The following is a 110130-nucleotide window of genomic DNA, read 5'->3' on the forward strand; positions in this document are numbered from 1 at the left end:
GGCACCGGGAGCGGAAGACGCGGAGCCAGTACAGGCAGCCAGCGGCACTCCTTGCGCAGAAGCTCCGGGACACCTTCCATACGCGGCACCCGCACGGCCAACTCATCCCCGAGACGCCACATCTTGTTGCCCCACCCACCCGCCACTTCGCGGATGGGCAACTCCGCGAGGTCAGGATGCTGGTCGGTGAGTAGGTCGCGCACCAGCTCCGCGGTGATCTCGATCTCGGTGTCGGTCATGCGAAGCCACAGTAGGTGCATTCCGGCTGGCGCCTCAGCCGTACGCCCGGGAGCCACAGGCGCCGCGCATCCCTGAGCCGGGACTCGGCTAGCCTTGCTGGACGATGAACCGCACAGACCAGCCCGCGCCGGCCCCTCGCCTGACCACCCCCTGGGGAGACGTCGATCTCACCCGCTTCCCGGAGAACCCCCGCGACCAGCTGCGCGCATGGGACGCCGCGGACACGTACCTGCTGCGGCACCTCGCCGACACGGGAACGGACCTGACCGGTGCGGTGACGGTGGTGGGCGACCGCTGGGGCGCGCTGGCCACGGCCCTCACGGGGATCCCCGGCTGTACGCCGACCCTGATCTCGGACTCGTACCTCGGCCAGCAGGCGACGTACGCGAACCTGACCCGGAACGAGCACACGGGCGCCCGCCTCCTCACCACGCAGGACACGCCGCCCGAGACCATCGACGTCCTGCTCGTTCGCGTCCCGAAGAGCCTCGCCCTCCTCGAGGACCAGCTGCACCGCCTGCGGCCCGCCGTGCACGCGAACACGGTGGTGGTCGGCACCGGCATGGTGAAGGAGATCCACACCTCGACGCTGAACCTGTTCGAGCGGATCATCGGCCCGACGCGTACGTCGCTGGCGGAGAAGAAGGCGCGCCTCATCTTCACGGAGCCGGACCCGACGCTCGCCCCGGACCCGAACCCGTGGCCGCACACCTACCAACTCCCGTCCGACATCGGGCCGTTGTCCGCTCGCCCGGTGGTCAATCACGCGGGCGTGTTCTGCGCGGAGCACCTCGACATCGGCACCCGTTTCCTCCTCCAGCACCTCCCGCGGGACACGGACGCGCGCAGGATCGTCGACCTGGGCTGCGGCAACGGAGTCGTCGGCACGAGCGCCGCGCTCACCCACCCGAACGCGGACGTCCTCTTCACGGACGAGTCACACCAGGCGGTGGCTTCGGCGGAGGCCACGTACGCCGAGAACGTCGGCGACCGCCCGGGCAAGGCCGAATTCCGCGTCGCCGACGGTCTCGCCGACACACCTCCCGGCGACGTGGACCTGATCCTGAACAACCCACCGTTCCACACCCACCAGGCCACGACGGACGCGACGGCGTACCGCATGTTCACCCAGGCCCGCGCGGCGCTCCGCCCCGGCGGCGAGCTGTGGGTGGTGGGCAACCGGCACCTCGGCTACCACGTCAAGCTGCGCCGCCTGTTCGGCAACAGCCAACTGGTGGCCAGCAACGCGAAGTTCGTGATCCTGAAGGCGGTCAAGCAAGCGCCTCGCGGCCGGCGCGACTGAGCGCGTTCAGGCGGACCGCATGACGTGATGGATCGCTGCCGCGACGTCGACGGCTACATGGGTGGGCCGGTAGCCCTCCGCGCCCCAGGCCCGCCCACCCGAGACCCATACGCTCCGCAGCCCGAGCGCGTGGGCGCCCGCGATGTCGGCATGGGCCGAATCACCGACGACCCACGCCCCTTCGAGGGGAACGCCGACGGCAGCGGCAGCCGCCCGAAAGATCCCCGGATCCGGCTTCTTACAGCCAACGGCCTCAGAAACGGCCCACCCCTGCACCAGCCGGTCGAGCCCACTGGCCCGAATCTTCTTCACCTGCTGCGCGGTACGACCATTGGTGACGATGCCACAACTCCAGCCACCCGCCCGCGCTTTGACCAACGCCTCGCGGGTGTCTTCCGCCAGGAGAACCCGATCCGCGCCGCCCCCGTCGAGCAGCGCACGAACGGCCGCGCCGGGCACCACATCGCCGTATCGCTCGACCATCGCCGCGGCGACCCCCTCACGCGCCGCGTAGCCACCGCCATCCAGATCCATCACCCATGCGACATCGTCGACGGCCAAGCCGTACTCGGCGAGGAAGTCCACGACGCCGGCACGGAAGGCCGCGTCACGGTCGACCAGAGTGTTGTCCAGGTCCAGCAACAGGAGCGGCAGCGGCATGGCCTGAAGTGAATCACGCTCCGCGAACCCGAGTGCCGACGCACGCTGACGGCTGGTTACACACCCTCCCCTTCGGCCCCCTCGGCGGGTGTCTCCCGGGCCACGCCGTGCCAGTATGCCGCGATCCGCGACGTCTGCCGCACGATGCGGTCGGGTTGCGGCGGCGCGGGCCAGAACTGGAGGAGGTAGTGGTCGGCCGCGTCTCCCTCCACGCGCGTGTCCAGCTCATGCCCACGGTCCATCCCGCGCCCGCTGTAGCGCACCCGGTAGTCGGTCTCCTCGAGTCCGAGCGACCAGGCCCGCTCCCCGGCCCACTGCTGCAAGCAGGTGTCGCCGGAGAGGGGCCGGAAGGACACCTCCACGATGTCTTCCCACACCGGGTCGACAGCGGGAGCACTGTCGTGGACTTCTACGGTGAAGCCCACATCCCCGGTGTGCAGCCCGGTGACCAGCCACAGAAAGCCCGGAACCGCCGCACCGCACAGTCCCGATGTCTGTCCGGCGAAGGTCTCGTCCAGATCCGGTTGATCATCGTGATCGCTGACCACGTAGATCTGCCCGTACGAAACATGAACCTCGCCCGTGACCGGCCTGTGCACCAGGACCCCTCCCCGTACAGGCCGCCAACTCCGGCGGCCGTCGTGGCGTCATGCTAAGCGGCCCCACTGACAGTGCGGGGTGCCACCTGCGGCCCATCCCGAGAGGCGCGACGGTGAAAACTATGAGTGCCTGAGTGGTGACGGGATGCGTATCCGTCACGTCTTCGTCTCACCTCAAGGAGTCTTCATGAAGCCCATGATCAAGCTGGGTCTCACGGCAGCTGCGGCCGGCGTTGCCGTCCTCGGGACAGCTGGCATCGCCGCCGCCGACACCGACCCGTTTGGTGTGGCGCAGAACTCGCCGGGCGTCATCTCCGGCAACGTGGCTCAGGTCCCGGTTCACATCCCGGTCAACGCCTGTGGCAACTCCCTCGATGTCGTCGGCCTGCTCAACCCGGCCTTCGGGAATGCCTGCGTCAACAAGTAGTGACGCAAAACGAGGCCCCCTCCGCCGCGACGGCGGAGGGGGCTTCGTCGTTCGCCGGTCCTCACCCGCACCTTGTAGGAACGTCCCCCTCCGGGCCACGATGCCCGCATGAAGGGTGATCTTTTTGCGAGCGAGTACATGGTGCAGCCCGCCGTCGCGCCGGGCATGACCGTTCAGAACGCCAAGTCGATCCGGTATGTGATCGACGGCGAAATGCTGGCTCGGCAGGGGGCGATGGTCGCCTACCGGGGGAATCTGACGTTCGAGCGGAAGGGGCAGGGCGTCGGCGGCATGCTGAAGCGCGCCGTCACCGGGGAGGGGCTTCCGGTGATGAAGGTGCGCGGGCAGGGCGAGGCCTGGTTCGCGCAAGAGGCGCAGAACGTGTTCGTCGTGGACATCGAGCCCGGCGACGTGTTCACCGTCAACGGCCGCAACGTGCTCTGCTTCGACCCCACGTTGACGTACGAGATCAAGACGGTGAAGGGCGCCGGGATCAGCGGCGGCGGACTGTTCAACAGCGTCTTCAGCGGGCACGGCCGGCTCGGGCTCGTCTGCGAGGGCAATCCGCTGGTGCTGCCGGTCTCGCCGCAGCAGCCCGTGTACGTGGACACGGACGCGGTCGTCGGGTGGACCGCCGGTCTGCATACCTCACTGCACCGTTCGCAGTCGCTCGGCTCGATGATCCGCGGCGGGTCCGGGGAAGCGGTGCAACTCATGCTGGAGGGCGAGGGGTTCGTGGTCGTACGCCCCAGCGAGGCGAGCCCGCAGAAGCCGCAGCAGCACTAGCAGCAGTGGGGGGCTGTCTTCAGTGCTCCGGTACTGATCAGTACCGGAGCACTACCTGACCAGTACCGGAGCACCAGCGGAGCGGGAGTCGCTCAGACGATCAGGACCCTGCGCCCGCGCGTGTGACCTGCCTGGCTGTCGACGTGTGCCGCCGCGGCCTCGCCCAGCGTGTACGACTTCTCGACCGGGATGTGCAGCATCCCCCGCGAGATGAGGTCCACGGCCTCGGCGAGCGCCTCCGGCACACTCCCGGCCGCGCCCGAGAACCGGACCCCGAACTCCGGCGCACCCAGGTCGGCGATGGAGATCACCTTCCGCGGGTCCCCCGTCAGTTCGACGAGTTCGCGGATCACGCCCGAGCCGGCCAGGTCGAGCGCCGCGTCGACCCGGCCGAGCCTCCGCACCCGCTCGACCCAGCCCTCGCCGTACGTCGTGGCGTGGGCGCCCAGGTCGCGCAGGTAGTCCTGGTTCGCGGCCCCTGCCGTGCCGATCACCTTGATGCCGAGGTCGCGGGCGATCTGCAGCACCGCGGAGCCCACTCCCCCGGATGCGCCGCTGACGAGCAGCGTCTGGCCCGGCCGGACACCGACCTCGCGGATGAGGCGCAGCGCGGTCTCCACCACGGACGGGTAACCCGCGGCCTCTTCGAACGTCAGCCCCTCAGGCATGCGGGCCCAGGCCGACAGCACGGCGAACTCGGCGTAGGTGTCGACGCCTTCGCCGAACACGCGGTCCCCGACCTCGACTCCTTCGACGCCTTCGCCGACCTCGTCCACCACCCCTGCGGCGTCAAGGCCGACCCCGGAGGGCAGTTCAGTCGGATGGGCCCCCAGCACCTGCCCTTCGCGGATCCTCCAGTCGACGGGGTTCACACCTGCCGCGCGCACGGCGATGCGTATCCGGCCGGGGCCCGCATGAGGCTCCTCGGCATCGATCAGTTGCAGCACATCAGGGCCGCCGAACTCGGCGAAGCTCACTTTCTTCATGCGGCCGAACGTAGCACTAACCGTTAGTGTTTCACGACGGTTAGGTTTTTAGAACTGTTGTTGTTTTGCATCTGCTAGCGTTCGGGCATGACCGAGCCGCCGTCCGGACGTCGCGAGCGCAAGAAGGCCGCGACCCGCCAGAAGATCGCCGAGACCGCCCTGCGGCTCTTCCTGGATCGCGGGTACGACGCGGTGGGCATCCGCGACGTGGCCGCCGAGGCCGACGTGGCCGTGACCACGGTCTTCTCCCACTTCGCCTCGAAAGAGGCCCTGGTGTTCGAGCAGGACCAGGACTTCGAGCAGCGCCTGACGCGGGCAGTCAGCGACCGGGCGCCGCACGAGCCGCTCATCCCCGCACTGCGCCGCGAGATCGAGGCCCTGGTCCGACACTGCACGGCGGACAGCTCCGTCCCGATCTGGCAGATGATCGAGTCCTCGCCGGCCCTGCGGAAGTACGAGGAGTCGATGCGGCTGCGCCACGCGGAGTCGCTGGCCGCGGCCATCGCCGCCGATCCCGACCTGCCGCACACCGCCACGGCCTGCCGCACGATCGCGAGATTCGTGATCGACGCGTTCGCGCTGGCCCGAGAGGCGGCCGAGCCGGACTCCGCGCTCGACGAGATCTTCCGGATGGTCGAGGCCGCCTGGGAAGCCAGCCGCCCCGCGACCGACGCCGACACGGACACCGGCGCCAGAGCGACCGCCTGAGGGTCGCCCTAGAACTAGAAGACGTGCGGCGTCGCGTTCGCGTGTTCCTCCACCGCGATCCGCGCCAGCTTCGTCAGCATCATCCCGTTGCGGACCGCCACCAGGTAGTCCACCGGGAGCCCGTGCATCCGCGTGCCCGGCCCCCGGAGCGGGTGCCAGTCGAGGACGAAGAGGGTGTGCTCGGCCCACGGGATGAGGTTCATCGCGATGCGGGCGGCTCCGAACGGGTCGGCCTTCGCCTCGAGTTCGAGACGCTGCTCCGGCTCGCAGATCCGGACCGTGCTGGTGTCGTCGAGGGTCAGCGGGCCGAAACCGACCCGCACCTTGAGCGCGGCGCCCACATCCGGCCAGGCGGGATCGACGTCGAGCACCTGCCGGGTCCCCGTCACCCACTCCCCGTAGCGGTACCCGTCCGAGAGCAGCGCCCAGACCTCGGAAGGTGAGCTCAGGATCAGTCGACGGGTTCTGGCCATGGGGTCCGTCACGCTCCTGTTCCCGTGTTCCCGTGTTCCCGTGTTCCCAGCGGATACGGATGCCGTAATTCAGGACAAAGCTAACAGCGGGCCCCTCCCCTCGCCCGGGGAGGCGACCCGCGCCCGGATCCGTCCCGACAGGTGCGTACGCGCGGGAGCTCCGCGACAATGTGCGCGATGACAGCGACGGCCGGTCCCACCCCCGACGCCGCCCCCGGCATCCGACTCTCGTCGGCGCGCGGGCGGTGGATCCTCACGTGTGTCGTGCTGGCCTCCGGGATGGCCATGCTCGACGGTACGGTCGTCAACGTCGCCCTCCCGACCATGGGACGCGACCTCGACGCCTCCCTGTCCGCGCTGCAATGGGTCGTCAACGCCTACATGCTGACGCTGTCCGCGCTGCTCCTGTGGGGCGGCGCGATGGGCGACCGGATCGGACGACGGCGGGCGCTCGTCCTGGGTGTGGCGTGGTTCGCGGTCGCCTCCGCGGCCTGCGGACTCGCCCCGAACGAGGGCACGTTGATCGCGGCGCGGGCACTTCAGGGGGTCGGCGGGGCGTTGCTGACCCCCGGATCGCTGGCGCTGGTGCGGTCGGTGTTCCATCCCGACGACCAGGCCCGCGCGGTGGGCGCCTGGTCGGGGCTCACCGGCGTCGCGGGGGCGCTCGGGCCGTTCCTCGGCGGGTGGCTGATCGATGGGCCCGGGTGGCGGTGGATCTTCCTCATCAATGTGCCGATCGCCGTCGTCGTGCTGGTCATCGCCGTGCGTCACGTCCCCGAGAGCCGGGACGCCGCGGCCACGGACGCTCCGTTCGACCAGGTCGGCGCCGTGCTCGCGGCGGTGTGTCTGGCCGGGGTGAGTTACGCGCTGATCGGGTCGTCGGGCGGTGCGTTCTCCGTGGGAGCCGGGCTTGCCGCGCTCGTCGGTGTCGCCGCGGGGGTCGCCTTCGTGGCCGTGGAGCGGCGGCGGGCCGCACCGATGCTGCCGCCGTCACTGTTCCGCTCGCGCCTGTTCAGCGCCGCGAACGGGATGACGCTGTGCCTCTACGCGGGGATCGGCGGCATCCTGTTCATGCTGCCCGTCCAGCTTCAAGTCGCCCTGGGATACGACGCGTTGGAGGCGGGGGTGGCGACGTTGCCGGTGACCGCGCTGATGCTGCTGCTGTCGCCCAGGGCCGGTGATCTGGCGCGCCGGGTGGGGCCGACGCCGCCATTGGTCGTGGGCCCCGTCGTCGCCGCGGTCGGGGCGCTGCTCATGTTGCGGGTCGGTCCGGGGTCGCCGTACGCGGCCGACGTGCTGCCCGCGGTCGCCGTCCTCGGGCTCGGCATGAGCCTCTTCGTGGCCCCGCTGACGACGACGGTGCTCGCGTCGGTGGAACCGGAGCACGCCGGCCTCGCCAGCGGCGTCAACAACACCGCGGCGCGGGTCGCACAGCTGCTGGTGGTCGCCGCGCTGCCGCTGGCCGTCGGCCTGTCGGGAGATGCGTACACGCGGCCCGAGGCCGTGGACACGTCGTTCCACCGGGCCGCGATCGGCTGCGCCCTGCTGTTCGCCCTGGGCGCCGCCACGGCGGCCCTGTTCATCCGGCCCCGCGCGGTGCGCCCGCGCCTGGAGGACGCGCCCCGCCCGCAGTGCCGGTCCCATCTCGGCGTCTCCGCACCGGCGTTGGAACCGGGCGACGAGCAACGCCGGTAGGCAGCGCGAAGCCGCGCGTCACCCGGGGGCCGCGAATTCGCGTGCAACCGGCGCCCGACCCTGATGGGATCAGCCGTCGTGAACGATCATTTCCTCAGCGACCCGGATCTGACGGACAGGATGGAGCGGAACCTGGCGGAGCACGCCTGCCATCTGCATCGCGGCATGGGCGGTGCGACCGTCCTAGACTCCGATGACCTCCTGATTGCCGACAGTGGGCTGGACGACGACACCTTCAGCATCGTCGCCGCGGCCCGCTTCACCGACGGCACCTCGGCTGCACGTATCGCCGAGACGCAGCGGACGCTGGCCCGCACCGGGCGCCCGTTCTCCTGGTGGGTCGGTCCCGCCTCCACGCCACCGGACCTCAGCGCCCGCCTGACGGCGGCCGGCCTGCCCGCGTCCGAACGCGAGACCGCGATGTGGGCCGAGCTGGACGACACACTGCCGACGCCCGACGCGCCTGGTCTGGACATCCAGGCAGTGGCCACGCCCGAGCAACTCGCCGACTACGCCGCCGTTCTCGCCGCGAACTGGACCCCGCCCGCCGACACGGTCCGCCGCTTCTTCGCCCAGGCCGCACCGCAGGCCCTCGACCCGCACTGCGAGGCCCGCTATCTGGTCGGCTACGTGGACGGGCGCCCAGTCTGCTCGGCCGAGGTGTTCCACCACGCGGAGGTCGCCGGGATCTACAACATCAGCACCCTGTCCGCCCACCGCAGGCGCGGCTACGGCGGCGCCATGACCCTCGCCGCACTCCACACGGCCCTCGACCGGGGCCACCGCATCGCGGTCCTGCAGGCGTCCGCCGACGGCGAACCCGTGTACCGCAGGCTGGGGTTCCGTACGTGTGGCGAGTTCACCGAACACGCTGTCAGGCCCTGACCCGACCCCTCGAAACCATCACGTCCCCGGGCATGAGCGCCTGAGATCCGTGGCCTGTCCCCGCGGCAGTCGGCGGCACTGTCGGGCCCGGCGGGGCCGCCCCGACAACACGTAGCCGGCTGACGTAAGGTTCCTCCCCGCGGCCGCTGCCGCCCCACCCAATGTCAGGGCGCCAGCGGCCGTTGGCACGCCCCCCACCCACCCCACAAAAGCGCGCCGGCACAGCACGGCGCCGCACTGACGATCCCGGAACGAGGCCCCCACCGTGACCGAGACCAGTACCCGACCCGCCCCCGCGGCGGACCTTCCGCCGCCCTCCCTGTCGACGAAGCGGCGCCGCTTCCTGACCAAGCTGAGCGTGGTGATCGCGGGCGGCATGTTCATCGACGGGTTCATCCTCGGCAGCACGGGCGTCGTGATGCCGGCGATATCGAAGGACCTGGGCCTGTCGTCCGCCGGCGAGGGACTCATCGCCGCGGCCGCGCTGCTCGGCATCTTCCTCGGCGGCCCGGTCGGCGGCTATCTGGCCGACCGGTTCGGCCGCAAATCGATGTTCACCATCGACCTCGCCCTGTTCCTGGTCTGCTCCGTGGCCCAGTTCTTCGTGACCGAGCCGTGGCAGCTCGTCGTGGTCCGCCTCGTCATGGGCCTGGCCATCGGCGCCGACTACTCCATCGGCTGGCCGCTGCTCGCGGAGTTCGCACCCGCCCGCCTGCGTGGCCGGCTGCTCGCCGTACAAGAAGTCGCCTGGTACGTCGGCTACCTCATCTCGTACGCGGCCGGGTACGCCCTGATCGCGTCGACGTCCGTGAGCTGGACCATCATCCTGGGGCTCAGCACCGTCCCGACGGTCATCGTCCTGCTGCTCCGCCTCGGCACCCCCGAGTCACCGCGCTGGCTGATGAGCAAGGGCAGGACCGAGGAGGCCACCGTCCTGGCCCGCGAGTACCTGGAAGAGGAGGACCAGCGCGACCTCCACACCCCGGCGCCGCGCACCGAGGGAGGCTTCGGCCGACTGTTCTCCCCCGAGTACCGCAAGGCCACGATCTTCGTCAGCGTCTTCTGGGTCTGCAACGTCACCCCGTACTTCGCGATCGGTGCCTTCGCCCCGACCGTCCTGGAGCACCTCGGCATCAAGGACGGGCTGACCGGCGCGCTGGCCATCAACGGTCTCGTGGTCATCGGCTCGATGGTCTCCGTGCTGCTCATCGAACGCGTCGGGCGGCGCAAGCTGGCCGTTCCACCGTTCTGGATCTCCACCGTCGCCCTGGTCGTCGTCGCCTTCTTCTCGGGCGCATCCGCCACCCTGGTCCTCGTCTGCTTCCTCGTCTTCTCCCTGGTCAACGCCGCGTCCACGGCGCTGTCCGGGGTGTATCCGGGCGAGGTGTTCCCCACGGAGATCCGCGGCGCGGGCGTCGGCTTCGCCACCGCCGTCTCCCGCGTCGGCGCCGCGGCCGGGACCTTCCTCCTGCCGCTCTCCGTCGACAGCCTCGGCACCTCCGTCACGATGCTCCTGGCGGCCGCCATCAGCCTGATCGGCGGCATCGTCTCGCACCGCCTGGCCCCCGAGACCAAGGGCCTGACCCTCAGCCAGGCCTGCGCCCCCGCACAGTCGGCCTGAGCCCCACGCACACGCCAGACCCGCGCCGGTTAAGTCTGTTCTGTCCGGTGTTCCAGGCGGTAGCTTTGACTAGAGGTCGCCCGAGGGAGGCTGATGCCATGCCGTGGTACGTCTGGCTGCTTGCCGCCGCGGGTCTCGGCGCCGCGGAGTTCTTGACGCTGACTCTCGTCTTCGGGCTGTTCGCGGGCGCGGCCCTGGTGGCGGCGGTGGTCGCCGGCGTGGGCGTCGGCCTGCTCGGCCAACTCGTGGCGCTCGGCGTCACGGCCGCCGCCGGCCTCGTCCTCGTACGGCCTGTCGTGCTGCGCCACCTGGCGCAGTCACCCCTCATCCGCGACGGCAGCGATGCTTTGATCGGCAAGCGCGCCGAGGTCATGCAGGAGGTCACCGCGACCCGCGGCCTGATCAAGCTGTCCGGTGAGGAATGGTCCGCCCGCACCCTCGACGAGAGCCAGGTGATCCCCGTAGGGGCGCTGGTCGACGTCATGGAGATCCAAGGCGCGACGGCGGTCGTCTACCCCCGCGACCTCCTGCCCTGAACCGAACGGCCGACCATCCAGCAACGGAGGAAGCGTGGACGCAATTGTCATCCCGATTCTGGTGGCGGCCATCGTCGTCATCTTTCTCGTGGCGACCTCCGTGCGGATCGTCCCGCAGGCCCGCCGCTACAACATCGAGCGGTTCGGCCGGTACCGCCGCACCCTGCAGCCCGGCCTGAACCTCGTGCTGCCGGTGGCCGACCGCGTCAACACCAAGCTCGATGTGCGCGAACAGGTCTATTCGTCCGATCCCAGGCCGGTCATCACCGAGGACAACCTCGTGGTGAACATCGACACCGTCCTCTACTACCAGATCACCGACCCCAGGTCGGCGGCCTACGAGGTGGCCGACTACCTGCAGGCGATCGACCAGCTCACCGTGACCACGCTGCGCAACGTCATCGGCAGCATGGACCTGGAGGAGACGCTCACCTCACGCGAGGAGATCAACACCCGGCTGCGCACCGTCCTCGACGACGCCACCGGCAAGTGGGGCATCCGCGTCAACCGCGTCGAGATCAAGGCCATCGACCCGCCGAACACGATCAAGGAGGCGATGGAGAAGCAGATGCGGGCCGAGCGGGACAAGCGCGCGGCCATCCTGCACGCCGAGGGCGAACGACAGGCCAAGATCCTCACCGCGGAGGGCACGAAGCAGAAGGACATCCTGGAGGCTCAGGGCACGCAGCAGGCCATGATCCTGCGGGCGGACGGCGAGGCCAAGGCCGTGGAGCGCGTCTTCCAGGCCGTCCATCGCAACAACGCCGACCCGAAGATCCTCGCCTATAAGTACCTCGAGACGCTGCCGCACCTGGCGAAGAGCGAGGGCAACACGTTCTGGGTGATCCCGGGAGAGCTGACGGAAGCGGTCCGCTCGGTCTCCAGCGCCTTCGCCGACCACTCGACGATGGGGCTGCCCAAGAACGTGCAGTCCGAAGAGGCCACCTCCGACGACGCCACCGCCGATACCGCGGACGACAGCGGAACCCCGGAGATCGAGTCGGGCCCGAGGAACACCGCCGCCGCGGCGGCCGACGAGGTCGCCAAGCAGGCCGCCGCCGCGGTGAACAACGCCAAGGCCGAGGCGGAGGCCGCGAGGTCGCCCCAGGTCCCGGGCCGGGCGAAGCCGCCCACGGACTGAACGAGACCAACTCACCTGCTTCAGCGCGTAGTTGACCGCTCGATGCGGCGATCGACGTGGGCCAGGATCCGGCCGATGTCCCATGCATGGTGGGCCGCATCGTGGGCATTGTTGCGGGCCACGTCCTCGGCCCGCTGCACCCCACGGTCGGCATGATCGAGCTCCACGTTCTCCGCCAGCGCAGCGGACACCGAGTCCACCCAGGCGTCGGCCGCGCGCTGGAGCGACCACAACGCACCGGCGAGGGGAACGTCGTTGTAGTAGCGGGCCTGCGCCAGAAGGTCCTGGTCATAGCCGGGGACCTCACGCGTGCCGGTCAGCCTCGCCCCGGCAAGACGCTCGGCCCAGTTGCGCAGGTTGTCGGTGACGTGGCTGACGTACGCCGCGACATTCCAGGCCAGCTCCGGATGCCGTTCATCGCCCCGGCGTCCCTCCACCAGTGCCACGTACCGCGCAGGCACGTCCCCGACCTGCGCGATCGCTTCGCGTGGCGTCAACGACCAGTCGAACTCGCAGTCCCGGCAAGGGTTCCCGTAGAGGCGTGCTCCCCAAAGTTCCATGGGACACCAATCTATCGCCCCCTCCCCTGCCGTTCCTCACCGGTCGCTGTCCGGAGGTGGCACCGGCCGCTCCGACAGCACGGGTTCCGCGCGGAGTTCGGGTCCGCGCAGCCTCAGCAGCGCCTCGAACTCCCGCATGCGGCCCGCCTGGTACGCGGCGATGTTCTCGGGGTCGTACTCGTAGAAGCCGGTGTGGTCCTGGAGGCCGCGGCGGTGGGTCGCCATGTTGTCCTCGACCACGGCCGGCGCGCGGAACCGGTCGCCGAGCTGGGCGGTGAGGTAGCGGGAGGCGTAGTAGAGGATGTCCCCGCCGCCCCAGTCGATGAACTCCAGCGGGCCCAGGACGGAGAAGCGCGTTCCGAGGCCGGCGCGTACGGCGAGGTCGATGTCGGTGGCGGTCGCGACGCCCTCCTCGACCATGCGGGCGGCCTCGTTCATGACGAGGGCCTGGAGCCGGGGCACGATGTAGCCGGCCGCGGGTCCGCACACGACCGGTATCTTGCCGATCCGCCGGAGCAGCCCGGTCATCCGCTCCACCTGCGCGGGGTCGGTACGGTCGCTGCGGCTGACCTCGACGAGGGGCATGAGGTCGGCGGGGTTCAGCCAGTGGGCGTTCAGGACGCGGCTCGGGTCGTCGACCAGGTCAGCGATCTCGGTGACGAGGAAGGTCGACGTGGTCGAGGCGATGACCGCGTCGTCCGCCAAGTGCGCGTCGACCCAGGAGAGGATGTCGCGCTTGACGTCGATGACCTCGGGCACGGCTTCGAACACCACGTCCGCGTCCGCGAGTTGGGCCACTGCTGACTCGCGGTCGCAGACGACGAGTTGGGGTGCCCGGTCGGAGTCGGCGTCGGCTCGCAGGCGTTCCAGGACCTGCTGCTCGGCCGCCTTCCGGTACGGCGCCCGGTCCTCGTCCGTCTCCTTGACGTCCGCGAGGGTGACGTCCATCCCCGCAGCCAAGAAGGCGCGCGCGATGCCCTGCCCCATGCGTCCGACACCGACCACCACCACGTCGATGTGCTGCGTCGCTTCGGTGTGTTCCGTGTCCGTCACGCGGGCAGCCCTTCGTGAAGCAGTTTGGTCAGTTCGGGACGGGAGAGCCGGGCCAGGCCGAGGGACTCCAGCGTGCGGCCTTCGGCGTACAGGTCCTTGCCGGTGACGGCGGACGCGATGCTCAACAGGCCCTGCACGAGAGGTGTTTGGACACCTGCCCAGCGCCCCACCGACACCAGGAACGACAGGCCGAGGCCGGTGTCCTCCAGCATGTACCGGTGGCCGAGCAGGTCGATCTTCTCCCGCCAGTCGCCGCTGTCCGTGAGCCGTTCGTGGGCCGCGCGGCCGTACATCCACTCGTCGCCGTCCGCCGCGTAGTGGTCGGCGAGCGGGAAGTGCGGGGCGGCGTACCCGAGCGCCTCGCGGACCGCGATCCGTTCGGCGTCGAGGGCGTCGGTGACCCGGCGGATCGACGGCTGGGTCCCTTCGTTGTGGATGTCCCAGGACGAACTGTGCTCCAGCGGACCGGCGTTCATGAGGATGAGCGGGGGATGGATCACCGGGCCCGCATTCATGAGCGCGCCGCTGAGGCTGTCCTCGACCGGCTCGACGGAGGGGTAGACCTCCCGCAGCACGCGGAACGCGGCGTCGGAGGAGCGGGCCGGGAAGACGCCGGTGGGCAGTCGCGTCGCGTACCCGCTCACCACCACCTCGGACGGTCCGTGCGTACGCGCCAGGTAGGGCAGCGTGCCGGTCTCGGCGAACGCGACGTCCGCCGTGTTGCCCGCTTCGGCCATCGCCTGGGCGAAGAGCAGCGTGCCGAAGGTGCCCGGCGGCAGGAACACCACCTGGCCGTCCTGGAGCAGCGGTGCCACCCGGGCCGCCAGGTCCTCGTGCACGGTGGCCGGCAGCGGTACGACCACGAGTGCCGCGCCGCGTACGGCCTCCGCGAGGTCCGCGACGGGATGGATGGCCCCGGCGCGTGCCGTGTCGCTCACCGGTACGTTCCTGCTGCCGCGATGGTCGCGGACACCGAGGGCGCCGAGCGCGCGCAGCGCGTCCAGGGCCGTGGTGTCCCGCCGCCACCAGCGCACGGTGTGGCCGTTCTCCGCGAGTTCCGCCGCCGCGGCGAAGCATCCGTGTCCGCCGCCGAGGATGGTGATGTCCATGGGTGGTCCCGTTCCCTTCAGTTGAGCGTACGAAGCGCGGTCGCGCGGGTCGTACTACGTGGCGACGTTCGGCTCGTGGGCGACGGCGCCCGGCCCTTGGGCGGCGAGCCGTTCCTCGCGCGCGAGGCTCCGGCGGAAGTGTGCGCAGCCGCGCCACAGCAGCACGATGCTGCCGACCGAGGCGGCGCCATACACGAGCGACAGGGACGTACCGATGCGCCCGGCCGATCCGAGGAGTTCGTCGGTGACCAGCGCGACCAGCGTCGTCCCGAGGCCCACGGCGGACAGGTTCGAGATGAGGAGGAAGACGGCGGACACCTGGGCGCGCATCTGGTTCGGGCTGAGCACCTGCATCGCGGCGGTGGACGCGGGCATCGGGAACGAGGCGAAGAACATCGTGACCGCGAGCAGCGCCAGGGACAGCCACAGAGGCCTGACGTGCGGGAAGACGATGACGGGGACGAGCATGCCGATCGCGCCGATGACACCGGCGCGCATCGCTCCGTCCGGGTGTCCGAGCTTGGTGAGCCGGTCGACCAGCCACCCACCGAAGAGCACACCGGAGCCGTTGGCCAGCAGGACGACTCCGCCCAGCACATAGCCGACCTCGGTCGCGCTCAGCCCGAACGCGCGCATGTAGAAGGCCGGCACCCATGCCATGAGGCCGAGCAGCACCATCGCGTAGCAGGAGAAGCCCGCGTAGTGGCAGAAGAACGTCCGCGCGTGGCCGCGCAGGAAGGTGAACACATCGCGCATGGCCACCTTCCGTACGGCGCCCGCGGAGTCCCGGGCCAGTCCGCGCCGTACGGGATCGCGGACCGTCAGCAGGAACACGAGCGCGACGAGCAGTCCGGGCAGACCGATGATGAAGAACGTCAACTGCCAGGCGTGCACGTCCCCGACGAGCGGCAGGGACACCTGGTCGACGTCCTTGAGCAGCCCGATGACGTACCCGCCGATGAAGAACGCGGCGCTGCCTCCGATGAACGAGCCGAGCGAGTAGATCCCGGCCGCCCGGCCCAGCCTGCTCTTCGGGAACATGTCGCTGAACATCGAGTACGCGGACGGTGTCAGCGACGCCTCGCCGACACCCACCCCGACGCGGGCCAGGAACATGTGGGCGAACCCCTTGCTCAGCCCGGAGAGCGCGGTGGCCAGGCTCCACAGCGCGATGCCGATGGAGATGATCACGGGGCGCGAGCGGCGGTCGGCGAGCGCCGCGATGGGCAGTCCCATCACCGAGTACAGGACGGAGAACGCGAGCCCGCTCAGGAGGCTGAACTGGGTGTCCGTCAGGCTGAGATCGCGCTTGATGGGCTCGATCATCAGCGACAGGGCCTGGCGGTCCACGAAGGACAGGACGTACGCGGCCGTACAGATGCCGACGATGTAGGACTTGTACCGCTCGGACATGCGGGGTTCGGGTTCGATTTCGGACAGCAGTGATGGCTCGGTCATGGGACGGCGCCTCATCGGGTCTGGGTGGGGTGGTGCCCGGTACGAGATGGTGCTGGCCAAACGAGTTCAGAGGCTATCCACGCCCAACTCCCCCAGCCATCCCGGGAATCCCGGTGCGGAGTCGGGGATTTCCCGCACTACCTCGGCCGCCGACTGTCACCTCAACGATGGGCGGTGCGGGAGCGGGTGCCCGGAGGTCCTAGAGTGGGGGCGGTCTTGAAACAGCAAGGAAATGGGGATCAAGTGGTCGACATGGCAGCCGCGGCGCGGAAGGTCTTCGACCGGTACGACGTCGACGGGGACGGGCAGTTGACTGCCGAGGAGTACCGGCAGGTCGTCGCGGAGCTCGGCGACACGGGCGTCACCGCGGAGGCCGCGCAGGAGCTCATCGACACCATCGACAGCGATGGCGACCGTAAGGTCTCGTTCGACGAGTTCCGGGCCTCGATGGGGCTCTGACCCCGAGCCACCGCCTGTGCCCCCGGATCCGCGGATCCGGGGGCACAGGCATGTGTGCTTCGGTCGCTGGGAGTAGGTCCTGCGCCCGAGGCGCTCCTCGCACCTGCTTGGCTAGGGTCGGCCCTCATGGAGACCACAGGAACCGCCCGCCGCCGGCGCACGGCCGAGCGTTTGCGCGACGCTCTGGAGCGGCTCGCCACCGAACGGGACGTATGGGTGTCGACGGCGCACCCCGATCACGGCCCGCACCAGGTGCCGCTGTGGTTCCTGTGGGACGGGAGCGCGGCATGGCTGTGCACCAGCGCCGCGTCCGCGACCGCGCGCAACGTCCGCGCAGAGCCGCGTGTGCACCTGTCGCTGCCGGACACCTTCGACGTGCTGCTCCTCCAGGGCGAGGCGGAGTGCTTCCCGGACCAGGAGGTGCCGAAGGCTGCGGCGGAGGCGTTCGCCGGGAAGTTCGGGTGGGATCCGCGCTCGGAGGACGGCTCCTTTGTGTACGTACGCGTGGCCCCGCGAACCGTACGCGCCTGGCGCGGCGAGCCGGAACTGCGCGGGAGGGTCATCATGCGCGACGGGATTTGGCTGGAATAGGCGCACCCTCTTCCTCCGGTTCGTCGGCCGCTTCGGTGCGCGTCCGGCGCCACCAGTGGTCGCGGCGCGGGTGCAGTGCCCGGCCGAGCCTGCGCCCGATGAGGAGATACCCGATAAAGGCGCCCGCCGCGTTGAGGATCACGTCATCGATGTCGAACGCCCGGCCGGTGACCAGCAGCCCCTGAGCGATCTCGACGGTCAGCATCACCAACGCCGTCATGAGCACCACCCGGACGAAGCCCCGGGTGCGCGGGAAGAGCACCGGCAGCAGCACTCCGAACGGCACCCCGAGGACGACGTTCCCGCCGACCTGCTTGATCGTGTCGAGCCAGTCGGGCTGGTCGAAGTACACGCGGATCGAACTGCCCGGGTCCAGGTTGGTGTGCGTCAGCGATTCCGACATGGGGGACGGGACCAGGGTGGCCTTCGCCAGTCCGACGGCGAACGCCACCATGCAGACGAAACCAACCGCCATGACGAGGACGCGGACCAGCCGCCGCCCCCACGAGCGCCTCTGCGTGCGGGATTCGGTTTCCATGTGCCGTCGTTTACCACGGAGTTGGCGCCGCACACGTGCTGCATGCGGCCGGAACCCATCGGTCCGCGGAGGACGCGGGTTTCACGCCAAGACCTTGACACGCTCACGACCACTTGTATGGTCTAGTCCAAGCAACGGCCGTTCTGCACAAGGGAGTTCACCCGCGCAATGCGTCGGGTGAACCCTCTCCTGCCCCCTTCGCGCCTCTTGGCCCCACCCTCGAGAGGCCGACCCGAGCGTGCGCCCCCACTTCACGCACGCGCCGGGAAGACCTGAAGTGAAGGAGTACGCATGAACGCCAGAAGGAAGACCGCCGCGCTCATCGGCGCGGCCCTGGCCCCGGTCATCGCCGTCAGCCTTCCCGCCGGTTCGGCGAGCGCCCACGGCTACATCTCCACTCCGCCCAGCCGCCAGGCGCAGTGCGCCGCAGGCACCGTCTCGTGCGGGGACATCACTCACGAACCGCAGAGCGTCGAGGGCCCCAAGGGGCTGACGAGCTGTAGCGGCGGCAACAGCCGGTTCGCCGAACTCGACGACGACTCCAAGGGCTGGGCCGTCACCAACGTGTCCCGCAACGCCTCCTTCGAATGGAAGCTGACGGCGCAGCACGCCACCAGCACCTGGCAGTACTTCGCCGGCGGCCAGGAGATCGCCGAGTTCAACGACAACGGCGCGAAGCCGGGGGCCACGGTCACCCACCAGGTCGACTTCGGTTCGCTGACGGGCCATCAAAAGGTCCTGGCCGTCTGGAACATCGCCGACACGTCGAACGCGTTCTACGCCTGCATCGACGTGAACGTGGGCGGCTGAGCGAGCACCCCGGTACGGCGGCGCCGCGGGCCCTTCCCCCACGGCGGGCCCGGCCCGTCACGGCCCGCGGCGCCGTACCCCCACCCCCCACCACTCCCCCTTGATCGGAGTGTTTTGCCATGCGCCTCCGCACGCTCAGTCTGTTGACCGCGACCGCGACCGCCGCCGTCCTCGGGTCACTGACCCTGGCCGGCCCCGCGTCCGCCGAAAAGATCGACGCGCAGGCCGACTTCGTCGTCAGCCAGGGCCAGTTCGACCAGATGTTCCCGGGCCGGAACTCCTTCTACACGTACGAAGGCCTGACCGCCGCGCTCAGCGCCTACCCAGGGTTCACCGGCACGGGCAGCGACACCGTACGCAAGCAGGAGGCCGCGGCCTTCCTCGCCAACGTGAGCCACGAAACCGGCGGCCTGGTCCACGTCGTCGAGCAGAACACCGCCAACTACCCGCACTATTGCGACAGTTCACAGCCGTACGGCTGTCCGGCGGGCACCGACAAGTACTACGGACGCGGCCCGATCCAGCTCAGCTGGAACTTCAACTACAAGTCCGCGGGCGACGCGCTCGGCATCGATCTGCTGCACAACCCCGATCTCGTGCAGAACGACGCGGCCGTCGCCTGGAAGACCGGCCTCTGGTACTGGAACACGCAGAGCGGCCCCGGCACCATGACCCCGCACAACGCCATGGTTAACGGTGCCGGATTCGGCGAGACCATCCGCAGTATCAACGGCACCCTGGAGTGCAACGGGGCAAACCCCGGGCAGGTCCAGAGCCGTATCGACAACTACAAGAAGTTCAGCCAGATCCTCGGCGTCGATCCGGGCGCGAATCTGAGCTGCTGAGTCCGAGCCACAGAACCGGACGCCACAGAACCGGACGGGAGTCGGAGCCGCAGAAGGTGGCTCCAACTCCCTTCTCGCCTATTTGCCGATGCTTTGCCGACGCAAGGTGTGCCGAAGCACCCGTCGGGAAGCCGTCCTCGAGGTGCGCCGAGTGATCAATATGCAGAGACTCGGCCCTGACGAGCAGAGAAGAGGACGACAGCGAGAGGCGGCATCGGCACGTGGCCCACACACCTTCCGACGGCCCGACCACCAGAGGCCGCAAGCGCATGCCGGAGACGGTCGCGGAGATGCCCCGGCATGTGCGCGAGGAACTGGCTCGCCGGCTGCGACGCACCAAGCGGGCCTATCGCAAGCAGGACGTCCAGGTCGTCGAGAAACCACTGCTCAAGCGGGCTGTCGGCGCCTCGGCGCTCGGCAACTGCATGGAGTGGTTCGACTTCGGTGTCTACAGCTACCTCGCGGCCACCATCGGCAAGGTGTTCTTCCCGGGGGCCTCTCCGGGCGCCCAGCTGATCTCGTCCTTCGCGACATTTGCTGCCGCATTCGTGGTGCGACCGCTCGGCGGCCTGGTGTTCGGCCCGCTCGGTGACCGGATCGGGCGGCAGAAGGTGCTCGCCACCACCATGATCATGATGGCGGCGGGAACGTTCTCGATCGGCCTCATCCCGAGTTACGCGACCATCGGCATGGCCGCGCCGATCCTTCTGCTGGTCGCCCGAATGGTGCAAGGCTTCTCGACCGGCGGCGAGTACGGCGGTGCCACCACCTTCGTCGCCGAGTATTCGCCGGACCGCAGGCGCGGCTTCCTGTCCAGCTGGCTCGACTTCGGCACCTTCGTCGGCTACGCCCTGGGCTCCGCGCTGGTCACCGTGTTGAACGTGGTTCTCACGGACGACCAGATGCTGACCTGGGGCTGGCGCCTGCCGTTCCTGATCGCAGGACCGCTGGGTGTCATCGGCCTCTACATGCGGCTGAAGCTGGAGGAGTCCCCCGCCTTCCAGCAGCAGCTCGACGAACACGAGAAGAACCTCGCCCAGGACTCGGTCGGCAGCGAGTTCAAGACCATCGTCCGCCAGCACTGGCGCCCGCTGCTGGTGTGCATGGGCCTGGTCCTGCTCTACAACGTCACGAACTACATGGTCACCGGCTATCTGCCGACCTATCAGACGGAGACGCTCGACCGCTCCAGTACCTCGGCGGACATCCTGGTGCTCATCGGCATGGGCTGGATCGTCCTTCTCATCACCTTCCTCGGCCGCCTCAGCGACCACATCGGCAGGCGCCCCCTGTACGCGGGCGCAGCCATCGCCATGATCGTCCTCGCCATCCCCGCTTTCCTCCTCATCAAGGCGCAGGGCACTTGGCCGCCCATCTTCGGAGTGCTGATCCTCGCCACGCTCCTCGCGTGCTTCGCCGCGCCGAGCGCGGCCACGCTGCCCGCACTGTTCCCCACCGCGGTGCGGTACGCGGCGATGGGCATCGGCTTCAACTTCGCCGTGGCCGCGTTCGGAGGTACCACCCCGCTGTTCACAGAGGCGCTGGTGAACGCGACCGGCAACAAGTTGGTGCCCGCCTACTACTTGATGGTGGCCGGGGTCATCGGTCTGGTGACCGTCAAGTTCCTGCCGGAGAGCGCACAACTGCCCCTCAACGGGTCCCAGCCGATGGTCGGCTCGACGGAGGAGCAGAAGGAACTGATCGACACGTCCCAGGACCTGTACCGGTACGCCAAGGAGGAGTCCTCGGCACGCTGACCGCGCTCGGTTGATCAGCGTTGATCAGCGGTGGAACCGCGGGTTTGCTTGGCGCCCGGTGGCGTGGATGGAGCCGAGCAGGTTGAGGGACTGGGCGCTGGGACTGCCCGGTTCGGCGTGGTAGATGACGAGCGTCTGGCCGGGCGCTTCGCGCACGTCGAACGCCTGGTAGGTGAGGGTGAGGTCGCCCACGTCCGGGTGGAGGAAGTGTTTGGCGTCCTGAGTCTTGCCGCGCACGGTGTGGGCGTTCCACAGGCGGGTGAATTCCGCGCTGTGCCCGGTCAGGGTGCGGACGAGTTCGCGCAGCCGTGGGCTGTCCGGGTCGAATCCGAACGCCTCGCGAAGGTTGGCCACGGTGGCCTGTGCCGCCCGGTCCCAGTCCGCGTAGAAACTGCGGCCCGCGGGGTCGAGGAAGGCCATGCGGGCCAGGTTGTCCGCCGGCTCGAACGGGGCGTAGAGGGCCTCGGCCAGGGCGTTGACCGCGAGGAGGTCCAGGGTGCGGTTCATGACGAACGCCGGGGTGTTCGCGTAGCCGTCCATCAGCTGGCGCAGCGCCGGGCCGACCCGCTCGGCGGCGTGGACGGAGGGCCGGTCGTCGGGCGTGACCCCGGCCAGGCGGTACAGGTGTGTGCGGGCGTCCGCGTCCAGGCGCAGCGCGCGGCTGAGGGCGTCGACCACCTGGGCCGAGGGACGGCGCTCGCGTCCTTGTTCCAGGCGGGTGTAGTAGTCGGCGTTCACCCCGGCCAGGACGGCGACCTCCTCGCGGCGCAGTCCGGCGACCCTGCGGGCCCCGTAGCTCGCCATGCCGACGTCCTCCGGCCGCAGGCCGGCACGGCGTGTGCGCAGGAACTCTCCCAGGTGGTTGTCGTCCATGCGCCCAGGCTAGGCGGCGGCCGGATGTGCTGCCTGGGTGTGCCGCACCCAGGCAGCACACGTCCTGGTTGATGGTCGCTGACCTGCGCAGACTCGGTGCGGCGGGAAGGACCGCGGCATGCGAGGAGAGGAGTCCGCCATGGCAGGAACCGTTGAGGGCGACCACGTCGACGTGGTCGGGATGTGGGTGACCGCGGACGGTCACATCCGTCAGGAACTGCTGCCGGACGGCCGCTACGACGAGGCCCGGGGCGGGCGGCGCAGCGCGTACACCGGCCGGTACACGGTGACCGGCAGTCACCTGGACTACGTCGACGACACCGGGTTCACCGCCACGGGCGACATCCGGGACGGAGTGCTCCACCACGAGCACCTCGTGCTCTACCGGGAGCGGCCGTCGTCGTAGGCGCGTCGACAGAGCAGGCGGGTCGACAGGCCCAACGCAGCAGTCAGCCAATCAGCACCAACGAGAAGCAAGGACACCACCCATGACGGGACAACGACTTGACGGCAAGGTCGCCCTGATCACCGGCGCGACCGGCGGTCTCGGTACAGCGACCGCCGAGCTCTTCGCCCGCGAAGGCGCCCGCCTTGTGATCACCGATGTCGCCGAAGGTCCCCTGCGGGACCTGTCCGACCGGATCGGGGCACACGGTGCGGAGGTCGTCGCCGCCCGCCTCGATGTCTCCTCCGCGCGGGAATGGGACGAGGTGATCGCCCTCGTACGCGACCGGTTCGGAACGCTGGACGTGCTCGTGAACCTCGCCGGCATCGTGGACTGGCCGGGTATCGAGGACACGCGGGAAGAGGCCTGGGACCGCGTCATCGACGTGAACCAGAAGGGCACATGGCTCGGCATGAAGGCGGCGATGCCGCTCCTGCGCGCGAGCGGCAACGCGTCGGTCATCAATACGTCGTCGGTACTCGGCCTGGTGGGAAGCGGTGCGGCCGCGGCCTACCAAGCGTCCAAGGGAGCCGTGCGCCTGCTGAGCAAGACCGCCGCGGTCGAGTACGCCCGGCAGGGAGTACGGATCAACTCGGTGCATCCCGGGGTGATCGCCACACCGATGATCCAGGAAATCCTGGACGACCAGGGCGACCAGCAGCCGGACATCCAGCGCACGCCCATGCGCCGCGCCGGCCGCGCCGACGAGATCGCCCCCGCGATCCTCTATCTGGCCTGCGACGACTCCTCGTTCGTCACCGGCTCGGAGCTGGTGGTCGACGGTGGACTCACCGCGCACTGAACACACCGACCGGGGTGCGCGGGGTCCACGACCACCTGCGCCTGCACACACACTCACTTCCTCCAGGGACCACACACCATGACAACTACGACGGCCACTGCGACCGCGTCCGCAGCGACATCCGTAGCCTCCGAATCCGCCGAGTTCGCAGGGAAGACCGCCCTCGTCACCGGGGCCGCGCGCGGCGTGGGCAAGGCGACCGTGGCACTCCTCCACGCCCGTGGCGCCCGCGTCGTCGCTCTCGACCTGCGCCCCGACATCACGGCTCTGCCGGACGAGTTTCCCGGCGTACTCGCGGTGCCCGGCGACATCACGCAGGAGGAGACCGCCGTCCACGCGGTGCAATCGGCCCTGGACACCTTCGGAGGACTGGACATCCTGGTGAACAACGCCGGACGCACCCTGAACAAGCCCCTCACCGAAACCACCGCCGAGGACTGGGACGCCGTGATGGACGTCAACGCCCGCGGCGCCTTCTTCTGCACCCGCGAAGCCTTCCGGGCCATGAAGAGGCGCGGCGGCGGCGCCATCGTCAGTACCGGCTCCTACACCTGCACCGTCGCCCTGCCCGAGGGCGCCGCCTACAGCGCCTCGAAGGGTGCTCTGGCCCAGCTGACCAAGGTGCTCGCCGTCGAGGGCGGGCCGGTGGGCATCCGCGCCAACCTCGTTGCCGCAGGCGTCATCGAGACCGATTTCCTCGACACGTTCCGCTCCGACAGCCGTGCGTACCTGGCGTCCTTCGCCGACGCGCAGCCCCTGGGCCGCGTCGCGCAGCCCGAAGAGATCGCCGAGGTCCTGTGCTTTCTCGCCTCACCGCGCTCCAGCTTCATCACCGGAGCCGTGGTCGCCGCCGACGGCGGCTTCACCGCGGTCTAGCACCGCTGGTCATCGAGCTGTTTCCCACCTCGGTCTCAGGTCAGGACCAGCCAGCGTCGGCCGTCGATGAGTTCTCGTGCGGCGTCGAGATGTCCTGCGTGGCACGCGGTCTCGGTGATGACGTGCAGCAGGACGTCGCGAACGGTGTGCAAGTGCGGTTCGCCGAAGAGGTGGTGGGGCCACCAGGCCAGAGGGGTGTCCGGGCCCGCAGCGGCGACGGCGGTGTCTGCGAGGTCCGCCTCCGCGCGGTATCGGTCGAGTACCTCGGTGTGCGGTACGTCGGGGGCCACCTGCCAGGCGTCGTCGATGTCATCGAGGGATGCGATGACAGCGGGATCGCCGATGATGACGGCACGGAACCAGAACCGCTCGACGTCGAGCGCGAGGTGCTGGACGAGCCCCAGGCAGCTCCATCCGGACGGCAGCACGGGCCGCCGCAGTGCCTCCGCGTCCAGCCCGTCGAGTACGCCGAGGACATGGCGGCGCTGTGCGTCCAGAACGGACAGGAGGACCTGAACCTCGGCGTTCGCCGTCGGGGACTCGGCCGCGGTCACTGTGCGATCTCCCAGATATGGCCGGCCGGATCCTCGAAGCCGGCCGTTCGTATTCCCCAGGGTCGGTCCATCGGACCGTTCAGCAGCGTCAGGTGGGTCACGGCTACAAAGAATCTACTCATGGCTGCCCTGTGCATAGGTGTCAGCGGATATCGCCTCGTTGGCAGCGGATATCGCAACATGCGCAGGCCGAGCCACCGTCACCGCCTACGGGTCGCCCCACGGTCCGAGACCGGCGAGTTGGGCGATCCTCAGGCCCGTGTGGAGCTCGCGACGCAGTCGGCCGTCGCCGAGGTCGCCTCCGACGGCGGCGCGGATCTTGCCGAGCCGGTAGTACAGCGTCGAGCGGTGGATGCCGAGCGCCCGAGCGGTCTGCTGGGCGTCGCCGCCCCCGTCGAGGTAGCAGTCCAGCGTGGTCAGGAGCTCGAGGCCGAGACCCGCAGTGATCAGGCGGTGGACCGGCGGAGGAAGCTCGTCGACGCCGAGGGTCTCCAGCGGCAGCCGCGCGAGCGTGCCGTCGAGGCCCACCTGCTCCCAGCCGGTGACGGTCGGATGGTCCTGCGGTGCGAAGCAGGAGGCACGCCAGGCCAGCCGTGCGCGCTCGAAGGAGCGGTGGACGTCGGAGAGTTCGACCAGGGGGCCGATGCCGGCCCGTACGCCCGCGACCTGCGGCTGTTCGAGAATACGGGTCAGCCGGTCCTGGACGACCGGCCGCGGGAAGAGCAGGACTCCCAAGCCGTCGGGCAGCAGCGCACCGGCCGCGGAAGCGGTCGAGGACCGGTCCACGAACCTGAGCGTCACCGTGACGGCCAGGCCCGCCCGTTCGCCGTCGCAGGGTGAGGCGGCACGCGGATCGGTGCCGAGCACGACCGGGCAGTACCGCCCCGATGCGCTGAGGATCCGCTCGGCGACGAGCGCCTCGGCCGCGGCTGCTCGCCGCTCCGGACCACCGGTGACCAGGTCGACGGTCAGGCTCCGCGAGCGCGCGAGCTCCCGCTCGGCGCGGAGGCCGCGAAGCGCCAGAAGGTCCCCGAGTGACGGGCCCGCCGCCACCAGTGTGTCGAGCACATCGACCGGAACGGGCTCCGTGCCGAGCACGAGAACCAAGTGGCCCGTGATCCGGTGATTCCGGTCGGCGAGCCGCAGGAACAGGCACTCGCCGAGCACGGGGACCGGCTCAACACAGTACGCACGAGCGGCTGTTCGCGGCGATTCCCACGCGTCGCTGTGGGCCAGGACGTGCGAGAGGCGCCGGCGGTCGGTCTCGGTCTCGTGCATGGAGTAGCCGACCACTCGCATCGTCTCGTCGATGAGGATGAGCCGGTGCCCGACGGCCTCGGAAAGGTCCTGGACCGCGTCGTCCAGGTCGGGTATCCGCTGCATGGACGCATCGTAGACACGCTCCGACACACTGTCGGACCGCGGTGGTGAAGGTTGCCACTGGTCGCCGATGTCGCGCACCTCGCACCCGCCCTAGCGTCGAACCGTCCGACCGACCGAGCGAGAGGAGTCGAGCATGACCGGTGTGAACTCAGGGCGGAGGATCGCCATCGTGGGCGCGGGGATCGGAGGACTGACCCTCGCCGTCGAGCTGCGCAGGCAGGGCCTGGAACCTCATGTGTACGAACAGGCGGAGCAACTGCGCGAGGTGGGCGCGGCGGTCGCCCTGTCGGCGAACGCGACCCGCTTCCTCCGCGACAGGACCGGCATCGGCGAGAGGCTCGCGGAGAAGTCAGCCGATGTCGACGGGTTGGTCTTCCGCGACGGCCGGGACGGCCGCGCGATCGGCAGGGTGCTCTCCCGCGAGGCCTACCGGGCGCGGTGCGGAGCGCCGTACTACGGCATCCACCGTGCCGACATCCAACAGCTGCTCGCGGGCGCCCTCGGCGGCGTCGGCCTCCACCTGGGGAAGCGTCTGGTTCGCATCGACGACAGCGGCGCCGCGGCTGCGGTCCTGCACTTCGCCGACGGCGACCGTGCCGAGGCAGACCTGGTCATTGGCGCCGACGGTGCGAAGTCGTTGCTTCGCCGTGAAGTTGTCGGCTACGACGATGCCCGCTTCTCGGGCTGCTACGGCTGGCGCGGCATCGTCGGGCCCGAGCACCTGGATCTGCTCCCGGACCCCGAGGCGATCCAGTTCTGGATGGGTCCCGGCGGCCATCTGCTGCACTACCCGATCGGCAGCGGCGAGCAGAACTTCTTGCTGGTCAAGCGACTTGAGGGGCCGTGGCCCGAACAGGCATGGCTCGCACCCGGCACGCCCGGGGAACATGTCGCCGCCTTCGAGGGCTGGCACCCCGCCGTCATCCAGATGATCAACGCGGTGCCGGGCGGCGATCGTTGGGGCCTCTTCCACCGGCCGCCTCTGCACCGGTGGAGCAAGGGACGCGTCACCCTGCTCGGGGACGCCGCCCATGCGCTCGTCCCCCACCACGGCCAGGGCGCGAACCAGTCGATCGAGGACGCGATCGTGCTCGCCGACTGCCTGACCGACGCGCTCGCCCGTGGCGAGGACTGGGAGTCGGCGCGGCTGCGCTACCAGGGGCGGCGTCTGGAGCGCACCCGCAAGGTGCAGGTCGCGTCGATCACGACCGCCGACGTCCTTCATCTCCCCGACGGTGCCCGCGCCGAGGCGCGCAATCGACGCCTCGGCGCCCCCGACGCATGGGAGCGTCACCTCGCCTGGATCCACGAGTACGCGGCCGACCGGGCGCCGGCGTCTGCCTGAGTCACCGCACCACGACCGGCACCGTCACCGACACCGCCTCCGGTCGTGACCCGTGGCGCGCCTGGTGCACGTCGCGGTACGACCCGTCCGCCCGGCGCCGCTGGTACACCAGCGTCAGCCGTGCCGCTCCCCTGCGCAGCCCGCTGAGCGTCACCGTGCCGTCCTCGACGCGTACCGACGCCAGGCCGGCCGGACGCGCTTCGGCCCGCACCCGGTTCTCCGGCGCCGACAGGTCGAACGTGGCGCCGGCGGCGCTGCGTACCGCACAGACGACGTCCGCCGCCCCGCCCACGTTCACGGCAGCCGGTCGGGCGGTGAGCCTGAACGGGGCGGTTCCGGCGGGTACGGGTTCGTCGCCGGTGGACTGGTCGATGGTGAGCAGAGGATGCCCGGCCGCATCCAAGCGGTGGTCGTCGATGCGCAGCCGCTCGGTGTAGACGACGCGGTCGGGCGACGTCGGGGACGTCCGGCCGTGGTGCACGTAGTACAGCTCGCTGCCGTCCGGTGAGGAGGTCAGGCTGCCGTGGCCGGTGGAGTACATCCCGACGTCGGGATTCTGCGAGAGCACCGGGTTGTCCGTGTACTTACGCCACGGACCCAGCGGGTGCTCCGCGACGGCGTAACCCACGCCGTAGTACTGGTTCTCGAAGTTGTTGGCCGAGTAGGTCAGGTAGTACAAGGTGCGCCGCTCACCGGCGTGGACGTAGTCGTGCCGCCAGGCCGTGGAGCCCTCTTCCCAGCGACGGTCCTTCTTCGAACCGCCCGACGCCGCATGGTCGTTGACGTGTGCGTCCTCCCAGGACTGCGGATCGCCCGCGTAGGTCAGGATCGGCACGAACCCGTCCCGGCGCCGCGCATCGGAGGAATCCGCCCGCGCGTTGGCGTCGACGTAACGGGGCTGGATGGTGGGCATGGTGGCGCCCTCGGGGTCCCGCCACCAGTGCGTGGTCAGCTCGACGGCGGCGATGTTGGATTCCTCGATGTACTTGCCGAGGCCGGTGTCCCACACCCAGTTGCGGTAGGCGTTGCTGGAGAAGTAGAGGTAGATCCGCCCTTCGTCGAAGAGCAGGTTCGCGTCGATCATCGGGATGTAGGAGCCCAGCGGCGCGGTGCGCCCCTCCTCCTCGGTGGCCGGCGGGGTGAGCTGGTCGGCGTCCATGATCAGGTTGACGTCGTGGTAGTCCGGTTTGTACGGGTGGTAGTCAAGCGGCCGGTCGTCGATGTTGCGGAACGGCCCCTCGGGCGTGCGGGACACCGCGACGCCGATCGAGCACGGCTCCTCGAAGTCCGCGTAGCCGAAGTACCGTTCGGCCAGGGCACTGCCCATCCGGGCCGCGTAGAACAGGTAGTACAGGCCGGTGTCCGGGTTGCGGTAGACCTCCGGCGCCCAGAACCAGTCCTTGCCCCACTGCTTCGGGTCGTCGACACGCAACGCGCCACCGGGCAGCCGCTCCCACGTCGACAGATCGGGTGAGCGGTGCACACCGAAGTAGTAGCCGTCGTCCGAACCGCCCGTGCAGTACGCGTAGTAGTAGCCGCTGGGCTCGTCGAACAACACGTAGGGGTCGCCGCCGGACGTCGCCGCGTCGTTGGCGTACGTGGCGTCGGTGACGGTGGTCCCGCGGGCGCCGCGGTCGGGTGGCCGCGGGGAGGCGACGGCGGCGCCGGGCGCCAGGGCCGCGGCGGCGAGGGCCAGCGTCCCGCCGAGGACGGCACGTCTGGCGGGCGGGAGAGAGGTTCCTTCGGGCTGGCTGCTCATGACTGACTGCACCCTTTCAACGGGGTTGGGCTGTGCGGTCCGGTGGGACCGCCGGTCCGCGGTCCCACACATCTGCTGCGGTCAGCAGCCACCGCAGTTGTAGAACGTCACGTCCCAGTGGTTGCCCTCGTCGGCGTACACGTTGCCGGACGCGGCCTTGTACTGCGGGGCGCCGTCGCCGCGCAGACCGATGTAGGAGAAGTGATTCTTGACGTAACTCGTGACGCAGGTGCTCTTGCCGAAGTCGAGCTTGTAACCGTTCCAGTGCGAGTACGTGCCGCTCGCGTGGCCGGTCTCGGTGCCACCCGTGATGTTGAGCGCGCACCCACTGGCCGACTTCAGCGTCTGGGCACCCTGGGCGGTGGCGAGATTGAGCTGCTCGAACGACGTACACGTGGACACATTCCGGTCGGAACAGCCGCCGGACGACGACCAGGTGATCCCGACCGATCTGAACATCGACGTCGCCGTCGCATGCGAGATCTTCGTGACGGCGAACGCGTCGGTGGCGCTCGTCAGCACGCCGAACCCGGGTGCGACGAGAGCGCCCGTGGTGAGGGCGAGCGCGGTGAGCGCGGAGCGAATACGCATGGGAATCGCGGTCCTTCCTGCCAGTGCCTGAGTGGGGTGTGACAGCTGTGGTGCAGGTGGATCGGCACAGATCGTGCCAGGGTCTACGCGCGTGGGGAAGACCTGGGACAGTCGGCGCCGCGACCGGCCGACCGGGCCGGCCATAGAAGAAGGAAATACGGAGGAATCCCCTTGAAGATCAATTTCACGCCGGACAGCCGCAACGACATCGGCTCGGGATGGGAAAAGGCCTGGCAGGCCGACCGAGTCGACCTGGCAGCGCTCACCGCAACGGATCTGCGCTACGGATTCTTCTTTTACCCGGTCGACTTCACCATCGAAGGCCACGCTTTCCTTTCGTACGATCAACACCCCTTGATTGACATCATGTTCAGCCTGGGGCATTCACTGCAGCGCCTGCGCACTGAGGGGTCGGCGCAGATCGATTTCACCGAGAATACGTACGTGATCCGCTTGGAACTCGCGGGCGATCAGGTGCGGTTCACCTCCAATCGTGGCACTCCGCCACCACCCCTGAGCTGCCCGCTCGACGCATACACGTCCGAGGTTCGGTCCTTCATCGCCAACGGCCTGGAGCACATCGAAGCTCAATACCCGGCGCTGGCACGGAATTCGGCAATGCACGAGCTGCGGGTGCTGCCAGGGCTGTAGCGGCCGGGTTGGGATCCGACTGCTTCATGTCTTCCTCGACACGTGTCGTGGCAGACAGACAGCGACGGCCCTACCTCCGCAGAAATCGATTCCGGCTGCGGGCCCGCCCGGGCATGATGGGCGGGCAGGCCCTCACCGAGCCTGGACGAGTGAGCTGAGGATGGAGCGCGCCCCGTGAAGGAATGGCAGGACGACGAGTACTGCCTCTTCATCAACGGAGGAGAGGGGTCGGACCTGTGGGCAGTATTGGCCGACTTCTCGGAGACCGAGGACGAGGAGGAGTGGCGGACGCACATTCCGCGCTTCACACGCCTGATCCGCTGCTGGCAGCGCCTCGGCTTCATCAAGGTGTTCCAGTCGGACGAATGGCCCGCTGACCACACCAGCGAAGAGGTGACGGGCCAGGCCCTGGACACGCTCCTCGCCGACCCCACCAGCTGGGAGTACCAGGATCCGGACCGCTGGACCTGTGTCGCATCCGGCGACCGGGACATCCAGGAGCTGGAGGAAGGTATGTGCGGCCAAGAGCGGTGACCACCACCTCCTGGAACCGCGACCGAGGAAGTGGAATGATCAAGGTAGAAACGCTCGGGCGGATCGCCTCGGGCGATGAACAAGGGCGCTACGTATACATCCAGAAGCTCCCGGACGATCCTCCGAGCTTCTTGGTGCTGACCGCCGCCGACGACGCCTTGAAGGTGGCGGGAAGCGACGAGTGGGTGGAGGACTTCGCCTCCTTGGAGCAGTTCTTCGACGAGGGAAATTGGGTCGTCGAATGGAACCAGTGATGGGGCACCGCGGGAATCCCTCCAGTGCACTCGCACCCTACGTGCGCCTGACTGAGCTCTTCGTCTCCGGACGGATCGACGCGCTGCAGTTCGACTCACGGTTCTGAGAGGAGTTCCGCAGCCAGCAGGGAATCTCGGACGCGGACTTCGCCGTACTCAACGAACTGTTCTACGTCGTCGAGGACTTCGTGCCGGATGTCGATGCGAGGGATCCCGGTGATGTCACGGAACCCGAGCTGCTGGCCGCGGCGAGGACATTCCTCGACGACTGCCGCGCCGACTGACCATGGCGGCCCGGCCCGCATCTCCGGCGAGGACGCCCTGCGCTGTTTGTACTTGACGGCGGTTGCCTAACGAGCTCGTTCGTGGAGAGCGTTGCCCGTGTCGTGATCGTCAACCGTCCGCGGATTACCGGCCTGAGCGGGGACGTGACCGCTGAACTCGCCGTTGGGATCGGCCCGTTGTGGGCCGCTCAGCGGTCCCGACACCTTGCGGAGCGTACGAGGCGACGGGGGCCGGTGCGCTCGGGGAGATCCGGCGCTTGCCGCCCCAGCGTGGCTGTGCGGTGGGGCCGGGCACCCGGCTGCCCACGCTCGCTGACGTCGTCGAATACCTCGGGACCAGCGGGCGGAGCGCCATCATCGACGCCACCGAGATCCGCGGCCGCCGCCCGTAGGCATTGACGGCCGCGATCGCTTCATCTCCGGCAAAAGCAAGTAGCCCCCTGAGGGGAGGAACGGCTCACGCATCTCGACGCATTCGCGTCGAGCATGGCATCGCCCACTTGAAGAGCTGGCCGACCCTGGCTCCCCCTCGGTCGGCGCGACCTCTTGGACGAACTCGTCCCGGCTGTCGCCGGACTGGTAGCCACCAACCGACCCACATCACAGGCTGAGGTCCGCTTGCCGCGTGGGCTGGGCGCCGCCATCGCCGAGGCCGCGGGCAACCGATTCCTCGTCGCGACCATCGACCCGCTGGGCGCCCACATCCAGCGCTTCCGCCGGTTCACCGGCGGCCGCATCACGGACACGGCGGAGGCCCTCGCCGAACACGCCGCGGTACTGAGCGCCTTCGAGTCGGACGACGCGACAGCCCGCGAAACGGCAATGCGCACCCACCTGGAGGGCGTGGCCCACCGCTTCTTCGGCCACTGATCCCGGGCCCCTGTTTCCGGCGCGCCTCGCCCTCGCTCAACAGCCCGACCTCGTACTCCGCCTCCCGGTTACGGCCCTGGATAACGCGTAGTTCCACCTGCGCATCCCGTTCGCCCCCAGCTTGTGCGCGTCATCGGGTCCGTTCCAGCAACCGCCAAGGTGTTCCGCTCGGACGAGTGGCCGGCCGAACTGTCCGGTGAAGAGGTCACCGGACAGGCCCTGGCAGGCCGGCCGAATCGACTTGGCGGCACTCATCGCAACCCCGCACCGCCGTCTCCCGCCCCGTGCCACGCCGCCACTGAACCGATCCGGTTCGCGGGGTCACCTTTTCTGCAGGACGCGCGCCACCCGGGGGCCGAGCCAGCGTTTCAGGGAGCGCAGGGTCTGTGTCTGGTCAACCGCTCGGTCGACCCGGTAGTAGAGCTGGGGTGGGACATGGGGAAGCAGGGGCGAATGGCGCTGGCCGAGGAGGGCGAACATCTGATGGGGTTCCAGGTGGATGTAACGCGTCAGGTTCTCGTACCAGTTCGCGCTGTGCCGGGCCGCGCTCTGCAGGGGGAGCAACTCGCGTCGGCGAGTCCGTTCGTAGCGGTCGAGCGCGGCCGGGAGCGGGGCGGGGTCGCGCAGCGCGTCGGCCAGCGCCATCGCATCCTGCATCGCCAAGGTGGTGCCGGCGCCGATGGAGTAGTGCGTGGTGTGGGCGGCGTCGCCCAGCAGGACCATGTTGCCGTGTGACCAGACGCGGTTGGTGACGGTGCGGAACTGCTGCCACTGCGAGGGCCCGTCGGTGTCGGTGCGGCCGATGAGCGGATGGCCCTGGAGCACGTCCGCGAAGAGGCGCTCCAGGAGCTTCAGGGCGGCGGTCCGCTCCATGACGTCGAGACCGAGCCCCGTCCAGGTCCCGGGTGCGCACTCGACGATGCAGGTGCTGTGCGTGCCGTCGAAACCGTATGCGTAGCACCAGAGCCAGCCGTGGGCGGTCTCCACGAAGGCGAAGGTGAAGGAGCTGAACACCCTTGTCGTGCCGAGCCAGATGAACCGGTTCTGCCCCAGGGCGACCCGCGTGCCGAAGTGTTCCGCGTGCTGTTCGCGCAGTGTGCTCCGCGACCCGTCCCCCGCCACGATCACATCGCCTTCGAGGCCGGAAGTCCCCTGCGGAACCGGCTGTCCGAAGCGTACGTCGACACCCAGCGAGGTCGCCCGCTCGGCGAGGATGTCCAGCAGGCGGTGGCGGCCGATCGCGAAGCCCTCGTCGCCGTGGTGGGTCGTGATCCGGTCGCGGACATGCGCCACGCCGCCGTTCCAGCGCACCGAGTGCTGTTCGATGGCGCGCGCTGACACCTCGTCATGTGCCGCCAGCAGGGTGAGCATGTCCGGCCAGTAGGTGACGCCCCATCCGTAGGTCGACCCGGCGGGGTTCTTCTCGTACACGGTGATGTCCCGGCTGCGACCTTGCAGCTTCAGCAGGATGGCCAGGTACAGGGACGCGGGCCCCCCGCCGACACAGACCACCTTCATGTGTGCTCTCCTCTGCCGCCGACGCGGCGCTGTCTCGCTGATACGGCCCGACGTGCGGCGCGACACACGCACGCCCGGAATGTACCGGTACCGGATCCCCAAGCATCGTCCATTGAGGCTGAATTCTTGTCTTTTTCGCGATCTGTACGTGTATGAACCGTGACCATGCGTGGGCCGCGCCGTTGAATGAGCCGACGGCTGCGACCACGCGGCCGCATCTGCAATACATAAGGAGAACGTGATGTCTCGCATCGCGAAGGCAGCCGCTGTCGCTGTCGGTACGGGCGCCGTGGTGCTCAGTGGCGCCGGCCTGGCCATGGCTGACGCGGGTGCTCAGGGCGCTGCCACCAACTCCCCGGGCGTCCTGTCGGGCAACCTGGTCCAGGTCCCGATCCACATCCCGGTCAACGTCTGCGGCAACACCGTGAACGTCATCGGCGCGCTGAACCCGGCCTTCGGCAACACCTGCGTCAACGGCGACGAGGGTGACGACGGCGGTTACGGCGACGACGCCGGCTACGGCGGCTGATCCCCAAGGACACACCGGGGCCCCCGGCCACCACTTGAGTTCTCGTGGTGGCCGGGGGCCCTCGTTCGTGCGCACGATCATTCGTACCGGTACAGCGACTTGTGCTCGAGCATGTCACGCAACGGGGTGTCCCACGGCGGCATGGTGTCGCCCAGCGCCAGCACGCGGCCGCGCTGCGCCTCGCCGGGCCCGGGCGCCTTCGCGGGGAGGTAGCGGTCGGCCCCGGAATGGCGTTGCCGCCACCGCGACCAGCACAGGTCGACGAAGGCGTGGTGGAGCCAGAAGACCGGGTCGTTCACCGAACCGGCGCCGAGCATGTGCCCACTCACCCACCGGTGCACCTGATTGTGGTTGAACCATGTGCGGTCGCCCCGACGGATGGGCCAGCCTTCGAGTTTGTTGCGGAAGCCACGGGGCGCCAGCGAGTTCCACGGCTCCACGTCGTACACGGTCTCGTTCATGGCATCGGCCAGATCCGCCTTGCTCGGCAGGTCGACCGGGGCCTGCGGACGGCCGAAGTCCCGCATCAGGAAGTCCCCGTCGGTCACGGCCACCTTGATGTCCCAGTGTCCGTGGCGGTGCGCGAAGGGCCCCGACGTCACCTGGCGGTCGGAGCGGCGGCCATTGCCCCCGAGGAAGTCGTCGCTCCACAGGGAGCCGGCCGGTGTCCGGTCCACGGTCCAGTCCCAGTACGGGACGGTGACGCCCGAGTCCACCCGCTGCAGGGCCTTCTCGAACTCCAGCAGGAACTTGCGGTGCCACGGGAAGAACGACGGGGTCATGTGCGCCACCCGTAGGCCGCCGTCCCCGTCCCCCACGTAGAAGTCGATGTGCATCCGCACGAACTCGTCGTACCGGCCCGAGCGTTTGACGGCGAGCACGGCGTCGACGAAGCGCCGCTTCTGCGCCTTGGTGAGGGTGCGCTGGTTCTGTCGTGTGTACACCACGGGCCTCACCGCCCCCCTTCGTGGGGCCGCAGCTTCTGGTCACCGAGCTCCGCCACGGCCGCCTTGGCGGCGCCGAGCGCGGTGGGGTGGGCCGCGTAGTGGTCCACCATGCTCAGATACGTGCCGTCGGCGCGACGCATGAGGTGCAACGGCTCACCGTCGACAGTGACTTGCCACGCGCCGGCCCCCGCCGCCCCCGGCCCGGCCGGCAGGGTCCCGACGATCCTCCGGCCGAGGTACATCTCGTCGAACGCCTCGGCCTCTGGGGCCGGTCCGCCCCTTTCGAACGGGCGAATTTGAAGGACGGCGGTCGCGCTGCAGGCGGCGCCGAGCAGGATGAGCCCCGCGCTGCGCCGGGTCACGAGCGGTTTCGCCGCCGGTGGTCGTCCGGTCGCCACCGGCGCCGCGCCGCCATCGACGGTCTGCGCGCCGGTCAGGAACACCTGGGGGTTCACGGAACCTCTCCTCCTCGTAAGTCCGGTTCAGGAAGATGACCCATTCGGAGTCAGCACCCCTTTCTGCGACACCAGTACGAAATTCCCCCCATAGAGGGAACGCGTCGCAGAGTGGTCGAGATTTTCACATCACCAACATAGCCATGACCACCCGGAAACCAGCCCTCCGACGCGTGCCCCAACGAAAGGCGACTCCCCAGGGATGCGGCGCCGATCGCACGCAACACGCCAGTCGACGACCTGCGACAGGGGGCGCGGCGCCAAGTTGACCGGGTATTTCACAACTCCAACACAATGGTGTATTAACTAAAACCCTTCACGGCACTTTCATGACCGCCCCGATCGGGTCGACATCAGGTGCGGGAAGTGGACGAAATCGTGTGACTTTCTCATTTGTTGACTGGCGCTCCAGAGCGTCCACTCATCCCTGAAAGGGAAGCAGTGCGAAATTCGAAAGGCTGTTTCCTGCGCCGCGTCATGGCGGCGGAGAGACGCGTTCTCCACTCGACCATCAGCAGGCCAGGTGTGCGGCCCCAGCAGCGGACCCCCGCGTAAGAGGCGATGCATGTGACGTCTGCACCCTTGTCACCGCGCGTACTTCACGTGACACAGCCCACCGACGGCGGAGTGGCGCGCGTGGTGGCCGACCTCGCGCGCATCCAACGCGCCGCGGGTATGCGCGTGTTCGTGGCCTGCCCCACCTCCGGAGGCCTGCGGCGGAGCGTCGCCGGTCTCGACTGCGAGGTTCTGGAGTGGGAAGCCTCCAGGCTTCCGGGAAGAAGCCTGATCCGAGAGGGGCGTCGGCTCGCCGACGTGGTGTCCCGGTCACGCCCCGATGTCATCCACGCCCACAGCGCCAAGGCCGGCCTGGTGACCCGCCTCGTGGTGCGCGGCCGGATCCCCACCGTCTTCCAGCCGCATGCCTGGTCGTTCGAAGCCGTCGAAGGGGTCACCGCACGCCTCTCCGTGACGTGGGAGCGGCGCGGCGCCCGCTGGGCCTCCCGGCTGCTCTGCGTCAGCGGGGCCGAGCGGCACACCGGCACCAGCCATGGGATCGAAGCCGAATGGCGGCTCGTGCCGAACGGGGTGGACCTGGAGCGCTTCCACCCTGAAGAGCCGGACGGGCGGGGCCTGTTCGGCCCATCCGCATCGGGGCCGCTCGTCGTGTGTGTGGGACGGCTGTGCCGGCAGAAGGGTCAGGACGTGCTCCTCGCGGCGTGGCCTGCGGTCCTGCGCGCGGTGCCGGGAGCCCGCCTCGTCCTCGTGGGGGACGGTCCGGACGCGGCGCGGCTGCGAGCGATGGCGCCGCCCTCGGTCACCTTCGCGGGAGCGCTCGACGACCCGGTCCCGTGGTACCGGGCGGCGGACCTCGTGGTGCTGCCGTCCCGATGGGAGGGCATGGCGCTCGCTCCCCTGGAGGCCATGGCCTGCGGCAGCCCGGTGCTCGTCACGGATGTCAACGGGGCCCGTGAGAGCCTGCCGCCCCGACTGACACCCCGGTGCCTGACGGAACCGGACGATCCCGTGGCCATGGCGACGGCGCTCGTGGGTCTGCTCCGCGACCCCGACGACCTTCGCGCGCTGGGCCGTGCCGCCTGCCGGCACGTGCGCGCGCAGCACGACGTCCGTCGGACCGCCGCGGCGGTCGCGGACGTGTACGGAGAACTTCTGGGGCTGGAGACCATCGAGTGCAGAGAGCCGATCACGACGTGAGCCGGGAACGAACCGTCGCATCGCCCACCCGGCAGCCCGCCGGGGACGACACGGGCGCCACGACCGTCATCACCCAACGGACCCCGGACAGCCCCCCGATCAGCCTGGCCGGCGACTCACCCCCCGGCTCGCCACGGGCCCTGCTGTGCGCGACGGACGGCGGGGCAGCCCTCCTCGGTGCACTCGTCCTCACTCCGCTCACCCAACAGCCGTGGCTGGTCGGCGGGTTCGTTCTGCTCGTGCTCGTCCTGTTCGGCAGCGGAGGCCTCTACCGGCTCTCCCACGAGCAGCGCATGCTCGACGACTGCCCCACGGTCGTCGGTCGGGCCGCGGCTGCGTGGTGTGTCCTCACGGCCGCCTGCGGGATCCTGTCCCTGCTCCACCGGATCCCGGGCCAGACCCTGCTTCTGGGCTGCGCCGTGCACGTCACCCTCACCCTTCTGGGGCGGGGTTTTGTGCACTGGCGGCGGCGGGTGGCGCTGGTGCGGCAGCCGTGCGCGGTGCTCTTGGTGGGTCGCGAGCCGGCCGCCACGCGCGTCGCCGCCGCCCTCCAGCGGCACCCGGCGAGCGGGATTCGCCCCGTCGGCATCGTCGGTGACGGCGCCGTGGAGCGTCAGCGGCCGGACGACGCGCCGCCCGCCCTGCCGGTCCTCACCACCCTGGAGGACATGCGGCTCGCAGTGATCCAGAACGGCGTCCGGAGGGCCATCGTGCTGGGCAGCGCCGGCGCCCCGCAGCAGCAGCCCTGGTTGCGCGGCCTCACCGAACTGGGCTGCGAGATCTGGGAATTGGACCCGGACCCGTCCCCGTACGTCCCGCGGTTGCGCGAGGCGGCACGGCCTCTGGCGGGGTTCCGCTGCCGGCCCCTCGTCGGCCCGCGTTTCCCGCTGCATCCCGGCAAGCGGGCGCTGGACGTGACGGTGTCCGCGCTGCTGCTGGTGCTGGCCAGTCCGGTGCTGGCGGCGTGCGCCCTGTGCCTGCGCGTCAGTGAGGGGCCCGGCGTCGTCTTCCGGCAGGAGCGCATCGGGAAGGACGGCCGGCCGTTCACGCTGCTCAAGTTCCGCACGCACCGCCCCGCCGACCCGCTGGAATCCGCGACGCGCTGGAGCGTCGCCACCGAGCACCACATGACGTGGTTCTGCCGCTTCTTGCGCCGCACCTCACTCGACGAGTTGCTTCAGCTGTGGAATGTCTTCCGCGGCGACATGAGCCTCGTCGGGCCGCGACCCGAACGGCCGTACTTCGTGGTGAAGTTCAGCGAGGCGCACCCCGGATACAGCGAACGGCACCGCATGCCGACCGGGATCACCGGGCTCGCGCAGATCAACGGGCTGCGCGGCGACACGTCCATCGAGGACCGCTGCCGGTTCGACAACGCGTACATCGCCAACTGGTCGCTGTGGCAGGACATCAGCATCCTGCTGCGCACGGCGGCGGAACTCTTCCGGCCGACGGGGAGCTGACGACGTGACAGTCCTCCCCGCCGTCACCGGCCTGCGCGCCGGCCCGCTGTCCGAGGGCCTGCGGCACGCGCGTCGCGCCGGACCCGTGCTCCCCGTACTGCTCCTGGTCGCCATGCTCGCCCTGCCTGTGGGCGCGAGCGAGGGCGGTGGGGGCACACCGGCCGACGCCGTCTCCGGCCTGGTCGTCACCTTCTGTGCCGTACGACTCGCGCGACGGCGGGAACGCCCGTTGGCCCGCACCGCACTCGTCGTGCTGGGACTTCCCGTCGTCGCCGTCGCGGTGGCCGCCCTGGGAGCGGGCTCGGCGGCGAACGCCCTGGACGGGCTTGCGCGTTACTACCAGATCCTCGTGCTCGTCCCGGCCGCCGTGCTGCTGCTCGTCCGCGACCGGCGCGACTTCCGGCTGGTGGCGTGGGCGCTGGTGGCACTCGGCCTGTGGCAGGGGTCGATCGGCGTCCACCAGTACCTGACCGGGACCGGCGCCTCGTACGCGGGCGAGGACATCCGGGCCGTCGGCACGTTCGGCGCCACCGATGTGATGGGCATGTCCACCGTGGTCGCCTACGGCCTGGTGTGTGCGGTGGCCCTGGCGCTCGGCGGGGTGACACCGCGGGTGCGGATCGCCGCCGGGGTCTGCGCCGTCGCCCTCGTGGTGCCGCTGGCGCTCTCCTTCAGCCGCGGGGCCTGGATCGCCACGGCGGTGGCCTGCGTGCTGCTGATCGTGCTCGGCGGAGCGCGCCGCGCGCTCCGGCTGCTGGCCGCTGCCACCGCGGCGGCGGTCGTCCTCGTCGGCGGGTTCGGCGTGGGGTCGTCGATGCTGGAGGAGCGGCTGAGCAGCATCACGCAGGTCACCGCGGCGCCGGACCAGTCGGTCACGGACCGGTACACGATGTGGGCGGCGGCGATCGACATGTGGCAGGAGCACCCGGCCACCGGGGTCGGGCTCAAGAACTTCCCCGCCTACCGCGACAGCCATGCCTCGATCGCCCTGTCCGCCGGGAGCGACGTGGCCGGCGCCGGAGCCACGTACCACCGGCAGCCGCTGCTGTCGCCGCACAACATGTACCTCCTGGTCCTCAGCGAGCAGGGGCTCCTGGGCCTGTGCGCCATCGCGGGATCCTGGGCGGCGCTGCTGGTGTGCGGCGCACGGCGGCTCGCCACGGCGCACCGCGGCGGTCGCGGCCTCGACTGCGCGCTCGTCGCCTGCGGCCTGCTCACCTGGCAGCTGGTGGACTTCGTCTACTCGGACATCGGGGGCCCCTCCACCGTGCTCACCGCCGTCGTGTTCGGCCTGGCCGCCTGGTGGGCGCTGTCCCCCGCGGCGACCGGGACGGCGGGTGAGCGGTGAAGCGCACCCTGCCCACCGGCCGGTCCAGGACCCAGCTGTCGACGGCGGTACCGACCCAGCAGCCGGCCCCGGAGGACGTCGGTCCCAGCGGTGACGGGCACCGATCCTCCGACACCTTTCTGGCCCGTGTCGCCCTGCTGACCGCGGGGCTGTCGGCCGCCGGATCGCTGCTGGGCCTCGGCCGTGACCAGGCGCTGGCCCACCTCTTCGGGGCGGGCAGCGAGACGGACGCCTTCCTGGTGGCGTGGACCGTGCCCGAGGTGGCGTCGACGCTCCTCATCGAGGACGGTCTCGCCTTCATGCTCGTTCCCGCGTTCAGTGCCGCGATCGCCGCGCGCGCGGCGGCCGGACCGCATCCGCGGGCGCAGGACCCGGTGCGGGCCCTGGTGGCCGGCTCGCTGCCCCGCCTCGCCGTGGCCTTCCTCGCGTGCGTCGCGCTCCTGATGGTCGGCGCGCGGCCCTTGGTCACGCTGCTCGCGCCCGGTCTCCCCGATCCCCAACTCGCCGTCGACTGCACGCGGTTGACCGCGACGTGTGTGCTGACCTTCGGGCTCGCCGGATATTGCAGTGCGGCGCTGCGCGCCCACAGCAGCTACCTGTCGCCGGCCGCCATCTACGTCGCGTACAACACGGGCATCATCGCCACCTTGCTGGTTCTGGCCGACCGTTGGGGTGTGCGCGCCGCGGCGGCGGGCGTGGCCGTCGGGGGCTGCCTGATGGTGCTCGTGCAGGCGCCGTCGCTGCTGCGGCGGCTGCGGAGCGCCCCCTCCGCCCCGGTCGCGGCCGGGGCGGACGCGAAGGCACCGGAGACATCGGCCCCGACCGAGCGGGCGATGAACCTGGCGCTGATCGCCACCGTGCTGCTCTTCGCGCTGTGCCGGCAGGCCCAGGTCCTCATCGAGCGTTTCCTGGCCTCCCCCCTCCCTTCCGGGGCCATCTCCGAGCTCAACTACGCTCAGAAAGTCGCGCAGTTGCCGATGGTGCTCTCCCTCATGCTGTGCACCGTCACCTTCCCCGTCGTGGCGAAGGCCCTGGCACGGGGGGACGTCGAGCGCGCGCGGGACCGCGTCGAACGCGATATCGCGCTCGCGGCCTGCATCGTCCTCGCCGGCGCGGCCGTGGTGTTCGCCTGCGCACCGCAGATCATCCAACTCCTTTTCCAGCGGGGCGCGTTCACGGCCGATGACACCGCGGCCACCGCCGCCGTCATGCGCGTCTACTCGCTGGGGCTGCTCGGGCACTGCCTCGTCGGGGCGCTGGTCCGCGCCTACTTCTCCGCCGGGCGCCCCTCCTGGTACCCCGTGGCCTCGATGGTCGTGGGCATGATCCTCACGGCCGCCGCCGGGACCTGGGCGGTCGGCGCCTTCGGGGTCGGCGGTATCGCCGCGGCCAACGCGCTGGGCATCACGGTCACCGCCGTACTGCTCCTCGCGGGGATGAACAAACGAAGTGTGCCCGTACGGATCCCCGTGGTGCTGCTCGAACTCGCCAAGACGCTGCTCGCGGCGGTGGGCGCCACGGCCGCCGGGCTGCTGTGCGCGGCCCGGATCGCCCAGCCGCTGGGCTCCCTCGTCTCCGGTTGCCTGGTCATCGGGGCCGTGTTCGGCCTCCTCCTGTGGGCCCTGAAGGTCCAGGCGTTCCTGCCCGCCGTCCGCCTCGCGACCAGAAAGCTGCGCGATGCCCGTTGAATCAGCATTTCAGCCGTCCTGTGGAGCCCGCCCCAGGGGCCTGCTGCCCGGAAGGGCCCCGTGGGTGGCGATGTACCACTCCGTGGACGACTGCTCCGACGACCCGTACAACGTCACCGTCTCCCCGGAACGCCTACGCCAGCAGCTCAGTTGGCTGCGCTCGCGCGGGCTGCGCGGGGTCGGCGTCACGGAGCTCCTCGACGCCAGAAGGCGCGGGGTCGGCCGCGGCCTGGTCGGTCTCACCTTCGACGACGGCTACGGGGACTTCGTCGAGAATGCTCTGCCGCTGCTCAAGTACTACGAGTGCTCGGCCACGGTCTTCGTCCTCGCCGGCCGGCTCGGCGGGGACAACGCGTGGGACACCGCGGGCCCGCGCAAGCCGCTGCTGACCGCGCAGGGCATCAGGGCGGCCGCCGCGGCCGGCATGGAGATCGGTTCGCACGGCCTCATGCACGTGGACCTCACCCGCCTCGACGACGCGGAGCGCCGCGCCGAGATCCAGCGGAGCAGGGCCCAGATCGCGGAGCTCACCGGCGGCACGGTGCGCGGCTTCTGCTACCCCTACGGCCGTGTCGACCCGCGCACGGTGGAAGCGGTGCGCCGCGCGGGCTACGGCTACGGCTGCGCCGTCTCCCCCGGCCCGCTGGCCGGGCTGTACGCGATGCCCCGCGTGTTCGTCGGGCAGCGCGACGCCCCGTGGCGGCTCGAACTCAAGCGCCGGATCCACCCCGGCCGAAGACACGCCTGGCGGGCCGGGGAGGCAGCGCGGTGAAGGCCCTGCACATCATCACCGGCCTGGGAGCCGGCGGCGCCGAACAGCAACTGCGTTCGCTTGTACGCCACTTGCCGGGCTCGCACGACGTGCTGACCCTGACCAACCCGGGGCAGGTCGCCGACGGGCTGCGCCGGGACGGGGTGCGCGTCGCCGACCTCGGCATGGCGGGCAACCGGGACGCCCGGGCGCTGCCCCGCCTGGTGCGCTTCATCCGGGACGGGCGCTACGACCTCGTCCACACCCACCTGTACCGGGCCTGTCTGTACGGCCGGGTCGCGGCGCGGATGGCAGGTGTGCGGGCGGTCGTGGCCACGGAACACTCCCTCGGCGAGGACCAGATCGAGGGCCGCCCGCTGACCACCGGGGTACGCACCCTGTACCTGGCGGGCGAGCGGCTGGGCAGAGCGACGATCGCCGTGTCCCCGGCGGTGGCCGAGCGGCTGCGCCGGTGGGGGGTGGCGCGGCACCGGGTGCACGTCGTGCCGAACGGCGTCGACGTCGCCCGTTTCGCCTTCGACGCCTCGGCACGCACCGCCGTGCGCCGCCAACTCGGTCTGCCCGCCGACGCGTTCGTGATCGGCGGCGTCGGGCGACTGGTCACCGGCAAGCGGTTCGACGTACTGGTCGACGCGCTGCGCGACCTCCCCGGCGACGTACACCTCCTGCTCGTCGGCACCGGGCCCGAGGAGCAGCCCCTGCGGCAGGCGGCGCGCAACGCGGGAGTGCTCGACCGGGTCGTCTTCGCCGGGGAACGCCCGCACACCGCCGCCACCGGCCCGCGCGACGGGGTCGTCGACCTGCCGGCTCTGATGTCCGCGATGGACGTGCTGGCGTCCCCCTCCGTCGACGAGGCGTTCGGTCTGGCCGTGGTGGAGGCGCAGGCCTGCGGTCTGCCCGTGCTCTACGTCAGCTGCCCGGCGGTCGACGATCTGCCCCGGGGGACCGGCGCCCACGCCGTCCGCATCGCGTGCACTGCCGCCTCGTTCGCCCACGAAGTCCGAAGAATCCGCGCCGAGTCGGCGGGTTCCAGGCTGCCGTCGCAGGCCGCCCTCCACTACAGCATCGCCCGCAGCGCCGCCCTGCACCACGAGGTGTACGCGACGGCCCTGGGCGCACCGACATCAGCACATCAGGAGTGACGACGTGAAGACCGAAACCGCACAGGACACCAACGCCTCCGGCACCTTCCTCGCCCGGGCCGGTACGGGTGCGCGGAAGCTGCCGCGGTGGTGGCCACTGCCCGTGGGCATCGTCGTCGGTGCGCTGGCCGGCGGCGTGTACGGCGCGGCGAGCACGCCGCAGTACACGGCGACGAGCTATGTGATCGCCGTCCCCACGAAGAAATCCGACCCGATGTCCGCGCTCGGTTTCGCCCAGGCGTACAGCCGGGTGGCCACGCAGGTCGCGGTGCTGGCCGACGCCCAGGACACCGCGGGTGTGTCGGTGCGGGACCTGAAGTCGCAGGTGCGTGCCGAGACCTCGCCGGACGCGCCCATGGTCGCCCTCTCGGCGTCGGCGGCCGAGCCCGCCCGGGCCAAGAAGATGGCCGACGCCGTCGCCCGCGCCCTCACCTCCAGCGCGAGCCACGCCAAGTCCGACACCCACGTGAAGCTCCTCCGCTTCACGAAGGCCGTGACACCGACGGAGCCCTCCACTCCGTCGGCCGCGCTGACCACGCTCGTGGGCGGGTGCGCGGGCGGACTGCTGGGCGGGCTCGCCCTGTTGGTCCGCCCCCGGCGCGAGGCCGAGGCGGCCACGGCGACGGTGCCCGCTCCCACCTCCGCGACCGGGCTGCGGGGTGGCGCCTGATGACACGAGGCGGGTCCGAACCTGTCGTCACGGTGTGCACGGACCCGGCCGAGTTCGGGTCCCTGCGCGCGGAGTGGAACCGCCTGCACGCCTCCTCCCCTACCGCGACACCGTTCCAGAGCCACGCCTGGCTGCACTCGTGGTGGCTGTCCTACGGCGGCGGGGCCCGGCTGCGCGTCGTGCTCGTGCGCCGCGGCGGCCGGCTCGTCGCGGCCGCCCCGCTGATGCGGCGACTGCGTCCCCTCCCGGTGCTGACACCGCTCGGTGCGGGCATCTCCGACTTCAGCGATGTCCTCGTCGACGAGGAGGCGGCCGGATACGCGGTGCAGGCGCTGGGTGCGGGGCTGTGGCGCCTTGCCAGGGGCGCGGTGATCGACCTGCGGGAGGTCAGGCCGGGCAGCGCCGCGCAGGCCCTCTACGACAACTGGCCGGGACCGCGCCGCCGCATCGACGACTCGGCGTGCCTGGAGTTGCCCGCCCTGCCGATGGACGAGCTGGTGCAGCGCCTGCCGCGGCCCACGGCCCAGCGGGCGCGGGCCAAGATGCGCAAGCTGGACGCCACGGGGATCGAACGCCGGATCGTCCCCGCGGCGGAGGTCCGCTCCTCCGTACGCCGACTGCTCGAGCTGCACCAACTGCAGTGGCAGGGCCGCAAGGTGACGACCGAGCACGTCAAGCCGCGCTTCGTCGAGCATCTGTCCCGCTCGGCCACCCTCATGGCCCGGACGGGCGAGGCGGTCGTCACGGAGTTCACGCTGGACGGCTCCGTCGTGGCGGCCGACCTGACCTTCGTGTCGTCACGGCTCGCGGGCGGCTATCTCTACGGCGCCCACCCGCAATTGCGGGAACGCAAGATCGACGTGGCGACGATGCTGCTGCGCTCGTGCGCCCAGCACCTGCAAGAGGCACCGCGGGCGCAGGTGTTGAGCCTGCTTCGCGGCACCGAGCCCTACAAACTGCACTGGCGGCCCGAACCACTCGTCAACCAGCGCCTCCTGCTGGCGCGCCCCGGCTCCGCACCCCAGCTGGCCACGATCCTGGCCGGTGTCCGGGCCCGCTCCGGCGCCAAGCGGGTGCGCGACGGCTGGCGGGAACGGGGTGGCGACCCGGCCTGAGGGCCGAGCCGCCTCCCCGCTCAGTGACCGTCGCGCTTCAGGGCTTGTTCACCCACCAGTCGAACCGCACACACACCTTGCCGCCGAGCCAGCGCTCGACCCAGTCGCCCAGGTCGATCGGGTGACACTTCGGGGGCCGTGTCGGGTTGGTCGGCTGCGTGGGCTCGACCGGCTTGTCACGTCCGGTCAGTGCCGCCCGGTAGACCTTCGACGCCTTCGGGTTGTCGTCGCACTGCCACACACCGTGCGGGCAGTAGTCCGTGAGGGTGTTGTAGAGCGCCTTGTGCTCGTCCATCCAGGCGAGCATGCGGCGCATGTACTCGGGGTTGTCGCCGTTGCGGAACAGCCCCCACTCCGGGTAGGAGATCGGCTTCTTGTGCTCCTTCGCGAAGTCGACCTGCTTCTGCAGCCCGTAGGGCTCGGACACCTGCTCGCTGAAGGACTTGCCCTCCGGCTGGTCGTACGAGTCCATGCCGACGATGTCGACGACGTCGTCGCCCGGGTAGCACTCGGTCCAGGGGACGGCGTCCCGGCCGCGGCTCGGGGTGAAGTCGAAGCGGAACTTCTGGCCCGGCACGGAGCGCATGGCCGTGACGATCCGCGTCCAGTACTTCTTCCACGCCGCGGGGTCGGGGCCGCAGCGGTGCGTGTACGTGACGCCGTTCATCTCCCAGCCGAGCACCACGACGGTGTCCGGCACCTTCAGGTCCACCAGGCGCTCGGCCAGCGTCTTGAAGTGCTCGTCGAAGGCACCGGCCGCGCCCCGCCGCAGCAGCGCCCGCACCTCCCAGTCCGACACTCCTTCCTCGTTGCGCTCCAGCATGGGCACATTGAGGACGAAGAGCCGGTCGTCGCGCTCCCGGCGCCACTTGGCCCAGCTGTCGAGGAACCCCGGAGCGCCCTCGATGTTGCTCCATCGGTCTCCGGGCAGATACGTGTGTCCCACCCGGAGGTCGGCCCCGCCGAGCCAGTCCGACAGCTTCGTCATCCGGGTCACGCCTTGGGGCCCGTAGTCCAGATAGGCGCCGAACGCGGGGAACCCGTGCTTCGCGTCCTTCCCTGCGGACGTGGACGGACTCGGACTCGGAGGCGGGGTGGGACTGACGGACGTACTCGGCGACGCCGAAGCGGAGGGCTTGGGTACCGTCGAGGCCGAGACGGTCGGTTCGGCCGGCTCGGAGGGGTTCGGTCCATTGCGCGGGGTGGCGTCCGCACGCTCGATGGACACGCCTCCTGACGCGACCACCAAGGGGATGAGCGCGCCCGCCGCGATCAGCGGGAGTCGTCTTCGATTCTTCCGTCGGGGTTTTCCGGCCATACCTTCTCCTCGTGCCGCACTCGCTCCATTCCTGACACCTAGTCATATGAACGGCGACGGCGCCAACGGTGGGCCTCCCGATGGCCGCCTCGCCTCACCCTCATGGGGCAGCGCCACACGGAACCCGCCCTCCGCGCTTGGGGCCTGCCGCCACGGAACCGGACACCTCGGAACCGCGCGTTCATGCCTCTGGGCACCAACTGGGGTGACATCACGGGCGAACGGGTGAACGTGCCCCTCGTGGCAGGCCCGACGGTGCTCAACTTGTAGCCGGCATGAGAATGGTCGCGCTGCCTCCCTCCCAGCCGTCGGCTCCGCGCCGTGGGGAGGCAGTCCCTTCAGCGGCATCCTCTGCGGGTCGGGAAGGGCGTGCCCGTGGCTCTTCCCGACCGGCCGTCGCCCCACCCTGCGGCATCCGCCAGGCGAGGCCGGTCAGGTGCTGAGGCAATGCGGGTGGTTCGGGGTGGGGGTCGACGGTGGGCTCGCTTGGGCGATCGTTCGCGAAGACGCGTCGCTCACCCTCGATGGCGATACCCGTGACGCCGGTGGACTTGTTGGTCGGGTGAGAACGGATCGTCACGGCGTTCGTGGGGACCGTCCACGGTCCACGACGGTCGCAGTCGTCGCCGGGGGAAGGCGAGACCGAGACGTGGGACGCTGCAGCGGCCGCGCCCGTCGCCGGGACGCAGTTCCATCTGCGCGTCCCAGCCTGCCTCGTGAACCGGTTCTCGTCGTTCGGGTCGTCCAGGTCCCACGGACCGTCGGGCGCGTACGTGAGCAGGAGCTTGCCGGTGTCCCTCTCTCGACCTGGTGGAGACGTCTCGGGGCTGGGCGACCGACGTTGAATGCAGACGGCGGAGGCAATCAAGCGTAGTGCCGCACACCGACGCCATCGCTCCGGGGCGCCGGACCGTTTCGCGTTACGGGGTCAGATCGGTTCTCGCAGTGAGGCTGTCCACCACGAGTCCGTGGGAGTGCGGGCGATGCCGTCGAGTTCGTACTCGATGAGGTCGATGATCCCGCGGGCCTCGGCCTCGCTGTTCAGTGAGCCCAGGTGCGCGAAGACGGCACAGTACCGGGAGGCCATGGCGAGGAACGTCGGGAGGTCGGGCGCGATCCAGGCGACGTACTCGTCCAGGTCCGGTTCGTCGTCGAATTCCTCGTACAGGGCCCAGAGGTCGAAGTCCGGCCTTCTCCTGCCTGGGTCGCTGCGGTCCTCGTCCGGGTGGAACGGCTCCAGGGCCAGCTCTTCGATCTCCTCGGCAGGCGGCGGGTCCAACTCCGACGGCATCCGGTAGACGATCCCCGTCGCCCCCTCGACGACAAGTCTGCCCTCCTGCAGAAACCCGATCACGACCAGGAACTCGTCCTCACCGGAAGGATCCGGAACGCGCCGGGGAGCGTGCAGGGTGAGATCGCCGAGCCTGGCCGCGGGGACGCCCGTAGTGATGAGGGTGTCGTACGAGGCGTGCGGCTCGAAAGTCTGTGGAATGCCCTCGGGGCGCAGCCGGTGGAAGTCGGAGGGGACGAAACTCGGGTAGTCCGGATGCCGCTCCACCTGGAGCGCCTGGTCGGTGAAGGCGGCATGCACGGGGAAAGCCTCAGCGGGCGACCGCTCCGGAGCACGGCAGGCCGACCCAAGGGGGTCGGCCACGCCGGAGCGGACGGCGAACACCCCGCCGGGTGCCGCGTAGAGGGTCAGACCGCGCTCGGGGACGGCCAAGTGGTGGGTGATCAGAGGCCGGTTGAGACTGCTCGACTCGTACGGCTGCCAGCCCAGCAGGGCGTTGCTCCGCGCCACGGGCCACGGCTGCGACCGTCCGGGGCCGGGCTCCTCGCTCCTGAGCGGACCGGCCAGGAGTTCGCCCGTCTCCACGTCCCAGACCCAGTAGGCGGCGCGCCTGTGGTGACCGTCGTGACCGAGCACCGCGAGGCGTCCGTCTGCGGCCCAGTCCTTGGGCAAGAGGCGCAGCTCTTTGAGGTGGCCGGGAAGTGGATCGGCGCGCAGCACCGCGCCGGGTGGCCGCCAGTGCTGCCAGACGACCGTCCAGGGGCGTGCGAGGTCCGCCCCCTCGATGGCTGCGGCACAATCCGCGTCGCCCTGGGCGGTCGCCGAGAGGTGCAGCCAGGCGGCCCACTCCCCCTGGTTCGCGGGGCGTACGCCGGCCAGTGACAGTTGGAGCGCGTAGCGGACCGGCTGCGGCAGTCGCTCCCTGGATGCGAACGCAGCTTGCAGAACCTCAGCCATGTCCGCGTCGAGCAGCGACACGACATCGGTAGGGACTTCTGGCATATCGAGACGTGACCTCCGCTTTCGACCGGGCCTAGGCTAAGTGGATCGTGGACGGCACCCTCATTCCGGTCCGCGACCGGCACGTCGGCTCGTCCTCGCGCAACTACCGCTTCTCGGCGAACGTGCAGGTCATCGTGGACGCCCCCCCGCCGGCCCCTCCTCCCGGGCGAGGAGGACGACAACGGGGCCCACCGCACGGTGCGCGCCCGGGTGGAGCACGTCATCGGCCGGATGAAGAACTACAAGATCCTCCGCGACTGCCGACAGCACGGCGACGGTCTCCACCACGCCGTCCAGGCCGTCGCCCACATGCACAACCTCGCCCTCACATCATGACCAGAAGACTGCGCCCACGCGCTCTGGCCTGCCCGAAAACGGCCTTGTGCAACACGCTTTAGTTACGACGTGAAGCGCTCGGTCGACTCGAAGGACGCGGGGAAGGCCTCCAAGATCATCCGTAAGCTGGATGAACCGGAGTCGCTGCGCGGGCCGACGGCGGCGCCATGGCCTTTGAGGCGGGCGACAACGCCAAGAAGGCTGATGGCTCCTACGAGATGAACGAGCCGCTCCACCGTGGCCCATACGTCAAGGTCCAGCTGGGCAAGAAAAAGTTCCGCATCCCACTGGCCGGAAATCCGACCCTGGACTGAGTGTGGAGGGATACGAGCAGTGAAGGACTTGCAGGACGACGAGTACTACCTCCTCGTGAATGGAAGAGAGGGCTCCAGCCTCTGGGAGCTATTGGCCGACTTGTCCGGAAGCGAGGATGAGGAGGAGTGGAAGAGGCACATTCCGCGCTTCTCCCGCCTCATCCGCTGCTGGCAACACCTCGGCTTCATCAAAGTGTTCCAGTCGGACGAATGGCCCGCGCACCTCACCAGTGAAGAAGTGACGGGCCAGGCCCTGGACACGCTCCTCGCCGACCCGACCAGCTGGGAGTACCAGGATCCGGACCGCTGGACCTCCGTCGGATCCGGCGACCGGGACATCCAGGAGCTGGAGGAAGGTATGTGCGACCAAGAGCGGTGACCGCCGCCTTCTGAAGCCGCCTCATCCCGACCCACTCCTGTCGGTCGGGATGGGGCCCGCGCACGAGTCTTCATCTGCCCGGGCCCTTCAGGCACCAGTACAGACCACTGGGGCGGACACGTCCGGCGATGAACAACGACGCTCGTATGCATCAAGGAACTACCCGACCATCCACCGAGCTACTTGGTGCTGACTACCGCCGCCCCCACACCAACTGGCCTTCGCGGCTGGGCTCGCATCACCGGCCAGGCCGCCTCCGCCGAATGTACCTAACGGCGGTTCCCTAGCCCCTGTACGTCTCCAACAACCGCAACCACACCTCACTGATCGTCGGATACGCCGGCACCGCGTGCCACAGGCGGTCGATCGGGACCTCGCCCGCGATGGCGATCGTGGCCGAGTGGATGAGTTCGCCGACGCCCGGGCCGACGAATGTGACGCCCAGGAGGATCTCGCGGTCGAGGTCGACGATCATGCGGGCGCGGCCCGTGTAGCCGTCGGCGTAGAGGCCGGAGCCGGCCACGTTCGCCAAGTCGTAGTCGATCGCGCGGACGCGGTGGCCCGCTGCCTCCGCCTCGGCGAGGGTGAGGCCCGCGCTCGCGGCTTCGGGGTCGGTGAAGACGACCTGGGGGACGGCGTCGTGGTCGGCCGTCGCCGCGTGGGCGCCCCAGCGGTCCGTTTCCAGGAGCGGGACGCCCTGCGCGCGGGCGGTGATCGCGGCGCCTGCGATGCGGGCCTGGTATTTGCCCTGGTGGGTGAGGAGGGCGCGGTGGTTGGCGTCGCCGACCGCGTAGAGCCAGGTGCTGTTCGTGACGCGGAGCGAGTCGTCGACCTCGAGCCAGGAGCCCGGTTTCAGGCCCACCGTCTCGAGGCCGATGTCGTCCGTGCGCGGCGCGCGGCCCGTCGCGAAGAGGATTTCGTCGGCTTCGAGGGTCGTGCCGTCGTCGAGGGTCGCCGTGACCGTTCCCGCGGGCGACCTCTCCACCGAAGTCACCGAGGTTCCCGTACGGAGCTCCGCGCCCGCCTCGCGCAGCGCGTCCGCGACCAGCTCGCCGGCGAAGGGCTCCATGCGGTCCAGGAGGCTGTTGCCGCGTACGAGCACGGTGACCTGAGAGCCGAGGGCCTGCCAGGCCGTGGCCATCTCGGTGGCGACCACGCCGCCGCCGACCACGATGAGGCGGCCCGGCACCCGGTCCGCGCTCGTGGCCTCCCGGCTGGTCCACGGCTTGACCTCGTCGAGGCCCGGGAGTGGCGGCAGGGCGGCGCGGGTTCCCGTGCAGACGGCGACCGCGTGGCGTGCCGTCAGGGTCGTCACCGTGCCGTCGTCCGCGGTGACCGTGACGCTGCGCGGTCCGTCGAGGCGGCCGTGGCCGCGGTACAGGTCGATGCCGATGGACTCCAGCCAGCCGACCTGGCCGTCGTCCTTCCAGTGGGAGGTGTAGTCGTCGCGGTGCGCGAGCACCGCCTGGGCGTCGAGCGGGCCCTGCACCGCCTGGCGCAGGCCGGGCACCCGGCGGGCGTCGGCGCGGGCGATCACCGGGCGGAGCAGCGCCTTGCTGGGCATGCAGGCCCAGTACGAGCACTCACCCCCGACGAGCTCGCTCTCCACAATGGCGGCGCTCAGTCCCCCGGCTCGCGCGCGGTCGGCGACGTTCTCGCCGACGGGTCCGGCTCCGAGCACTACAACGTCGTACACGATGGCTTCGGTCATACGCGCCAGTGTCTCAGTGTGGTCGGATGTGTGCGTGCCGACCACATGGGTACGAGCGCGGAATACGTCCGACATCCGGACGGTTGTGCACAGCGGCTTTGCCCCCGACGGCTTCGCCCCGAACCCCGGAAGCAGGAAGAGGGAAAACACCATGAGCAGCACCACGACGGAGCTGACCAAGGAGAACTTCGATCAGACAGTTACGGAGAACGAGTTCGTACTGATCGACTTCTGGGCTGACTGGTGCGGGCCTTGCAAGCAGTTCGCCCCGGTCTACGAGGAGGCCGCGGAGGCCAATCCGGACCTGGTGTTCGGCAAGGTCGACACCGAGGCGCAGCCGGAGCTTGCCGCCGCTTTCGGGATCCAGTCGATCCCGACGCTGATGATCGTGCGTGACCAGGTTGCCGTGTTCGCGCAGCCGGGGGCGCTGCCGAAGGAGGCCCTCGAGGACGTCATCGGCCAGGCCCGCAAGCTGGACATGGACGAGGTCCGCGCGTCGGTCGCCGAGCAGCAGGCGAAGGCCGAGCAGGAGGGTCAGGGCCAGGAGGGCTGAGACTCCTCCTCCCCCACCTCTGTCACTCGACTGAACCCGAGGCGGTCGCCTTTTTGGCGGCCGCCTCGTGGCGTGTCCGCCCCCGTATGTAACGGCGCGCGCGTCAGGCCGACTCGCGTGCCACCAGCGTCACCGCAAGCGCCTCGCGCGGTTCCGGCTCCGTGTCCTCCTCCGGGGCCCTGACCAGGCGGTCCACCAGTTCGGCGAGCTCCCGGCCCGACGGCAGGTCGAGGCGCACCGTGCTCAGGCGGGGGCGCAGCAGCCGGCCCAGCATCAGGTCGTCGGCGCCCATCACGGCGACGTCGCCGGGGATGTCGACGCCCGCGTCCTGCAGCGCGCGCATCAGGAGCATGGCGTACTCGTCGTTGTAGGCGAAGACCGCCCCGAGGCTCAACTCCCTTACCTGCGCAGCTACTTGGGCCGCGTCCTGCTCGTCGTACGCGAGGGGCAGCGGCACCGTCTCCGCGCCCGCCTCGCGCACGCCCTCCAGGCGCGGCACCGCGAACGTGTCGAGGCCCGTCTCCTTCGGCATGACGACGCCGATACGCCGGCGGCCACCGTTCAGGAGGTGTGCGGCGGCGACGCGGCCGACCTCCCGGTGGTCCGTGAGCAGGGCGTGCGCGCCCTCGACCGGCTCCGGGCCGAGCGTGATGACGGCGCGGGCCCCGGAGCGGCGGAGCACGGCGATGCCGTCGGGGCCCATGCCGACCGGGCCCAGCACGGCGACGGGGCGCAGCTCGGCCCAGGCCCGCGCGGCGTCGTCGCCGCTGAGGCCCACGCTGCCGTACTGCACGACGGTGTAGTCGAGGCGGCTCAGCGCCCACTGGAGTTCGTTCAGGAAGGCGCTGTACAGAGGCCCGATCGGGACGTCGGGGGTCGGAACGAGGACGATCCGGGTGTGTCCCGCGCGCAGACTACGGGCGGCGGCGTGCGGGACGTAGCCGAGTTCCTTGGCTGCCGCGTGGACGCGCCGCCGGGTCGGCTCGCTGATGCGGACCGCGCTCGCGTTGTTGAGGACGTAGCTGACGGTGGCGCGCGAGACCCCGGCGAGGCGTGCGACATCGGCGCTCGTGGGCAGCGCGCCGGGCGCCGCCTTGTGGGGCACGGACGGCTGGGCGGACTGCTGCTTCGGTATCTGCACCATGACGTACGGCATCCTTGCAGACGCCGCCCAGCGGCTGCGGCTACCCCCTGCCCCTGGCCCCTACCCCCGGCTCAGCCCCGCGCCAGCGTCTTCCACAGCTTCGGGTCCTCGAAGTTCAGCGCCCACAGGACCGTGTTCCGTACGCCGTACTTCCGCAGGACCGGCAGGTGTGCGGCGGTGCCGGCGGCGTCCTGGTACCAGACGGTGCGGTGGATCGCCTTCTTGCCCTTGCCCTCCTTGTACGTGAAGTGGGGGGTGCGGGACTCCGGGTCGAGGGCGTAGCGCGCGCCGACCTTGCGGCGCAGCACCTCGGCGGACTTCGACGTGACGTGCCGGGCGCGGTCCTTGCCGCCGCCGTGGGGGCCGCCCACCTTCCAGTTCCAGCCGTACGCGGGCAGACCCATCTCCAGTTTGGCGCGCGGGACTTGGGCGGTGGCGCGGGACAGGATCTCCTCGTACCACTGGGGCGAGGCCAGCGGTCCCGGCTTGCCCTCCGCGGAGTGCAGGTTGTACGCCATGATCCGCACGCGGTCGGCGGCCGCGCCCAGCTTCTCGTAGTCCCAAATACGGCCCGTGGCACGGGTCTTGGGCATCACGGTCAGGAAGCACTTCTTGCCCGAGGCGTGCAGGCGCGCGCAGAGTTGGGTGGCGAAGGCGGTGTAACCGGCGCGCACCGCGCGGTACTTGTCGTCGGGTGCGGTGGCGATCGTCTCGTAGTCGATGTCGAGCCCGTCGTAGGCGCGGCTGTGGACGACGTCGAGCAGCGCGTCGATGTGGCGGGTGCGGGACTTCTCGTCGTTCAGGACCTTGGCCAGGGCGCCCGCTTTCATCGTTTCCATGACCGTGGGGACGACCTGGATGCCGCGGGCATGCAGTCCGTTGATGATGCGGCGCTCGCCCGCGCCGGTGTGGCCGGCCACGCGGTCCGCGGATTTCGTCTCGTACCAGAAGGGGCTGATGGTGCGGATCTGCGCTGCGTGGTCGAGGGCGTTCTGGTAGGCGGCCTCCTGGTCCCAGTACGGGAGCCAGGCGGAGACGGTGCGCGGAGGCGCGGCTTCGGAGGCGGCAGGCCCCGCGGGCGCCGCGGCGGTGAGGGCGAGGGTCCCGGCGAGGACGCCGAGGACGGTGGTGCGACGTCGTTTCATGGGGCGAGCCTGCGGCCCATCCGGCGTACCCGCCGCAGGGATTGGGCCGGTCGGCGTCTAACGTGACCCGCGTGACTGCCTATACGGATGACCATGCATACGAACACCCCGGCCGCGGCGGCGCGACGGCCACGGTGGAGGCCGAGCCGACACGGGTCGGCGCGGTGCGCACCGAGTACGCGCCCGCGCACGACGGCGACCCGGATCCCGGCGAGATCGTGTGGACCTGGGTTCCGTACGAGGAGAACGACGGGCGCGGCAAGGACCGGCCGGTGCTCGTGGTCGCCCGGGAGGCGGCGGGCACCCTGCTGGCGGTTCAGCTGTCCAGCAAGCGGCACGACGGCGACCGCGAGTGGGTGGCGCTGGGCTCGGGCCCCTGGGACAGGGACGGCCGGGACTCGTGGGTGGACCTGGACCGCGTGCTGCGCGTGCACGAGAAGGGGATGCGCCGCGAGGCCTGCGCCCTGGACCGCGGCCGGTTCAACACGGTGGTGCTGCGGCTGCGGGAGCGCTACGGCTGGCGCTGATCCGTGGGGCCATGGGGGACCTTGCCGGGGCCGACCGGGCTGAAGGCGTGCTCGAACGCGGAGCGGGTCGCCGCGCCCTTCGTCCGGTCGAGGACGGCGAACACGACCTGCTCGAAGCGGCCCGCGAAACGTCCTTCGAGCAGGGCGCGGAAGGCCTCGGCCACCTGCCCCGGATCGTTGCGGAACACCCCGCAGCCCCAGGCCCCGAGGACGAGCCGCCGGTACCCCTCGGCCGCGGCGACCTCCAGCACGCGCTCGGCGCGCGCGGCCAGGGCCGCGGGTATCTCGTGCACCCGCTCCGGGGTGCGCTGCGCGATCACTCCCGCGTTCGGCGCGGGTGACGTCAGGAAGCCGGCCTCGAACGGGACGTCGAGCAGCCGGCCCTGGTCGGCACGGAACACCGGGACGGCCGGCGCGTGAATGACCCGGTCGCTGTAGAAGGCGTCGCGGTACTCGCGGTGGTGGGCATAGAACTCGGGCACCTCGATGAGACACGTGTACAGCGCGGAGCAGCGGCAGAGCGCCTCTTCCTGGGCCTGCGCCCCGTTGAGGTAGCCGCCTCCGGGGTTGCGCGCCGAGGCGAAGTTCAGGACGGCCACGGGCTGCGGCCGCTCCCCCACCATGCGGCGCGCCGCCTCCAGGCTGCTCTCACCCGTGACCTCGACGCGCGTGCGGCCAACGGGTGGCTCCGGCGATATCGGCGGCACGGGCACCGGGTCGGGCCCGTACATCCTGGTGCCCGCCCGCGCCCGCGCCACCGCGGCGCCGATCGTCACCACGCGGCCCCCGCCGTCCGCGTACTCCCCCGAGTCGACGATCTTCTCCGTGCTCCGCGCGAGCTCGCGCAGTCGTGCGCTCACGCCGCGTCCCCCGTCGTCTCCCCCGCCGTGTTCATGAATCCATCGTGTACGCACAGTGACTGCTCGGGCAACAGGTTTTCGCCGTGCGCGGAGAAGCCCCGGAGAAGTCACCGAGAAGTCCCAGGGAGGTCCAGAGGCACTCTTGTGCGAGCCGCCCGAACCGTCTTGGGTGGAGGGTCTGCGTCGCCCGGAAAGGGCCCGGACCACGGGCCGAATCGACGGCATGGCCCCCACCAGGGACCATGGAGAACGTGCGAACCAGGAGGAATCCCCCATGAGCGAGGGAGACTGTACGGCGTTCGGTGAGTTGATCACCGAAGCCGAGGCGGAGGCCCTGGTACGGGGCATCTGCTTCAAAACCGGACCACCGCGCAAGGTCGGGGTCGAACTTGAATGGATCGTGCACGAGCCGCGCCCACTGCTGAAGCCGTGGCTCCCCTTGGCACCCGAACGACTAGATGCGGCGTACGTCGCACTGCGCGCCCTGCCTCTGAGCTCGGCGCTCACCGTGGAACCCGGCGGGCAGCTGGAACTCAGTTCGCTCCCCGCCGACTCCCTCACCGAATGCGTCTCGGCCATGCGGGCCGACCTGACCGCCGTCCGCGCCGTGCTCCGCGGCCACGGACTCACCCTGTCGGGACACGGCACCGACCCGTGGCTCCCACCGCGGCGCGTTCTCCATCAACCCCGCTACGACGCCCTGGAGGCGTCACTCGACCGTGCCGGGCCCGCCGGGCGCTCCATGATGTGCTCGTCCGCGTCCGTGCAGGTGTGTCTGGACGCGGGGCACGAGGAGCCGGGCCCGCAGGGGCTCGGCAGGCGCTGGCGGCTCGCGCATCTGCTGGGCGCGGTCCTGGTGGCCGCGTTCGCCAACTCGCCGATGTTGTCCGGCCGCGCGACCGGCTGGCGCTCCACGCGGCAGCTGCTGTGGGAACGGATCGACGTGGGCCGTTCCGGCGGCGTACCCCTCGACTTCGATCCGCGCGAGGCGTGGGCACGGCATGTGCTCGACGCGCCCGTGATGTGCGTGCGCGCCGAGGACGGGCCGTGGCAGGTGCCGGACGGGCTGACCTTCCGCGAGTGGGCGCGCACGGGTGAGCCGCGGCCGCCGGCCCACTCGGATCTCGACTACCACCTGACCACCCTCTTCCCGCCCGTGCGCCCGCGCGGGCACCTCGAGCTGCGCATGATCGACGCGCAGTCGGGAGACGAAGGGTGGCTGGTGCCGCTCGCCGTCACCACCGCCCTGTTCGACGACCCGCAGGCCGCCGAGACCGCGTACCGCGCGGTCAAGCCGCTCGCGGAACGGGCGGGTCCGCAGCCCGCTCCGCACAATCCGCTGTGGCGCGACGCGGCGCGGCTCGGCCTCACCGATCCCGAGCTGCGCGAGGCCGCCACGGCCTGCTTCACGACGGCGCTGGAGGCACTGCCGAGGATCGGCGCGGGCCCGGACGTGCGGCAGGCGGTCGCGGACTTCACGCGCCGCTATGTCGTCCGCGGCCGCTGCCCCGCCGACGACGTGCTCGACCAGCTCACGCGACAACCCGCTCAGGGGAGGACCGTCCGATCATGACCGCTGAGGAGAATGTCACCACGGACCCGGAGGCGCTCCGTGGCCGCGCCGCGGACGCCCTCGAGGCGGCCCGGCGCCGCACGACACTGCTGACGAGCTGTGTCGACGAAGGTGAACTCACCGCCCAGCACTCGCCGTTGATGTCACCGCTCGTCTGGGATCTCGCGCACATCGGGAACCAGGAGGAGCAGTGGCTGCTGCGCGCGGTCGCGGGCCAGGAGGCGATCCGCCCCGAGATCGACCCGCTGTACGACGCCTTCGAGCACCCTCGTTCGGAGCGCCCGAGCCTGCCGCTGCTCGCGCCGCACGAGGCGCGCGGCTATGCGGCGGACGTCCGCGGGCGGGCCTTCGACGTACTGGAGAAGGCCTCGTTCGAGCCGGAGGGGACGCGGAGTCTCACGCGCTCGGGCTTCGCCTTCGGGATGATCGCCCAGCACGAGCAGCAGCACGACGAGACGATGCTGATCACGCATCAGCTGAGGAAGGGCGGCGCGGCGCTCACCGCGCCCGACCCGGAGCCCCGGGCGCGTCCGTACGACGGTCCCGCCGAAGTCCTCGTCCCCGGCGGCCCGTTCACGATGGGCACGACGGCCGAGCCGTGGGCCCTGGACAACGAGCGTCCCGCGCACACCCGCCTGGTGCCGCCGTTCCACATCGACACGACGCCGGTGACGAACGCCGCGTACATGGAGTTCGTCGAGGCGGGCGGCTACCGGGAGGAGCGCTGGTGGGCGCCCGCCGGCTGGGCGATGGTGCGCGAGCACGACTTCGAGGCGCCGCTGTTCTGGCGCCGCGAGGGCGGGCAGTGGCTGCGCAGGCGGTTCGGGGTGACCGAGCCCGTGCCGCCGGACGAGCCGGTGCTGCACGTGAGCTGGTACGAGGCCGACGCCTACGCGCGGTGGGCGGGGCGCCGCCTGCCGAGCGAGGAGGAGTGGGAGAAGGCGGCCCGTCACGATCCGGCCTCGGGCCGTTCGATGCGCTACCCGTGGGGTGACACGGACCCGACGCCGGACCGTGCGAACCTGGGCCAGCGCCACCTGCGGCCCGCCCCGGCCGGCAGCTATGAACTCGGCGAATCCCCGCTCGGCGTACGGCAGTTGATGGGCGACGTGTGGGAGTGGACGTCGAGCGACTTCCTGCCCTACCCGGGTTTCGTGGCGTATCCGTACCGCGAGTATTCGGAGGTGTTCTTCGGGGGCGACTACAAGGTGCTGCGCGGCGGTTCGTTCGCCGTGGACGCGGTGGCGTGCCGGGGCACGTTCCGCAACTGGGACCATCCGATCCGGCGGCAGATCTTCTCCGGCTTCCGCACCGCGCGTGACGCCGAGCCGCGGGAGGGTGCCTGATGTGCCGTCACTTGGCCTATCTGGGGCCGCCAGTACCGCTCGGCGAGGTCGTCGACCGGCCTCGGCACAGCCTGTTCAAGCAGTCGTGGGCGCCGCGCAGGCAGCGTCACGGCACGGTCAACGCCGATGGTTTCGGGGTGGGTTGGTACGCGGACGGCGACCCGGTGCCCGCCCGGTACCGCCGCGCGGGGCCCATCTGGGGCGACGCGACCTACCAGGACCTGGCCCGCGTGGTCCGCTCCGGGGCGCTGCTCGCGGCGGTCCGTGACGCGACGCTCGCTGGGGCGGACGCGGAGGCGGCAGCGGCCCCGTACGCGACCGGGCCCTGGCTGTTCAGCCACAACGGGGCGGTGCCCGGCTGGCCGCAGTCCCTGACCTCCCTGGCGCCCACCCTGCCGCCGACGGACCTGCTCTCCATGGAGGCCCGCTGCGACGCGGCGTTCCTGTGGGCGCTCGTCCTGCACCGGCTGCGGGCGGGCGACGAGGAGGCGCAGGCGCTCGCCGACACCACCCTGGAGATCGCCGAGGCGGCGCCCACCGCCCGCCTCAACTTCCTGCTCACCAACGGCGAGACGATCACCGCCACGGCCTGGGGCGACACCCTGTGGTACCGCACCGAGCCGGGCCGCTCCGTCGTCGTCGCCTCCGAGCCCTACGACGACGATCCGCACTGGATCGAGGTCCCCGACCACACGCTGCTCGCGGCGAGCCGCACCGACGTCCTGTTGACCCCGCTCAAGGAGCCCTCCGCGTGAGCCCGTTCCGCATGACCCGCACCCTGCCCGAGGACGCGACCGACGCAGCCCTTCGGGCCGACGTCCAGCACGGCCTGACCAGCTCCCCGAAGACACTGCCGCCCAAGTGGTTCTACGACGCACGCGGCAGCGAACTCTTCGACGAGATCACGCAGTTGCCCGAGTACTACCCGACCCGTGCCGAGCGCGAGATCCTGATCGCGCGCGCCCACGAGATCGCCGCGGCGACCGGTGCGCGCACGCTCGTCGAGCTGGGCTCCGGCTCGTCCGACAAGACACGTCACCTTCTCGACGCGCTCACCGACCTCACGACGTACGTGCCCGTGGACGTGAGCGAGAGCGCGCTGCGCGGCGCGGCGGACACACTCCTCGCCGAGCGGCCCGCGCTCGACATCCACGCCATGGTCACCGACTTCACGACCGCGTTCGAGCTGCCGCAGACACCCGGTCCGCGCCTGGTCGCCTTCCTCGGCGGCACGATCGGCAATCTGCTGCCGGACGAGCGGTCGGCGTTCCTGACGGCGGTGCGCGGCCTGCTCTCCCCCGGCGACTTCTTCCTCCTCGGCACGGACCTGGTGAAGGACGAGGCGACGCTGGTGGCGGCGTACGACGACGCGGCGGGCGTCACGGCCGCGTTCAACAAGAACGTGCTGTCCGTGATGGACCGCGAGCTCGACGCCGACTTCCGTCCCGACGCGTTCGAGCACGTCGCCCTGTGGAACGCCGAGTGCGAGTGGATCGAGATGCGGCTGCGCTCCACCACGGCGCAGACCGTGAAGATCCCGGCCCTCGACCTCGAGGTCGACTTCGCAGCGGGCGAGGAGGTGCGCACGGAGGTCTCGGCGAAGTTCCGCCAGGAGGGCGTGAAGGCGGAACTGCACGACGTGGGCCTCGAGTTGGGCCACTGGTGGACGGACAAGGAGGGAAGGTTCGCGCTGTCCTTGAGCAGGGCGTCCGCGGACCGGCCCTAGCAGCCGGCGACCCTGGGGCCGCCCGCCGAGAGAGGGCCTAGTTCGACTCGTCGAGTCGGTCGGTGATCTCGCGGGAGGCCCGTTCCGCCTCCGTCGACGGGTCGCCGCCGGTGAGGACCTTGGACATGTACTGCTTGATGGGGTTGTCGCCGGCCTCCACGTTCGGCCACAGGGGCGAGCGGGGCGTCGCCCTGCCGTGGGCGGCGCCGACGGCCATCGCGGCCACGCCCGGCTCGCCCGCGACCGCGCCGGCGAGGGTGGTCTTGTTCGGTACGTAGTTCATGGTGCGGGCCAGGTCGGTGTTCCACTTTTCGCCGGCCAGCGCCTTCACGACCTCGACGGCGCCGTTCCTGTCGTCGGTGTTCGCCGGCACGATCAGGTCGGAGCCGCCGGTGAACACCGTGCCCGGCCTGCTCGGCGTCTTGCCGGGGATCGGGAAGTAGCCCAGCTTGCCCTTCAGTTCCGGGTTCTTCTGGAGGATGCGCTGGGTGGCGCCCGGAACGGAGATGATCTGCGCGATGTCGCCGCGGGCGAACTGCTCGGCCTGCGGCGGGTGCTCCTCGTCGGCGCCCTTGGGGCCGCCGCCGAGCGCCTGGAGTTGCCGGTAGAAGGCCATGCCGCGCAGCGCGGCGGGGGTGGCCAGGGTGCCGGACCAGACGCCCGAGGACTCCTTGGCGAGGTGGCCGCCCTCGTCCCAGATGAACCCGGAGAGCGTGTACCAGTCCTGCCCCGCGAGGTAGATGCCCTGGGTGCCGCCGGAGTTCAACTCCCGCGTCATGTCCAGCCATTGGGCGCGCGTGGTGGGTGGCTTGTCGATGCCGGCCTGCCGGAAGAGGTCCTTGTTGTAGATGACGACGCGGTTGGCCGCGTACCAGGGGATGCCGTACTGCCGGGAGGTGTCGACGCCGGGTTCGGCGAGGCCGGGCAGCCAGTCGTGCATGCCGAGGTCGCGCGCGGACTCCAGGGAGAGGTCGAGCAGGCCGTCCCCCTCGACGTACTGCGGGACCTGGGTGTTGCCGACCTCGATGACATCGGGTGCGCCGGACTCCTGGCCGCGCCCCTCGTCGAGCGCCTTGGTGACCTTCGCGCCGATCCCGGTCCATTCCTGGATGCGGATGTCGAGGGTGATGCCGTCGTGCCGGGACTCGAAGTCTTCAGTGAAGCGTTTGACGAAGTCCTCCGACGCGCTGCCCCGCATCAGCCACACGGTGACCGTCTTGTCCCCCTCCCCCGTGCCCGGCAGGGCTCCGCATCCGGTGAGCAGCGCGGCGGTGGCGAGGAGGGAGGTGAAAGTCAGGGCGGGGCGGCGGGAGTTCACGTCGGTCACTTTCTGCCTGCGGACAGGGAAGGTCGGCCCGACGTGGGGGATGAGCGCACGGCTCGTACGGGCGTTCAGGGAGTTTGGTATAGACCAACGGAGGGGTCAAGAGGTGTGGCATACGGATGGCGGGTCACGCCCCGCTGGGGCACGGTGGAACCATGTCGAACCACACGTATCGCGTCACCGAGATCGTCGGCACCTCTCACGAAGGCGTGGACGAGGCGGTCCGCAATGGGATCGCGCGCGCCTCACAGACCGTGCGCAACCTCGACTGGTTCGAGGTCACGCAGGTCAGGGGGCAGATCGTCGACGGCCAGGTCGAGCACTGGCAGGTCGGTCTGAAGGTCGGCTTCCGCCTGGAGGACGATGACGCCTGAGCCCTCTTCGACTCAGGTCCGCCCCTCGCGCTCCTGGGCGTCCTTCAGCGCCGCCGACGTGCTCGCCCAGCGGGCCCGTACGACGGTGAACCCGGCGCGCTCCGCCTCGTCGCAGACCAGCTCGTCGTCGTCCACGAGCGCCCGGACCTCGCGGCCGCGCGCTATGCGGCGCAGGACGTCCAGCTTGGTGCGCCGGGCCGGCCTGCGGTCGTCATTGCGCCGCATGTGGACCGGCCCCTCCGGCAGCCCCTGCGCCACGAGCCAGGCCGCCGTGTCGGCCCGGCACCGCTCCGGGCGCCCGGTCAGATAGACGACGTCGCAGTCCTTCGCGGACGAGAGGACGAGCGCGATCCCCTCGGCGAGCGGCGGATCGTGCGGCGCGGCGGCGAAGAACGCGTCCCAGTCCCGCGGCCTGCGCTCCAGGTACCGCTGGCGGTGCGCGGTGTCCGCGAGGGTGCCGTCGAGGTCGAACACGGCGAGAGGGCGTCTGTCACTGGGCATGTCCCTCAGCTTAAGCGGAAGGCCCAGTGAGGCCCCGGTCCCGGGAATCCCTGGGGCGCCACGGCGTTGAACCAAGGTGTGAGCACCGTGATCGAATCGACCCGCTTCTCCGTCCTGGACCGCTCCCGCACCCGCGAGGGCCACTCCGACCAGGACGCGCTGCGCGACACCGTCACCCTGGCCCAGGACCTGGAACGCCTCGGCTACAGCCGCCTGTGGGTCTCGGAGCACCACGGTGTGCCGGGCGTCGCCGGTTCCGCGCCGACCGTGCTCGCGGCGGCCGTCGCGGCGGCGACGCGCACCATCCGCGTCGGGACCGGCGGCGTCATGCTGCCCAACCACCAGCCCCTGGTCGTGGCCGAGCAGTTCGGGGTCCTGGAGTCGCTGTTCCCCGGCCGGATCGACATGGGGCTCGGCCGCTCGGTCGGATTCACGGGCGGGGTCCGCAAGGCGCTCGGCCGGGACAAGGACGACGCCGACGACTTCGCGGCGCAGCTCGACGAACTCCTGGCGTTCTTCACCGGCACATCAACCACACGCGTGCACGCCCGTCCCAGCGAGGGCCTGGCCGTCCCGCCGTTCGTGCTCGCGATGGGTGAGGGCGCCTCGATCGCCGCCCACGCCGGTCTGCCGATGGTGATCGGCGACCTCCGCTCCCGCGAGAAGATGCTGCGCGGCATCGACCGCTACCGCGCCGAGTTCCGCCCCTCTCCCTGGGCCGCGGAGCCGTACGTCGTGATCTCGGGGACGGTCGCCGTGGCGGGCAGCGAGCCGGAGGCGCGCCGGATCCTCGCCCCCGAGGCCTGGTCGATGGCGCACTCGCGCACGCACGGCACGTTCCCGCCGCTGCCGCCCGTCGAGCGCATCGCGGGCTTCGACATGACCGAGAAGGAGCGGGAGCTGTACGAGTCCGGGCTGCGCGGCCACATCGTGGGCACGGAGCAGCAGGTCACCGACGAGCTGGAAACGGTGATCAAGGAGAGCGGGGCGCAGGAGGTGCTGGTGACGACCAGTACGTACGACCGTGAGGCCCTGCTGGAGTCGTTCCGCCGCCTGGCCAGGATCGCGCGTCTGACGCCCCGCTAGGCGGGCGGTTCCTGGACCCCCTGCTGCACGCCCAGGCCGTGCAGCAGCATCGGCAGCGACGCGTGCAGTTCGCGTTGCCAGTACGGCCAGGTGTGGGTGCCGGGGCCGTAGAAGTTGGTGGTGAGGTGCTTGGCGCCCGCCTTCCTCAACTGGGCGGCCAGGGCGTGGTTCTGGCGGTTGAAGTCGGCCTCCAGGGCGTTCGTCGCGCCGGGCGGGTCCAGCGGGCCCGCGGTGCCGTCGCCGCAGGAGAGGTACACGGGGAGCGACTTGAGGCGCTTGGCCAGGTGGTACGGGTCGTGGGCGGCCCAGATGTCGCGCTGCGCGACGGGGTCGCCCCAGACGCGCAGGGGGTCGTTGCCCTGGCCGGCGAAGAAGCCCATGATCCGGTTCGTCGACTCGTCGTTCAGGAGCGGGTGCGCAGAGCCGGAGTAGGCCGCGGCCGCCTTGAACATTCCCGGGTGCCGGGCCGCGTACAGGAGCGCGCCCTGGCCGCCCATCGAGAGGCCCGCGACGACGCGGCGGGAGCCCGCGCCCCAGTCGCTCTCCAGGAGGCGGCGCAGGTCGCGGGTGTGGAAGGTGTCCCAGGCCGGGTCGCCGCCCTGGCCGTGGTTCCACCAGTCGCTGTACCAGCCGTTCCAGCCGGCCTCGGGCATCACGACGAGGACGTCGCGCAGGCTCTCGACGGAGGCGACGTCCGTCATGTTCGTCCAGGACGTGTAGTCGCCGCAGCAGCCGTGCAGCAGCCACAGTGTGGGCCAGTGCTTGGTGCGGTCGCCCGGGTCCCAGCCGTCGGGGGTGAGGAGGCGGACCTTGACCGTGCGCCCGCCCAGGGCCGACGCGCGTACGGAAAGGTCCACCTGGCGGTCGGCGACCTGGGTGGCGTCGACGACCTCGGCGGCGGGCCGCGGCTTCGTGGCGGCGAGGGCCGGCGGGGCCGAGCCAAGCGTGAGCAGCAGGGCGGCCAGGACGAGCAGCAGGCGTCTGGTGCGGCGGGCCAGGGCGGCGGTCATGGCGGCTCCCTCGATTCGTCCGGCGCGTGCGTCGACTTGTCTCAGTGGGTGCCGGGGAGCACCAACAGGGCGTCCCCGACCGGGCGTTCACCGGTCGCGTCGGACGGGTCGTTGATCACCTGGTCGTCGACGACCATCGTGGTCGAGCCGCCGCCGTCGAGGTTGATGGCGTCGCGCAGGCCGAGGGACTTGGCGACATCGGCGCTCTCGTTGATGCTCAGTCCGAGGGATCCGGTGCTGCGGCCGTCGGCGGTGACGAGCACGGTGCGTCCTGCGGCGTCCGTACCGGCGAGGGTGCGCGGGTTCCGCTTGTGCACCCAGCCGTAGTAGAAGCTCGGGTTGTCGGGCTGCACCATGCCGTCGGTGGCCGGGGTGACATGGAGGCGGCCGTCGCGGACGAGTTCGGGGCCGCCGTTGAGGATGCCGGTCGAGCGGGAGGCGGTGACGGCGCGCCCCTTGGCGTCCTTCAACCCGCTCTGGATACGGAGGGGTTGACCGGTCTTCGCGAGGGCGGTCAGCTGCGCCGCGTACGCGCCCGTGGCCTGGACGCTGCGACCTCCGGCGGGCAGGGCACCGCCGCGCGTCGAGCGCACCTCGACGACGCGGCCGGCCCGGTCGAGGACGGCCTCGGCGCCGTCGCCCTTCGGGGTCTGCTTGCCGAACTCCGGGGTGAACGCGACGAGTTCGTCGGGGTCGGTGCAGGTGGTGTCGTGCAGCGGCCGGGCGGTCGGGGTGTCGTCGGCGGTGCCGCCGCAGTTGCGGATCAGGCCCGGGACGCGGTCGATGCCGTCGAGCGGCAGTGTCGCCCCGCCGGCGCGGATGCTCCCCCGCCAGGTGAACCGCTCCACCTCGGTGCCGCGCGCGGAGTCGTGGACGACGAGGCCGGGCCGGCCATTGACCGCCTCGCTCAGCAGCCGGCCGTCGTAGACGCCGACGCCCGCCGGGTCGCCGGGGGCGCCCGCCTTGGGGTCGAGGACGAAGAAGCCCGCGTTGACGCCGGCCGTCGCGCCCTCGGCGGCGGCGAGCGCGCTGGTGGTCTCGCGGTTCTCCAGGTCGGGGCCGTACGAGGCCTTGAGGCTGCCGCGGAACTTCTTCGGGTCGATGGTGAGCACGTCGACGCGCCAGGACCCTCGGTCGCCGGCGTTACCGTCCCAGCCGGTGTACCAGGCGGATCCGGTGTATCCGGCGGCGCGCAGCCGGGTGCGTTCGGCGGTGGCGGCGGACTCGGTCGGGAAGGTGCCGACGCGGACCCGCCAGCCGAGCGTGCCGCCCGCGTAGTCGGCGGTCGCCGCGGTGGTGACCTTCTCCGAGCGGGCGTCGAAGCCGTCCGCTCGCAGGTCTGAGGCGAGTTCGGCGGCGCTGACCGCGTCCTTCAGGGCGGTCGGCGGCGCGTCCGGGTCGGGCGATCCCGCGCCGCCCGGGATGGAGACCTCCACGGTCCACGCCATGGCCGGGGCATCGGCGCCGCGCACGATCCGGGTGAGCGTCACCCCCGGCTGCAGCGCCCGCGTCGTCCGTGTCTCGGACAGGTCGGCGGCGCCGAGCGGCAGGCCGCCGTGGCGAGGCCCGGACGCGGTGGAGGCCGGTGACGACGTGGCCGGTGCGGTGGCCGCACCCACGAGGGCCAGAGCACACAACGCCGCGCCCACGCCGAACAGTCTGCCGCTCACAAGCCCCCCACTCACCGCCCGAATGACGACCTCCGTAACGGTGCGTGAGCCCATGACCACCAGTCAAGGCGTGTGCACATCATTCATCGGGCGTTCTCCGTGCCGCCGCTGCCGCGACGTGGGTGGATCATGGAGTACGACACCGTGACCGCACAGCCGTCCGTACGACCGGGAGCCCGCCCCATGCACCACCCCACCTCGCCCGACCCCCGCCACGACGGTCTCGTGCGGGTGCGCGGCGCCCGCGAGCACAACCTCAAGGGCGTCGACGTGGACATCCCGCGGGACGTCCTCGCGGTCTTCACGGGGGTGTCGGGCTCGGGCAAGTCGTCGCTCGCCTTCGGCACGATCTACGCGGAGGCGCAGCGCCGCTACTTCGAGTCGGTCGCCCCCTACGCGCGCCGGCTCATCCATCAGGTCGGCGCGCCGAAGGTCGGCGAGATCAGTGGGCTGCCGCCCGCGGTGTCGCTGCAGCAGAGCCGTTCGGCGCCGACGTCCCGCTCCTCGGTCGGCACGGTCACGACGCTGTCGAACTCGCTGCGGATGCTGTTCTCGCGGGCCGGTACATATCCGGAGGGCGCGGAGCGCCTTGATTCGGACGCGTTCTCCTCGAACACGGCGGCCGGGGCGTGTCCTTCGTGCCACGGGCTCGGCCAGGTGCACCGCACGACCGAGGAACTGCTGGTGCCCGACCCTTCGCTGTCGATCCGCGAGGGAGCCATCGCGGCGTGGCCGGGGGCCTGGCAGGGCAAGAACCTGCGCGACGTCCTCGACGCGCTGGGTTACGACGTCGACCGTCCGTGGCGGGAGCTGGCGCAGGCGGACCGGGACTGGATCCTGTTCACGGACGAGCAGCCGGTGGTGACCGTGCACCCGGTGCGGGACGCGGGCCGCATCCACCGCCCGTACCAGGGCACGTACATGAGCGCGAACCGGTACGTGCTCAAGACCTTCTCGGACTCCAAGAGCCAGTCGCTGCGCGCGAAGGCGGAGCGGTTCCTGGAGAGCACTCCGTGTCCGGCCTGCGGCGGCGCCCGGCTGCGCGCGGAGTCGCTGGCCGTCACCTTCGCGGGCCGTACGATCGCCGATCTCGCCGGTGTCCCGCTGGCGGACCTCGCCGACCTCCTTGCCACCGAGGGCGACACGTCCGAGACGGCGCGCGTGCTCACCGAGGATCTGCGGGCCCGCATCGCCACGGTCACGGAGCTCGGCCTCGGCTATCTCAGCCTCGACCGGCCGACACCCACCCTGTCGGCGGGCGAGCTCCAACGGCTGCGCCTGGCCACCCAGTTGAGGTCCGGACTCTTCGGTGTCGTATACGTCCTCGACGAGCCGTCCGCCGGACTCCACCCCGCCGACACCGAGTCGCTCCTCACCGTCCTGGACCGGTTGAAGGCGTCCGGCAACTCCGTCTTCGTGGTCGAGCACCACCTGGACGTCATGCGGCACGCGGACTGGCTGGTCGACGTGGGGCCGCGGGCCGGGGAGCACGGCGGGCTCGTGCTGCACAGTGGCCCGGTGGACGGACTGCGCGAGGTCGCGGAGTCGGCGACGGCCCGCTACCTCTTCGCCGAGGAACCGGCGACCGACCGCCAAGTCCGCTCCCCCAAGGGCTGGTTGAAGGTCGGCCCGGTGACCCGGCACAACCTGGTGGACGCCACCGCCGAGTTCCCGCTGGGCGCCTTCACCGCCGTCACGGGCGTCTCCGGTTCCGGGAAGTCGACGCTGATCGGCGAGATCACCGAGGAGCTGGAGGGCGTCGGCCGGCTCGTCGTCGTGGACCAGAAGCCGATCGGGCGCACACCGCGCTCCAACCTGGCCACGTACACGGGCCTGTTCGACGTCGTCCGTAAACTCTTCGCGGGAACCGAAGAGGCGAAGGCGCGCGGCTACGGCGTCGGCCGCTTCTCATTCAACGTCAGCGGCGGGCGCTGCGAGACCTGCCAGGGCGAGGGCTTCGTCAGCGTGGAGCTGCTGTTCCTGCCGAGCACGTACGCGCCGTGCCCGGACTGCGCGGGCGCCCGCTACAACCCCGAGACCCTCCAAGTCGCCTACCGGGGACGGAACATCGCCGAGGTCCTCGACCTGACGGTGGAGTCCGCGGCGGAGTTCTTCGAAGCGGCGGACGACGACGCGGCCCGCCCCGTGCTGCGCAGCCTGCGCACGCTCCTCGACGTCGGCCTCGGCTATCTCCGGCTCGGGCAACCGGCCACCGAGCTGTCGGGCGGCGAGGCCCAACGCATCAAGCTGGCCAGCGAGTTGCAGCGGGTGCGCCGCGGCCACACCCTGTACCTCCTCGACGAGCCGACGACCGGCCTGCACCCGGCCGATGTCGAGGTGCTGATGCGGCAGCTGAACGGCCTCGTCGACGCCGGCCACTCCGTGGTCGTGGTCGAGCACGACATGGCAGTGGTGGCCGGGGCGGACTGGGTCGTCGACATGGGGCCCGGCGGCGGGGCCGAGGGCGGGCGCGTCGTGGTCGCGGGGACGCCTGCGGGCGTGGCCGCCGATCCGGTGAGCCGGACCGCTCCGTACCTGAAGATGAGCCGGACCGCTCCGTACCTGAAGAGGAGTGTGCCGGGAACGCGATGACGGGACCGGAGGTTGAGCACCACGCCGGTCCCGCCCACCCCGCGCTCTTCGCGGGACGCCTATCGCGCCTGCTCGATCAGCGGCTGACCTTGCGGTTCGCGCGCAGCCACTCCTTGTTCATGCTGGTGATGGAGAACAGCGGGATGCCCTTCGGGCAGGCCGTCGCGCACTCGCCGGTGAGCGTGCAGCCGCCAAAGCCCTCCTCGTCCATCTGACCCACCATGTCGAGGACGCGGGTCTCGCGCTCGGGCGCGCCCTGCGGCAGGACGTTGAGGTGGTTGATCTTCGCCGAGGTGAACAGCATCGCCGCGCCGTTGGGGCAGGCCGCGACGCAGGCGCCGCAGCCGATGCACTCGGCGTGCTCGAAGGAGAAGTCCGCATCGGGCTTGGGGACCGGGGTGCTGTGCGCCTCGGGGGCCGCGCCCGTGGGGGCCGTGATGTAGCCGCCGGCCTGGATGATGCGGTCGAACGCCGAGCGGTCCACGACCAGGTCCTTCACGACCGGGAAGGCGGAGGCTCGCCACGGCTCGATGTCGATCGTGTCGCCGTCCTTGAAGGACCGCATGTGCAGCTGACAGGTGGTGGTGCGCTCCGGGCCGTGCGCGTCGCCGTTGATGACGAGCGAGCAGGCGCCGCAGATGCCCTCGCGGCAGTCGTGGTCGAAGGCGACCGGGTCCTCGCCCTTGAGGATGAGCTCCTCGTTGAGGGTGTCGAGCATCTCCAGGAACGACATGTCCTGCGAGATTCCGTCCACGTCGTACGTGGACATGTGGCCTTCGGCGTCGGCGTTCTTCTGGCGCCATACGCGCAGGGTGAGCTTCATGCGTAGCTCCGCTGAGTGGGGTGGACGTACTCGAAGACCAGGTCTTCCTTGTGCAGGGTGGGGGCGGCGCCGGTGCCGGTGAACTCCCAGGCGGCCGCGTAGGAGAACTCCTCGTCCCTGCGCTCGGCCTCGCCCTCGGGGGTCTGCGACTCCTCGCGGAAGTGGCCGCCGCAGGACTCGGCGCGGTGCAGCGCGTCGAGGCACATCAGCTCGGCGAGCTCGATGTAGTCGATGATGCGGTTGGCCTTCTCCAGGGACTGGTTGAACTCCTCGCCGGTGCCGGGCACCTTGATGCGGCGCCAGAACTCCTCGCGGATCTGCGGGATCCGGTCGAGCGCCTTGCGCAGCCCCGCGTCGGTGCGGGCCATGCCGCAGTACTCCCACATGAGCTCGCCAAGTTCGCGGTGGAAGGAGTCCGGGGTGCGGTCACCGTCGACCGCGAGCAGCTTCGCGAGCCGCTCCTCGGTCTCGCGCACGACCGCGACGGTGGCCGGGTGTTCGGCGTTCACCTCGTCCTTGTGCGGGTGCTTGGCGAGGTAGTCGTTGATGGTGGCCGGGAGGACGAAGTAGCCGTCTGCGAGGCCCTGCATCAGCGCGGAGGCGCCGAGCCGGTTGGCGCCGTGGTCGGAGAAGTTGGCCTCGCCGACGGCGAAGAGGCCGGGGATGGTGGTCTGCAGGTCGTAGTCGACCCAGAGTCCGCCCATCGTGTAGTGCACGGCGGGGTAGATCCGCATCGGCGTCTTGTACGGGTCCTCGTCGGTGATCCGCGCGTACATGTCGAAGAGGTTGCCGTACTTGGCCTCGACGGCCTTCTTGCCCATCCGCTTGATGGCATCGGCGAAGTCGAGGTACACACCCTGCCCGCCGGGGCCCACTCCCCTGCCCTCGTCGCATACGTTCTTCGCGGCGCGGGAGGCGATGTCGCGGGGCACGAGGTTGCCGAACGCCGGGTAGATGCGCTCCAGGTAGTAGTCGCGCTCGTCCTCGGGGATCTTGTTCGCCGGGCGGTCGTCGCCCTTCGCCTTCGGCACCCAGATGCGCCCGTCGTTGCGCAGCGACTCCGACATCAGGGTCAGCTTCGACTGGTGGTCGCCGGTGCGCGGGATGCACGTCGGGTGGATCTGCGTGAAGCACGGGTTGGCGAAGTAGGCGCCGCGGCGGTGGGCGCGCCAGATGGCCGTGGCGTTGGAGTTCATGGCGTTCGTCGACAGGTAGAAGACGTTGCCGTAGCCGCCGGAGGCCAGGACCACCGCGTCGGCGAAGTACGTCTCGATCTTGCCGGTGATGAGGTCGCGGGCGACGATGCCGCGGGCCTTGCCGTCGACGATGACGAGGTCGAGCATCTCGGTGCGCGGGTGCAACTCGATGTTCCCGGCGGCGACTTGGCGGCTGAGCGCCTGGTAGGCACCGAGCAGCAGCTGCTGTCCCGTCTGGCCGCGGGCATAGAACGTACGGGACACCTGGACGCCGCCGAAGGAGCGGGTGTCGAGGAGGCCGCCGTACTCGCGGGCGAAGGGCACACCCTGCGCGACACACTGGTCGATGATCTCGACGGAGATCTGCGCGAGGCGGTGCACGTTCGACTCGCGGGCGCGGAAGTCGCCGCCCTTGACGGTGTCGTAGAAGAGGCGGTGCACCGAGTCGCCGTCGTTGCGGTAGTTCTTCGCGGCGTTGATGCCGCCCTGCGCGGCGATCGAGTGGGCGCGGCGCGGCGAGTCCTGGTAGCAGAACTGGACGACGTGGTAGCCCTGTTCGGCGAGGGTGGCGCCCGCCGAGCCGCCGGCCAGGCCCGTGCCGACGACGATGACCGTGTGCTTGCGGCGGTTGGCCGGGTTGACCAGCTTGGCCTCGAAGCGGCGGGTGTCCCAGCGCTCGTTGACGGGGCCCTGCGGGGCCTTGGTGTCGACGACCGGTTCGCCGGTGGTGTATTCAGCGTACGTAGTCATGTCTCTCAGCTCACCAATCCGGTCATGACGCCCACGGGCACGGCGATGAAGCCGAGCGTGAGCACCACGGCGAGTACGTTGCCGACGGTCTTCAGAACGCGGTCGCGGGTGCGGCTGCCGACGCCGAGGGTCTGCGCGGCGCTCCAGAACCCGTGCTGGATGTGGAAGCCGAGGGCGAGCATCGCGACGATGTAGATGACGTTGCTGTACCAGGTCGAGAACGTGTCGATGATGTTCTGGTACGGGCGCAGGTGCTCGTAGCCGCCGGGGTGCACCGTGCCGGTCGTCAGGTCGAGGATGTGCCAGACGATGAACAGGCCGAGGATGATGCCGCCCCAACGCATGGTGCGCGTGGCGTAGTCCGAACGCGGCTTCTTGTGCACGTACTTGCTGGGGCGCGCCTTGATGCCGCGCCGGCTCAGCTGGTACGCGGACGTGGCGTGCGCGACGACGGCGACGACCAGCACGACTCGGACGATCCACAGGCCCCACTCGTAGTGGAGGACCGGCTCGCCCATGGTCCGCAGCCAGTGGGCGTAGTGGTTGATCTCCGGAGGACCGAAGAAGATCTTGAGGTTCCCGATCATGTGGGCGACCAGGTAGAGCAGCATGACGAGGCCGCTCACCGCCATCACGGTCTTCTTCCCGACGGAGCTGTCCCAGACAGTGCGTGCCATGGACGGCCGTCGGTCCGTCCTCGTTGCCAGAGCCATGGGTCAAGACGCTAGAGCCCAAAGGCCCGATCGGTCCAAGACATGGTCCGCCTCATTTCGATAGGCATTCGCTATCGAGGGAACTATGCTGGCCGGTATGCAGTTCCAGCAGCTCCAGTACTTCGTCGCGGTCGCGGAGACCCGGCACTTCACGCGCGCCGCCGAGCTGGTGCACGTCGCCCAGCCGTCGCTGTCCCAGCAGATCCGGGCGCTCGAGCGGGAGCTGGGGGTCGACCTCTTCCTGCGGGCCCGCGGCAACATCTCGCTGACCGACGCCGGGGAGGCGCTCCTGCCGCTCGCCCGCAGGATCCTCGCCGACGCGGACACGGCGCGGCACGAGGTGCAGGAGCTGGCGCAGCTCAAGCGGGGCCGGGTGCGGCTCGGCGCGACGCCTTCGCTCTGCACGGGCCTGCTGCCGGACGTGCTCCGGTCCTTCCACGACCGGTATCCGGGGATTCAGCTGCTGATCGAGGAGGGCGGCTCCCACGACCTCGTACGAGAACTCGCGCGCGGCGCCCTGGACCTCGCGCTCGTCGTGCTCCCGCTGCCGGCGCCCGCGCCCGCCCTGACGACGGTGGAGCTGCTGCGCGAGGAGCTGGTGGTGGTGTCGTCCCAGGACGCGCCCGCGCCCGGGCGGGGCCGGAAGTCCGTACGGATCTCCGACCTGGAGGGCGAGCGGCTCGTCATGTTCCGGCACGGGTACGACCTGCGGGAGCTCACCGTCGCCGCGTGCCGGGGCGAGGGGTTCGAGCCGGACTTCGCGGTGGAGGGCGGCGAGATGGACGCGGTCCTCGGGTTCGTACGGGCCGGGCTCGGGGTGGCGGTGGTGCCGTGGATGGTGGCGCACCGGGCCGGGGCGGACCTACGGGTGACGCCGCTGGCCAAGCCGGGGCTGAGCCGCACGATTGCGCTCGCGCACCGGTCGGACGTGGCGCCACCACGTGCCGCGCGTGAGCTTCAGCGGATGCTCTTCGAAGGGCGGGAGTGACGGGTTGCGGTTGCACGGCGTTGCGGTCGCGGGGCTCTGCCCCGGACCCCGCGCCTCAAACGCCGGCGGGGCTGGAATTGGTCAACCGTCGCCGGGGCTGGATTTCCTCAATCGCAGGAGGGCTAAAAACATCAACCCGTCGCGTCCGCCAAGGCCAGTTCGTGGAGGCGGTCCGGAGGACCCGGGCGGGCGTAGTACCAGCCCTGTGCGGTGTCGCAGTTGAGGTGCCTGAGCTGTTCGGCCTGCGCCCCGGTCTCCACGCCCTCGACGGTGACCGAGAGGTCGAGGCTGTGGGCGAGCGAGACGATGCCCTCGACGATCTTGAGGTCGACGGGGTCCGCCGGGAACTGCTGCATGCCCTGGGTGAAGGAGCGGTCCAGCTTGAGGACGTTCACGGGCAGGCGGCGCAGGTTGGCCAGGTTCGAGTAGCCGGTGCCGAAGTCGTCGAGGGCGATGTCGACGCCCATTTCGGAGAGCCGTCGCAGGGGCTTCAGGAGGTCGTCGTCCGCGCCGATCAGCGCCGACTCCGTGACCTCGAGGCACAGTGCGTCCGGTTCGAGGCCGAAGCGCTCCAGGATGTCGACGGTGTCCGTCACCAGGCCGGGGTGGGTCAGCTGCATCGGGGACAGGTTGACGTTGATGCGGAACGGGCCCGCCTCCTCGTACCGGTCCTGCCACACGCGCGCCTGCCGGACCGATTCCTCCAGGACCCAGCGGCCGAGCGGCACGATCAGTCCCGTGTGCTCGGCGAGCGGGATGAAGCGGTCGGGGCCGAGCACGCCGTGCTGCGGGTGCAGCCAGCGGACCAGGGCCTCGGCACCGCGCACGCTGCCGTCGCCGAGGTGCACCAGGGGCTGGTACTCGATGAAGAACTCACCGCGGTCCAGGGCGGCGGGCAGCGCCGTCGTCAGGCCGTGCCGCGTGATCGCCCGGGCGTCGGCCTCGGGGTCGGCCAGCTCGTAACGGTTGCCGCCCGCGGACTTGGCCCGGTACATCGTGATGTCGGCGCTGCGCAGCACCTCGGCGGGGCTGCGCTCGGCGGCCGGGCCCTCGACGATGCCCACCGAGCCGCGCACGGTCAGCTCGCGGCCGTCGATGCGGATGGGCGTGGCCAGGGCGTGCATGATGCGTCCGGCCAGCTCGTCGACCTCGGACTGGGTGTCCTTGCCGGTGGTCAGCGCCACGAACTCGTCGCCGCCGAGCCGCGCGACCATCTCGCCGGGCGCGGTGGCGCAGGCCTGGAGGCGGTCCGCGACCTCGACGAGGAGCCGGTCGCCCGCCGCGTGGCCGAGGCTGTCGTTGATGGTCTTGAAGCCGTCGAGGTCGAGATAGCAGAGGCCGAAGCGCATGCCGCCGCCCGCGCTGAGCACCTTCTCCAGGCGCTCGAAGAACAGGGTGCGGTTGGGGAGCCCGGTGAGCGCGTCATGGGTGGCTTCGTAGCGCAGCCGCAGGTTCAGCAGCCGGCGCTCGGTCACGTCCTCCATGAGCGCCAGCTGGTACTGGGGGGCGCCGTCCGCATCGCGCAGCAGCGAGACCGTCAGGTTCGTCCACAGGGCCGTGCCGTCCGGGCGCGAGTAGGCCTTCTCCACCCGGTAGTGCTCGCGGTCCCCCTGCACCAGCTCGTGGTACATGCGCCAGATGTGCGGGGCGTCCTCGGGGTGGGTCAGCTCGTGGGCCTTGCGCTTGAGCAGCTGCTGCCTGCTGCCGCCGAACATCCGCACCATCGTCTCGTTGACCTCGAGGATGGTGCCGTCGAGGTCGGCGATACCGATGCCGATCGCGGCGCCGTGGAACACCGCGCGGAACTTGGCCTCGCTCGCGTGCAGGGCCTCGGCGACGGCGCTGCGGGCGTCGAGCGCGGCGCGCGATATGGCCTCCTGCTCGCTGCGGGTGCGCTCCCGCAGCGCGGCCGCGAACCCGGCGGCCATCGCGTGCTGGATGCGCGCGCAGCGGTGGCGCAGTTCCTCCGCGCGCTCCGCGGAGGGCGCCTGTTCGCCACAGTGCCGGACGAGATGTGTCTCCACCACGTCGAGGGTCTGGGTGAGCACCTCGGGGTCGGTGCAGTGGGCGTCGACCAGGGCCGCGCCGACGGCCTGCGCCTCCGCGCCGTCCAGGGCCCGCGCGGCGAGCGTGGTGCGCAGCCGGCGCACGAGTGGCACGAGTTCCGCCTCGAACTCGTGCCGGGTCAGCGAGGTCGCCGTGACCGGGAAGATCGCCCGGCTCCAGATCATGGCGAACTCGCGGGCTCTGTCTTCGGGACCGCCCGACGCATCACCACCGATGCCGTCGTCGGTCCGTACCGACTTGCCCGCCCGGCCGGCTTTTCCGGCCTGAGGTCCGGGGTTCGTGCCCCGGGAGGATGCAGCAGTCACGCCTTGCGCCCCACTCCCACATAGCCCGCGTACGTGTACGGGTCCTCGTCCTCCGGGGCGGTGTCGGGCCGCCACACCGGCATCGCCACGATGCCCGGTGCGACCACCTCGTACCCCTTGAAGAACCGTTTGATCTCGTCGCGGTTCCGCATGATCAGCGGATTGCGGACATCGTGTCGATAGACGTCGACCATCCCGTCCGCCCGCTCCGTCTCTATGGGCATGCCCTCATTGGAGGCATGCGTCACAATGAGCAGGCTGCCGGGTGCGAGCGCCTCACTGAGTTCGGCCACCGCCGCGTACGGGTCGTCGGCCTCCTCGATGAAGTGCAGTACGGCGACGAGGAGCAGGGCCACCGGCCGCTCCAGGTCGAAGAGTTCGGCGACTTCGGGGCTCTCCAGGATCTCCCGCGGCTTGCGGAGATCGGCCGTGACGACTCCGGTGTGCGGGACGTCCTCGAGGACCGCCTTGCTGTGCGCAACGGCGACCGGGTCGTGGTCGACGTACACCACACGCGCTCCGGGGCTCGCCTGCTGGGCCACCTCGTGCACATTGCCGAACGTCGGGATGCCGGAGCCGATGTCGAGGAACTGCGTGATGCCCTGCTCAGCGGCGTACCGCACGGCCCGGCGCATGAACGCCCGGTTCGCCTGCATGATCTTCGGCAGCCCCGGCAGGAACTCCATGGCCTTGCGGGCGGCCTCCCGGTCGACCTCGAAGTTGTGCGAACCGCCCAGGTAGAAATCGTAGATTCGGGACACACTGGGCACCGAGATGTCGATGCCCCGTGGGGCCCAGGCGGGACGCTGCATCAAGGTCTCCATGGCGTAGGCGTGCCGGTGTTCGAGCAGAGGCTACTGATCCACCGCCAATGGAGCGAGTCAAAACGGAAATTGACCGTCCGTTCCCGGTCACTGCCTCCGTCACGTGCCAAACGGCAACGATCCGAAACCATCCCGAAACCTTCTCTTTCCTCGACGAAAAGAACCGGCCCGCTCCCTCCACACGGCCTGACCTGGCCATGCGGGGAACGGACCGGCAACGAGCCAATTCCGTTGACGACTCTACTGTGAGCGCCTCACCGAACGCACTTGACCCTCCTGGTTGTTACTCGGGAGCGCCTACCGGCTTTCCATTCGGAGCGGCCGCGTACCAAGTACCTCCTACGCCCTGTCCGTTCGTGTCACCTGGCTTTTTGTCGCCCGAGAAGGTGTAGACGGGCCAGCAGTTCAAGGTCTGCTGCTTAGCTCCGTCGGGCCTTGTGAAGGTCATGTATCCCTTCAGTGGAATGTTCTGTGTGTCGTTCTTCGCAACCGGAGCGACAGCCGGCCACTTCTCGGCGCAGGCGCCGACACAGTTCGACTTGATGGGCCAGGCCGAGTCCTTGAGGAAGCGGTAGACGGTCATGCCGTTCTTGTCGACGACGACCTCACCGAGCTTCGGGTCGTTGCGCGTGGACAGGCCCTCGAGGTCGGCGGGCTGGGCCCCGGCCTCCTCCTCTGCCTTCTTGTTGGCCTTCTTGCCGTCGGGGGCCGCGGCCCACCAAGTACCGCCCACACCCTGGCCCTTGACGTCGCCGGCCTTCTTGTCCATCGCGTAGTGGTACATGGGCCAGCCGTCGACCGTCAGCTGCTTCGTGCCGTCGGCGGCAGTGACCTCGCCGAGCAGCGAGGCGTCGACCCCGGGCGCGGCCTTGGCACCGCTCGCCGGCACCGCCGGCCACGCCTTCAGGCACGCCGCGTCGCAGTTCGACTTGGGCGGCTCGGCGGTGTCCTTGTCGAAGCGGTACAGGGTCATCCCGTCGCTGTCGGTGAGCACCTTGCCGAGTTCCTTGCTGTCCCACGAGGCCAGCTGCCCCGCGGACTTGGCCTTGGCGGCGCTCTTGTCGGTGGTGCCGGACGAGCCGTAGCCGTCGGACGACCCGTAGCCGCCCTGCGCATCGGCCGCGCTGCCCACGTTCTGGCCCGTGTCCGCCTGGTCGCCCTGGTCCTGACCGCACGCCGTCGTCAGCGCCAGCAGGGCCGCAGCTGTCGCTACGAGCGAGGCGCTCCGCCAGGAGGTCTTCATCTCAACTCCCGCACATTGCTTGGGTGTTGTGCGAGCCCGGGTGGGCCGCACATGGCCCTAGGTACGCGCGGCGGTGACGGCTGTGTTCAATGCGGGGGAAGATTTCTTCGGGTGCGGCAGAGGCATGTGCCCTGGGGCGCGGGTTCGTTAGCACGCCCGGGTACGCCCGCAAACCCGAATGCTCCCGCGCCCCACCATCGGGGCATTCCGGGTCCGTGTCGGCGTGCCGGGGCCCGCCGCTGCTCAGGATCATGGTCGTGCATCGAACCAAGCGCTCCCGGTCAGCCCTGGTCACCCGCGTCGTCGCGGTGCTCGCCACCGCCTGGCTGTGCGGCGCGCCGAGCGCGGCCGCCGTCGCCGCACCGCTCGCCGTCCCTGCCGACGCCTGCGCGTACGCCTCCGTGGACGGCGGCTCGTCGGGCGACGCGGTGGCGGTCTCCGGCAGCGGTGTCATCTGCCGCGCGGGCCCCAGCACTCCCCCGCCGAAGAAGCCGGCCCCGAAGCCTCCGCCTCCCAAGCCGGCACCCCCACCGCCGCCACCGCCACCGCCGCCTCCGCCACCACCGCCTCCTCCACCTCCGCCGACACCGACCCCGACGCCTCCCCCGCCTCCGCCACCGGCGCCCGAACCGCCCCCGAAACCACAGCCGAAGCCGACCCCGACCCATACGAAGCCGCCGCCAAGACCGAAGCCGGTGCACTACCCGGCCTACCGCCCCACCACCCACCGCGCCCCACCGCGCGGCGGCCCGTCCCTGGTCACGCTCACCCTGCTCATCACGGCGCCCGCGGTGCTCGCCGTCGCCGCGCTGCGCCCCCGCTGATCTTGTTGAACCTTTGTGGAGCTGTCGATGTCGGAATGGCTTGTTCTCGCCCTCGCGATGCTCGCGGTCTGCGGTGTCGTCCTCGTCGTCCTGGTCCTGCAGCAGCGCAGGATCGGCGATGACGACGACCCGTCCGAGACTCCCGACGTCATCGAGTACATGACGATGATGATCGGCGTGGTCTACGCGATCGTCCTCGGCCTCGCCATCGCGGGCGTCTGGGAGGGCCGCAGCGCCGCCGAGGACCACGTACGCAGTGAGGCGCAGGCGCTGCATGAGATCCATGAACGCGTCCGGGTCTATCCGGCGGAGGTACGGGACGACATTCGCGCGGATGTCGACAGGTATGTCAGCCATGTCGTCACCACCGAGTGGGACTCGATGCGCAACGACGGCGAGCTGACCGCCAAGGGCGACACACTGATGCAGAAAGTGCGCGAGGACGTCACGGACTTCGAGCCGAAGAACGACTTCCAGGCGCAGGCCTACCAGCCGCTGCTCGACCAGGTGACGGCCGCCGACGAGGCACGCGGCGCCCGATCAGACTCGACGAGCGCCACGATGCCGGGCGTCGTCTGGTTCGGTCTGGTCGTCGGCGCCCTGGTCACCATCGGCATGATCTTCGCGCTGCAGATCAGGCGCACCAAGCGCGAGCTGCTCCTCGCCGGGCTCTTCTCGTCCCTGATCGCGTTCCTGCTCTTCCTGATCTGGGACCTCGACGCGCCGTACAGCCGGGGCGTCGCGGCCACGGCCGAACCGTTCCTGATGCTGTTCCCCGGCGCGAACTGACCGGTTCCGGCTGCGGTCCGCCCCGGCGCGCCGCACGCTGTGGTGCATGACCCGATGGCACGCACCGATCGTCGTCCATCCGCCCGCACCGGCGGGTGGGCGGCATGTCTCCGTCCGCGGCCAGGCGCTCGGCCTGGCGCACAGCGACACGGACCTGACCGAGCTGCTGCGCCGCGCCGGGTTCGGCGAGTCGGACGTGACGCTGGACGATCCGCACCTCGTGGAGTGGCGCGGCGCGGGCCCGCACGTCTGGCACACCGCCGGCCCGATCGAGCATCAGCACGGCCGGGAAGACACCTGACCGGCCCACACGTGTGCCCCGTTCGTACGACACCGATCGCGGCCGTACGGGGGTGTCCCTAGCGTTTCCGGCATCGAGGTGCCTGTCCCCTGCGCGCGGAAACGGTCCGCTGCCGCTCCTCGTGGACCCCGGAGGAACCCCATGCACGCGATACGTGCCGCATCCGCCGCCGCGATCTCATTGGCCGCTCTGTCCCTGACCGCGCCTGCGGCCACCGCCGACGACTCCGAATCGTTCCGGCCGAGCATCTCCCCCACCACGATCGCCGCGGGCGGCAAGGTGACCCTGTCGGCCAGCGGCTGCGCGGGAAAGACCGAAGTGTCGGCCGGGATCTTCGACTCCGTCACGATCAGCCCCGGCGAGGGCCCCCGCACCGTCCCGGTCGACTGGGAGGCGAAGCAGGGCGCCGCGTACACCGTGACGTTCACCTGCGACGGCGGCCAGCCCCGCAGGGTCGACCTCACCATCGCCACCGGCCGCCCCGACTCCTCCCCCAGCCCCGTCCCCCAGGGCGTCAAGGCCGGCATCGGCGGGAGCGCCGGAGGGCTCGACGTACAAGAGGTCGCCCTCGGCGGCGCCCTGATCGCGGGCGCGCTCGGCACCGCGTACGTCGTGGCGCGCCGCCGCACCGGCGACAAGAGCGCCTGACCCGCCCCGCCGCCTCCCCATGTCGAACTGGCGCTTCGCGGACGAGGAACGGCCCAGAAGGCGCGCCCCGTGGGGTGTGCTCGCGCTGGTGCTGCTCACCGGGCTCGCACTCGTCCGCAGCGGGTCCGGGGAGTTCGACTCGGGCCCGCCGCAGCCCGCCTCCGCCGCGGCCGCCGAACGGCGCGCGCCCGAGCCGGCCCAGGCGAAGGCCGCCCGCCCGCTGCCCTTCTCCCCGGTCGACCGGGTCCGGATCCCGGCGATCCGGGTCGACGCCCCGGTGACGGAGGTCGGCCTGGACGCGGAGGGCTGGATCGACGCGCCGCCGCCCAAGGAGGCGAATCTGGCGGGCTGGTTCTCGGGTGCGGCGGCGCCCGGTGAGCGGGGCACCGCGGTCGTCGTCGGTCACGTCGACAACGCGCGCGGCCCCGCCGTCTTCTACGGCCTGGGCTCGCTGCGCGAGGGCCACCACGTGGAGGTCCGCCGCAAGGACGGCAGGACGGCCGTCTTCCGGGTCTACGGGGTCGAGGTGTTCGCGAAGTCCCGCTTTCCCGGCCGCAAGGTCTATCGCTCTCACCGCACACCGGAACTGCGGCTCATCACGTGCGGCGGGCGCTTTTCGAAGCGCGACGGCTACGAGGGGAATGTCGTGGCGTTCGCGCGCCTGGTGTCGACGCGCTGACGTCACATCACACGCCGAAGGGGCGCGGCACCGTCAGCCGGTACCCGGCGTCGAGCAGCCGCGGCAGATAGTTGCGTACGGCAGTGAGCGTCTGGGAGCGGTCGCCGCCCGCGTCGTGGTTGAGGACGATCACGCCGGGCGCCGCCCGGTTCACCACCCGGGAGATCACCGTCGGAGCGCCGGGGTTGTCCCAGTCGAGCGAGTCCACGGTCCAGGCCAGGGGCTCCATGCCGAGTTCGGTCCCCAGCTCGAATACGTTCCGGTTCCACGCACCGTAGGGCGCACGGAACCAGAGCGGAGGCTCTCCGACGGTCCGCTCGATGAGCTCACAGGTCCGCTCGATCTCGGCGCGGATCCGCGTCCTGTCCAGCTTCAGGAGCAGCGGGTGCGTCCAGGTGTGGTTGCCGATGACATGTCCTTCGTCGACCATCCTGCGCAGCAGGTCGGGGCTCTCCCGCGCCCGGCCCCCGCACACGAGGAACGTCGCGCGCACGTCGTGCTCGCGCAGGATCCGCAGGATCTCGGGGGTGTACGCGGGGTCGGGGCCGTCGTCGAAGGTGAGCGCCATGGCGCGGTCGCCGGGCGCGGTGCCGAGGCTCAGGATGGGTGCCTTGCGCACCTTCAGTGCCGCGCGCCGCGGACCGCCGGGTCCGGCCATCGGGCGCAGCCGGTACGCGGACGGCTCGCGCACGGGTCGGGCGGCCCCGCCCGCCGGGGCCGGGGCGGCGCCCTGCCGGTCGGGTCCCGCGCAGCCGGTGAGCGCGGCCAGGCCGACGGCGGTGAAGCCGCGCAGCAACGCGCGCCGTCCCGTGGTGTCCTGATGCTTTGTCATGATTAATGCGTGACACGGCACGCGGGGGCCGCGCACGGAACCACCGGATGGGACGCGGGAAAGCACCTGATCGGCGGCTTCTCGGTTAACCTCTGCCGCGTGAACGAAGAGCAGCCACATCAGTTCGAACGCGGCACCGACGGACCGAAAGTGATCGTCGTCGGTGTCGACGGATCCGATTCCTCGTTCCGCGCGGCGGCCTACGCAGGGGGCCTGGCCCGCCGGCAGCACGCGCTGCTCGCCGTGGTCTACGTCCAGCCCGTGATGACGGGCGGGGCCGCGCTCGGGGTGCCCGTCGCCGAGACGACCGACGAGATCGCGGAGGGGCTCATCGCCTACATCCGCGAGGCCACCGAGCGGGTCAAGGGCATATACGACGTGCGCTGGGAGTTCCACACCTTCCGCGGCGACCCGTTCAACGGCCTGGTCACGGCCGCCGACGAGTTGAAGGCGGACGCGGTGGTGGTCGGCGCCTCGGAGCAGGCGGGCCACCGCATCGTCGGCTCGGTCGCCGTACGACTGGTGAAGGCGGGCCGCTGGCCGGTCACGGTCGTGCCGTAAAAATTTCCGTGGGTGCGCCTACGGCGCTGCTGTCTTCCGTCCCTGCCGCCACAGGGGCATCATGATCGGCCGTCAGCCGTCGTCGCAGCAGCGAAGAGGTGAGGTCCCCATGACCGTCCCCCCGAAGATCTCGAGAGGGCAGGGCGTACTGCGCCGCAAGCCCATCGAACAGATCGAGGACACGGAGTCCGGCGGCAAGCTCACCCGTTCCCTCGGTCTGTGGCAGCTCACCGCGATCGGCGTCGGCGGCATCATCGGCGCCGGCATCTTCACCCTCGCCGGCACCGTCGCGAACGGCACGGCGGGGCCCGCGGTCCTCATCTCGTTCCTCATCGCGGGCGTCGCGAGCGCCGCGGCCGCCCTGTCGTACGCGGAGTTCGCCGGGCTCATCCCGAAGGCCGGGTCCGCGTACACGTACGGCTACGCGGTGCTCGGTGAGCTCGTCGGCTGGCTCATCGGCTGGGACCTGCTCCTGGAGTACACGGCGATCGTCGCCGTCGTCGCCATCGGCATCTCCGGCTACTTCAGCTTCCTGCTGGGCGAGATGGGTGTCGACCTGCCCAGCTGGATGCTGGGCGCGCCGGGCACCGGCAGCGGCCACAAGGTCGACCTGTTCGCCGCGGCGCTGTGTCTGCTCATCGCGTGGCTGCTGAACATGGGCATGAAGAACGCGGCCCGCTTCGAGACCTTCGTGGTCATCCTCAAGGTCCTCGTCGTGCTGCTCGTCATCGGCGTCGGCGTCTTCCACATCAACTCGGACAACTACACGCCGTTCTTCCCGTTCGGCGTCAGCGGCGCGTTCACGGGCGCGGCCACGGTCTTCTTCGCGGTCTTCGGCTACGACGCCATGTCGACGGCGGCCGAGGAGTCGAAGGACGCGCAGCGCCACATGCCGAAGGCGATCATCTACTCGCTCATCATCTCGATGATCCTCTACGTGCTCGCCTGCCTCGTCCTGACCGGCATGCAGAACTACAAGGACATCGACCCGGAGAGCGGGTTCTCGACCGCGTTCAAGTCGGTGGGCCTGAGCGGCCTCGCGGACGTGATCGCGGTCGGCGCGATCATCGGCATCCTCACCGTGATGTTCACGTTCATGATGGGCGTCACGCGCGTGTGGTTCTCCATGTCGCGCGACGGCCTGCTGCCGAAGTGGTTCGCGAAGACCCACCCGACGCGGCACGTGCCGACCCGCGTGACGTGGATCGTCGGCGTCGCCTCGGCGCTCATCGCCGGGTTCCTGCCGATCGGCGAGGCGGCCGAACTCACCAATATCGGCATCCTGTTGGCGTTCATCGTGGTCTGCGTCGCGGTGATCGTGCTGCGCTACCGCCAGCCGGAGCTGCCGCGCACCTTCCGTACGCCGGCCATGCCGGTCGTGCCCGTCATCGGCATCGTCTTCTCGATCTGGCTGATCACGTTCCTTCAGTGGCAGACGTGGGTGCGGTTCGCCGTGTGGTTCCTGATCGGTCTCGTCATCTACTTCGGCTACTCCTACCGGAAGTCCGAATTGGCCCGTACATCCGACTGATTGGGCCGATTCCGCACTGGCCCGCCGGGCCTCAGCCCGTCCCGCTCGCCGCACCGCTCGTCGAGGGCTTCGCCCCGCCCGCCGCAGAGCCCCGCGCGTCCCCTGGGCGCACGGGGCTCACTGCGTTGCCATACGGCCATGACGACGGCGTTCACGACACCCACGACGACGGAGGAGGACCTCGCCCAGGTCCAGCGGGAGCACGGCGGTCCGCTGTTCTCGTTCCTGCTGCGCCTGTGCGACGGAGACGCCCAGCGGGCGGAGGACCTGGTCCAGGAGACGTACGTACGCGCCTGGCAGCACCCGGAGGCCCTCGACCCGCGCTACGAGTCGGTGCGGCCCTGGCTGTTCACGGTCGGGCGCCGGCTCGCCATCGACGCCCGCAGGGCCCGGCTCTCGCGGCCCGCCGAGGTGGGCGACGCCGTCCTGGAGAACGCCCGCGTGTGCGCGGACCACGCGGAGCGTTCGGCGGCCGCGCTCGACGTGCGGGAGGCCGTGGCGACCCTCTCCCCCGAACACCGTGCAGTTCTGCTCGAGGTCTACTTCAAGGGCGCCAGTGTGGCGGAAGCCGCACGCGCACTCGGCATCCCCACCGGTACGGTGAAGTCCCGTGCGTATTACGCGTTGCGGGCGTTGCGGCGCGTCCTTCCGGGTTATGCATCCGACCTGCGATGAAACCGGGGGCCGGGTCAAGCATCGGTAAAGCGCCTTGCTCCGCACCCCCATTCCTCGGTTGAGTAATCCGCTGTCCTCCCCGGTGAGTCGAGACGGGTGGGTCCGGGGGCCGAAGCAGCACGCGGACCGGAGGAAGGCAGGAAGGCGATGCGGTACGGGAGCGATGAGGGCACGGACGGCATGTCCGGCGCCGAGGGTGGACCGGGCGGCGGACTCGTCGTCCCCATGGCGTGGTTGTACGCGGAGTACATCGCGGACGAGTTGTTGCGGACGGGCGACCTGATGCCCCCCACGTCCTTCGAGTTCAAGGCGGGGCGGGACGCGCTCGCGCTGACGATCTTCCTGTCCGACGCGGGTGACGAACTGTCCGGGATCCGCGTCGTGTCCCAGCTGGAGAACTGGCTGTCGCTGACGGCGTACGACCAGCCGTGGCAGTCGTGGGTGCGGGACCGCTTCACGGAGCGGCTCGACCAGGACGCGCTCGCGCGGCGGCCCTCGCCCGATCTGCTGCTCGCCGAGGCGGCGTGGAGATGGCTGGAGGAGACCGAGCTGCTCGCCCCCGACCTGGATGCGGTGCCCGTGCCGGACGAGGAGGACGGGCCGCAGGTGTGGACACCGGCGTGGCAACTCGGCTTACCACTCGGCCACTTGGCGATCTCGCTGTTCTAGGCCCGCTGTCCTGGGCGCTCGCGAGGGTGCCTACGGCGCGTACACGCCCGCCCGGTACTTCGGGATACGGATGGTGATCTTCATGCCCGCGCCCTCCGCGGTCTCGATCACCAGGCCGTACGCGTCACCGAAGACCTGGCGCAGGCGTTCGTCGACGTTCGACAGGCCGATGCCGCGCCCCTGGCCGCCCTCGCCGCGCAGGATCGCCCGGAGTTCGCCGGGGTTCATGCCGACGCCGTCGTCCTCGATGACGACCTCGGCCTCGGCGCCCGCGTCGGTGGCGCCGATCGAGATGCGGCTGCGGGTGACGGCGCCCTCCAGGCCGTGCTTGACCGCGTTCTCGACGAGCGGTTGCAGGCACAGGAACGGCAGCGTGACCGGGAGGACCTCCGGGGCGATCTGCAGGGTGACGGAGAGCCGGTCGCCGAAGCGGGCGCGCACCAGCGCCAGGTACTGGTCGATGGAGTGGAGTTCGTCGGCGAGCGTGGTGAAGTCGCCATGGCGGCGGAACGAGTAGCGGGTGAAGTCGGCGAATTCCAGAAGGAGTTCGCGGGCCCGCTCGGGGTCCGTGCGGACGAACGAGGCGATCGCCGCGAGGGAGTTGAAGATGAAGTGCGGCGAGATCTGCGCGCGCAGCGCCTTGATCTCCGCCTCGATGAGGCGGGTGCGGGAGCGGTCCAGTTCGGCGAGTTCGAGCTGGACCGAGACCCAGCGGGCGACCTCGTCGGTGGCGCGGGCGAGCACCGCGGACTCGCGGGCCGCGTAGGCGACGACGGCCCCGAGCACCCGGCCGTCCGCGACCACGGGCGCCGCCACCGCCCAGCGCAGCGGGCAGTCGTCGTTCGGGCAGCCGCAGCCGAACGCGGCGCTGCGGCCGCCGGCCAGCACGGGGCCGACCCGCTCCATCACCTGGGCGGCGTGGACGTGTTCGGCCGCACCGTCCCAGGCAAGGACGGTGGAGCGGTTGGTGACGGCGAGGGCGTCGGTGCCGAGCAGCGTGCGCAGGCGGCGCGCGGACTTGCGGGCGGTGTCCTCGGTGAGGCCCGCGCGCAGCGCCGGGGCGGCGAGCGAGGCGGTGTGCAGGGTCTCGAAGGTGGCGCGCTCCACGGGCGTGCCGACGTCGCTGCGTCCGTCGGGGTGCGCGGTGCGCCGCCCGAGCAGGAACCCGGCGCCGAGCAGGATGGGGCACAGGGCGATGAGGACCGCGGTGACGGTGCCACTCACTCGGGATCGCCTCCCGTCTCCCCCGCACGCGCCCGCGGCGTCTGACCGCCCAGCGCGTCGAGACCGCGTCCGGACGCACCCAGCGACTCCGGGAGGTGCAGCCGCGTCATCGTCGCCGTCGTGTGCGGCGGGATCGCGTCCCGCGTGGCCAGGGACACCAGGATCATCGCCAGGAAGCCGACGGGCACCGACCACACGGCCGGCCAGGCGAGCAGCGTGTGCAGCCAGCCGGACGTGACAGGACCGGCCACTGTCAGCGTCACCGCGACCAGGGCGGAGCCGCCGCCGAGGAGCAGGCCCGCGAGCGCGCCCGGCGGGGTGAGGCGGCGCCACCAGATGCCCAGGATGAGCAGCGGGCAGAACGAGGACGCCGACACCGCGAACGCCATGCCGACCGCGTCCGCGACGGGCACCCCGTCCACCAGGAGCGCCCCGCCGAGCGGCATCGCGACCGCGAGCAGCACGGCGAGCCGGAAATGCCGTACGCCGCGCGCCTGCAGCACGTCCTGGCTGACGACGCCTGCGACCGCCACCGTGAGCCCCGACGCGGTGGACAGGAACGCCGCGAACGCGCCGCCCGCGACCAGCGCGCCGAGGAGGTCGCCCGCCACCCCGTCGAAGACCCGCCCCGGCAGCAGCAGCACGGTGGCGTCGGCGTCCTGGGCGGCGGTGAGTTCGGGCGCGTACAGGTGGCCCAGCCAGCCGTACACGGGCGGCAGCAGGTAGAAGAGGCCGATCAGGGCGAGGACCACGACCGTGGTGCGGCGGGCGGCGCGGCCGTTGGGACTGGTGTAGAAGCGGACGACGACGTGCGGCAGGCCCATCGTGCCCAGGAACGTGGCCACGATCAGGCCGTACGTGGCGTAGAGCGGGTGGTCGGCGCGGCTGGTGGCGAGCGGCTGGCCCGCGCCGACCCCGGCGGACGGCGGGGCGAGGGTCGCGGCCTCCGGTGGCGGGGCGCCCTCGCCGTGCCAGGCCAGCAGCAGGAAGAAGGCGGGCACCAGGAGGGCCGTGAGCTTGAGCCAGTACTGGAAGGCCTGGACGAAGGTGATCGAGCGCATGCCGCCCGCCGCTACCGCGAGCACCACGACCGCGGCGACGAGCGTCGCCCCGAACCAGCGGGGCGCCCCCGTGAGGATCTGCAACGTGAGGCCCGCGCCCTGGAGTTGGGGCACGAGGTACAACCAGCCCGCCCCGACCACGAACAGGCTGACCACGCGCCGCACTTGGCGGGATTCGAGCCGGCCCTCGGCGAAGTCGGGCAGCGTGTACGCGCCCGAACGGCGCAGCGGCGCCGCGACGAAGACGAGCAGCACCAGGTAGCCGGCCGTGTATCCGACCGAGTACCAGAGCATGTCCGGGCCGTGGATGAGGAGCAGCCCGGCGATGCCGAGGAAGGAGGCGGCCGAGAGGTACTCGCCGCTTATGGCCGCCGCGTTGAGCCGGGGGCCCACCGTGCGGGACGCGACGTAGAAGTCGGACGTCGTGCGGGAGACGCGCAGGCCGAAGCCGCCGATGAGGACGGTGGCGAGGACGACGACGGCCACCGCCGGGATCGCGTACGCCTCGTTCACGGCGCTCCGTGGTCGTGCGCGTCGGCCGGGCGGCCGCGGACGAGGTCGGCGAAGTCGCGCTCGTTGCGCTCGGCTCGGCGCACGTACCACCAGGCGATGAGCACGAGGAACGGGTAGCAGCCGAAGCCGAGGACGAGCCATTGGACGGGCGCGTTGCGCAGGGCGCCGAAGAACAGGGGCAGGGCCGCGACGGGGACGGCGAGGAGCATGAACGCGGTGATGCCGGCGCGGAGTTGGCTGCGCATGAGGGAGCGGACGTAGGCGGCGCCGAGGGTGGTCTGTTCGTCGATCTCCCATTGCGTACGGAGGCCTGCCGGCCCGGGGTGCCGGCGGGGTTCGCCGGTCACGGTTTCGCGTTGCGGGGGATCGAGCACGTGGCGGAGTTTAGGCAGGTGAGGCGGGTTGGCGGAAGGGTCTGGGTGCAGCACGACGGCGTTACGGTTGCGGGGCTCTGCCCCGGACCCCGCTGCTCAATCGCCGCAGGGGCTTAAAATACTCGACCGGCGCCGGCCTGCACCGGATGTGGCTACGACGGTCTGCGCATCAGGAGTTCTCGTACTCGGCTCGCGTGCCGGCGGCTCACCGCGATCTCCGCCGTGCCGACCCGCACCGTCATGCCGCCCCCGTCCAGGCGGAGTTCGTCGATGCGGTGGAGGGCGACGAGGTGGCTGCGGTGGACGCGGACGAAGCCGAGTTCCTGCCAGCGTTCCTCCAGGGTGCTGAGCGGTATCCGCACCAGGTGGCTGACGCCGTCCTCCGTGTGCAGGCGCGCGTAGTCGCCCTGCGCCTCGGCGTAGGTGATGTCGGCGATGGCCACGAGCCGGGTGATGCCGCCGAGTTCGACGGGGATGCGGTCGGCGACGGTGGCCGGGGGCGGGGCGCTGACCACGCGTTCGGCGACCCGGCCGACGGCTTCCGCCAGGCGCTCGCGGCGCACCGGCTTGAGGACGTAGTCGACGGCCTTCAGGTCGAAGGCCTTCACCGCGAAGTCCTCGTGGGCGGTGACGAAGACGACGAGCGGGGGCCGCGCGAAGCCCGCGAGCAGCCGTGCCACGTCGAGCCCTGTCAGGCCCGCCATCTGGATGTCGAGGAAGAGGACGTCGATGGCCCCGTCCCCGCCGGGGCCCTCCTCCAGGGCGCGGCCGATGCGGCGCAGCGCCTCGTTCGCGTCGGTGGCGCCCTCGGCGCTGCGTACGCGCGGGTCGGCCCGCAGGAGGTACAGGAGTTCGGCGAGGGCGGGTTCCTCGTCGTCGACGGCCAGTACGCGCAACATGCCGCGGAGTGTAATCGCGCGGTCGCTTGAATGAATCAGCCGCCTCCTGCGTACCGGTGGACGACAGCAGGAGGAAGGCATCATGTGGTCCCTGGAACGGCATCGCGACGTAGGCGCCTATGCGCTGGGGGTTCTCGACCCCGCGGAACGCTTCCGCTTCGAGGACCATCTGCCCGAGTGCGCCACTTGTGCGGCACTGGTCGGTGAACTGGCGCCCACGACAGGGGCGTTGGCCGTGTACGCGCGGGCGACGCCGCCGTGCGTGGAGGCGTTCGCCCACCCGGCGCCCACCCTCCTCGACCGCGCCGTGGACCGGCTCGGCGCGCTGCACCGCAGGGCGCGGCGCCGGCTGTGGGGTGCGGCCGTCGCGGCGGTGCTGGTGCTCGCAGCGGCGGGGCAGGGGGTCGCGCTGCTCACCGGGTTCGGCGCGGGTTCCGGGCACACGGCGACGCTGCGCGGCCACGACGCGGGGACCGGTGTCACGGCGACCGTGACGGCGGACGACCGGGACTGGGGCACACAAGTGGGCCTGGACGTCCGGGACTCGGGCGGGCCGCGGGTGTGCGAGCTGGTCGCGGTGGGCCGGGACGGCTCGGAACAGACGGTGGGGACGTGGACGGTGCGCGAGGACGACGTGGCGCTGGACGGCGGGGTGGCGGCGCGGCCCGCGGACCTCGCGCGGTTCGAGGTGCGGGCGGACGACGGGGTGCCGCTGCTGTCCCTCCCGATGCGCTGAGCCCTATTTGAGCAGTCGCGACATCCGCCGGTCCGCGAGCAACTTGCCGCCCGTCTGGCAGGTCGGGCAGTACTGCAGCGCGCTGTCGCTGAAGCTGACCTCGCGGACCGTGTCCCCGCACACGGGGCACTTCTCCCCGGCCCGTCCGTGGACGCGAAGCCCGCTCTTCTTCTCGGCCTTGAGCTTTCCGGCGGCGACCCCGCGTGAGCGCTCGACGGCTTCGGTCAGCGTCGTGCGCATCGCCTCGTACAGGGTGTGCACGTCCTCGGCGCTCAGTCCGGACGTCGGTTTGAACGGGGACATGCGGGCGGCGTGCAGGATCTCGTCGCTGTAGGCGTTGCCGATGCCCGCGATGAGCGACTGGTCGCGCAGGGCGCCCTTGATCTGGCGCCGCTCGCCTTTCAGTAGTTCGGCAAAAGCCGCCTCGTCGAAGTCGTCCGCGAGCGGGTCGGGTCCGAGGCGGGCGATGCCGGGGACGTCCCCGGGGGCCCGGACGACGTACACGGCGAGCTTCTTCGTGGTTCCGGCCTCGGTGAGGTCGAAGCCTTCGCCGGTCTCCAGGGCGACGCGCAGCGCGAGCGGTCCCTTGCCGGGTTTCGGCGGCCCGTCGGGGAGCCGTTCCTTCCACTGGAGCCAGCCCGCGCGGGCCAGATGTGTGACCAGGTGGGGGCCGTCCCCGGTGCTCACGTCGAGGAACTTGCCGTGCCGCGCCACGGCCGTGACGGTGCGGCTCTCCAGGGCGGTGGGCGGCGGGTCGTACGTCTTCAGGACGCTCACCGCGACCGGCAGGACACGCACGATGTCGCGTCCCACCAGGTGCTCGGTGAGGAAGTCCTTGAGCGCTTCGACCTCGGGGAGCTCCGGCATGTCCTTCAGCCTCTCACTCGCGCGTGGGCACCACGAATTCGCACCAGACGCACTTGCCCCCGCCGCGCGCCTCCACGCCCCACACGTCGGCGAGCTGGTCGACGAGGAACAGGCCGCGTCCCGACACGCCGTCCTCGCCCGCCTCGCGGCGGCGCGGCAGGGCGCTGGAGGTGTCCTCCACGTCGACCCTGAGCCTTCGGTCGGCGCCGGTGAGGACGCGCAGGGTGACGATGGCGGGTCCTTCGGTGTGCATGAGCGCGTTGGTGATCATTTCGTCGGCGACGAGTTCGATCTCGTCGGCGTTCCCCTTCGCTCCCCAGGCGCGCACGGCGTGCCGGATCATGTGGCGGGCGGCCCTGAGCGCCTCCGGGTCGCCGGGCGGCACGTGCTCGGTGAGCCGGCCGCCGCTCTGCACCGCGCCCGCGCCGCGGCGGCGCAGGAGCAGCAGCGCCACGTCGTCCTCGACGTCGCGTTCCTCGCACGAGGCGACGAGCCGGTCCGCGAGCTGGTCGAGGTCGTCGGGGCCGGTGCCGATGAGCGTGGTGAGGGTCTGGAGCCCGTCGTCGAGGTCGGCGCCCGGCTGTTCGACGAGGCCGTCGGTGCACATCACCAGCGCCTCACCGGGGTCGAGTTCCGCGGTGGTCACCGGGTATTCGAGCCGCCCGAACTCGGCGGACAGGCCGAGCGGGAGTCCGCCCTCCACCGCGAGCCTGCGGCAGTTTCCGCCGGTCAGGCGGAGCAGCGGGTCGAGGTGTCCGGCCCGGACGAGCTGGACGACGCCGGTCGACAGGTCGGCCTCCGCGTACAGGCAGGTCGCGAAGCGGTCGGTGTCGAGTTCGTGCAGGAAGGAGGAGGCGCGGGCCATGACGGTGGCGGGCGTGTGGCCCTCGGCGGCGTAGGCGCGCAGCACGATGCGCAGCTGGCCCATGACGGCGGCGGCGTGCGTGTCGTGCCCCTGTACGTCGCCGATGACCGCGCCGACGCGGCCGCCGGGCAGCGGGATCACGTCGTACCAGTCGCCGCCGATGTCCCGGCCGACGGAGGCGGCGCGGTAGCGGACGGCGACGTCGGCGCCCGGCACGTTCGGGATGGTGCGCGGCAGCATGGCCTGCTGGAGGCCCTGGGCGAGGTCCTTCTCCTGCTCGTAGAACATGGCGCGCTGGAGGCTCTGCGCGATGCTGCTGCCGAGCGCGACCATGACGTTGCGCTCGGACTCCGTGAAGCCCTGGCGGTCGTGGAAGAGCAGACCGACGACACCGATGGGCCTGGCCTGCGCGATGAGCGGCAGGTAGGCGGCCGAGGTGATCTCCATGTGGGCGATCCGTGGCCACAGCTCGGGGTAGTCGACCGCGAACTCCTGCGGTGACTCGATGAAGCGGGGCTGGAGGGTGCGCACGGCCTCGCTCATCGGATACGGGTCGTCGACGCGGGTGGTGTGGATGCCCGGCACGAAGGTGCCCTGGGGCCCCTCGGCGACGAGGTGGATGCGCCCGGACCTGACGAGGCCCATGACGAAGCTGGCCGAGCCGCGTTGGTCGACGCCGTGGGTGTCGCGCAGCACGTCGATGACGTCCTGGACGGTGCGGGCGTGCGCGAGGGCGGCCGTGGTGTTCTGCACGACGCCGGTGTCACCGCTGCGGAGGGCTCGCCGGGCCTCGCGCTCGGCGTGCACGGTGGCGTCGTTCAGCTCGTCGGTGGCGTCGCGGACGATGCCCACGATGCGGCGCGGGCGGCCGTGCTCGTCGCGTCGGATGTAGCCGCGCGTGTGGGTCCAGCGCATCTCGCCCGTGCGGGTGCGGATGCGGAAGTACGTCCCGTAGGTCTCCTCGCCGCTCTTCAGGGCCCGCGCCACGAGGCTGTCGAGCCGCCCGCCCTCGCTGACCGGCACCCGGCGGGCCAGGGTCTCCGGGTGGTCGTCGTACTCCTCGGGGTGCAGGTCGAAGACCTCGTGGGCCTGGGCGTCCATCGCCATGAGGCCGGTGTCGAGGTCCCAGTCGAAGCTGCCCATGCGCAGTCCGCGCCCGTACGCCTCCAGAAATCCCCGCGAGGAGTCCTCCGGGCCCTCCCCGCCTGGGGCGTGCCCGGGCTCCTCGCCGCCCCCGCTACCCGCGCCCATGGGCCCCACGCTAGGCCGAGCCCCCTGCGCCCGCACGTCGTGACCTTGGCGGGAAACGGGGCACACACTGGAGGTATGGACTGGTTCGGCGCTTCGGACTACTGGCTCGCCCGCCTGGTGTTCCAGCGGGGCCTCGCGGCGCTGTACCTCGTCGCGTTCGTGGCGGCGGCGCTCCAGTTCCGGGCGCTGCTCGGGGAGCGCGGGCTGACGCCGATCCCCCGGTTCGTGGCGCGCGTGCCGTGGCGGGCCGCGCCCTCGCTGTTCCGGCTGCACTACTCGGACCGGTTCTTCGCCGGGTGCGCGTGGGGTGGCGCGGTGGTGGCGGCGGGGTTGCTCGCGGGGGTGGACGGCCTTGTGCCGCTGTGGGCGGCGATGCTGCTGTGGCTGGTGCCCTGGGCGCTGTATCTGTCGATCGTGAACGTGGGCCAGACCTGGTACGGCTTCGGCTGGGAGTCGCTGCTCCTGGAGGTCGGCTTCCTGGCGGTGTTCCTGGGGAACGACGAGGTGGCGCCGCCGATCCTGGTGCTGTTCCTGCTGCGCTGGGTGCTGTTCCGGCTGGAATTCGGGGCCGGGCTGATCAAGATCCGGGGCGACGCGTGCTGGCGGAAGCTGACCTGCCTCGACTTCCACCACGAGACGCAGCCCATGCCGAACCCGCTGAGCTGGTTCTTCCACCATTTGCCGCGTCCACTGCACCGGGTGGAGGTCGCGGCCAACCATGTCACCCAGTTGGTGGTCCCCTTCCTCCTCTTCACGCCGCAGCCGATCGCCACGTGGGCGGCGGCCCTGATGATCGTCACCCAGCTGTGGCTGGTCGCCTCGGGCAACTTCGCGTGGCTGAACTGGCTCGCGATCGTCGTGGCGATCTCCGCGCTCGACCTGTCCGCGCTGCACACACCGCCCGCGCTCCCCGAGGCGCCGCTCTGGTACGAGGTGGTGGTCATCGCCCTCACGGCGGGCGTGGCGGCGCTCAGCTACCGGCCGGTGCGCAATCTGCTCTCCCGCCGCCAGTCCATGAACCGCTCCTACGACTCCCTGCACCTGGTCAACACGTACGGGGCGTTCGGCTCGGTCGGGCGGGTCCGGCAGGAGATCGTGATCGAGGGCACGGCAGAGGAGGTGCCGCGCCCCGAATCGGGCTGGCTGGCCTATGAGTTCAAGGGGAAGCCGGGCGATCCGCGGCGGCTGCCGCGCCAGTTCGCGCCGTACCACCTGCGGCTCGACTGGATGATGTGGTTCGCGGCGCTTTCGCCCGCGTACGCCAGATCCTGGTTCGAGGGCCTGGTCGAGCGGCTCCTGGAGGGCGACCGGGACACGCTGCGGCTGCTGCGCCACGCCCCCTTCCCCGCCGACGCGCCGCCCGTGCACATCCGGGCGCGCGTGTACCGCTACCGCTTCACGTCGTGGCGTGAGCTGCGGGAGACGGGGGCGTGGTGGGAGCGGACCTACGTACGGGAGTTCCTGCCGCCGACCCGGCTGAGGTAGACGCGGCGGGCAGTGTCCCCGAAGATGTGCGGGTCCGGGCCGCCCACCAAATCCCTCGCCGTGTCGACGACTTGTTGGTACGTGGCCGTGAGCGTGCACACCGGCCAGTCGGATCCGAACATCACGCGGGCGGGGCCGAAGGCGTCGAGGACCGTGTCCGCGTACGGCCGCAGGTCGTCGACGGTCCAGCCCGCCGGGTCGGCCTCGGTGACCATGCCGGAGAGCTTGCAGACGGTATTGGGCAACGCGGCGAGTGCGCGGACGTCGTCCCGCCAGGAGTCGAGCTTCCCCGAAGCGATCGGCGGCTTGCCCAAGTGGTCAAGCACGAAGGTGAGTTCGGGGTGTTCGGCGGCGGCTTTGACGCAGGCCGGCAGCTGGTGCGGCAGGACCACCAGGTCGTAGACGAGCCCGGCGTCCGCGACGGCGGCGAGCCCGCGCCGCACGTCGGGACGGAGCAGCCACTCGGGGTCGGGCTCGCCCTGCACCTGGTGCCGGATGCCCACCAGGTGCCGTCCACCCGGCAGCTCCCGCAGCCGGTCCAGGGTGTCGCCGACGTCGGGCCGGGTCAGATCGGTCCAGCCGACGACCCCCGCGACGAGGTCGCTGCGCTCGGCGAGCGCCAGGAACTCGGGCGTCTCCTCGGCGACGGTCACCGTCTGCACGAGCACGGTGGCGTCGACACCGGCCGCCCGCAGGTCGGGGGCCAGCTCGTCGAGGGTGAACGTGCGGCGGATCGGCGCGAGTTCGGGTCCGGTGATCCAGTCCTGGTCGCGGACGGAGAGGTCCCAGACGTGGTGGTGGGCGTCGACGATTCCGGGTGTGTCGACGATTCCGGGTGTCACGGCAGCTCCCATACGACGGGCAGTCCGGCGTCGGCGCCTTCGGCGGAGTAGTCGTGGGCGACGTCGAGGAGTTCGTCCATGCGGGCCTGCCAGGCGATGTTCACGGGCAGCTTGTCGAGTTCGGCGAGCATGCGGGCGTAGTCCTCGCACTCGATGACGTGGAACAGGTCGGTGCCGCTGCGCCAGATCGTCCACTGCCGGGCGCCCGCCGCCCGGATCGCGGCGACGAGTTCCTCCGGCACCTCACGGTGGGCGGCCTCGTACGCGTCGATCAGGTCGGCGCGGACCTTGGTGTGCAGGGCGACTCTCATGTGTACGGCTCCTATTCCGACGGTACGGGCACGTCGGCCGGAAGGAGGTGCCGGTCGCGGGCCTCCTGCCAGAACGCGGCGGGCACGGGGGTGGTGAACTGCTGTGCCGTGTCGGCGACTTCGGCTGCCGAGCGGGTGCCGACGAGCACGCTGGTGACGCCCGGGTGACCGAACGGGAAGGCGAGCGCGGCGGCGCGCAGGGTCGTGCCATGGCGCTCGGCGAGGTCCTTGAACCGCCGTGCGCGGCGGAGGACCTGGGGCGAGGCCAGGGTGTAGTCGAAGGTGCCGCCCTGCTTGGGGTCGGCGAGCAGTCCGGAGTTGAAGACGCCGCCGACGACGACGGAGACGCCGCGTTCGGCGGCCGTGGGCAGCAGCAGCTTCAGGGCGCGCTGGTCGAGCAGCGAATAGCGGCCGGCGCACAGCACCACGTCCACATCGGTTTCGCGGACGAAGCGGGACAGCATCGCGGACTGGTTCATGCCCGCGCCGATGGCGCCGATGAGCCCTTCGCCGCGCAGCCGCTCCAGTTCCGGGTAGGCCTCGCCGAACGCCTCTTTCGCGTGGTCGTCGGGGTCGTGGATGTAGGCGACGTCGATGCGGTCGAGCCCGAGGCGGCCGAGGCTCTCCTCGATGGAGCGGCGCACCCCGGCGGCGCTGAAGTCCCACACCCGGCGCGCGGTGGCGGGCACGGCGAAGCCGTGGGCGCTGTCGTCGCCCACGGCTTCCCCGTTCGGGGTCCGTTCGAGCAGGCGGCCGACCTTGGTGGACAGGGTGTACGAACCCGTGGGCCGGGTGCGCAGGAACTCGCCGATCCGGCGCTCGGACAGGCCGAGGCCGTAGTGCGGCGCCGTGTCGAAGTAGCGCAGGCCCGCGTCCCAGGCCGCGTCCAGGGCGAGGTAGGCCTCTTCGTCGCGGACGGGCGTGTAGAGGTTGCCGATGCCCGCGCCGCCGAAGCCGAGTGCGGTGACCGGGACGTCGCCGCGGCCGAGTGTGCTGGTGCGCATGCGGATCACTGTTCCGCGGGGCGAAGGCGCAGCCCCTGCATGCCGCCGTCCACGGCTACGGACGTGCCGGTCGTCGCGCCCGACAGTGGGCTCGCCAAGTAGGCGATGGCGCCCGCGACTTCGGCGGCGGAGACGAGGCGCCCGGTGGGCTGGCGGGCTTCGAGGGCGGCGCGTTCGGCGGCCGGGTCGTCCGCCTTGTCGAGGAGCCGGCCGACCCAGGGGGTGTCGGCGGTACCGGGGTTGACGCAGTTGACGCGGATGCCCTCACGTATGTGGTCGGCGGCCATGGCGAGCGTGAGGGAGAGGACCGCGCCCTTGGACGCCGCGTACAGGGCCCGCTGCGGGAGCCCCGCCGTGGCGGCGATGGAGCAGGTGTTGACGATCGCCGCGTGCCCGGAGTCCCGGAGCGCGGGGAGCGCGGCCCGGGCGACGCGGACCATCCCGATGACGTTGACGTCGAGGACCCGGTGCCATTCGGCGTCGTCGTTGTCGGCGACGGTGCCCTGGGCCCCGATGCCCGCGTTGTTGACGAGTACGTCGAGCCCGCCGAGGTCGCGGGCCGCAGCGGCCACAGAGGCCCGCACCGCGGCGTCGTCCGTGACATCGGCGGCGTACCCGCGCAGCGGCTTCTCCACGTCGGTGATGTCACGGTCGAGCACGGCGACGTCGGCGCCGCGCGCGGCGAGCAGCTCGGCGGTGGCCCGGCCGATGCCGGAGGCGCCGCCCGTGACGAGGGCCTTCAGGCCCTCGAAGTCCTGAACACTCTGGACGCTGGCGTCGCTCATGCGGAGGCTCCGTTCGGGTCGGTGGTGCCCTGTTCCTGCGCGGCGAGGTTGGCGAGGTCCTTCACCCAGAACTCGCCGTCCGGGTAAGTGAATTCGGCGATGGACGAGGCGTGCATGGTGGCGGAGAACCCGGGGGCCGTCGGGGCCGCGTAGTGGCCCTGGCTGACGACGACCGGGGCGACGAAGTGCTCGTGCAGATGGTCGACGTACTCGATGACACGGTCCTCGGTGGTGCCCGAGAGGGCGACGAAGTCGAACATCGACAGGTGCTGGACGAGTTCACACAGGCCCACGCCGCCCGCGTGCGGACAGACGGGGACGCCGAACTTAGCGGCGAGCAGCAGGATCGCCAGGTTCTCGTTGACGCCGCCGACGCGCGCAGCGTCGATCTGCAGGATGTCGATGGAGCCGGCCTGGAGAAGCTGCTTGAAGACGACGCGGTTCTGCACGTGTTCGCCGGTGGCGACCTTCACCGGGGCGACGCCCCGACGGATGGCCGCGTGGCCCAGGATGTCGTCCGGGCTGGTCGGCTCCTCCACCCAGTACGGCTCGAACTCGGCGAGGGCGTTGGTCCATTCGACGGCGTCGCCGACGTTCCAGCGCTGGTTGGCGTCGATGGCCATGCGGATGTCCGGACCGACGACCGCGCGGGCGGTGCGGCAGCGGCGGATGTCGTCGTCGAGGTCGGCGCCGACCTTCAGCTTGATCTGGGTGAAGCCGTCGGCGACGGCCTGCCGGGCGAGGCGGGTGAGCTTCTCGTCGCTGTAGCCGAGCCAGCCGGGAGAGGTGGTGTAGCCGGGGTAGCCGCGTTCGAGAAGGCGCGCGGTGCGCTCGCCGGCGCCCTGCCTCCCCGCCGTCAGCAGCTCCAGAGCCTCTTCGGGCGTGAGGGCGTCGGCGATGTAGCGGAAGTCGACCTGGGACACCAGCCACTCGGGGTCCGCCTCGGCGAGCAGCCGCCACAGCGGTGTGCCGGCGCGCTTCGCGGCGAGGTCCCAGGCCGCGTTGACGACGGCGCCGATCGCCATGTGCATCACGCCCTTCTCGGGCCCGAGCCAGCGCAGCTGGCTGTCGCCGATCAGGTCGCGGTTGAGGCTGCCGGGGTCGGCACACAGCGCGTCGAGCGGGCGGCCGACGACGTGGTGGCTCAGCGCGCGGATCGCGGCGACCTGGACGTCGTTGCCGCGCCCGATGGTGAAGGTGAACCCGTGCCCCTCGTGTCCGTCGGGGTCGTCGGTGCGCAGCACGACGTACGCGGCGGAGTAGTCGGGGTCGGGGTTCATGGCGTCGGAGCCGTCCAGCTCCCGGGAGGTCGGGAACCGGATGTCGTACGTGTCGACGGCGGTGACGCGGGGCGGGGTCGAGGACAAGGTGTGCCTTTCGAGCGGGGGCGGGATCAGTCCTGGGCGCGGCCGGTGGTGACTCGGGCGACCATGAGGGCGAGCAGGATGATCCCGCCGTAGATGGCCTGGATCCAGAAGGACGGCACCTGGGCGAGGGTCAGCATGTTCTGCACGACACCGAGCAGGAGTACGCCGGTCAGGGCGCCGAACATGGTGCCCTTGCCGCCGTCGAGGCTGATGCCTCCGATGACCGCGGCGGCGAACACCGTGAAGATCATGTTGTTGCCCTGGTTGGCGCTGATGGCACCCACGTATCCGGTCTGCATGATGCCGCCGACGGAGGCGAGGACACCCGCGACCACGAAGACACCGAGCATGACGCGCTCGACGCGGATGCCGGCGGCGCGCGCGGCCTCGGCGTTGCCGCCGATCGCATACAGGGCGCGGCCCACGCGGTGGTACTTGAGGACGAGCCCCGCGACACCGAACGCGATCGCGGCGAACCACACCGACATCGGGACCCGCAGGAACGTGGAGGTGGCGAGCGCGAAGAACGCGTCGGGCATCCCGAACAGCGTCTTTCCCTTGGTCGCCCCGACAAGCAGTCCGCGCAGCACGATCAGCATCGCGAGCGTCACGATGAACGCGTTGAGCTTCAGCTTGACGACGAGCACACCATTGAAGGCACCGATGCACGCACCGGCCACCAGCACCGCCAACAGCGAGACGGCGACGGGGAATTCGGTCCCGAACCCGGACTGCGCGACGGGCAGCACGAGCAGGGCACCGAAAGCGGGCGCGATACCGACGACCGATTCGAGCGACAGGTCGAACTTCCCGCTGATCAGCACGAGCGACTCGGCGAGCACCACCATCGCGAGGGCGGCGGAGGAGCCGAGGATGGAGATGATGTTCTGCTCGGTGAGGAACGAGTCGTTGAGCACTGCGCCGAGGACGAGGAGCAGCAACAGGGCGGGGACGAGGGCGAGTTCGCGTGCGCGCCGCAGGAGGACGTTCTTGGCACTATTAAGCCCCTGCGGCGATTGAGCAGCGGGGTCCGGGGCAGAGCCCCGTGACCTGGTCGGCAGGGCGACCGGAGCCTTACGCGTTGACGTCACTGGAAACCCCCTCGATCGAACCGATCAGCGCCTGGTCCGCCCATCCCGCCGCGTGCTCCGCAACCACACGCCCGTGAAAAAGAACAAGCACCCGGTCACACCGCCGCAGATCGTCGAGCTCGTCCGACACGACGAGGACCGCCGTGCCGTCGTCCCGCGCGCTGTCCACCCGCCGCAGCAGCGACTCCTTGGACTTCACGTCGACGCCTGCCGTCGGATTGATCAGCACGAGCAACCGCGGGTCAGAGGCGAGCGCACGGGCCATCACCACCTTCTGCGCATTACCACCGGACAGGTCGGACACGGGCTGGTCGGGCCCCTCCGCATGGATGTCGAGCCGCTGGATCAGCTCACGGGCGAACCGCCGGCGGCTCTCCGTGCCGATGAACCCGCGCCGACCCAGCCGCCCGAGCACCGACAGCGTCGAGTTGTCGCCGATGGACATCCCGGTGACGAGCCCCTGGTCGTGCCGGTCACGCGGGACACACCCCACACCCGCGGCGAGCGCGGCGGACACGTCCCCGAAGGGCAGCACGCGCCCGTCGAGCCGGGCGACGCCCGACGTGGGCGTGTGCAGTCCGGCGAGCGACTCCGCGAGCGCGATCTTGCCGCTGCCGCTGGATCCCGCGAGGCCGACGACCTCGCCGCGCCGCACGGTCAGAGCCACGTCCTCGTACGTGTCCGAGGTCAGCCCCACCACCTCCAGGACGACGGGCTCGACCGCCTCCTCGGCCGCCTGCTCGACGACCGCCTCCGCCGCGGCCGCCGCCTGTTCCGCGACCGCCTCCCCCGCCATCGCCTCGACGAGGGCGGGCCGCGGCAGTTCGGCGACCGGGGCGGTGGTGATCCAGCGGGCGTCGCGCAGCACGGTGACCGTCTGGCACACCTCGTACACCTCCTGGAGGTGGTGCGAGATGAACAGGAAGGTGACACCCGAGTCCTGGAGCGCCCGCATGCGGGCGAAGAGCCGCTCGATCTCGCGGTTGTCGAGCTGCGCGGTCGGCTCGTCGAGGACGATGAACCGGGCGCCGCCGCTCAACGCCCGCGCGATCTCGACCATTTGACGGTCCTCGACCTTGAGGTCGGCGGTGCGCGCGCCTGGATCGACGCGCACGCCCCACGTGTCGAGCAGCTCCCGGGCCTCGGCGTCGAGCTTCTTCCAGCTGAAGAAGCCACGCCGGGCGCCCGGCTGCCGGTTCAGGAACAGGTTCTCCGCGACGGTCAACTCCGGTATCACCGTGGGCTTTTGGTAGACGCAGGCGACCTTGGCACGCCACGCCTCCCGGTCGCCGAGCGGCGGCGCGGGCTCCCCGTCGAAGGTGAGCGTTCCCGCGTCGGCGGCCTGCAGCCCGGTGAGGACCTGGACGAGCGTGGACTTGCCCGCGCCGTTGCGCCCGACGAGCGCGTGGGACTCACCCGCGCGCACGGTGAGCCGGCCGTCGGCGAGGGCGACCGTGGGCCCGTAGCGTTTGACGATGCCGCGGGCCTCGACCAAGGGCGGGGTGGCAGCGGTCACTTGACCGTGTTTCCCCACAGCTCGGAGTCGTCGACGTTGTTCTTGGTGACCAGCGGAGCGGGCAGCTGGTCCTCAAGGGTGCCGCTGGGCAGCTTCACGATCTTCGAGCCGTGGTCGGTCGGCCCGGGCTTGAACTTCTTCCCCTGCATCGCCGCCTTGATGTAGTACATCCCGTACTTGGCGTACGTGTCGGCGGGCTGCGAGACCGTCGCGTCGATCTGGCCCTTGCGGATGGCGGCGAACTCCTGCGGGATGCCGTCGTTCGACACGATGGTGATGTGCTTGGCCGAACCCGCCTTCTCCAGCATCCCCTTGGACTTGAGGGTCTGCAGGGTCGGCGCGAGATAGACGCCGCCCGCCTGCATGTAGATCCCTTGATGTCGGGGTTGGCGTTGAGGAGGGTGTCGAGCTTGGAGGCGGCGGTGTCCGACTCCCACTTCGCCGGGATCTCAAGAACCTTGAGCTTCGGGTACTTTTCCTTCACGCAGTCCCGGAAGGCCTTGGACCGCTCGCGCCCGTTCACCGACGCGAGATCGCCCATGATCTGGACGACCTTGCCGGACTTCACGTGGTCGCCGAGGTACTCGCAGGCCTTCTTGCCGTACGCGACGTTGTTGGCCCGTACGACCATGGCGACCTTGCCCTTGTCGGGCGCGACGTCCACGGCGACGACCGGCACGCCCTTGCGCTCGGCCTGGTCGAGCCCGGCGCCGATGGCCGCGCTGTCGAGCGGCGCGACGACGAGGCCCTTCACGCCCTGGTTGAGCTGGTTGTTGATGTCGGTGATCTGCTGCGAGGGGTCACTGTTGGAGTTGACGGTCTTCAGCGCGTCCACGCCCTCGGACTTCGCCATCTTCGGCACGTAGTCGTTGTACGACTGCCAGAACGGGGAGGTCAGCAGCGGCAGGATGACACCCACCTTGCCCTTGCCGTCACCGGCTCCGCCGCCACCGCCCGCTCCGGCCGCGGTGTCCTTGGTGCTCCCGCAGGCGGCGAGGGCGAGGGCGGCGCAGCCGAGCAGGGCCACCGCGGCCGGCCCCCGCCTTCTGGAACTTCGGGCGCGCGCCGCCCTGTTCCCCCTGGTCGCTGTCTTCGGGTCCATCGTGGTGCCAGTCATCGGACTGCTCCTCGGCTCCTGAAGTCATGGGCGCGGCCGGTCCCCGCCCCTCCGGTTCCGGCCCGCGCCGAGATATTTATCAGACCACTTCGGGGCCCCAACACCCTTCGTAGGCAAGTTTTCTCGGTATTTACGCCCTCTGGTGCCGCGAAGAGGTCCGACTTCCTCGGTAGTGGTCCGACCACCTGGCTGGTTACACTGCGCGGCATGCAGAAGGCCACCGTCACCCAGCGGGCCATTGACCAGCTCAAGGCGATGATCGGCAGCGGCGAGCTCCAGCCGGGCCAACGGCTGCCCACCGAGCGGGACCTGGCGGTGCAGCTCGGCATCTCGCGCAGCTCCATGCGGGAGGCGATCCGGGCGCTCACCGTGCTCGGCGCCCTGGAGGCGCGGCACGGATCCGGCATCTACGTCACGCAGTTGGAGGCCGGTGACCTGCTGGAGACGTTCGGGGTCGTCGCCGATCTGTCGCGCGGGCCCCGGCTCGTGGAGCTGCTCGAGGTGCGCCGCATCCTGGAGTCGACGGCCACGGCGCTCGCCGCGGCGCGCATCACCCGCGCCCAACTCGCCGAGGTGGAGGAGCACTTGGCGGCGATGGAGGCGACGGACGACCCGGAGGAGATCCTCTCCCACGACCTGGCGTTCCACCGGACGATCGCCGCGGCCGCGGGCAACGACACGATGGCGGCGATCCTGGAGGGACTTTCCTCCCGGACCTTCCGGGCGCGGGTGTGGCGCGGCTATGAACAGGAAGGTGCCTTCGAGCGGACGCGTCGCGAGCATGCGCGGATCCTGCGGGCGCTCACGGCGCGGGATCCGGAGGCGGCGAGGGCCGCTGCCGCGGCGCATGTGGGTGAGGTGGAGGAGTGGTTGCGGGGGCAGTTGGGCTGACGCCCCCGGCCGGACGGGGTTGACGTCGCGGGGCTCTGCCCCGGACCCCGCGCCTCAATCTCCCCCAGCTACCGCTGGGAGGTGCCCCCTGCGGGGCTTGAAACCGTCGACCACGACGCCAGGATGCGCAAGCCGTCGTGGGACGGTGTGCCGGGTTCCGCGGTCCAGACGACCAGTTGTTGGTCGGGGTCCGTGGCGCAGGCCAAGGCGTCCCAGTCCAGGGTGAGTTCACCGGCCACCGGGTGACGGAGCACCTTGCTGCCCCGGCCGAGCGAGGCCACCCGGTGGTCACCCCACCAGCGGCGGAAGTCCTCGTCCCGCATCGACAGTTCACCGATCAGCTGGGCCATCCGCTGGTCCTGCGGATTGCGCCCCGCCTCCTTGCGCAGCATCGAGACACAGGACCGCGCGGTCTTCTCCCACTCCGCGTGCACGGATTTCATCATCGGGTCGGTGAACAACAGCCAGATGTAATTGCGGCGCTTCTCCTCAACGGCCGAGAAATCGACGAGCAGTGCGGCCGCCATCGGATTCCACGCCAGAATGTCCATGCGCCGGCCGAGGACCATGGCCGGCGTCGTGGTGAGTTCGTCGAGGACGCGGCGAAGCTGCGGCTGCGCCTTCTGCGCGGCCTGCTTCCGGGGCCGGGCAGCGGTCGCCTTCCCCGCAAGTTCGAAGAGGTACGCCCGCTCCTCGTCGTCGAGGTGCAGGACCTGCGCGAGGGTGTCGAGCACGGGGCCCGAGGCCTGCCTCCTGCCCTGCTCGAGGCGGGTGTAGTAGTCGGTGCTGATGGAGGCGAGCAGCGCCACCTCCTCGCGGCGCAGCCCCTTGACGCGGCGCTTCACACCGGGGTCCGGCAGGCCGACCGTGCGGGGGCTCAGCTCGGACCTGCGGGCCTTGAGAAATGCGCCCAGTTCATTGGGGTGCTTGTCACCGCTCATACCCGAAGTGTGCCAGGAGACGTGGCCCCTGTGAGGGGGACAGTTCTGTCCCAGGACACCGCCGTCCCAGGCCCGAAAAGGCCCATTGTGCGCCCCCGCGGGGCGTGTGACCGTCGATGAATACCACCACGGCGAACCCGCATCGAACGGAAAAGGAACCCAGAAATGAAGACTGACGTCGCATTCCTCAGCAGCGGAATGAATCTGGCGGGGCACCTGTACACACCCGCCGACCTCACCGCGGACGCGCGTCGCCCCGCGATCGTGGTCGGTCACCCGACGACGGGCGTCAAGGAGCAGACCGCGTCCCTGTACGCGCAGCGGCTGGCCGACGCCGGCTACATCGCGCTCACCTTCGACGCCGCCCACCAGGGCGAGAGCGAGGGGCTGCCGCGCGCCCTGGAGAACCCGTTCCAGCGCGCGGACGACTTCCGCAACGCCGTCACGTACCTCTCGACCCGCGAGGACGTCGACCCCGAGCGCATCGGCGTCCTCGGCATCTGCGGCTCCGGCGGCTACGCCCCGTACGCCGCGCAGACCGATCACCGGATGAAGGCGGTCGCCACGGTGAGCGCGGCGGACGTGCCCGGCTTCTTCCGCTCCGCCGACCCGGAGGGCTTCGAGGAGCTCGTCGCACAGTCCGGGAAGGCGCGCACCGAGGAGGCGGCGGGCGAGCCGGTGCGCCTGGTGCCCGTACTGCCGGACGCGGTGGACGAGTCGACGCCCGCGCCCGTACGGGAGTTCTTCGACTACTACCGGACGCCGCGCGCCCAGCACCCGCGCTCGATCGGCGCCTACGCACTGCGCAGCGCCGATCAGTTGGCGCAGTTCGACCCCTACGCCGAGGTGCACAGGATCGCCCCGCGTCCGCTGCTGATGATCGCCGGTACGGAGGCCGTCACGCTGCCGTTCAGCCAGGTCGCGTTCGAGAAGGCAGGGCCTACGGCGGAGCTGTTCACGGTGCCGGGCGCCACGCATGTCGACCTGTACGACAGGGAGGAGGCGGTCGGTCCTGCCGCCGCCAAGCTGGTCGACTTCTTCGGCAAGCACCTCTGACCGGGTCCTCCTGAGGCCCGGATCCGAAGGCCCCACACCCACCGCGGGTGCGGGGCCTTCGCGCGCGCTCACTCCGAGGCCGCGACCTCCAACGCCGTCAGCAACAGGTCCAGCGCCACCTCGAACGAACTCCCCGCCATCAGCGGCAAATGCTCGCGCGCCGCGCCGAGTTGGGGATGAGTCTCGGCCGACAGGGTCGCGTACTCCCCCGTCCACGCCCGGTCGTCCGCCTCCCGCCGCTCCGCGGGCAGCGCCAGATACGCGGCGTCGAGGGCCGCGTGGCCGAGGACGGTGTCGACGAAGGCGGAGTAGTGCCGCACCGCGTCCTCGTCCCCGAAGCCGGCCCGTCTGAGCAGCCCGATCCCCGCGTCGACGGCCCGGAACTCGTGCGGGCGCCGCGTCACCCGGTACGCCGCGAGCGCCGCCACCCGCGGGTGCGCGCGGTACCCCCGGTGGATGCGCAGGCCGAACTCGCGCAGCCCGTCGCGCCACGCCATCCGCTCGGGCTGGAACCCCTCCATGGCCTCGCCGATGAGCCGGTCGGAGACGGCGAGCAGCAGGTCGTCCGTGCTGTGGAAATAGCGGTACAGCGCGCTCGGATCGCAGCCCAGGGCCGCGCCGATCCTGCGCACGCTCAGCGCGTCGCCGCCGTGCTGCCCGACCAGGCGCAGCGCGCAGTCGACGATCACGTCCTCGGACAGCAGCACCCCCGACCTGGTCGGCTTGCGGCGCCGCCGCTCCACCGGGATCCGCCCTTCCGGCACGGCCCTCTCCCCTCCTCCGTCCGACGCGTCCCGCTTATGACAACACCATTGACGCAAGCTGACAAGGCCGATTTGATCGCGGTCGCCGCCCCTCGCGCACCTCCACTCCCCTGCCTCCCCGCCTCGCCTGCCGTCAGGAGATCGATCATGAGAAGCGAACCACCGGGCCTGCGCCGCTCCCTCGGCGTCGTCGACGGCATCGCCATCGCCGCGTCCAGCACCGCCGCGACCACCAGCATCGGCATCGGGATGGGCTCCCTCGCCGCGACGGTCGGGCTGCACGCCCCGGCGGTCCTGCTCGTGGCGTTCGTGCCGATCCTGGGGATCGCGCTGGCCTACGCGCGCCTGAACCGCCAGGAGCCGAACATGGGCAGCGGCTATGTCTGGGTGGGCCGTTCGCTGGGCCCCTGGCTCGGCTTCCTCACGGGCTGGGTCACGCTCGTCGGCACACTGGTCTTCATGGCGTACACGAGCGCGGTGACGGGATCGGCCTTCCTCCAGTTCGCCAACAAGGCACATCTGCATGCGGTGTTGGGGCTCGAACTCGATCCGAACTCGACGGCACTTTCGACCGTCGTCGGCCTGCTCGTGCTCACCGCCGTCACCATCACCGCGGTCACCGGCGTCCGCAAGGCGACCCGCCTGCAGGCCTGGCTGCTCGTCTTCGAGTACGTGGTGCTGCTCGGGTTCTGCGGCTGGTCGCTGGTCACCGGCGAGCACGCCTTCCAGTGGTCGTGGTTCAACCCGTTCGAGATCCACGGCGGCACGGCCTTCGCGCAGGGCCTGGTCCTCGCGGTGTTCTTCTTCTGGGGCTGGGACGCGGCATTCACGGTGACCGAGGAGACGAAGAACGTGCGGGACGCGGGGCGCGGCGGGCTCATCGCCCTGTTCTCCATGCTCGCGCTGTTCCTCTACGGTTCCGTGGCCTTCCAGCGCGAGATGTCGCTGCCCGAACTGGTCGAGCAGGGCCCGCAGGCCCTCACCTACCTCGGCGCGAAGCTCGCCGACGAGCCGGTGGCCAGCCTGCCGCTGCTCGCGCTGCTGTTCTCGGCGGTGGCCTCCCTCCAGGCCAGCGTGATCCCGACGGCGCGCGGACTGCTCGCGATGGGCCGGGACCGCACGATGGGCCAGGTGTGGACGCGGGTGAGCCCCCGCTACGGTTCGCCGGCCGCGGGCACCGTCGTCGTGATGTCGATCGCGGCGGCCGTGGCCCTTCTCGCCCTGGCGATCCCGAAGTTGAACGAGATGATCCTCGCCGCCGTGAACTCCATCGGGCTCACCGTCGCCCTCTACTACGGCCTCACGGCCCTCGCCTGCTCGGTCCGCTTCCGCTCACTGCTGCGCACCGCGCCCCGGGAAGCAGTGCGCGCGGTCCTCGTGCCGGGACTCAGCGGACTCGCACTGCTCGGCATCGGGACGTATCTGGCGTACTCGTACGCGACGATGAGCGACCACTTCGAACTGTCGCCTGACAACGGCTGGTTCATGCTGGCGGTGCCGTCGGCGATCGTCGTGTCCGGTCTCGTGATGGCCGCCGTCGCCAAGTACGGGCGCCGCTCCCCGTACTTCAGGACCGGGCGCGGCACGGACGCCGACGCCGTCGAACTGGCCGGCCCCCGGGCCACCTGAGCGCACCGCGCTCCCCCAACCCCCGTACACGCACTAGGAAAGGACCTTCCATGTCCGCACCCGCCGACCTCGTCTTCACCGGCGGTCCCGTCCACACCGGCTCCCCCGCCCGCTCACGCGCCACCACGGTCGCGGTGCGGGGCGAGCGGATCGTCGCCGTCGGCCACGACGAGGTGCGCGAGTTGATCGGCCCGCGCACCGAAGTGGTCGACCTGGCAGGGAAGTTGTTGATCCCCGGATTCCAGGACGCGCACGCGCACCCCGTCGGGGCGGGCCTGGAGATGGGCCAGTGCGATCTGAGCGGCTCGACGACGCTCGCCGAGTACCGGGAGCGGATCGCCGCGTACGCGAGCGCGCACCCGGACGCCGAGTGGATCACCGGGGGTGGCTGGGCGATGGAGGCGTTCCCCGGCGGGCTGCCGACGGCGGCCGAGCTGGACGCCCTGGTGCAGGACCGGCCGGTGTATCTGGTCAACCGCGACCACCACGGCGCCTGGGTCAACTCCCGCGCCCTGCGGGCCGCCGGGATCGACGCCGGCACCCCCGACCCTTCGGACGGCCGCATCGAGCGTGACCCGGACGGCACACCGACGGGCATGCTCCAGGAGGGCGCCGCGAACCTCGTCGGCCGCCTGCTGCCCCCGGTCACCCGCGAGGAGAAGATCGCGGGTCTGCTCCGCGCCCAGGAACACCTGCACTCCCTCGGCGTCACGGCCTGGCAGGACGCCATCCTCGGCGACCATGCCAACCTGACCGACCCCACGGACGCGTATCTGGCCTGCGCCGACGACGGGCGGCTCACCGCGCGTGTCGTGGGCGCGCTGTGGTGGGACCGGGCGCGCGGCACCGAGCAGATCGAGGAACTGCTCGCGCGGCGCGAGGCCGGCACCCGTGGCCGCCTGCGCTCGACGACCGTGAAGATCATGCAGGACGGGGTCGCCGAGAACGGCACGGCGGCGCTGCTCGGCCCGTATCTCGACGGCTGCGGCTGCCGCTCGGACAACAGTGGGATCAGCTTCGTACCGCCCGAGGCGCTGAGGAAGTACGTGACCGAGCTGGACGCCCACGGTTTCCAGGTGCACTTCCACGCGCTCGGCGACCGCGCCGTCCGCGAGGCACTCGATGCCGTGGAAGCGGCACGGGGGGCCAATGGTTGGACGGATACGCGCCCGCACCTGGCCCACCTTCAGGTCGTGCACCCCGATGACATCGGCCGGTTCCGGGAACTGGGGGCGACGGCGAACATGCAGGCGCTGTGGGCCGCGCACGAGCCGCAGATGGACGAGCTGACGATCCCGTTCCTCGGGGCGGAGCGCTCGGCCCGGCAGTACCCGTTCGCGGCGCTGCTGGGGGCGGGGGCGACGATCGCGGCGGGCAGCGACTGGCCGGTGAGCAGCCCGGATCCGTTGCAGGGGATCCATGTCGCGGTGAACCGGGTGCTGGCGGATGCGCCTGCGGGAACGCCGGTGTTCCTGCCGGAACAGCGGATCGGGCTGGGCGATGCGCTCGCGGCGTACACC

The 110130-nt window shown here is 70.7% G+C and carries 109 protein-coding genes and 2 pseudogenes (2 of these 111 only partly in view); 60 read left to right on the forward strand and 51 right to left on the reverse strand.

The window, feature by feature from the left end:
• Positions 1-239: the 5' end (the start) of an aminoglycoside phosphotransferase family protein gene (locus ACYSUO_RS01720; protein WP_461774168.1), read on the reverse strand. Its footprint begins 679 nt before the window's first position; the window shows 239 of its 918 coding nt (coding positions 1-239); it begins with the start codon at positions 237-239; its stop codon lies beyond the left edge, outside the window.
• A 104-nt stretch (positions 240-343) separates the two neighbouring features.
• Here ACYSUO_RS01720 and ACYSUO_RS01725 point away from each other — a divergent pair, with 104 nt between their 5' ends.
• Positions 344-1543, forward strand: coding sequence for a methyltransferase (locus ACYSUO_RS01725; protein WP_461774169.1), 1200 nt, complete (start codon positions 344-346; stop codon positions 1541-1543).
• A 6-nt stretch (positions 1544-1549) separates the two neighbouring features.
• Here ACYSUO_RS01725 and ACYSUO_RS01730 read toward each other — a convergent pair whose 3' ends face one another.
• Together ACYSUO_RS01730 and ACYSUO_RS01735 are read right to left on the reverse strand one after the other, a co-directional pair.
• Positions 1550-2203, reverse strand: a complete 654-nt coding sequence (locus ACYSUO_RS01730) for an HAD family hydrolase (protein ID WP_461774170.1) — start codon at positions 2201-2203, stop codon at positions 1550-1552.
• Positions 2204-2259: 56 nt separating this feature from the next.
• The gene (locus tag ACYSUO_RS01735; protein WP_461774171.1) at positions 2260-2802 is read right to left on the reverse strand and encodes a hypothetical protein; all 543 of its coding nucleotides are present in this window, start codon (positions 2800-2802) and stop codon (positions 2260-2262) included.
• Positions 2803-2989: 187 nt separating this feature from the next.
• Here ACYSUO_RS01735 and ACYSUO_RS01740 point away from each other — a divergent pair, with 187 nt between their 5' ends.
• Positions 2990-3229 carry a chaplin gene (locus ACYSUO_RS01740; RefSeq protein ID WP_461774172.1) on the forward strand — a complete coding sequence of 80 codons (240 nt, stop codon included), beginning with the start codon at positions 2990-2992 and terminating at the stop codon, positions 3227-3229.
• A 108-nt stretch (positions 3230-3337) separates the two neighbouring features.
• Entirely contained in the window at positions 3338-4015 is a 678-nt protein-coding gene (locus ACYSUO_RS01745; protein ID WP_461774173.1) for an AIM24 family protein, read from the forward strand.
• 92 nt (positions 4016-4107) lie between these two features.
• Here ACYSUO_RS01745 and ACYSUO_RS01750 read toward each other — a convergent pair whose 3' ends face one another.
• The gene (locus ACYSUO_RS01750; RefSeq protein WP_461774174.1) at positions 4108-5001 is read right to left on the reverse strand and encodes an NADP-dependent oxidoreductase; all 894 of its coding nucleotides are present in this window, start codon (positions 4999-5001) and stop codon (positions 4108-4110) included.
• An 87-nt stretch (positions 5002-5088) separates the two neighbouring features.
• On the opposite strand from ACYSUO_RS01750, the gene ACYSUO_RS01755 reads away from it, so the two are divergent.
• Positions 5089-5709, forward strand: a complete 621-nt coding sequence (locus tag ACYSUO_RS01755) for a TetR/AcrR family transcriptional regulator (protein WP_461774175.1) — start codon at positions 5089-5091, stop codon at positions 5707-5709.
• Positions 5710-5723: 14 nt separating this feature from the next.
• Here the strand turns inward: ACYSUO_RS01755 and ACYSUO_RS01760 are convergent, their stop codons facing one another.
• Positions 5724-6182 carry an SRPBCC family protein gene (locus ACYSUO_RS01760; RefSeq protein ID WP_461774176.1) on the reverse strand — a complete coding sequence of 153 codons (459 nt, stop codon included), beginning with the start codon at positions 6180-6182 and terminating at the stop codon, positions 5724-5726.
• Positions 6183-6359: 177 nt separating this feature from the next.
• Here ACYSUO_RS01760 and ACYSUO_RS01765 point away from each other — a divergent pair, with 177 nt between their 5' ends.
• The 5 genes from ACYSUO_RS01765 to ACYSUO_RS01785 all read left to right on the forward strand — a co-directional run bounded on the left by ACYSUO_RS01765 (position 6360) and on the right by ACYSUO_RS01785 (position 12060).
• Positions 6360-7877 (forward strand): MFS transporter, encoded by a 1518-nt coding sequence (locus ACYSUO_RS01765; protein WP_461774177.1) that lies wholly within the window; start codon positions 6360-6362, stop codon positions 7875-7877.
• Between the two features lie 120 nt (positions 7878-7997).
• Positions 7998-8762 carry a GNAT family N-acetyltransferase gene (locus tag ACYSUO_RS01770; protein WP_461774368.1) on the forward strand — a complete coding sequence of 255 codons (765 nt, stop codon included), beginning with the start codon at positions 7998-8000 and terminating at the stop codon, positions 8760-8762.
• Positions 8763-9027: 265 nt separating this feature from the next.
• The gene (locus tag ACYSUO_RS01775; protein ID WP_461774178.1) at positions 9028-10383 is read left to right on the forward strand and encodes an MFS transporter; all 1356 of its coding nucleotides are present in this window, start codon (positions 9028-9030) and stop codon (positions 10381-10383) included.
• A gap of 98 nt (positions 10384-10481) precedes the next feature.
• On the forward strand, positions 10482-10919 hold the full coding sequence (locus ACYSUO_RS01780) for an NfeD family protein (protein WP_461774179.1): 438 nt from the start codon (positions 10482-10484) through the stop codon (positions 10917-10919).
• A gap of 34 nt (positions 10920-10953) precedes the next feature.
• Positions 10954-12060, forward strand: coding sequence for an SPFH domain-containing protein (locus ACYSUO_RS01785; RefSeq protein WP_461774180.1), 1107 nt, complete (start codon positions 10954-10956; stop codon positions 12058-12060).
• Between the two features lie 20 nt (positions 12061-12080).
• Here the strand turns inward: ACYSUO_RS01785 and ACYSUO_RS01790 are convergent, their stop codons facing one another.
• The 4 genes from ACYSUO_RS01790 to ACYSUO_RS01805 are packed head-to-tail and all read right to left on the reverse strand — an operon-like array spanning position 12081 to position 16240.
• Complete coding sequence (locus ACYSUO_RS01790) at positions 12081-12620, reverse strand: hypothetical protein (RefSeq protein WP_461774181.1); 540 nt, start codon at positions 12618-12620, stop codon at positions 12081-12083.
• Between the two features lie 36 nt (positions 12621-12656).
• Positions 12657-13673 (reverse strand): 3-hydroxyacyl-CoA dehydrogenase NAD-binding domain-containing protein, encoded by a 1017-nt coding sequence (locus ACYSUO_RS01795; RefSeq protein ID WP_461774182.1) that lies wholly within the window; start codon positions 13671-13673, stop codon positions 12657-12659.
• On the reverse strand, positions 13670-14782 hold the full coding sequence (locus ACYSUO_RS01800; RefSeq protein ID WP_461774183.1) for an NAD/NADP-dependent octopine/nopaline dehydrogenase family protein: 1113 nt from the start codon (positions 14780-14782) through the stop codon (positions 13670-13672). The genes ACYSUO_RS01795 and ACYSUO_RS01800 overlap by 4 nt, the downstream gene beginning before the upstream one ends.
• A gap of 54 nt (positions 14783-14836) precedes the next feature.
• Entirely contained in the window at positions 14837-16240 is a 1404-nt protein-coding gene (locus ACYSUO_RS01805) for a spinster family MFS transporter (RefSeq protein ID WP_461774184.1), read from the reverse strand.
• 252 nt (positions 16241-16492) lie between these two features.
• Here ACYSUO_RS01805 and ACYSUO_RS01810 point away from each other — a divergent pair, with 252 nt between their 5' ends.
• Together ACYSUO_RS01810 and ACYSUO_RS01815 are read left to right on the forward strand one after the other, a co-directional pair.
• Positions 16493-16699, forward strand: coding sequence for an EF-hand domain-containing protein (locus ACYSUO_RS01810; RefSeq protein ID WP_267073007.1), 207 nt, complete (start codon positions 16493-16495; stop codon positions 16697-16699).
• 126 nt (positions 16700-16825) lie between these two features.
• A complete protein-coding gene (locus ACYSUO_RS01815; protein ID WP_461774185.1) occupies positions 16826-17290 on the forward strand; it encodes a pyridoxamine 5'-phosphate oxidase family protein in 465 nt (154 codons plus the stop codon).
• On the opposite strand, the gene ACYSUO_RS01820 is transcribed toward ACYSUO_RS01815, so the two are convergent.
• Positions 17262-17828 (reverse strand): VanZ family protein, encoded by a 567-nt coding sequence (locus tag ACYSUO_RS01820; RefSeq protein WP_461774186.1) that lies wholly within the window; start codon positions 17826-17828, stop codon positions 17262-17264. The two genes, ACYSUO_RS01815 and ACYSUO_RS01820, sit on opposite strands and share 29 nt — an antisense overlap.
• 291 nt (positions 17829-18119) lie before the next feature.
• On the opposite strand from ACYSUO_RS01820, the gene ACYSUO_RS01825 reads away from it, so the two are divergent.
• From ACYSUO_RS01825 to proP, 3 genes are all read left to right on the forward strand, one after another.
• Complete coding sequence (locus ACYSUO_RS01825; RefSeq protein WP_461774187.1) at positions 18120-18638, forward strand: lytic polysaccharide monooxygenase auxiliary activity family 9 protein; 519 nt, start codon at positions 18120-18122, stop codon at positions 18636-18638.
• A gap of 119 nt (positions 18639-18757) precedes the next feature.
• Positions 18758-19483, forward strand: coding sequence for a chitinase (locus tag ACYSUO_RS01830; protein WP_461774188.1), 726 nt, complete (start codon positions 18758-18760; stop codon positions 19481-19483).
• Positions 19484-19773: 290 nt separating this feature from the next.
• Positions 19774-21240: a glycine betaine/L-proline transporter ProP gene (proP, locus tag ACYSUO_RS01835; RefSeq protein WP_461774369.1), complete on the forward strand. Its 1467-nt coding sequence runs from the start codon at positions 19774-19776 to the stop codon at positions 21238-21240.
• A gap of 24 nt (positions 21241-21264) precedes the next feature.
• Here proP and ACYSUO_RS01840 read toward each other — a convergent pair whose 3' ends face one another.
• The gene (locus tag ACYSUO_RS01840) at positions 21265-22113 is read right to left on the reverse strand and encodes a helix-turn-helix transcriptional regulator (protein WP_461774189.1); all 849 of its coding nucleotides are present in this window, start codon (positions 22111-22113) and stop codon (positions 21265-21267) included.
• Positions 22114-22252: 139 nt separating this feature from the next.
• Here ACYSUO_RS01840 and ACYSUO_RS01845 point away from each other — a divergent pair, with 139 nt between their 5' ends.
• The 3 genes from ACYSUO_RS01845 to ACYSUO_RS01855 all read left to right on the forward strand — a co-directional run bounded on the left by ACYSUO_RS01845 (position 22253) and on the right by ACYSUO_RS01855 (position 24236).
• Positions 22253-22519, forward strand: coding sequence for an Atu4866 domain-containing protein (locus ACYSUO_RS01845; RefSeq protein WP_461774190.1), 267 nt, complete (start codon positions 22253-22255; stop codon positions 22517-22519).
• A gap of 82 nt (positions 22520-22601) precedes the next feature.
• On the forward strand, positions 22602-23360 hold the full coding sequence (locus ACYSUO_RS01850) for an SDR family NAD(P)-dependent oxidoreductase (protein WP_461774191.1): 759 nt from the start codon (positions 22602-22604) through the stop codon (positions 23358-23360).
• A 78-nt stretch (positions 23361-23438) separates the two neighbouring features.
• Complete coding sequence (locus ACYSUO_RS01855; protein ID WP_461774192.1) at positions 23439-24236, forward strand: SDR family NAD(P)-dependent oxidoreductase; 798 nt, start codon at positions 23439-23441, stop codon at positions 24234-24236.
• A gap of 35 nt (positions 24237-24271) precedes the next feature.
• On the opposite strand, the gene ACYSUO_RS01860 is transcribed toward ACYSUO_RS01855, so the two are convergent.
• Both ACYSUO_RS01860 and ACYSUO_RS01865 read right to left on the reverse strand, forming a co-directional pair.
• Positions 24272-24790, reverse strand: coding sequence for a DinB family protein (locus ACYSUO_RS01860; protein WP_461774193.1), 519 nt, complete (start codon positions 24788-24790; stop codon positions 24272-24274).
• A 207-nt stretch (positions 24791-24997) separates the two neighbouring features.
• A complete protein-coding gene (locus ACYSUO_RS01865; RefSeq protein ID WP_461774194.1) occupies positions 24998-26173 on the reverse strand; it encodes a PucR family transcriptional regulator in 1176 nt (391 codons plus the stop codon).
• A 133-nt stretch (positions 26174-26306) separates the two neighbouring features.
• Here ACYSUO_RS01865 and ACYSUO_RS01870 point away from each other — a divergent pair, with 133 nt between their 5' ends.
• Positions 26307-27518, forward strand: coding sequence for an FAD-dependent monooxygenase (locus ACYSUO_RS01870; RefSeq protein ID WP_461774195.1), 1212 nt, complete (start codon positions 26307-26309; stop codon positions 27516-27518).
• A gap of 1 nt (position 27519) precedes the next feature.
• Here ACYSUO_RS01870 and ACYSUO_RS01875 read toward each other — a convergent pair whose 3' ends face one another.
• Together ACYSUO_RS01875 and ACYSUO_RS01880 are read right to left on the reverse strand one after the other, a co-directional pair.
• Complete coding sequence (locus tag ACYSUO_RS01875) at positions 27520-29277, reverse strand: family 43 glycosylhydrolase (RefSeq protein WP_461774196.1); 1758 nt, start codon at positions 29275-29277, stop codon at positions 27520-27522.
• Positions 29278-29358: 81 nt separating this feature from the next.
• Entirely contained in the window at positions 29359-29868 is a 510-nt protein-coding gene (locus ACYSUO_RS01880) for a hypothetical protein (RefSeq protein ID WP_461774197.1), read from the reverse strand.
• Positions 29869-30039: 171 nt separating this feature from the next.
• On the opposite strand from ACYSUO_RS01880, the gene ACYSUO_RS01885 reads away from it, so the two are divergent.
• The 5 genes from ACYSUO_RS01885 (at position 30040) to ACYSUO_RS01905 (ending at position 32461) form a co-directional block, all read left to right on the forward strand.
• Complete coding sequence (locus ACYSUO_RS01885) at positions 30040-30519, forward strand: hypothetical protein (RefSeq protein WP_461774198.1); 480 nt, start codon at positions 30040-30042, stop codon at positions 30517-30519.
• A gap of 174 nt (positions 30520-30693) precedes the next feature.
• Positions 30694-31053 (forward strand): hypothetical protein, encoded by a 360-nt coding sequence (locus tag ACYSUO_RS01890; RefSeq protein WP_461774199.1) that lies wholly within the window; start codon positions 30694-30696, stop codon positions 31051-31053.
• A gap of 35 nt (positions 31054-31088) precedes the next feature.
• Positions 31089-31307 carry a hypothetical protein gene (locus ACYSUO_RS01895; protein ID WP_461774200.1) on the forward strand — a complete coding sequence of 73 codons (219 nt, stop codon included), beginning with the start codon at positions 31089-31091 and terminating at the stop codon, positions 31305-31307.
• Between the two features lie 541 nt (positions 31308-31848).
• Complete coding sequence (locus ACYSUO_RS01900) at positions 31849-31983, forward strand: hypothetical protein (RefSeq protein WP_461774201.1); 135 nt, start codon at positions 31849-31851, stop codon at positions 31981-31983.
• A 154-nt stretch (positions 31984-32137) separates the two neighbouring features.
• Entirely contained in the window at positions 32138-32461 is a 324-nt protein-coding gene (locus ACYSUO_RS01905; protein WP_461774202.1) for an FCD domain-containing protein, read from the forward strand.
• 321 nt (positions 32462-32782) lie between these two features.
• Here the strand turns inward: ACYSUO_RS01905 and ACYSUO_RS01910 are convergent, their stop codons facing one another.
• Positions 32783-33979 (reverse strand): FAD-dependent monooxygenase, encoded by a 1197-nt coding sequence (locus ACYSUO_RS01910; RefSeq protein WP_461774203.1) that lies wholly within the window; start codon positions 33977-33979, stop codon positions 32783-32785.
• 241 nt (positions 33980-34220) lie between these two features.
• Between ACYSUO_RS01910 and ACYSUO_RS01915 the strand changes: the two genes are divergently transcribed.
• Entirely contained in the window at positions 34221-34508 is a 288-nt protein-coding gene (locus tag ACYSUO_RS01915) for a chaplin (protein WP_461774204.1), read from the forward strand.
• Between the two features lie 77 nt (positions 34509-34585).
• Here ACYSUO_RS01915 and ACYSUO_RS01920 read toward each other — a convergent pair whose 3' ends face one another.
• Complete coding sequence (locus ACYSUO_RS01920; RefSeq protein ID WP_461774205.1) at positions 34586-35455, reverse strand: tyrosinase family protein; 870 nt, start codon at positions 35453-35455, stop codon at positions 34586-34588.
• A 5-nt stretch (positions 35456-35460) separates the two neighbouring features.
• The gene (locus ACYSUO_RS01925; RefSeq protein ID WP_461774206.1) at positions 35461-35910 is read right to left on the reverse strand and encodes a tyrosinase family oxidase copper chaperone; all 450 of its coding nucleotides are present in this window, start codon (positions 35908-35910) and stop codon (positions 35461-35463) included.
• 561 nt (positions 35911-36471) lie between these two features.
• On the opposite strand from ACYSUO_RS01925, the gene ACYSUO_RS01930 reads away from it, so the two are divergent.
• The 8 genes from ACYSUO_RS01930 (at position 36472) to ACYSUO_RS01965 (ending at position 45821) form a co-directional block, all read left to right on the forward strand.
• On the forward strand, positions 36472-37623 hold the full coding sequence (locus tag ACYSUO_RS01930; protein WP_461774207.1) for a glycosyltransferase family 4 protein: 1152 nt from the start codon (positions 36472-36474) through the stop codon (positions 37621-37623).
• Positions 37620-39086 (forward strand): sugar transferase, encoded by a 1467-nt coding sequence (locus ACYSUO_RS01935; RefSeq protein WP_461774208.1) that lies wholly within the window; start codon positions 37620-37622, stop codon positions 39084-39086. The genes ACYSUO_RS01930 and ACYSUO_RS01935 overlap by 4 nt, the downstream gene beginning before the upstream one ends.
• A gap of 112 nt (positions 39087-39198) precedes the next feature.
• A complete protein-coding gene (locus ACYSUO_RS01940) occupies positions 39199-40434 on the forward strand; it encodes an O-antigen ligase family protein (RefSeq protein ID WP_461774370.1) in 1236 nt (411 codons plus the stop codon).
• Positions 40431-42122 (forward strand): murein biosynthesis integral membrane protein MurJ, encoded by a 1692-nt coding sequence (gene murJ, locus ACYSUO_RS01945; RefSeq protein WP_461774209.1) that lies wholly within the window; start codon positions 40431-40433, stop codon positions 42120-42122. Before ACYSUO_RS01940 ends, murJ begins: the two co-directional genes overlap by 4 nt.
• Positions 42123-42192: 70 nt before the next feature.
• A complete protein-coding gene (locus ACYSUO_RS01950; RefSeq protein ID WP_461774371.1) occupies positions 42193-42894 on the forward strand; it encodes a polysaccharide deacetylase family protein in 702 nt (233 codons plus the stop codon).
• The gene (locus ACYSUO_RS01955) at positions 42891-44036 is read left to right on the forward strand and encodes a glycosyltransferase (protein ID WP_461774210.1); all 1146 of its coding nucleotides are present in this window, start codon (positions 42891-42893) and stop codon (positions 44034-44036) included. Before ACYSUO_RS01950 ends, ACYSUO_RS01955 begins: the two co-directional genes overlap by 4 nt.
• Positions 44037-44040: 4 nt before the next feature.
• The gene (locus ACYSUO_RS01960; protein WP_461774211.1) at positions 44041-44706 is read left to right on the forward strand and encodes a YveK family protein; all 666 of its coding nucleotides are present in this window, start codon (positions 44041-44043) and stop codon (positions 44704-44706) included.
• Positions 44706-45821 carry a GNAT family N-acetyltransferase gene (locus tag ACYSUO_RS01965; protein WP_461774212.1) on the forward strand — a complete coding sequence of 372 codons (1116 nt, stop codon included), beginning with the start codon at positions 44706-44708 and terminating at the stop codon, positions 45819-45821. The genes ACYSUO_RS01960 and ACYSUO_RS01965 overlap by 1 nt, the downstream gene beginning before the upstream one ends.
• Before the next feature lie 37 nt (positions 45822-45858).
• Here the strand turns inward: ACYSUO_RS01965 and ACYSUO_RS01970 are convergent, their stop codons facing one another.
• Complete coding sequence (locus tag ACYSUO_RS01970) at positions 45859-47139, reverse strand: glycoside hydrolase family 26 protein (RefSeq protein ID WP_461774213.1); 1281 nt, start codon at positions 47137-47139, stop codon at positions 45859-45861.
• 928 nt (positions 47140-48067) lie between these two features.
• Positions 48068-49432: a hypothetical protein gene (locus tag ACYSUO_RS01975; protein WP_461774214.1), complete on the reverse strand. Its 1365-nt coding sequence runs from the start codon at positions 49430-49432 to the stop codon at positions 48068-48070.
• 41 nt (positions 49433-49473) lie between these two features.
• Between ACYSUO_RS01975 and ACYSUO_RS01980 the strand changes: the two are divergent.
• The 3 genes and pseudogenes from ACYSUO_RS01980 to ACYSUO_RS01990 form a co-directional block, all read left to right on the forward strand.
• Positions 49474-49768, forward strand: a pseudogene (locus ACYSUO_RS01980) (transposase family protein); the annotation flags it as partial.
• Positions 49769-49935: 167 nt separating this feature from the next.
• The gene (locus tag ACYSUO_RS01985) at positions 49936-50082 is read left to right on the forward strand and encodes a hypothetical protein (RefSeq protein ID WP_461774215.1); all 147 of its coding nucleotides are present in this window, start codon (positions 49936-49938) and stop codon (positions 50080-50082) included.
• Between the two features lie 19 nt (positions 50083-50101).
• The gene (locus tag ACYSUO_RS01990) at positions 50102-50461 is read left to right on the forward strand and encodes a hypothetical protein (RefSeq protein ID WP_461774216.1); all 360 of its coding nucleotides are present in this window, start codon (positions 50102-50104) and stop codon (positions 50459-50461) included.
• 283 nt (positions 50462-50744) lie between these two features.
• Here ACYSUO_RS01990 and ACYSUO_RS01995 read toward each other — a convergent pair whose 3' ends face one another.
• Positions 50745-52172: a dihydrolipoyl dehydrogenase family protein gene (locus ACYSUO_RS01995; RefSeq protein ID WP_461774217.1), complete on the reverse strand. Its 1428-nt coding sequence runs from the start codon at positions 52170-52172 to the stop codon at positions 50745-50747.
• Positions 52173-52323: 151 nt separating this feature from the next.
• Here ACYSUO_RS01995 and trxA point away from each other — a divergent pair, with 151 nt between their 5' ends.
• Positions 52324-52725: a thioredoxin gene (gene trxA / locus ACYSUO_RS02000; protein ID WP_399237942.1), complete on the forward strand. Its 402-nt coding sequence runs from the start codon at positions 52324-52326 to the stop codon at positions 52723-52725.
• 103 nt (positions 52726-52828) lie between these two features.
• On the opposite strand, the gene ACYSUO_RS02005 is transcribed toward trxA, so the two are convergent.
• On the reverse strand, positions 52829-53869 hold the full coding sequence (locus ACYSUO_RS02005) for a LacI family DNA-binding transcriptional regulator (protein ID WP_461774218.1): 1041 nt from the start codon (positions 53867-53869) through the stop codon (positions 52829-52831).
• 71 nt (positions 53870-53940) lie between these two features.
• Entirely contained in the window at positions 53941-55014 is a 1074-nt protein-coding gene (locus ACYSUO_RS02010; RefSeq protein ID WP_461774219.1) for a glycosyl hydrolase family 18 protein, read from the reverse strand.
• Positions 55015-55085: 71 nt separating this feature from the next.
• Between ACYSUO_RS02010 and ACYSUO_RS02015 the strand changes: the two genes are divergently transcribed.
• Positions 55086-55541: a type II toxin-antitoxin system PemK/MazF family toxin gene (locus ACYSUO_RS02015; protein ID WP_266717416.1), complete on the forward strand. Its 456-nt coding sequence runs from the start codon at positions 55086-55088 to the stop codon at positions 55539-55541.
• Here the strand turns inward: ACYSUO_RS02015 and ACYSUO_RS02020 are convergent.
• Positions 55526-56401, reverse strand: coding sequence for a TIGR02452 family protein (locus tag ACYSUO_RS02020; protein ID WP_461774220.1), 876 nt, complete (start codon positions 56399-56401; stop codon positions 55526-55528). The genes ACYSUO_RS02015 and ACYSUO_RS02020 overlap by 16 nt on opposite strands.
• A 274-nt stretch (positions 56402-56675) precedes the next feature.
• On the opposite strand from ACYSUO_RS02020, the gene egtA reads away from it, so the two are divergent.
• From egtA to egtD, 4 genes are read left to right on the forward strand one after another with little or no spacing between them, the layout of a single operon-like run.
• Complete coding sequence (gene egtA / locus ACYSUO_RS02025; protein ID WP_461774221.1) at positions 56676-57974, forward strand: ergothioneine biosynthesis glutamate--cysteine ligase EgtA; 1299 nt, start codon at positions 56676-56678, stop codon at positions 57972-57974.
• Positions 57971-59320 (forward strand): ergothioneine biosynthesis protein EgtB, encoded by a 1350-nt coding sequence (egtB, locus tag ACYSUO_RS02030; protein ID WP_461774222.1) that lies wholly within the window; start codon positions 57971-57973, stop codon positions 59318-59320. Before egtA ends, egtB begins: the two co-directional genes overlap by 4 nt.
• Positions 59320-60075 carry an ergothioneine biosynthesis protein EgtC gene (gene egtC, locus ACYSUO_RS02035; RefSeq protein ID WP_461774223.1) on the forward strand — a complete coding sequence of 252 codons (756 nt, stop codon included), beginning with the start codon at positions 59320-59322 and terminating at the stop codon, positions 60073-60075. Before egtB ends, egtC begins: the two co-directional genes overlap by 1 nt.
• Positions 60072-61046: an L-histidine N(alpha)-methyltransferase gene (gene egtD / locus ACYSUO_RS02040; RefSeq protein ID WP_461774224.1), complete on the forward strand. Its 975-nt coding sequence runs from the start codon at positions 60072-60074 to the stop codon at positions 61044-61046. The genes egtC and egtD overlap by 4 nt, the downstream gene beginning before the upstream one ends.
• A 37-nt stretch (positions 61047-61083) precedes the next feature.
• On the opposite strand, the gene ACYSUO_RS02045 is transcribed toward egtD, so the two are convergent.
• Positions 61084-62364 (reverse strand): extracellular solute-binding protein, encoded by a 1281-nt coding sequence (locus ACYSUO_RS02045; RefSeq protein ID WP_461774225.1) that lies wholly within the window; start codon positions 62362-62364, stop codon positions 61084-61086.
• A gap of 161 nt (positions 62365-62525) precedes the next feature.
• Here ACYSUO_RS02045 and ACYSUO_RS02050 point away from each other — a divergent pair, with 161 nt between their 5' ends.
• Entirely contained in the window at positions 62526-62744 is a 219-nt protein-coding gene (locus tag ACYSUO_RS02050; RefSeq protein WP_461774226.1) for a dodecin, read from the forward strand.
• 12 nt (positions 62745-62756) lie between these two features.
• Here the strand turns inward: ACYSUO_RS02050 and ACYSUO_RS02055 are convergent, their stop codons facing one another.
• Complete coding sequence (locus tag ACYSUO_RS02055; RefSeq protein ID WP_461774227.1) at positions 62757-63245, reverse strand: phosphatase domain-containing protein; 489 nt, start codon at positions 63243-63245, stop codon at positions 62757-62759.
• Positions 63246-63323: 78 nt separating this feature from the next.
• Between ACYSUO_RS02055 and ACYSUO_RS02060 the strand changes: the two genes are divergently transcribed.
• A complete protein-coding gene (locus ACYSUO_RS02060; RefSeq protein ID WP_461774228.1) occupies positions 63324-64331 on the forward strand; it encodes an MsnO8 family LLM class oxidoreductase in 1008 nt (335 codons plus the stop codon).
• Here the strand turns inward: ACYSUO_RS02060 and ACYSUO_RS02065 are convergent.
• Both ACYSUO_RS02065 and ACYSUO_RS02070 read right to left on the reverse strand, forming a co-directional pair.
• Positions 64328-65341, reverse strand: coding sequence for an alpha/beta hydrolase (locus ACYSUO_RS02065; RefSeq protein ID WP_461774229.1), 1014 nt, complete (start codon positions 65339-65341; stop codon positions 64328-64330). The two genes, ACYSUO_RS02060 and ACYSUO_RS02065, sit on opposite strands and share 4 nt — an antisense overlap.
• Before the next feature lie 41 nt (positions 65342-65382).
• Entirely contained in the window at positions 65383-67011 is a 1629-nt protein-coding gene (locus ACYSUO_RS02070; RefSeq protein WP_461774230.1) for a phosphodiester glycosidase family protein, read from the reverse strand.
• Positions 67012-67194: 183 nt separating this feature from the next.
• Between ACYSUO_RS02070 and ACYSUO_RS02075 the strand changes: the two genes are divergently transcribed.
• Positions 67195-69603, forward strand: a complete 2409-nt coding sequence (locus ACYSUO_RS02075; RefSeq protein ID WP_461774372.1) for an ATP-binding cassette domain-containing protein — start codon at positions 67195-67197, stop codon at positions 69601-69603.
• 76 nt (positions 69604-69679) lie between these two features.
• On the opposite strand, the gene ACYSUO_RS02080 is transcribed toward ACYSUO_RS02075, so the two are convergent.
• Genes ACYSUO_RS02080 through ACYSUO_RS02090 form a run of 3 tightly spaced genes read right to left on the reverse strand, consistent with a single transcriptional unit; the run spans position 69680 to position 73049 of the window.
• On the reverse strand, positions 69680-70426 hold the full coding sequence (locus ACYSUO_RS02080; protein WP_426896803.1) for a succinate dehydrogenase/fumarate reductase iron-sulfur subunit: 747 nt from the start codon (positions 70424-70426) through the stop codon (positions 69680-69682).
• The gene (locus ACYSUO_RS02085) at positions 70423-72372 is read right to left on the reverse strand and encodes a fumarate reductase/succinate dehydrogenase flavoprotein subunit (protein ID WP_461774231.1); all 1950 of its coding nucleotides are present in this window, start codon (positions 72370-72372) and stop codon (positions 70423-70425) included. Before ACYSUO_RS02085 ends, ACYSUO_RS02080 begins: the two co-directional genes overlap by 4 nt.
• A gap of 5 nt (positions 72373-72377) precedes the next feature.
• Positions 72378-73049 carry a succinate dehydrogenase gene (locus ACYSUO_RS02090; protein WP_461774232.1) on the reverse strand — a complete coding sequence of 224 codons (672 nt, stop codon included), beginning with the start codon at positions 73047-73049 and terminating at the stop codon, positions 72378-72380.
• A gap of 133 nt (positions 73050-73182) precedes the next feature.
• On the opposite strand from ACYSUO_RS02090, the gene ACYSUO_RS02095 reads away from it, so the two are divergent.
• Complete coding sequence (locus ACYSUO_RS02095; protein WP_266717382.1) at positions 73183-74073, forward strand: LysR family transcriptional regulator; 891 nt, start codon at positions 73183-73185, stop codon at positions 74071-74073.
• Between the two features lie 131 nt (positions 74074-74204).
• On the opposite strand, the gene ACYSUO_RS02100 is transcribed toward ACYSUO_RS02095, so the two are convergent.
• The 3 genes from ACYSUO_RS02100 to ACYSUO_RS02110 form a co-directional block, all read right to left on the reverse strand.
• Complete coding sequence (locus tag ACYSUO_RS02100; protein WP_461774373.1) at positions 74205-76304, reverse strand: putative bifunctional diguanylate cyclase/phosphodiesterase; 2100 nt, start codon at positions 76302-76304, stop codon at positions 74205-74207.
• Between the two features lie 137 nt (positions 76305-76441).
• Positions 76442-77257 carry an SAM-dependent methyltransferase gene (locus ACYSUO_RS02105; protein ID WP_461774233.1) on the reverse strand — a complete coding sequence of 272 codons (816 nt, stop codon included), beginning with the start codon at positions 77255-77257 and terminating at the stop codon, positions 76442-76444.
• Positions 77258-77552: 295 nt separating this feature from the next.
• Positions 77553-78512 (reverse strand): SCO0930 family lipoprotein, encoded by a 960-nt coding sequence (locus tag ACYSUO_RS02110; protein WP_461774234.1) that lies wholly within the window; start codon positions 78510-78512, stop codon positions 77553-77555.
• 251 nt (positions 78513-78763) lie between these two features.
• On the opposite strand from ACYSUO_RS02110, the gene ACYSUO_RS02115 reads away from it, so the two are divergent.
• The 5 genes from ACYSUO_RS02115 (at position 78764) to ACYSUO_RS02135 (ending at position 81753) form a co-directional block, all read left to right on the forward strand.
• The gene (locus tag ACYSUO_RS02115; RefSeq protein ID WP_461774235.1) at positions 78764-79336 is read left to right on the forward strand and encodes a hypothetical protein; all 573 of its coding nucleotides are present in this window, start codon (positions 78764-78766) and stop codon (positions 79334-79336) included.
• A gap of 27 nt (positions 79337-79363) precedes the next feature.
• Positions 79364-80125: a bestrophin-like domain gene (locus ACYSUO_RS02120; RefSeq protein WP_461774236.1), complete on the forward strand. Its 762-nt coding sequence runs from the start codon at positions 79364-79366 to the stop codon at positions 80123-80125.
• 46 nt (positions 80126-80171) lie between these two features.
• Positions 80172-80426: a hypothetical protein gene (locus tag ACYSUO_RS02125; RefSeq protein ID WP_327665285.1), complete on the forward strand. Its 255-nt coding sequence runs from the start codon at positions 80172-80174 to the stop codon at positions 80424-80426.
• A gap of 141 nt (positions 80427-80567) precedes the next feature.
• Positions 80568-81074 carry a hypothetical protein gene (locus ACYSUO_RS02130; protein ID WP_461774237.1) on the forward strand — a complete coding sequence of 169 codons (507 nt, stop codon included), beginning with the start codon at positions 80568-80570 and terminating at the stop codon, positions 81072-81074.
• 19 nt (positions 81075-81093) lie between these two features.
• Positions 81094-81753 (forward strand): class F sortase, encoded by a 660-nt coding sequence (locus ACYSUO_RS02135; protein WP_461774238.1) that lies wholly within the window; start codon positions 81094-81096, stop codon positions 81751-81753.
• A 7-nt stretch (positions 81754-81760) separates the two neighbouring features.
• Here ACYSUO_RS02135 and ACYSUO_RS02140 read toward each other — a convergent pair whose 3' ends face one another.
• On the reverse strand, positions 81761-82585 hold the full coding sequence (locus ACYSUO_RS02140; RefSeq protein WP_461774239.1) for a polysaccharide deacetylase family protein: 825 nt from the start codon (positions 82583-82585) through the stop codon (positions 81761-81763).
• 99 nt (positions 82586-82684) lie between these two features.
• Between ACYSUO_RS02140 and ACYSUO_RS02145 the strand changes: the two genes are divergently transcribed.
• The 4 genes from ACYSUO_RS02145 to ACYSUO_RS02160 all read left to right on the forward strand — a co-directional run bounded on the left by ACYSUO_RS02145 (position 82685) and on the right by ACYSUO_RS02160 (position 86021).
• Entirely contained in the window at positions 82685-83146 is a 462-nt protein-coding gene (locus ACYSUO_RS02145) for a universal stress protein (protein ID WP_461774240.1), read from the forward strand.
• A 109-nt stretch (positions 83147-83255) separates the two neighbouring features.
• Entirely contained in the window at positions 83256-84677 is a 1422-nt protein-coding gene (locus ACYSUO_RS02150) for an amino acid permease (RefSeq protein ID WP_461774241.1), read from the forward strand.
• A gap of 138 nt (positions 84678-84815) precedes the next feature.
• Positions 84816-85352 carry a sigma-70 family RNA polymerase sigma factor gene (locus ACYSUO_RS02155; protein WP_461774242.1) on the forward strand — a complete coding sequence of 179 codons (537 nt, stop codon included), beginning with the start codon at positions 84816-84818 and terminating at the stop codon, positions 85350-85352.
• A 147-nt stretch (positions 85353-85499) separates the two neighbouring features.
• Positions 85500-86021, forward strand: coding sequence for a hypothetical protein (locus ACYSUO_RS02160; protein WP_404073213.1), 522 nt, complete (start codon positions 85500-85502; stop codon positions 86019-86021).
• Positions 86022-86051: 30 nt separating this feature from the next.
• On the opposite strand, the gene ACYSUO_RS02165 is transcribed toward ACYSUO_RS02160, so the two are convergent.
• The 4 genes from ACYSUO_RS02165 to ACYSUO_RS02180 all read right to left on the reverse strand — a co-directional run bounded on the left by ACYSUO_RS02165 (position 86052) and on the right by ACYSUO_RS02180 (position 90092).
• Positions 86052-87245 (reverse strand): sensor histidine kinase, encoded by a 1194-nt coding sequence (locus ACYSUO_RS02165; protein ID WP_461774243.1) that lies wholly within the window; start codon positions 87243-87245, stop codon positions 86052-86054.
• Positions 87242-88819, reverse strand: a complete 1578-nt coding sequence (locus ACYSUO_RS02170) for a sodium/solute symporter (RefSeq protein WP_461774244.1) — start codon at positions 88817-88819, stop codon at positions 87242-87244. The genes ACYSUO_RS02165 and ACYSUO_RS02170 overlap by 4 nt, the downstream gene beginning before the upstream one ends.
• Complete coding sequence (locus ACYSUO_RS02175) at positions 88816-89166, reverse strand: DUF485 domain-containing protein (RefSeq protein WP_461774374.1); 351 nt, start codon at positions 89164-89166, stop codon at positions 88816-88818. Before ACYSUO_RS02175 ends, ACYSUO_RS02170 begins: the two co-directional genes overlap by 4 nt.
• 179 nt (positions 89167-89345) lie before the next feature.
• On the reverse strand, positions 89346-90092 hold the full coding sequence (locus tag ACYSUO_RS02180) for a LytR/AlgR family response regulator transcription factor (RefSeq protein WP_461774245.1): 747 nt from the start codon (positions 90090-90092) through the stop codon (positions 89346-89348).
• 82 nt (positions 90093-90174) lie between these two features.
• On the opposite strand from ACYSUO_RS02180, the gene ACYSUO_RS02185 reads away from it, so the two are divergent.
• Positions 90175-90828, forward strand: coding sequence for a zf-HC2 domain-containing protein (locus tag ACYSUO_RS02185; RefSeq protein WP_461774246.1), 654 nt, complete (start codon positions 90175-90177; stop codon positions 90826-90828).
• A gap of 3 nt (positions 90829-90831) precedes the next feature.
• Here the strand turns inward: ACYSUO_RS02185 and ACYSUO_RS02190 are convergent, their stop codons facing one another.
• On the reverse strand, positions 90832-91695 hold the full coding sequence (locus ACYSUO_RS02190; RefSeq protein ID WP_461774247.1) for an Fpg/Nei family DNA glycosylase: 864 nt from the start codon (positions 91693-91695) through the stop codon (positions 90832-90834).
• A gap of 13 nt (positions 91696-91708) precedes the next feature.
• Positions 91709-93811: a SpoIIE family protein phosphatase gene (locus tag ACYSUO_RS02195; RefSeq protein WP_461774248.1), complete on the reverse strand. Its 2103-nt coding sequence runs from the start codon at positions 93809-93811 to the stop codon at positions 91709-91711.
• A gap of 75 nt (positions 93812-93886) precedes the next feature.
• On the opposite strand from ACYSUO_RS02195, the gene ACYSUO_RS02200 reads away from it, so the two are divergent.
• Positions 93887-95296: a lipase maturation factor family protein gene (locus ACYSUO_RS02200; protein WP_461774249.1), complete on the forward strand. Its 1410-nt coding sequence runs from the start codon at positions 93887-93889 to the stop codon at positions 95294-95296.
• On the opposite strand, the gene ACYSUO_RS02205 is transcribed toward ACYSUO_RS02200, so the two are convergent.
• The 8 genes and pseudogenes from ACYSUO_RS02205 to ACYSUO_RS02240 form a co-directional block, all read right to left on the reverse strand.
• Positions 95257-96150: an amidohydrolase family protein gene (locus tag ACYSUO_RS02205; protein WP_461774250.1), complete on the reverse strand. Its 894-nt coding sequence runs from the start codon at positions 96148-96150 to the stop codon at positions 95257-95259. The two genes, ACYSUO_RS02200 and ACYSUO_RS02205, sit on opposite strands and share 40 nt — an antisense overlap.
• Positions 96135-96449: an L-rhamnose mutarotase gene (locus ACYSUO_RS02210; RefSeq protein WP_461774251.1), complete on the reverse strand. Its 315-nt coding sequence runs from the start codon at positions 96447-96449 to the stop codon at positions 96135-96137. Before ACYSUO_RS02210 ends, ACYSUO_RS02205 begins: the two co-directional genes overlap by 16 nt.
• 11 nt (positions 96450-96460) lie before the next feature.
• Positions 96461-97453 (reverse strand): aldo/keto reductase, encoded by a 993-nt coding sequence (locus ACYSUO_RS02215; RefSeq protein WP_461774252.1) that lies wholly within the window; start codon positions 97451-97453, stop codon positions 96461-96463.
• A 5-nt stretch (positions 97454-97458) separates the two neighbouring features.
• Positions 97459-98238, reverse strand: coding sequence for an SDR family NAD(P)-dependent oxidoreductase (locus tag ACYSUO_RS02220; protein ID WP_461774253.1), 780 nt, complete (start codon positions 98236-98238; stop codon positions 97459-97461).
• Entirely contained in the window at positions 98235-99605 is a 1371-nt protein-coding gene (locus ACYSUO_RS02225; RefSeq protein ID WP_461774254.1) for an L-fuconate dehydratase, read from the reverse strand. Before ACYSUO_RS02225 ends, ACYSUO_RS02220 begins: the two co-directional genes overlap by 4 nt.
• A gap of 26 nt (positions 99606-99631) precedes the next feature.
• Positions 99632-100696 (reverse strand): ABC transporter permease, encoded by a 1065-nt coding sequence (locus ACYSUO_RS02230; protein WP_461774255.1) that lies wholly within the window; start codon positions 100694-100696, stop codon positions 99632-99634.
• Complete coding sequence (locus ACYSUO_RS02235) at positions 100680-102212, reverse strand: sugar ABC transporter ATP-binding protein (protein ID WP_461774256.1); 1533 nt, start codon at positions 102210-102212, stop codon at positions 100680-100682. The genes ACYSUO_RS02230 and ACYSUO_RS02235 overlap by 17 nt, the downstream gene beginning before the upstream one ends.
• Positions 102209-103314, reverse strand: a pseudogene (locus tag ACYSUO_RS02240) (sugar ABC transporter substrate-binding protein). Before ACYSUO_RS02240 ends, ACYSUO_RS02235 begins: the two are co-directional and overlap by 4 nt.
• A gap of 222 nt (positions 103315-103536) precedes the next feature.
• Here ACYSUO_RS02240 and ACYSUO_RS02245 point away from each other — a divergent pair.
• Positions 103537-104220, forward strand: a complete 684-nt coding sequence (locus tag ACYSUO_RS02245; protein WP_461774257.1) for a FadR/GntR family transcriptional regulator — start codon at positions 103537-103539, stop codon at positions 104218-104220.
• A gap of 68 nt (positions 104221-104288) precedes the next feature.
• Here ACYSUO_RS02245 and ACYSUO_RS02250 read toward each other — a convergent pair whose 3' ends face one another.
• Positions 104289-105161 (reverse strand): helix-turn-helix domain-containing protein, encoded by an 873-nt coding sequence (locus ACYSUO_RS02250; protein ID WP_461774258.1) that lies wholly within the window; start codon positions 105159-105161, stop codon positions 104289-104291.
• 165 nt (positions 105162-105326) lie between these two features.
• Here ACYSUO_RS02250 and ACYSUO_RS02255 point away from each other — a divergent pair, with 165 nt between their 5' ends.
• Complete coding sequence (locus ACYSUO_RS02255) at positions 105327-106217, forward strand: alpha/beta hydrolase (protein ID WP_461774259.1); 891 nt, start codon at positions 105327-105329, stop codon at positions 106215-106217.
• A 68-nt stretch (positions 106218-106285) separates the two neighbouring features.
• Here ACYSUO_RS02255 and ACYSUO_RS02260 read toward each other — a convergent pair whose 3' ends face one another.
• Complete coding sequence (locus tag ACYSUO_RS02260; RefSeq protein ID WP_461774260.1) at positions 106286-106981, reverse strand: TetR/AcrR family transcriptional regulator; 696 nt, start codon at positions 106979-106981, stop codon at positions 106286-106288.
• A 147-nt stretch (positions 106982-107128) separates the two neighbouring features.
• On the opposite strand from ACYSUO_RS02260, the gene ACYSUO_RS02265 reads away from it, so the two are divergent.
• On the forward strand, positions 107129-108610 hold the full coding sequence (locus ACYSUO_RS02265; RefSeq protein WP_461774261.1) for an APC family permease: 1482 nt from the start codon (positions 107129-107131) through the stop codon (positions 108608-108610).
• Positions 108611-108660: 50 nt separating this feature from the next.
• Positions 108661-110130: the 5' portion of an amidohydrolase gene (locus tag ACYSUO_RS02270; protein ID WP_461774262.1), read on the forward strand. The gene runs 174 nt beyond the window's last position; only the first 1470 of its 1644 coding nucleotides appear in the window; its start codon is at positions 108661-108663; the stop codon falls past the right edge of the window.

The organism is Streptomyces sp. UC4497, assembly GCF_054871485.1.

Bases quoted from the DNA above. Each gene is read 5' to 3' on its own strand.
- ACYSUO_RS01725 (WP_461774169.1), top strand. From the start codon at position 344: ATGAACCGCACAGACCAGCCCGCGCCGGCCCCTCGCCTGACCACCCCC.
- ACYSUO_RS01730 (WP_461774170.1), bottom strand. From the start codon at position 2,203: ATGCCGCTGCCGCTCCTGTTGCTGGACCTGGACAACACTCTGGTCGAC.
- ACYSUO_RS01740 (WP_461774172.1), top strand. From the start codon at position 2,990: ATGAAGCCCATGATCAAGCTGGGTCTCACGGCAGCTGCGGCCGGCGTT.
- ACYSUO_RS01745 (WP_461774173.1), top strand. From the start codon at position 3,338: ATGAAGGGTGATCTTTTTGCGAGCGAGTACATGGTGCAGCCCGCCGTC.
- ACYSUO_RS01750 (WP_461774174.1), bottom strand. From the start codon at position 5,001: ATGAAGAAAGTGAGCTTCGCCGAGTTCGGCGGCCCTGATGTGCTGCAA.
- ACYSUO_RS01755 (WP_461774175.1), top strand. From the start codon at position 5,089: ATGACCGAGCCGCCGTCCGGACGTCGCGAGCGCAAGAAGGCCGCGACC.
- ACYSUO_RS01760 (WP_461774176.1), bottom strand. From the start codon at position 6,182: ATGGCCAGAACCCGTCGACTGATCCTGAGCTCACCTTCCGAGGTCTGG.
- ACYSUO_RS01765 (WP_461774177.1), top strand. From the start codon at position 6,360: ATGACAGCGACGGCCGGTCCCACCCCCGACGCCGCCCCCGGCATCCGA.
- ACYSUO_RS01770 (WP_461774368.1), top strand. From the start codon at position 7,998: ATGGAGCGGAACCTGGCGGAGCACGCCTGCCATCTGCATCGCGGCATG.
- ACYSUO_RS01780 (WP_461774179.1), top strand. From the start codon at position 10,482: ATGCCGTGGTACGTCTGGCTGCTTGCCGCCGCGGGTCTCGGCGCCGCG.
- ACYSUO_RS01790 (WP_461774181.1), bottom strand. From the start codon at position 12,620: ATGGAACTTTGGGGAGCACGCCTCTACGGGAACCCTTGCCGGGACTGC.
- ACYSUO_RS01800 (WP_461774183.1), bottom strand. From the start codon at position 14,782: ATGGACATCACCATCCTCGGCGGCGGACACGGATGCTTCGCCGCGGCG.
- ACYSUO_RS01805 (WP_461774184.1), bottom strand. From the start codon at position 16,240: ATGACCGAGCCATCACTGCTGTCCGAAATCGAACCCGAACCCCGCATG.
- ACYSUO_RS01810 (WP_267073007.1), top strand. From the start codon at position 16,493: ATGGCAGCCGCGGCGCGGAAGGTCTTCGACCGGTACGACGTCGACGGG.
- ACYSUO_RS01815 (WP_461774185.1), top strand. From the start codon at position 16,826: ATGGAGACCACAGGAACCGCCCGCCGCCGGCGCACGGCCGAGCGTTTG.
- ACYSUO_RS01820 (WP_461774186.1), bottom strand. From the start codon at position 17,828: ATGGAAACCGAATCCCGCACGCAGAGGCGCTCGTGGGGGCGGCGGCTG.
- ACYSUO_RS01825 (WP_461774187.1), top strand. From the start codon at position 18,120: ATGAACGCCAGAAGGAAGACCGCCGCGCTCATCGGCGCGGCCCTGGCC.
- ACYSUO_RS01830 (WP_461774188.1), top strand. From the start codon at position 18,758: ATGCGCCTCCGCACGCTCAGTCTGTTGACCGCGACCGCGACCGCCGCC.
- proP (WP_461774369.1), top strand. From the start codon at position 19,774: ATGCCCCGGCATGTGCGCGAGGAACTGGCTCGCCGGCTGCGACGCACC.
- ACYSUO_RS01840 (WP_461774189.1), bottom strand. From the start codon at position 22,113: ATGGACGACAACCACCTGGGAGAGTTCCTGCGCACACGCCGTGCCGGC.
- ACYSUO_RS01845 (WP_461774190.1), top strand. From the start codon at position 22,253: ATGGCAGGAACCGTTGAGGGCGACCACGTCGACGTGGTCGGGATGTGG.
- ACYSUO_RS01850 (WP_461774191.1), top strand. From the start codon at position 22,602: ATGACGGGACAACGACTTGACGGCAAGGTCGCCCTGATCACCGGCGCG.
- ACYSUO_RS01855 (WP_461774192.1), top strand. From the start codon at position 23,439: ATGACAACTACGACGGCCACTGCGACCGCGTCCGCAGCGACATCCGTA.
- ACYSUO_RS01865 (WP_461774194.1), bottom strand. From the start codon at position 26,173: ATGCAGCGGATACCCGACCTGGACGACGCGGTCCAGGACCTTTCCGAG.
- ACYSUO_RS01870 (WP_461774195.1), top strand. From the start codon at position 26,307: ATGACCGGTGTGAACTCAGGGCGGAGGATCGCCATCGTGGGCGCGGGG.
- ACYSUO_RS01875 (WP_461774196.1), bottom strand. From the start codon at position 29,277: ATGAGCAGCCAGCCCGAAGGAACCTCTCTCCCGCCCGCCAGACGTGCC.
- ACYSUO_RS01880 (WP_461774197.1), bottom strand. From the start codon at position 29,868: ATGCGTATTCGCTCCGCGCTCACCGCGCTCGCCCTCACCACGGGCGCT.
- ACYSUO_RS01895 (WP_461774200.1), top strand. From the start codon at position 31,089: ATGATCAAGGTAGAAACGCTCGGGCGGATCGCCTCGGGCGATGAACAA.
- ACYSUO_RS01910 (WP_461774203.1), bottom strand. From the start codon at position 33,979: ATGAAGGTGGTCTGTGTCGGCGGGGGGCCCGCGTCCCTGTACCTGGCC.
- ACYSUO_RS01915 (WP_461774204.1), top strand. From the start codon at position 34,221: ATGTCTCGCATCGCGAAGGCAGCCGCTGTCGCTGTCGGTACGGGCGCC.
- ACYSUO_RS01930 (WP_461774207.1), top strand. From the start codon at position 36,472: ATGCATGTGACGTCTGCACCCTTGTCACCGCGCGTACTTCACGTGACA.
- ACYSUO_RS01940 (WP_461774370.1), top strand. From the start codon at position 39,199: ATGCTCGCCCTGCCTGTGGGCGCGAGCGAGGGCGGTGGGGGCACACCG.
- ACYSUO_RS01950 (WP_461774371.1), top strand. From the start codon at position 42,193: ATGTACCACTCCGTGGACGACTGCTCCGACGACCCGTACAACGTCACC.
- ACYSUO_RS01965 (WP_461774212.1), top strand. From the start codon at position 44,706: ATGACACGAGGCGGGTCCGAACCTGTCGTCACGGTGTGCACGGACCCG.
- ACYSUO_RS01970 (WP_461774213.1), bottom strand. From the start codon at position 47,139: ATGGCCGGAAAACCCCGACGGAAGAATCGAAGACGACTCCCGCTGATC.
- ACYSUO_RS01975 (WP_461774214.1), bottom strand. From the start codon at position 49,432: ATGCCAGAAGTCCCTACCGATGTCGTGTCGCTGCTCGACGCGGACATG.
- ACYSUO_RS01985 (WP_461774215.1), top strand. From the start codon at position 49,936: ATGGCCTTTGAGGCGGGCGACAACGCCAAGAAGGCTGATGGCTCCTAC.
- ACYSUO_RS01995 (WP_461774217.1), bottom strand. From the start codon at position 52,172: ATGACCGAAGCCATCGTGTACGACGTTGTAGTGCTCGGAGCCGGACCC.
- trxA (WP_399237942.1), top strand. From the start codon at position 52,324: ATGAGCAGCACCACGACGGAGCTGACCAAGGAGAACTTCGATCAGACA.
- ACYSUO_RS02005 (WP_461774218.1), bottom strand. From the start codon at position 53,869: ATGGTGCAGATACCGAAGCAGCAGTCCGCCCAGCCGTCCGTGCCCCAC.
- ACYSUO_RS02010 (WP_461774219.1), bottom strand. From the start codon at position 55,014: ATGAAACGACGTCGCACCACCGTCCTCGGCGTCCTCGCCGGGACCCTC.
- egtA (WP_461774221.1), top strand. From the start codon at position 56,676: ATGAGCGAGGGAGACTGTACGGCGTTCGGTGAGTTGATCACCGAAGCC.
- egtB (WP_461774222.1), top strand. From the start codon at position 57,971: ATGACCGCTGAGGAGAATGTCACCACGGACCCGGAGGCGCTCCGTGGC.
- egtC (WP_461774223.1), top strand. From the start codon at position 59,320: ATGTGCCGTCACTTGGCCTATCTGGGGCCGCCAGTACCGCTCGGCGAG.
- ACYSUO_RS02050 (WP_461774226.1), top strand. From the start codon at position 62,526: ATGTCGAACCACACGTATCGCGTCACCGAGATCGTCGGCACCTCTCAC.
- ACYSUO_RS02055 (WP_461774227.1), bottom strand. From the start codon at position 63,245: ATGCCCAGTGACAGACGCCCTCTCGCCGTGTTCGACCTCGACGGCACC.
- ACYSUO_RS02065 (WP_461774229.1), bottom strand. From the start codon at position 65,341: ATGACCGCCGCCCTGGCCCGCCGCACCAGACGCCTGCTGCTCGTCCTG.
- ACYSUO_RS02075 (WP_461774372.1), top strand. From the start codon at position 67,195: ATGCACCACCCCACCTCGCCCGACCCCCGCCACGACGGTCTCGTGCGG.
- ACYSUO_RS02080 (WP_426896803.1), bottom strand. From the start codon at position 70,426: ATGAAGCTCACCCTGCGCGTATGGCGCCAGAAGAACGCCGACGCCGAA.
- ACYSUO_RS02085 (WP_461774231.1), bottom strand. From the start codon at position 72,372: ATGACTACGTACGCTGAATACACCACCGGCGAACCGGTCGTCGACACC.
- ACYSUO_RS02090 (WP_461774232.1), bottom strand. From the start codon at position 73,049: ATGGCACGCACTGTCTGGGACAGCTCCGTCGGGAAGAAGACCGTGATG.
- ACYSUO_RS02095 (WP_266717382.1), top strand. From the start codon at position 73,183: ATGCAGTTCCAGCAGCTCCAGTACTTCGTCGCGGTCGCGGAGACCCGG.
- ACYSUO_RS02100 (WP_461774373.1), bottom strand. From the start codon at position 76,304: ATGATCTGGAGCCGGGCGATCTTCCCGGTCACGGCGACCTCGCTGACC.
- ACYSUO_RS02105 (WP_461774233.1), bottom strand. From the start codon at position 77,257: ATGCAGCGTCCCGCCTGGGCCCCACGGGGCATCGACATCTCGGTGCCC.
- ACYSUO_RS02110 (WP_461774234.1), bottom strand. From the start codon at position 78,512: ATGAAGACCTCCTGGCGGAGCGCCTCGCTCGTAGCGACAGCTGCGGCC.
- ACYSUO_RS02115 (WP_461774235.1), top strand. From the start codon at position 78,764: ATGGTCGTGCATCGAACCAAGCGCTCCCGGTCAGCCCTGGTCACCCGC.
- ACYSUO_RS02120 (WP_461774236.1), top strand. From the start codon at position 79,364: ATGTCGGAATGGCTTGTTCTCGCCCTCGCGATGCTCGCGGTCTGCGGT.
- ACYSUO_RS02125 (WP_327665285.1), top strand. From the start codon at position 80,172: ATGACCCGATGGCACGCACCGATCGTCGTCCATCCGCCCGCACCGGCG.
- ACYSUO_RS02130 (WP_461774237.1), top strand. From the start codon at position 80,568: ATGCACGCGATACGTGCCGCATCCGCCGCCGCGATCTCATTGGCCGCT.
- ACYSUO_RS02135 (WP_461774238.1), top strand. From the start codon at position 81,094: ATGTCGAACTGGCGCTTCGCGGACGAGGAACGGCCCAGAAGGCGCGCC.
- ACYSUO_RS02140 (WP_461774239.1), bottom strand. From the start codon at position 82,585: ATGACAAAGCATCAGGACACCACGGGACGGCGCGCGTTGCTGCGCGGC.
- ACYSUO_RS02150 (WP_461774241.1), top strand. From the start codon at position 83,256: ATGACCGTCCCCCCGAAGATCTCGAGAGGGCAGGGCGTACTGCGCCGC.
- ACYSUO_RS02155 (WP_461774242.1), top strand. From the start codon at position 84,816: ATGACGACGGCGTTCACGACACCCACGACGACGGAGGAGGACCTCGCC.
- ACYSUO_RS02160 (WP_404073213.1), top strand. From the start codon at position 85,500: ATGCGGTACGGGAGCGATGAGGGCACGGACGGCATGTCCGGCGCCGAG.
- ACYSUO_RS02180 (WP_461774245.1), bottom strand. From the start codon at position 90,092: ATGTTGCGCGTACTGGCCGTCGACGACGAGGAACCCGCCCTCGCCGAA.
- ACYSUO_RS02185 (WP_461774246.1), top strand. From the start codon at position 90,175: ATGTGGTCCCTGGAACGGCATCGCGACGTAGGCGCCTATGCGCTGGGG.
- ACYSUO_RS02190 (WP_461774247.1), bottom strand. From the start codon at position 91,695: ATGCCGGAGCTCCCCGAGGTCGAAGCGCTCAAGGACTTCCTCACCGAG.
- ACYSUO_RS02195 (WP_461774248.1), bottom strand. From the start codon at position 93,811: ATGGGCGCGGGTAGCGGGGGCGGCGAGGAGCCCGGGCACGCCCCAGGC.
- ACYSUO_RS02200 (WP_461774249.1), top strand. From the start codon at position 93,887: ATGGACTGGTTCGGCGCTTCGGACTACTGGCTCGCCCGCCTGGTGTTC.
- ACYSUO_RS02205 (WP_461774250.1), bottom strand. From the start codon at position 96,150: ATGGGAGCTGCCGTGACACCCGGAATCGTCGACACACCCGGAATCGTC.
- ACYSUO_RS02210 (WP_461774251.1), bottom strand. From the start codon at position 96,449: ATGAGAGTCGCCCTGCACACCAAGGTCCGCGCCGACCTGATCGACGCG.
- ACYSUO_RS02215 (WP_461774252.1), bottom strand. From the start codon at position 97,453: ATGCGCACCAGCACACTCGGCCGCGGCGACGTCCCGGTCACCGCACTC.
- ACYSUO_RS02220 (WP_461774253.1), bottom strand. From the start codon at position 98,238: ATGAGCGACGCCAGCGTCCAGAGTGTTCAGGACTTCGAGGGCCTGAAG.
- ACYSUO_RS02245 (WP_461774257.1), top strand. From the start codon at position 103,537: ATGCAGAAGGCCACCGTCACCCAGCGGGCCATTGACCAGCTCAAGGCG.
- ACYSUO_RS02250 (WP_461774258.1), bottom strand. From the start codon at position 105,161: ATGAGCGGTGACAAGCACCCCAATGAACTGGGCGCATTTCTCAAGGCC.
- ACYSUO_RS02255 (WP_461774259.1), top strand. From the start codon at position 105,327: ATGAAGACTGACGTCGCATTCCTCAGCAGCGGAATGAATCTGGCGGGG.
- ACYSUO_RS02265 (WP_461774261.1), top strand. From the start codon at position 107,129: ATGAGAAGCGAACCACCGGGCCTGCGCCGCTCCCTCGGCGTCGTCGAC.